Source organism: Mesorhizobium sp. M0663, from assembly GCF_040320585.1.
GTDB lineage: Bacteria > Pseudomonadota > Alphaproteobacteria > Rhizobiales > Rhizobiaceae > Mesorhizobium.
In genome coordinates, this window is record NZ_JAMYPX010000006.1 from 111678 (window position 1) to 222328 (window position 110651).

Genomic DNA, 110651 nt, shown 5'->3' on the forward strand with positions numbered 1-110651 from the left:
AAGGCGGTTGCCCGCGCTTCCGCGAGACTGTCGCACTTAGCCGGACTGCCGGATCGTCGCGCTCGACTTCAGCAGCCGATTAATGTCCGACGCCTTTGACGGCACCCCGATCAAATAGCCCTGGGCCTCGACACAACCCTCCTTTTGCAGGAATTCAAGCTGCGCTTCGGTCTCGACACCTTCGGCGGTGACGGTGATGCCCAGCTGTGCGCCAAGCCCGATGATGGTGCGCACGATCGCCGCGGTATCGCGACTGTCGATGTCACGGGTGAAAGAGCGATCGATCTTGATCTTGTCGACGGGAAAGCGCCTGAGGTAGCCCAGCGACGAATAGCCGGTGCCGAAATCGTCCAGCGCGATGCGGACGCCCAGATCGCGTAGCTGCCTGAGTGTCTTGAGCACCAGATCGCTCTCGTCCATCAGCACGGTTTCGGTGATTTCCAGTTCAAGCCGGTTGGCCGGCACGCCCGAGAACGCCAGTGCCGAGATAACGCTGCGGGCAAAGGTACCGCTTTTGATCTGCACGGCGGAGACATTGACTGCGATGCGCCAAGCCGCCCAGCCTGCCGCGGTCGTGCAGGCTTTTCGCAGCGCCCATTCTCCAAGCGGCACGATCAGCCCGGTCTCCTCGGCGGCCGGAATGAAGTCGTCCGGCCGTACCAGGCCGCGCACCGGCGAACGCCAGCGCATCAAGGCTTCGGCACCGACGATTTCGCCGGAGGCGATGTTCATGATCGGCTGGAAATCCAGCTCGAATTCCCGGCGCGACAGCGCTGCCCTGAGATCGATTTCGAGCGCCCGGCGTGCCCGCACCATCGCGTCCATGGCTGGTTCGAAGAAGCGGTACAGGTTGCGCCCTTCGCTCTTTGCCCGATAGAGCGCCATATCGGCATTTTTCAGCAAAGTGTCGGCGTCCTTGCCGTCATTCGGAAACAGCGCGATGCCGAGACTGATGCCGACACGCATGTCGTGTCTTTTGTCGCGAAACGGCTTTCCGATGATCTCGACGATGCGTTTGGCCAGCTTTTCCGCGTCGCCCGGGCTTTTGAGATTGAACTGGATGATGACGAATTCGTCGCCGCCGAAGCGGGAGACAACGTCCGTTTCATTGCGCAGGCACCGTTGCAGCCGTTCGGCCACGCATTTCAGCAGCCAGTCGCCGGAAGGATGGCCCCAAGTGTCGTTGACCGCCTTGAAGTGATCGAGGTCGAGCGAGAATATCGCCAGCGATCCGTCTCTCGTCTCACTCAGGGCTTGGTCGAGCCGTTCGCGAAGCATCGAGCGATTGGGCAGGTTGGTCAGTGTGTCGTGGTGCGCAAGATGGGTCATGCGCTCTTCCACGCGCCTGCGCTCGGTGACGTCGTCGAACGTCGCGACCCAGCCGCCGCCGCTCATCGGCCGGCGCGCAACCAGCAGCGTTCTGCCGTCAGCGAGATGGCGATGCGTTACGTGTGTTTTCCCCGCCCGCAGGCAGGCTTCGATTTGCGAGATTTCGTTGTCGGGGTCGAGCTTTGTATAAATGCCCAGTTCCAGCAGCCGCTTGAACGCATCATGGTGACTCATGCCAAGCGGGAAGTCGGCCGGCCTGACATGATAAAGTTCCAGGAAACGTTCGTTGCGCACGATCAGCTTGCCATCCGCATCGTACATCAAAAGGCCTTGCGACATGTTGGCAAGTGCCGCGTCGAAACGGCGGTGCTGCTCCTTCAACTCCTGCTCGGCGCGCCGTTGCTCGGTGATGTCCTCGTAGATCGATACCCAACCGCCTGACGCCAGCGGCCGGTGCGAAATGTTGACGATACGCCCGTCTGCAAGCGTTTCCTCATAGGTGGAAGGTTTTGCCTGGTCGATATAGGGCTTGCGGATGGCATAGAGTTGCTCAGCGCTTTGCGAGGCGATGCCGATATCCACGCTGTGCTGGAGGATGTCGAAAAACCGGATGCCGGGCCGCACCACTTCGGCGTCGAGGCGAAAGATGCTGATGTAGTTCCTGTTGCAGATGATCATCCGTTCATCGGCATCGAACATGCACAGGCCATGCGACATGTTCTCGACCGCTGCCGAAAAACGCTCGTTCTGTTCGCGCAGCTCGTCTTCAATAGGTTGCGGCTGACCAACGCCTTTGGCCCTCCGTCGGCGGACGGACGAACCAGCCTTGATACCGGCAACGGGCATGAGGCAAGCCTATGGACCATGGTTAACCATGGCACTGTTGTCCCTGCCGGTTAATTTACCGTTTTCAGCCGGCTGGAACGGCAGTCTGGCGTCGAGACTTTTCGATCGCCGCAAAGCGTTTGAGAAAGGCATTCTGCGCCCAAGTCACCGAGCGCGGCGTGACGTCGAAGCGCTCGGCATTGAAGCCGCGCGGCCTGCCGAAGAACTCCGTCGCCTCTGCCGTCGAAAAACCCGCAAGCAGCGTTGCTTCGAAATAAGCGGCGATCTGATCCGCTCGCTTGATCTCCTTGCGCAGTCCCGCGTCGAGTTCGGCCGGCAGTGAAAAGCGCAGATGGATGGCGCGCTGCAGCCTGATCTCGCAATCCCTGTAGCTGCCGCCCATCACGGATTTGAACGGCGAGATCATGTCGCCGATGACATATTCCGGCGCGTCGTGCAGCAGCGCCGCCAACCGCGCGTCGGCGTCGGCATCCGGCATCAGCTCGCCGACAAGCGTTTCGACCAGCAGCGAATGCTGGGCGACCGAAAAGGCGTGATCGCCTCTGGTCTGGCCGTTCCAGCGTGCGACGCGGGCAAGGCCATGGGCAATATCGGAGATCTCGATGTCGAGCGGCGAGGGATCGAGCAGATCGAGCCGTCGGCCGGACAGCATGCGCTGCCAGGCGCGCGGCGGCGCCCCGGCGCGATCTGCAGCCATCAGGCGTCCTCCGCGCCGATGGCTTCCTGCGGAAAGCTGAATTTCGCCCAGGACGGGATAGCGAGCGACACGGCGACATCCTCCGCCAGGACCGGCAGGCCGGCGTCGAGCGCTGCCTTGACCCGGTCGATGCGGGCAATGGCAAGGCCTGTCCTGGCCGCGGTCGAGCCAAGCGTGCCGACCGGTCGCCCCTCCACGGTCAACTCTGCGCGCGAAGTGGGCAGGGTGCGTTCGGCCGAGACAATCAACACCCGACGCCTGGCAGTGCCGCGATGCTGCATGCGCGAGACGACCTCCTGGCCGACGTAGCAGCCTTTCTTGAAGCCGACACCGCCGATCTCGTCGAGCAGCACGTCATGCGGAAAAGCGTCGCCGAGTTGGTAGTCCGCACCGCTTTCGGCAATGCCATGGGCGATGCGAAAGGCTTGCCATGCGGCAAGGTCGCCGCCATCTGCGGTGTCATCATAGAAGCGCTTGACGGCAGTATCGACAAACCGCGCATCAGCAAACGGTGCTGATTCAAATTGCGAAATGGTTGAATCGCTTCCCCATGCGACGGCCACAACCGGCTGATCCAGCTTGGCAATTTCGACTTTGGCGCGCAATTTGTAGAGCGTCAGCCGTCGCATGAAATCATCGGCGGTCTCGGTACGGCATTCAAGTCGGAAAGCATTTTCGCCGGCGCGCGAGATCAGGAAGTCGAAAAGGATCTTGCCTTGCGGCGTTAGCAGCGCACCGGGCTTTGCTTCGCTGCTGCCGAGCACGTCGAGGTCGGTGGTCAGGATGTTCTGTAAAAAGTGCTCGGCATCCGGCCCGGACACGGAAACGAGTGCGCGATCTCTGAGCGAGGCAAAGGGCATGGTGGGAAAACGAGCCTGATCTTGCAAAACTATTGGTCATTACGTAAGCCGCTGGCACTTCCCCCGCAAGAGACCGGATCCGTATGGCCCCCATCTACGATCTCATCCTGACAGGCGGCACCGTGGTCAATCACGACGGCCAGGGTTTTCGCGACGTCGGCATCAATGGTGGGCGCATCGCTGCCATCAGCGACCTCCGCGAGGCGTCGGCCGGTGAGACGATCGACTGCCGTGGGCTGCACATCCTGCCGGGCGTCGTCGACAGCCAGGTGCATTTCCGCGAGCCGGGCCTGGAGCACAAGGAAGATCTGGAGACGGGCTCGCGGGCAGCGGTGCTCGGCGGCGTCACCGCCGTCTTCGAGATGCCGAACACCAATCCGCTGACCACCAGTGAGGCAACCCTTGCCGACAAGGTGCGGCGTGCCACCGGCCGCATGCATTGCGACTTTGCCTTCTGGGTCGGCGGGACCCGCGACAATGCAAAAGACGCTGGCGATCTCGAGCGGCTGCCAGGTGCGGCCGGCATAAAAGTTTTCATGGGCTCGTCCACCGGCGACCTGCTGGTCGAGGACGACGAAGGCGTTGCCGCGATCCTGAGGAACACACGCCGCCGCGCCGCCTTTCACTCCGAGGACGAGTTCCGGCTGCGCGAGCGGCTTGGCGAGCGCATCGCGGGCGATCCGTCCTCACATCCGGTGTGGCGCGACGAGATCGCTGCGTTGCGCTGCACCGAGCGCCTTGTGCGAATCGCGCGCCAGGTCCGCGCCCGGATCCATGTGCTGCACATCTCGACCGCCGAGGAGATAGGCTTCCTCGAACAGCACAAGGATGTCGCGACCTGCGAGGCGACGCCGCATCATCTGACGCTGAGCGCCGATGATTATGCGCAGTTGGGCACCCTGATCCAGATGAACCCGCCGGTGCGCGCCACGCGCCATCGCGACGGGGTCTGGTACGGCGTTGCGCAAGGCATCGTTGATGTGCTCGGCTCCGACCATGCGCCGCACACGCTGGCCGAGAAGGCAAAGCCTTATCCGGCGTCGCCGTCCGGCATGACCGGGGTGCAGACTTTGGTGCCGATCATGTTGGATCATGTCAACGCCGGCCGGCTGACGTTGCAGCGCTTTGTCGACCTGACCAGCCACGGCCCGCAGCGTATTTTCGGCATCGCCAGGAAAGGCCGTATTGCCGCCGGCTACGATGCCGATCTGACCATCGTCGATCTGAAGCGCCGCGAGACCATCGCCAACGCCCAGCAAGGCTCCAAGGTCGGCTGGACGCCTTATGACGGCAGGCAGGTGACCGGCTGGCCGGTCGGCACCATCGTTCGCGGCCGGCGCGTGATGTGGGAAGGCGAGATCGTCGCGCACGGCCAGGGTAGGGCGGTGGAGTTTTCCGAGGCGTTGGCGGGCTAAGCTCCCTGCCTCCATAGGGGCCAGGCTAAATCACTCAATCCCCAGCGACGAAGAACGTCCATTGTCCGGTCGGCGTGATGCCGACTCGGTAGAAGATGTACGCACCGAACTGCTTCATATCGTCATAGTCGCTGGCGGTGACGATCTTGAACAGCTCGACCCGCTGCCTGGCATCGAGCTTGTCCAGTGGCAGGGCGAAGAAATAGGGCCAGACATAGAGATCCTGCGGCGTGCCGGCATCGACATGGACAAAACCGGCATTGAGCACCTCTTCCAGGATGGCGAGGATCTCCTGGCCTTCCGTGTCGCCGGAAAGGCCTTTCAGGAAGGCGATCGGGTCGCCCTCCATGTCGCCCAGCGACAATTGGGTCATCATGTCTCCCGTGCCGATCAGCGGCCGAAGCTTTTCGATGTCGCCGCTTTTGCACGCCTCGACGATCAGATCGTGCATGCGCCTGACCGGTTCCGGCAACTTGGCGAGGTCGTAGACGACTTCGGGCACAGGCGCGTCGGGATCGACATGCGGATTGGCCACGCCGCCATCATTGGCCGGCCCTTTCGGTTCGGTTTGTTCCGGCTCGTCGGATGGCGTCGGCTGGCTGGCCGGTGGTGGCGTCGTGCCGAGCGGGCCGGGCATCGGCACGGTACTTCCAGGCGGCGACATGTCACCGTCGGGCGGCGGCGTGACCGGCGAAGGCAGGTCTTCGCGCTTGATCTCGCTGAGGGCGTGAGCGGGACTGCTCGCAAGAAACAGTGCAAGGGGAATCGTGGCGCAGGAAACAGTAAGCCAAATGCTGAGGACCAGGCCGCGCGGCTTGCCTGATATCGAAAAATTCACCGCCTGCTACTCCCTGGTTCCAGCCCATCCATGTGCCCGGACATGATGTCCGGCGGCGCGCCGTCGTCAAAGAACCGGGGTCAGTGCCGCAGTCTTTCGGGCTCGAAGGCCCCGGCAATCACCTTTTCACGCATGCGATCGAGCAGGGCAAGCGCCGAGGTCTCGCCATTGGTGCGCAGCATTTCGCCGAATGCCGTTTCGAGGGCTGCCTCGGCGATGATTTCCGGCTCGATCCCGGCCGACAATCCTTCTGCCCAGGCTTCGCTGTGGCTTTCCACGGCGGTCAGGCGCTTTTCTTCCCTGACCAGCGCGTCGATGTCGTTGACGCCATGTTCCATTGCGATTTCCACCCTTTCAAGCGGTGATCCGTTGGACAGGGATCAAGCTTGAGTTGTCCCTTTTACACGCAGGCGCAGTAAGTATTTGTAAATACGACATTTTTTTGGTCGTCTTCTACAAATTCCGTCGCGTCCAGCAAACCTGCGTCCGATCCGATTCAAACTTAGCCGATTAGGCCGGCCAAGGGGACGGAAACCTTCAGTTTGAGTTAATTTCACATTCGCGCGCTAACGTTTCGTTAACATAGTTGCAAAAGTGCAACATCAGGTTTGCACCAAGACCTCACCCGAGGCAAGCGGAGAAGTGTCGAACGCGTCCGCCGCCCACAGCGCCGGCGGTTGATGCCGGTTTGCCGGAACGGCAGCTGCCGTCGTCAGTTTCCGTAGCGCGAAGCGATGTCGCGAGACAGCGTCTCGCCTTCCTTCATGTAGCGGCTGATGGCTTCCGTCGCCGAGGCGGTGCATTGCGTATAAGTACCGCCGAACGACCGGTAGCCGCGGTTGAAGCTGGCGATGAAGCGGGCGCGCCGCTCCGGGTTCGGATTTTCCGATGCGATCAGTTTTTCCATCTCGGCTCGCCACCGATCGCCCTTCTCGCCACACAGATTACGCAGGAAATGCAGCGAGCCGAGCACTTCCGCCAGCCGCATCAGCCCGGGCTCGAACGGTGCTTCGGCGGCAATCGCCGGGCGCGCACCGACAACCACACTGACGGCGAGGCATGCGGCGAGAAACGAAGACGTGCGGCTCATGAGTCCTTGTGCTGAAACAATTTGTCGCCTGCAAGGCGATTCTCTGGCTCAGGTCCCGCCGTCTTTGTTGGGACCGAGTAGATCGTCCGCAATTTCAAACATCGCATCGGCGAGCGGCATCGCTGTCATTTCGGCCAGCGTATAGAAAGCCGCGGTCTCGGCGTCGTCGCTGGCCACCGCCTCGCCGCCAGCATAATCGGCCCCAAACACCGTCAGCCAGTAGTCGACCGGATGCCCGTCGCCGCTGCCGTCGATGTGGATTTCCCGCAGCGGCCGATAGCTGCGCGCCTGCAATCCGGTCTCTTCCAGCAATTCGCGCCGTGCTGCCTGTTCCAGCGTCTCGCCGGCTTCGACCTTGCCGCCGGGAAAGGCATGGAGGCCTTGCGAGGGCGGCCTGGCCCGCTTGACCAGCAGCACCGTGTTCTCGCGCACGACGCAGACCGAGACTGCCGGAATGATCTTGCGTGCTTCCATGGGCTTCGGATCGCTCGATTGGCATAGCCCGTTGTGGACCGGCCGTCGGCGAACAGCTTTAGCGGTTGCGAAAGGCGGGTTCCATGGCCACTTTCACATGCCACCAATTCGAGAGCTGAATTCATGTGCGGACGCTTTGCCTTGACCGCCACTCCGGACCAGACCGCCGCCTTTCTCAGCCTGGCGGAACTTGAGGAGTTTCCGGCCCGCTACAACATCGCGCCGACGCAGCCGGTGCTGATGGCGCTCGCCGGATTGCCGCAGGCGCCGGGCTCGAACCTGCCCGACCGCCGCTCGATGCTGGTGCGCTGGGGCCTGATCCCGGCCTGGGTCAAGGATACGCGTAACTTCCCGCTGCTGTTCAACGCGCGTTCTGAGGGGGCTTCGGAAAAGGCGTCGTTTCGCGCTGCCATGCGCCATCGCCGCGCCCTGGTACCGGCTTCGGGATTCTACGAATGGCACCAAACCGGTGGCAGAAGAGGGCAGCCCTATTGGGTGCGGCCAAGGCGTGGCGGGCTTGTCGCCTTCGCCGGGCTGATTGAGACCTATGCCGAGCCGGGCGGCTCGGAAATGGACACCGGCGCCATTCTGACCGCCCACGCCAATGCCGATACTGCCCATATCCACGACCGCATCCCGGTGGTGATCCATCCCGAAGATTTCGCGCGCTGGCTGGATTGCAGCACGCTCGAGCCGCGCGATGTGGCCCATCTGCTGAGACCCGCCCAGCCCGATTTCTTCGAAGCGATCCCGGTTTCCGACCTCGTCAACAAGGTCGCCAATACCGGGCCGGAGATTCAGGAGAAGGGCGTCGTCGAGCCTGAGCCTAAGAAGGTCAGGCGCCAGAAGTCCGGCGCGAACGACAGTCAGATGAATTTATTTTAGCAAAAGCTACTATTGCTGGGTGCGCCGTGAGCGCCTCAACCTTCCCGACGGCATTCTCAGGCAGCGCGCGGCGAAACGATCTTCTGCGCCGGCTTCTTCTTCTTCGCGGTGTGCAGAAGAGCTGCGACGATTGCTGCCGGGCCGATCGCCCGGTAGTGGCTGGCGAGCGCCGGTTGCTTGGCGCGGTTGGATTCTTGCTTAGGCATTGTTCTCTTCCCTGGTAACGTCTTCGTGTCTGCGTTTGCTGGCCGAATCCGACCAAATCGTGACGCTTGCTGATCTAGCCGGCGAATGTTTCATCACAGTGCCGACCTGTTTAATAAAATGTTTCAGTGGCTCAATTCCTGTGAGCCAACGATATTTTTGGCGAAGGTAGCGACTTGACGGCAACACCGGGCAAGGCGATAAAGCCGGCCATGAAAACGTCTTTCGCCATTTGTGGCATTTGCATTATCGGCTAGCCTCGCGCTGGTCCTGGACGTTTTCGCCTCATCTCCTCCCAGATTGGACAAACGCCCCGGCCAGCAGGCTGGACCCCGATTTGCGCCTCGGCGTAACCGACTCCATCCAGAGCACGATCCCAAAAGATCATGCCAAAGTAACGCACCGGGAACGCACGTATGTCTGACGCATCGAAGAGCCTGCGCCTCTACAATACGCTAACGCGGAGCAAGGACGATTTCTTCCCGATCGATCCGCGCAACGTGCGCATGTATGTCTGCGGCCCGACGGTCTACGACTTCGCCCATATCGGCAATGCGCGGCCGGTGATCGTCTTCGACGTGCTGTTCCGTTTGCTGCGCCATCTCTACGGGCAAGCGCACGTCACTTACGTGCGCAACATTACGGACGTCGACGACAAGATCAACGCCCGCGCACTGCGCGATTTCGGCGGCGAGATTGCCTCTGGCAAGCTGTCGCTGAACGAAGCGATCAGGCGGGTCACCGAAAAGACCGCCGGTCAGTTCCACAAGGACGTTGCGGCGCTCGGTTGCCTGGAACCGACGGTCGAGCCGCGCGCCACCGAGTTCGTCGAGCCCAGGCCCGACGGCAAGGTCGACATGATCTTCTTGATTCAACGCTTGATCGAACGCGGCCATGCCTATGTCGCGGCTGGAGAAGTCTTGTTCGACACCGCTTCCATGCCGGATTATGGGCAGTTGTCGAAGCGCAATCTCGATGAGCAGCAGGCCGGCGCCCGCGTCGCCGTCGATGAGCACAAGAAGAACCCGCAGGATTTCGTGCTGTGGAAATTGTCTTCGCCCGAGGAGCCGGGCTGGGACAGCCCGTGGGGCAGGGGTCGGCCGGGCTGGCACATCGAGTGCTCGGCGATGTCGGCCGCCTATCTCGGCGAGGTGTTCGATATCCATGGCGGTGGTCTCGACCTGATCTTTCCGCACCACGAGAACGAGATCGCGCAATCGCGTTGCGCCCACGGCACCGAAACGATGGCCAAGATTTGGATGCACAACGGTTTCCTGCAGGTCGAGGGCCAGAAGATGTCCAAGAGCCTGGGCAATTTCTATTCGATCACCGAATTGCTGGAGACGGATACCTTTGGCGGCCGCAAATGGCCGGGCGAGGTGCTCAGGCTGGCGATGCTGATGACGCACTATCGCGAGCCGATCGACTTTTCCGTGCGCAAGCTGGAAGAGGCGGAGAATACGCTGCGCAAATGGAAGCGGGCGGCCGATCTGGCGCCGCCGACGGCAAAGCCGGTGCCGGCGGATGTGATCGAAGCGCTGTCGGATGACCTTGCCACCTATGCCGCATTCCAGTTGCTGACGCAGTTGGCTGGTGATGCTGTTGATTTCAACGCAGGTAGCGGCAACGCAGCCGCCGAAGACAACGATGCTGCCGCTTCACTGAAGGCATCGCTTCTGTTCCTCGGCTTCGACATCGCAACAGCCAAGGTGGATGAAGACGCCATTGCCAAGGCGATCGCCAAACGCCTCGCGCTGATCGCCGCCAAGAACTGGGCCGAGGCCGACCGCATCCGCGACGAGTTGCTGACGCAAGGCATCCAGTTGAAGGACGGCAAGGACCCCGTCACCGGCGAACGCATCACCACCTGGGAGGTAAAAAGATGATCGATCATCTCGGCATCACCGTTTCGGATTTCGACGCGTCGAAGGCTTTTTACGACAGGGCGATAGCGCCGCTCGGCGCCTCGCTGCTTTACATGGTGCCGCAGGAATATACCGGCGGCGCCAAGGTCGGCGGCTACGGCCGCGACCGGCCGGTGTTTTGGCTGCATGCCGGCAAGGACAAGCCGAAGGATCATCAGCATGTCGCCTTCACCGCTCGCAGCCGCGCCGAGGTCGATGCCTTTCACGCCGCGGCGATTGCCGCCGGCGGCAAGGACAATGGCGGGCCGGGCCTGCGCCCGCACTACCATCCGAACTATTATGGCGCCTTTGTTTTCGATCCCGACGGCAACAATGTCGAGGCGGTTTGCCATGCCCCGGAGTAGTGCGCGATGAGCCTCGACAACAGACCGGTCTATACAGGCGGCTGCCAGTGCGGCGCGGTGCGCTTCCGCGTCGAAGGAGCTCTCGGTGATGCTTCCGTATGCCATTGCCGCATGTGCCAGAAGGCGAGCGGCAATTTCTACCTGCCGCTGGTCTCGGTGCGCGGCGCAAGGCTGGACTGGACGCGCGGTGAGCCCAAACGCTTCCGCTCGTCCAACGCGGCTTTGCGCGGTTTCTGCGCCGAATGCGGCACGCCGCTGACCTTCGAAGCGCCCGACGGGGTGGCCCTCGCCATCGCCACATTCGACCACCCCGAGGAGATCGCCCCGACCATCCAATGGGGTGTCGAAGCCAAGCTCCCGTACGTGGATCACGTCCACGAATTGCCAGGTGAGGAAACGATGGCCGACGTCTCGTCGGCCTCCTATCTCGCCGATCTCGTCTCCTACCAACATCCCGACCACGACACCGAACAATGGCCGCCGGAGGAAAAATCATGACCGAAACCGTTCGTACCGGCGGCTGCCAGTGCGGCGCCGTGCGCTTCCGCATCCACGGGGCGCTCGGCCGTCCGTCCATTTGTCATTGCCGCATGTGCCAGAAACAGTTCGGGTCGTTTTTCGGCGCGCTGGTGACAGTGCCGAGCGACGGCGTCGAATGGGTGCGCGAGGAGCCGAGTTACTTTCAGTCGTCGGTCAACATCGATCGCGGCTTCTGCGCCCGCTGCGGCACACCGCTGACCTACCGCCAGCCCGGCGCGCTGGAGATCGCCATCGGCGCCTTCGACGACCGTTCCGATCTGGCGCCGCAGATCCAGGTTAACTACGCCGCCAGGCTGCCTTGGGTCGAGACGATCTTCGACGCGCCGATCCATGACGACCCGGATTTCTACGCGCGACAGGAATCCATCATCTCCTTCCAGCATCCCGATCACGAGACGGCCAACTGGCCGCAGCAGGGCCTGAAATTATGAGCAGCGAATTCCGTACCCTCTATCCCGAGATCGAGGCTTTCGAGTCCGGCATGCTCGACGTTGGCGATGGCCATCAGGTCTATTGGGAGCGCTCCGGCACCAGAGGGGCCAAGCCGGCTGTCTTCCTGCATGGCGGGCCGGGCGGCACCATTTCGCCAAAGCACCGGCGGCTGTTCGATCCGAAGCTGTACGATGTCATCCTGTTCGACCAGCGCGGCTGCGGAAAATCGACGCCCAATGCCTCGCTTGAAGCCAACACCACCTGGCACCTGGTCGCCGACATCGAGCGCCTGCGAAAAATGTGCGGCTTCGACAAATGGCTGGTGTTCGGCGGTTCGTGGGGTTCGACGCTGGCGCTGGCCTATGCCGAGACCCACCCCGAGCGGGTCAGCGAACTGGTCGTGCGCGGCATCTACACGCTGACCCGCGCCGAACTCGAATGGTACTACCAGTTCGGCGTGTCGGAGATGTTCCCCGACAAGTGGGAGCGGTTTCTGGCGCCGATCCCGGAGGCCGAGCGCGGCGACATGATGGCCGCCTACCGCAAACGGCTGGTCGGCAGCGATCCTGTGGCGCAGGTCGAGGCCGCCCGCGCCTGGAGCCTGTGGGAGGGCGAGACGATCACGCTGCTGCCGGAACCGGAAACCAGCGGTCCCTTCGGCCAGGATGATTATGCCCTGGCTTTCGCCCGCATCGAGAACCACTATTTCGTCCATGCCGGCTGGCTGGAAGAGGGACAGCTGCTGCGCGATGCATGGAAGCTTAAGGATATCCCGGGTACCATCGTTCACGGCCGCTACGACATGCCGTGCCCGGCGCGCTACGCCTGGGCGCTGCACAAGGCGTGGCCGCAAGCGGATTTCCATCTGATCGAAGGCGCCGGCCACGCCTATTCGGAGCCGGGCATCCTCGACAGGCTGATCCGCGCAACGGACATGTTTGCCGGGAAATGACCATGGCTCGCGAGCGCCTTTATCTGTTCGACACCACGCTGCGCGATGGTCAGCAGACGCCGGGTGTCGACTTCTCCGTCGAGGACAAGATCGCCATCGCCAAGCTGCTCGACGAGTTCGGCATCGACTACGTCGAGGGCGGCTACCCCGGCGCCAATCCAACCGACACCGCCTTCTTTGCCGAGCGCCGCACGGCCGATGCCAAGTTCGTTGCCTTTGGCATGACCAAACGGGCAGGAGTGTCGATCTCGAACGATCCTGGGCTTGGCGCGCTGGTCCAGTCGAAGTCGGACGCCATCTGCTTCGTCGCCAAGAGTTGGGACTACCATGTCCGCGTCGCGCTCGGCTGCACCAATGAGGAGAACCTCGAGGCGATCAAGGCCTCGGTCGAGGCGGCGCTCACTGCCGGCAAGGAGGCGATGGTCGACTGCGAGCATTTCTTCGACGGCTTCAAGGCCAATCCAGATTATGCGCTGGCCTGCGCCAGGACGGCCTACGATGCCGGCGCGCGCTGGGTGGTGCTGTGCGACACCAATGGCGGCACGCAGCCCTCCGAGGTGCGCGCCATCGTCGAAAAGGTGATCGCCGCCGGCATACCGGGCGATCATCTCGGCATCCACGCCCATGACGACACCGGCCAGGCGGTGGCGAATTCGCTTGCCGCCGTGGAGGCCGGCGTGCGCCAGATCCAGGGCACGCTGAACGGCATCGGCGAGCGCTGCGGCAACGCCAACCTGATCTCGATCGTGCCGACATTGGCGTTGAAGCCGGCCTTTTCGGGCCGCTTTGCTACAGGCATTTCGGCAGAAGCGTTGACCGGTATATCGCGCCTGTCCCGCGCCTTCGACGAGTTGCTGAACCGCGCGCCCGAAGCGCAAGCGCCCTATGTCGGCGCCTCCGCTTTCGCCACCAAGGCCGGCATCCATGCCTCGGCGCTGGCCAAGGAGCCGGCGACCTACGAGCATGTGCCGCCAGAGACTGTCGGCAACCGCCGCCGCGTCATGGTTTCGGACCAAGGTGGCAAGGCCAATTTCCTCGCCGAGCTGAAGCGGCGCGGCATCGACATGCCCCGGGATGACCATCGCCTCGATGCGCTGATCGCTGTAGTCAAGGAACGTGAGGCGGAGGGCTACGCGTACGAAGGCGCCGACGCCAGCTTCGAGCTTCTGGCGCGCAAGATGCTGCATGGCCTGCCGGAATTCTTCCGCGTCACCTCGTTCCGCTGCATGGTCGAGCGCCGCTTCGACGCCAACGGCCAGCTGAAGACGGTCTCGGAGGCGATCGTGAAAGTGCTGGTCGAGGGCGAGGAGAAGATGTCGGTCGCCGAAGGCCATGGCCCGGTCAACGCGCTCGACATTGCGCTGCGCAAGGATCTCGGCAAATTCCAGAGCGAGATCGCCGACCTCGAGCTGGCCGACTTCAAGGTGCGTATCCTCAATGGCGGCACCGAGGCGATCACCCGCGTGCTGATCGAATCGCATGACGGCACCGGTGCGCGCTGGTGGACGGTCGGTGTCTCCGAAAACATCATCGACGCTTCCTTCCAGGCGTTGATGGATTCGATCGTCTACAAGCTGATGAAGAACCGCGACATGGCGGGATTGGCGGCGGCGGAGTAGCGTTGAACCATCAGCAAGACTCCATTGATCCATCAGCAATTTGCGATGGTTTTGGGCAAGCCGCTGGCGCATAGCCTTGGGCCATGACTACCCAAGCACTTCACATCGAGGCCGACACCAAAGCTCGTCGCGGCTTCCTGCTGGCGCTCGGCGCCTACCTGCTTTGGGGGCTGCTGCCCTTCTACATGAAGGCTGTCGCGCATCTGCCGCTGGCCGAAGTCATCGCCCACCGCATCGTCTGGTCGGTGCCGATCGCGGCCGCTGTCCTGGTCTGGGCTGGTCGCACTGCCGATTTCAAAGCGGCAGTTCGTTCGCCGCGCATCATTTCGATGGCGGTGCTGACGGCGGCGCTGATCTCGGTCAACTGGGGCATCTATGTCTGGGCGATCGCGGTCGACCGCACCATCGAGACCGCGCTCGGCTACTACATCAACCCGCTGGTCAGCGTCGTTGTCGGCGCGCTGCTCCTCGGCGAGCGGCTCGACCGCCTGCAGATCGCGGCGGTGGTGCTGGCGGCAATCGCGGTCGCGGTGCTGACCATCGACGCCGGCAAACTGCCCTGGGTGTCGCTGGTGCTAGCCTTTTCCTTTGCCGCCTATGGCTTCTTCCGCAAGACGCTGCCAATCGGCCCGAGCCAGGGCTTCCTGCTTGAAGTGCTGCTGCTGTCGGTGCCGGCACTCGGCTACATCATCTTCCTGATCGCCACAGGACAGGATCATTTCGTCTCCAGCTCGCTGAACGACACCGCCTTGCTGATCGGCTGCGGTCCGGTCACCGCCGTGCCGCTGCTGTTGTTTGCGTTCGGAGCCAGGCTGCTGCGCCTCTCCACCATCGGCATCATGCAATATATCGCGCCGACGATCGTCTTTTTGATCGCGGTGCTGATTTTCGGCGAACCCTTCGGCAGTGTTCAGGCCATAGCCTTCGGGCTGATCTGGGCGGCACTGGCGATGTACTCCTGGTCGATGTTTTCTTCGGCGCGCAAGACCGTTTCCGCATCAGCTCGAGCCGCGTAACGAAGAAAGGCGGCTGGCCGGTCTTAATGCCGGCAGCCGCGTCTTTCACGAGCGCTCAGCGCTTCGGCCCGAAGCCGGGATATGGCTGCAGCGGCACGATGGCGGCAATAGCCATCATGCCGGCCTTGACCAGCGGCAAAGTTGCAAGATGGTGGCGCACGTCGGCATCGCTGCCGGCTTCGAACATCATGCCGCTGCCGGGAATGTCGCCCCGATTCCACACCTGACGCACGGCGCCTTCGGCATAGAGCGTGCGGCGCTGCTCGGCCTCGCCAAGCAGCAGCGGCGCGAAATCGGCGTCGGTGAACTTTTCGGTGTTGCGCGCTAGAAGGGCAAAGAACTGCATCGGAATCTCCTGATGTTGGCCGTTGGAATGGCGGAAATATTCGCTTCTGCTGGCCAGACAGTCCAAGACTGATTAGGCTAAATTTGAGACCTCACGGGACTTGAGCATCGAAGCAACAATGTTCGACCTGCGCCAGCTCCGCTATTTCATCACGGTGGCCGAAACCGGCAACGTCGGGCGTGCCGCCGAATTGCTGCACATCTCGCAGTCGCCGCTCAGCCGTCAGATCATTCAGCTGGAGGAGCAGCTGGGCGTCGCACTGTTCGAGAGGGCGAGGCAGCGTGTTCATCTCAATGCCGAGGGCCGCGCTTTTCTTGCCGAGGCGCGTGCGCTGCTGGCCCATGCAAGACGGCTCGAGGAACTCGGCCGCAATCTCGCCAGCGGTACGGTCGGCCGTCTCGCCATCGGTTATGTGGAAGGTGCGGTCCATGCCGGGCTTGTCGCTCGGATGCTGCGCCAGTTTCGCCGCGACCGGCCCGAATTTCATCTTCAACTGAAGGGTCAGCGTTCCGCCGCCCAGATCGAAGCGCTGCGCGAACGATCGCTCGATCTGGGCCTCGTCTACACGCCTCCTCCTGCCGACGATCCCGACATCGCCGCCATGCTCATTATGCGCGAGCCGCTGGTTCTGGCGATGCCGGAAGGCGATCCATTGGCAGAAATCGCGGAGATACTGCCGCAGCAACTGGACGGACGCACCTGGATCACGGTGGTGCGCCAGCCTGACGACACCAACCGCAGCCAATTTCTCGCCGCCTGCGCGAAGGCGGGCTTCCTGCCCGACATTGCCTATGAGACGACCGATCCGTTGACGTCGTTGGGCCTGGTCAGCGCCGGGCTTGGGCTGGCGACGGTGCAGGCCAGCCTGCGGAGTGCCGCGCCGCCTCAGACCGTGTTTCGCGATCTGCCGTGGTTTGGACGCACCGTCTCGATCCATCTCGCCTGGCGGCGTCAGGACAAGCGTGCGGTCATCGGAGACTTGAGGAAGGCAGTAGGCAAGGAGTGAATAGTGAATAGTGAATAGACAGGCGCCGGTTTGGAAAGTCTTCTACTTCACCATTCACCATTCACCATTCACCATTCACCATTCACCATTCACTCTACATCTTATCAATCACCGACTGCACGCCCTCCGTCGGTGCATCGACGGAGGATCCCGCCACCATGATAGCGGCGACGATTGCTTCCGGATCCTCGACCACCAGCGGCTTGACCCGTTGCGCCGTGTGGATGAAGCCCTCCGTTGCCATGTGGTCGAGCAACGCCAGCATCGGATCCCAGAACCCGCCGACGTTGCCGAAGACGATCGGCTTGCGGTGATGGCCGAGCTGTGCCCAAGTCATGATCTCGACGATCTCTTCGACGGTGCCGATGCCGCCGGGCAACGCCACAAAGGCGTCGGATTTCTCAAACATCCTGTGCTTGCGCTGGTGCATGTTGTCGGTGATGACGAGCTCGTCGAGCCGGTTAAGCGCGGTTTCGGTCGCCTCCCGGTTGATCAGAAAACGCGGAATTATGCCGGTTACCTTGCCACCGGCCTTTAATGCCCCTTCAGCGACGGCACCCATGATCCCTTTAGTGCCGCCGCCATAAATCAGACGCAGGCCGGACTTGGCGATCGAGCGGCCAAGCAGGTGTCCGGCCTTGATATAGGTCTCATCTCGGCCCGGGGACGAGCCGCAATAGACGCAGACAGATCGAATCGTGTTCATGTTATGATTGGTGATAGGGACTATAGGCATGGTCAAGCCCCGGGGCGGGCTTTTTCTTGTCGGCTTTGGCAAAACAGGCTAGACCGAAATTAGGTGGCTAAGGGGCAGGGAAACATGGCAATTAATCCATTGAAGGCGTTTTTGTTCGCGGCTGGCGGCTCTGTCGCAGCAGCGGGAACCGCCTATGTATCGGGCGCACTCGACCCGTATCTCAATTCTACCCGGCCTGCGGAGGTCGCGGCGCTGACGCCGCCGGCTTCGAAACCGGCCGCTCCGGCGACCGAGGGCCGGGTGCCGCCTGCGTCTGCCGCGTCCACCGATGCGGCAGCGCCCGCCGCGCCGGCCACAGCAGGTGCAATCGTGCCGACCTTCGACATCGTGCGCGTCGAAAGCAACGGCTCGATCGTCGTCGCCGGCAATGCGGCGCCCAACGCCAAGGTCGAGATTCTCAACGGTTCGGCTGTGCTCGGCTCGACGGTCGCCGGCCCTGACGGCGCCTTTGCCATTGTTCTCGACGATCCGCTGAAGCCCGGCGACTATACGATCACGCTGCGCTCTACAGCTGGCAATGTCGTGACCGCCTCGGCGCAGACCGCCGTCGTTTCGATCCCCCAGAATTCCACCGGCCAGGTGCTGGCAATGGTCGAGGAGCCGGGCAAGCCGTCCGAACTGCTCACTGTTCCGGCCCCTCAGGCGAAATCTGACGCCTCGCCGTCTGTCGGCGAACAGGCGGCCGTTCAGCCACCCGCCACGGGCACCGAATTGCCGGCTGCCGCAGCGCCGGCGCCAGCCGCCCCGGCGGCTGATGTTCCAGCAGCGTCTGCTCCTGCCGCGCCGGCCGCTGTTGAAGCCGCGCCGGCTACGGCAGCGCCCGCCACTCCCGCGGTGGAGCCGAAGATCGTCGTCGAAGCTGTCGAAATCGACGGCAACAAGATTTTCGTTGCCGGCGTCGCCGATCCCGGCCGCAAGGTGCGTGCGTATGCCAACGATATCCTGCTCGGTGACGCGAAGACCTCGCCCGACCGCCACTTCCTGGTCGAAGCGACACGCGACATCCCGGTCGGCACCTACACCATCCACGTCGATGCGCTCGATGCCGACGGCGTGACGGTGGTTGCCCGTGCGGCTGTGCCGTTCGAGCGCGAGCCTGGTGAGGCGGTTGCGGCCGTGGCGCCGGCCGAGCAGAAGCCTGCCGGGATAAAACCAGCCGAGCCGAATGCTCCGGCGACCGAAGGCGCACCGGCAACGGCCACCGAAACGCCCGCAACTGCCCCCACTCCTGCAACCGAGGCCCCGGCCGAAACGGCTGTCGCAACGCCTCCGGGCGAAACGCCCGAGACCGTGGCGCCAAAGCTCGAACATGCCGATGGCGCAGTCATCATCCGCCGCCATGACACGCTGTGGCGGATTTCGCGGCGGGTCTATGGCCAGGGCATGCGCTACTCGACCATCTATCTCGCCAACCAGGACCAGATCAGCAATCCGAACCGAATCTGGCCGGGGCAGGTGTTCAAGGTGCCGGAGAAATCGAAGGAAGGCGAGCCCGCCGATCTCAAGGCAATGGGCGACCAGATGACGACGGCGCCAGTCAAGGCCGAATAGCCGTTCTGCCCATCAGGATAGCTTGCGGCAGGGCCAGTCATCGTTTATCGCCGATGGACGATGACCGAATCCCCCCTCGTAACGGACCGAAGCCGCGCGGCAGATGAACGCGCGCCGGCCAACTGCACGCCGGCCAACTGCATGCCGGATAGCCGCGCTGTCGCTGTCCGGCTCGCGGCCCTTTCGCATCCAGCGCGGATCGAAATTCTCAAACACCTTTCCGCAAGCCGTTCCTGCTGCTGTCGCGAGGTCGTCGAACATCTCGACCTGGCGCAGTCCACCGTTTCCCAGCATTTGAAGATCCTGGTCGAGGCCGGGCTGATCCGCTTCGAGCCTGACCGCCAGCGCTCGCGCTATGAGCTCGACCGCGCCGCGCTCGCCGATGTTTCGGCATCGCTGGCCGCGCTGGTCGATTCCTGCTGCTCCGGCCGCTGAAATCATAAAGGTAAACAAGAATGGCCGAGAAAACCGTTTCCGCAGATTCCGGCTCGACCTTCAGAACGTTGCGCAATCTCTGGCCCTATATGTGGCCGGCCGACCGCGCCGACCTGAGGGCCCGAGTGGTATGGGCCACCGTACTGCTGGTTGTCGCCAAGCTGACCCTGGTGGCCGGACCCTATTTCTTCAAATGGGCGACCGACGCACTGGCCGGCGATAGCAAATCGCCGCCGCCGCTGCCGGCCCTGCTGCTGGCGCCGGTCATGCTGGTCGTCGCCTACAATGCCGTGCGGCTGGTGCAACTCGGCTTCAACCAGTTACGCGATGCCCTGTTTGCACGGGTCGGCCAGCATGCGGTGCGCCGGCTCGCCTTCCGCACCTTCGTGCACATGCACGAACTGTCGCTGCGCTTCCACCTCGAACGGCGCACCGGCGGACTGTCGCGCGTCATTGAGCGCGGCACCAAGGGCATCGAGACGATCGTCCGCTTCACCATGCTGGCGACGGCGCCGACAATCGTCGAATTCGCGCTCACCGCCGGCATCTTCGCCGTCACCTATGGCTGGCTATACGTCTTGGTGATCGCGGTCACGGTCTGGCTCTATGTCTGGTTCACCGTCAGGGCGAGCGATTGGCGTATTTCGATCCGCCGTGAGATGAACGAAAGCGACAATGAAGCCAGCACGAAGGCGATCGACTCGCTACTCAACTACGAAACAGTCAAATATTTCAATAACGAAACCATGGAGGCCGAGCGGTTCGACCGGTCCACGGCGCGCTACGAGTTGGCGGCGACCAGGACCTGGACCTCGCTTGGCTGGCTGAACTTCGGCCAAGGTGTGATCTTCGGTATCGGCATGACCGTCGTCATGGTGATGTCGGCGCTCGAGGTGAAGGCGGGCACACAGAGCGTCGGCGATTTCGTCTTCGTCAACGCCATGCTCATGCAGCTTTCGGTGCCGCTGAATTTCATCGGCATGATCTACCGCGAAATTCGCCAGGGCCTGACCGACATCGAAAACATGTTCGATCTGCTCGACGTCAAGCGTGAGATCGTCGATCGGCCGGGCGCCAAGCCGCTGGTCGTCGATGCCGGCAGGGTCGAGTTCCGCGACGTACATTTTTCCTACGACCCCAACCGCAAGATCCTGAAGGGCATCAGCTTCGAGGTGCCAGCCGGCAAGACGGTGGCCATCGTCGGCCCCTCCGGAGCCGGCAAGTCGACCATTTCGCGGCTTTTGTTTCGCTTCTACGACATCCAGCGCGGCAAGATTCTGATCGACGGCCAGGACATTCGCGACGTGACGCAGGAGAGCTTGCGCGCCGCCATCGGCATGGTGCCGCAGGACACGGTGCTGTTCAACGACACCATCGCCTACAACATCCGCTACGGCCGCGTCGGCGCCAGCGAGGAGGATGTGCGCAAGGCGGCAGAACTGGCCCAGATCGGACCGTTCATCGAGCGGCTGCCCGACGGCTATCGCTCAATGGTCGGCGAGCGCGGATTAAAACTGTCCGGCGGCGAGAAGCAGCGGGTGGCGATTGCCCGCACCATTTTGAAGGCACCGCCGATCCTGATGCTCGACGAGGCGACCTCGGCGCTGGACAGCCACACCGAGCAGGAGATCCAGGCGGCACTCGACCTGGTCAGCCAGGGCCGCACCACCCTCGTCATCGCCCATCGGCTGTCCACAGTGATTTCGGCCGACGAGATCATCGTCCTGCAGGATGGCCAGATCGCCGAGCGCGGCACCCATGTCGCCTTGATAGCCAAGCGCGGCCTTTATGCATCGATGTGGGACCGCCAGCGCGAGGCAAGCGAGGCCGAGGAGCGGCTGCGCATTGCCCGCGAAAGCGACGAGTTCGGCGTCGTCGTCCGCCGCCGCACCTCGGAGGTGAGCTGAAAATTCGTGCTTGACCTCAACTTAAGTTGAGATCGTAGGCCGTTTTGGATCGCAGCAAGATGCGTCGTTCAAAAACGGAGACAATCGATATGAATGGGATAAATCAGGCAGTTAGTGGCGGCAGTGTATTCCGGGTGGACAAGTTTGTCGTTCCGGCCAACGCCCGCGAGGAGATTCTTGCCAAGGTCCGGATTACGCATGAATTGCTGCGCCAGCAGCAAGGGTTCGTCCAGGATTTCCTGCTTGAGCAATTCTCGGGGCCGGGCGAGTTCAACCTCGTGACCATTGTCGAATGGGAAGGGCAGGCCGCCGTCGACAAGGTCGTGCCGATCATCAAGGCCGCGCATGAGCGCAGCGGCTTCAAGCCTCAGGAGACCATCGCGCGACTTGGCGTCAAGGCCGATATTGCCAACTATCAGCGGATTCCCGGGATGTAAGCTCTCTACGGCCAGCCGGCGCCCGGCGCGGTAGCGTCGACGCTGAGCACTTGGCCGGTACGGGCATCGCTGATCATATGTTCGAAGCCGCGCCATTCGGCTGCGACGATGAACAGCGTTTTTCCCTCGCTGCCGCCGAGCATGCAGGCAAAGCAGCCGCGGTCGACATCGACACTTTCGAGCATCGCGCCGCCCTCGCGCACCCGCACGCAATGCCGGTTGGGAACGTCGGCGTACCACGCCGCACCTTCGGCATCTAGGCAGATGCCATCGGGAAAACCGTTGCCGAGATTGGCCCAGACCCTGCGGTTGGAAAGGCCGCCATCGGCAGCGATGTCGAAGGCGGTCAGCCGGTTGGCGTGGGACTCGGCAACGACCAGCGTCTTGTTGTCAGGCGTCACCGCCATGCCATTGGCGAAGGCGAGGTTATCAGCCACCTGCTGAACCGAGCCATCAGGTGCGACCAGCACGATGGTGCCGGGGCCGAAATGCTGGCCGGGACCCGGAGCAGGCCCACCGCCATTGACGTATATGTTGCCGCGCCCATCGACCACGATCTCGTTCCACGGGCTCTTCGAGAGGTGTCTCAGATCGGCATGGGTGACCAGCCTCCCGTCTGCCTCCTGCCTGAGGACCACCCCTTCGCAGCCGGAGACGACAAGCAGCCGCCCGTCCGGAAGCCAGTCAATGGAATAGGGCAGGGTGGCCGGCACGGTGAGCGCGATCTCGCTGTTGCCCAGAGCGTCAACGGCGATGATCTGGCCTGTGCCCCAGTTGCAGAACCACAGCCGGCCATCGTGCCAGCGCGGTGACTCGCCGAAGGCCAAGCCGTTCATCACCACTTGCACTTGCCTAGCTGCTGATTTCTGCATCGGCCGAGAACCTCCGGGTTTGCGCAAATCGTCATGGCCGAAATGCCGATGAGAGGCGCTGTCTTGCCAAGGACGGGCGAGAGTGCTGCGTTCCGACAATCGCAATGAACATTTCCGGTTGATCGCTTCGGCAGTCCGGATGCTGCTAACGGCATCCTGAAACGGCGGCGACCGCCACCCCCCGAGCGCTCTCATTGTCGCGTTGCGACCGCGGGGTGTTTCCGCTATTGAGGCCGGACTTGGAACCAAGGTTGCCCTCATCCCATGAGCCTCGTTGACACGATCAAGAATGCGTTCGTTCCGATCCATCGCGAGGGTTATCCCTTTATCGCTGCGTTCGGCGCGGCGACGCTCTTTCTTGGCTACTTCTCCTCGACCCTGTTCTGGATCGGTCTCATCCTGACGGCCTGGTGCGCCTATTTCTTCCGCGATCCCGAGCGTGTCACGCCGATCGATGACCGGCTGGTTGTCAGCCCGGCCGACGGCATCGTCTCGGCGGTTGGCCCGGCCGTGCCGCCGCGCGAGCTTGGCCTCGGCGGCGGTGAAATGACCCGCATCTCGGTGTTCATGAACGTCTTTTCCTGCCACGTGAACCGCTCCCCGGTGCGCGGCCGCATTTCCAGGATCGAGCATCGGCCAGGAAAATTCCTCAACGCCGAACTCGACAAGGCAAGCACCGAGAACGAGCGCAACGGGCTGGTCATCGAAAGCCCCAATGGAACGGTCGCTGCGGTACAGATTGCCGGCCTGGTGGCGCGGCGCATCGTCTGCTGGGCCGAGCCCGGCGGCGCCATCGGCACCGGCGAGCGCTTCGGGCTGATCCGCTTTGGCTCGCGCGTCGATGTATTCCTGCCCTCGACCGCGACGCCGCGTGTCGCCGTCGGCCAGACCGCAGTTGGCGGTGAGACGGTGCTGGCGGAATTCGGCGGCGTTGCCGCAACGCCGCTCGTGCGGATCTCCTGACCGGTGGCCCCGCCGTTCAAGAAATTCGAGGCGCATGGCGGCGGTGGCCCGCGCATTCGCGAAATCCCGATGCGCATGGTGCTGCCCAATCTGGTCACGGTGCTCGCCATCTGCGCCGGCCTGTCCGGTATTCGCTTCGGCTTCGAGGGCCGCTTCGAGCCAGCGGTGGTGATGGTGCTGCTCGCGGCCTTCCTCGATGGTATCGACGGCCGTCTGGCGCGAATGCTGAAGGCGACTTCCAAATTCGGCGCCCAGATGGATTCGCTGGCCGATATCGTCAATTTCGGCGTGGCACCGGCGCTGGTGCTCTATGCCTTTCTGCTCGACAGGGCAGGTTCGCCGGGCTGGATCGCCGCGCTGCTGTTCACCATCGCCTGTGGGATGAGGCTTGCCCGTTTCAACGTGCTCGACGAAGAGCTCGACCGTCCGCAGTGGCAGACCGAATATTTCGTCGGCGTGCCGGCGCCGGCGGGTGCGGTGCTGGTGATGCTGCCGCTCTATCTGTTCTTCCTCAGGCTTGGGCTTGAACCCAGCCGCCTGGCAGCCTTCATTGCCACCGGCTTTACAATATTGGTGGCGTTCCTGCTGGTCAGCAGACTGCCCGTCTATTCCGGCAAGAGCGTCAGGATACCGGGCGACAGGGTGCTGCCGATCATCCTCGCAGTCGTCCTCTACGTCCTGCTTTTGATGACCTATCCCTGGTATACGCTGACGGCCTCGGTTGCGGGCTATCTGGTCTTCTTGCCGTTCAGCGTGCGCGCCTATTCGAGACGCGCCAAGCGCGAAGGCGAGAAGGTGCCGTCCTCGGATATTGGCTGACAGATTTGGTGCCAGTTCGCGTTGCGCCTGGCAGTGCATGATTCCGAAAAGGGTCGTCCGTTTAGACTCAGGACCGGCTCTCACAGCGCGCGGCGCTGTGGAATGCACCTCAAAAACACCGGTTTCGGAACTTGCTGGGCGGCTAGACCGTTTGTGTTTGGTAGGTCCGTCTGAGCGGCTGCTCGTGGTACGTCATCTACGTCGCGCAAGCTGCCGCATCGGGCGCAGAACCATCGGAAACGAGGAGAAATGGCTGTCATCCTCATCGGCGCGTTACTGACTGTCGCCGGCCTCGTCTATATGGCGGTAGCAGCCATCATGCGCGGGCGGCTTAGTGAACCGGCCGCTGTCTCCACCGCGCCGGACAGTCCGACGCCTAATCTCGCAACACCAGGTCCGACCCTGGAGCCGCGGCGGCGCGGGCTCCGTTTTCTCGGCCTGTCGCAGAACTGGCCGGGCCTGCTGATGATGGCCGTCGGTGCCATTCTGCTGTTGTCGGTGGTGGTCTTCTAATGCATTCGCGCAAAAGTGTGCAGCGGTTTTGCGATAACGGCATGCATAAAAGCAAGAATCTAAAGCGCGTGGCACAAGGCCGGTCGAACGCGACGCGCTTTAGAGTTCTCGACAGCAAACCTCAGGCGGCTGCGCTCAGTCCCAGCCTCTCGAGTGCCAGCTTTCTAGTCGAGACATAGTCGGTCTTGCCGGAGCCCAGTACAGGGATCTCCTCGACCTTGACGATGTCGTTCGGCACCATCAGTTCGGCCGCGCCGGCTTTTTTGCCGAATTCGCGCAATTCGTGGGGATCGGCATTGTCGGCGGTGGTGACCAGAACGAGGCGCTCGCCGCGCCGCTTGTCCGGCACCGCTACCACGGCGTGATGCTCTTCCGGCCACAGCGACTGCACCAGCATCTCGACCGCACCAAGCGATACCATCTCGCCGGCTATCTTGGCGAAGCGCTTGGCGCGGCCGCGAATGGTGATGAAGCCTTCGCGATCGACCGAAACGATATCGCCGGTGTCGTGCCAGCCTTCGAGCGGCTGCAGCTCGCCAGGCCGATTGCTGGTCATGTAGCCCATCATCAGGTTCGGCCCGTCGAGCCACAGCCGGCCGGCGTCGCTGATGCCTTCAACCGGTTCGAGTTTCATGCGCATGGCCGGCAGCAGCCGCCCGACCGTTCCGTCGCGGCCGTGGATGGCGGTGTTGACGGCAACCACTGGTGCGGCCTCGGTCAAGCCAAAACCTTCGATGATCTCGGCCTGGAAGCGCTCGCGGTAAACCCGGCGCGTCTCCGGCTTCACCGCCTCGGCACCGGCCACGACGAAGCGCAGGCTGGAAAAATCGCCGTCCTTGGCGGTGCGGGCATAGTTGGCGAGGAACGTGTCAGTGCCGAACATCACCGTCGGCCGGACCTTGCGCGCCACCTCCGGAATAAGTTTGTAGTGGAGCGGTGACGGGTAGAGGAACAGCTTTACTCCGGTGACCAGCGGCAGGATGGTGCCGCCGGTCAGCCCGAACGAGTGGAACACCGGCAGCACGTTGAGCAGGATATCGGCCGGCGAGATGGTGATGCGGGCTTCCGCCTGCATCGCATTGGCAAGAAGATTCCGGTGCGACAGCACCACGGCCTTGGGCGTGCCTTCCGAGCCGGAGGTGAACAGGATCACTGCCGGCTTGGCCGCATCCTGGCGCTGCAACGGCCAGCGCCACAGCAAGCCGGCTGCGGCCTTGTCCAGCACGGTCACGCTTGCGCGGACATCCTCCAGCCACAGCAGTTTCGCCCCGCCCTTTTCCACCGCCTCGACGATGTCGGCGAGGTTGGCCTTTTCGACAAAGGCGCGTGAGGAGACCACGGTGCGGATCATCGCCGTGCGGATGGCGGCGGTGACGCTGGCCGGGCCGGCGGTATAGTTGATCATTGCTGCCACCCGCGCAGCCGACAGAAGTCCGACGAACGACAGCACGACGCCATTGGCGTTGGGCAGGAGCAGCCCAACCGCTTCGCCCGGCGCTGTTATTGCCTCGAACCGTCGGCCCAAAACCCTGGCGCCGATGAACACTTTCCGGTAGCTCAGGGCACCGCCAATGACGTCCTCGATTATTGGGTGCGAAGCGCCAACACGGTCGGCCGCATCGCGCATGGCGAGGAACAGCCCTCGGTCGAGATCACTGCCGAAAAGCCTGGCCTCGGCGAAGCGATCAAACAGCGCATTGGTGTTGGAGGCCTGATCTGGGTTCCGCGCCACCAGCTCGGCGATGGTCATCGGCTCCAGCGCGCTGATCGACAGCTGCGGAAACCAATGGCGCGGCGCCTTGTCCGCCGGCGTCAGCGAGGCCGGCAGGCTGCGTGCGCCGGCAACGAAGACCGGCACGATACGGGCGTCGGCCTGCATGGCGATACGGGTGATGGCGCGAAACAACCGAAACGACTTGACGTCTGGCTCGACCGCATCCGGCAGGTAAACGGCGAGCCGGCCCTTGCCCTTCAGCACCCGCACCAATCTGCGGCTGACGAAGACATGCTCGGCGTTGAAGGCGATGGTGCGGCCGAGCTCGCGCCACGGCTCCAGCCACGGCGATCTGGCCGAAGCCTGGTCGAGGATGTGCAGCGTGTCCTCCGGCAGCAGCGACAGCATCAGCGCCGGCTCGATGCGTGACTGATGCCAGATGACATAGATGACCGGGGCCACCGACCTGCGCGCAATCTTGATGCGCTCGTCGCTGATCCGGTAGGCGAGCTTGAACGGCACGTAGAGCAGCGCCTGGCTCAAACGCAGGCCGAGGCGGAACTTCTCCACCACGCCGATCAGCAGCCAGGCCGCGACAAGACCCACAAGCAGCGCCAGTGTCAGGATCATCGCCGCATCTCCCAACGATCTCACGTCACGGCTCTTCAGTGGCCGCTTCGGGTGAGAACCTAGCCGAAGTTGGATCAACGTCAATGCGGCTCCATTTTTCCTTCTCTTCTATGTTTGATTCGGCTCGGCTGCCTATCGCAGCTACGCCGCTTTCATCCTTCCGCTGATGAACCGGAATTCCTGCGTCTTGCCGCCAAAGCCATAGGCGGCTGCAGGCACTTCATGCACGAGGGCGTAGCTTTCCTCATGCACCTTACCCAGCAGCCGGCCGAATGCCGCGAAAATTGCCTGCAGATACGCCTCCAGTTCGAGCTTGGTGTTGGTGCCGTCGACAACCTTGATGTCGAGCCAGGCCGTGTTGGTGCCATGCTCGGCCAGCGACTTGCCGCCGGCGAACCAGTGCTCGGGGTCGTGATAGGAAATGGCAACAGCTGTGATCGTCGCGTCCTTGCGCAGATGCGTGGCCGTCAGTTCGGTCACTTCCTTGGCAATGGCGGCGGACAAAGCGGCATCGGGCTTGCCGGTAACGCTGACATTGATGATCGGCATATTTCTTCTCCTCGGTTTCAAGCGGCGCCTCTTCGCCGTCGAGAAAATCATGCCATCGTCCTTTGATCAAAAAAATCGAATTGTTTTTGATAAACACTTTGATAGTGTCGAATTATGCAGATGTTCGATCCCGACCTCCTCAAGACTTTCCTCGCTTTCGTCGACGGCGGTTCCCTGGCGCGGGCCGCGTCGATCGTCGGTCGCTCGCCGTCCGCAGTGACCGCGCAGATGCAGCGGCTGGAGGATGTTGTCGGCGAACCGCTGCTGGTGCCGCAGGGGCGAGGGCGCGGCCTGACGTCGGCAGGCGAGGATCTGATCGTTCACGCGCGTCGCATCCTTGCCGCGCACCGCGAGGCGTGGCTGGCCCTCAAAGGCGCGCACGCCGACGGGCGCGTCGCCATCGGCACCACGCAGGATTTCGCCGACAGCGGCTTGCCGCAGCTTCTCAGGGCTTTTGCTGTCAGCCATCCGCGCGTCAGGATCGAACTGCGCGTCGGCCGTTCCGCCGAACTGGCGCAGGCTTTGCAGGCCGGCACCCTTGATCTGGCCATTGCCATGCGGCAGGTGCCGACACGGGACGAAGTCGGTGTGCTCAAGGAACCAATGATCTGGCTTTGCTCACAGAACGGGTTGGCCACCCGCCACGACGAACTGCCCTTGGCGCTGCTCGATCCCCATTGCGGGTTTCGCGAAGCGGCGACCAGTGCACTCGATGCGGCCGGCCGTCGCTACCGCATTGCTGCCGGCAGTGCCAGCCTCGCCGGCCTGCGCACGGCGGTGCACGCCGGCATCGCCTTGACGTTGAGGACGGCGCGCTTCGCGCATTCCGGCATCGTCGAGGCGCCGCGCGATCTTGATCTGCCGCCGGTGCCGGTCGCCGAATTCGCCGTCCGCTTGCGTGAGGATGCCGACCGGCCGGCGCAGGATCTGGCAGCGTTGTTCAGCGGCAACCTGGCCTTGGCCAATTGAGCCAGCAAAGAAAAAGCCGACCTTGCGGTCGGCTTCTAAGTAGGACGGGCCGAGGGGTTTGGGGGGACTTGGGGTGGCCCGTCGCAGCCATAATGCCTGAGCCCTATGATGGTTCCATGACTTTTCAAATTAATTTTCAGGACCGGATTTCTCGTGATCGGACCACCAACTCGCGCTCGGACGCGGCGAGGATTGGTCATGCATCCGCTGCGCGCTGCCTGGCCATCAGCCAGTCGCGGCCGGCGTGAGCGAACACCGCGCAAAGCACGATGGCGCCACCGACCATGCTGGCTGCCGGCGGGATCTCCGCCAGGAACAGGAAGGCAAACAGGATCGCGAATGGCACTTCAGCTGAACCCAGCAATCCGGACTCGGCCGCCGGAATAAGCCGGGTGCCCTCCGTCCACAGGATCGAAGCCAGCGCGAATGAGGCGCCGAAGGTGGCTAGAAGCACAGCGTCCCTGGCCGAGACAGCCAGCGGATCGGCGACGAACCAGCCGAGCACGAACAGAAGGAATGCCGACACCGCACCCGCCCACACCACCGGCGTGTCGCGGAAGGCGCGCACCATGATCATGTAGAGCGCGCTGCCGATCGTCATCAGCAGCGCCAGCCCGTCGCCGAACAAATGGCCGGTGCCGAAGCCGGACCAGACCATGATTGCCACACCGCATAGTGACACAGCAGCGGCGGCAAGCGTCTGCAGCCGGAACGGCTCGCGGACCAACAGGAGGGCCAGCAGCGCGGTGACGAACGGGACCGTGGCATAGATGATCGCGACATTGGCGACAAAGGTGAACTTGAACGCCGAGATAAAGGCGATGCTCCCGAGCGCGCCCTCGATCGCCAGCAGCCAGCCTCGCCAGCCGAGCCGCAAGCTGTCGCGACCGCCGGAGCGCTGGCGGCGCCATAGGACATAGAGGCTGATCAGGATCGAGCCGACGAAGCCGCGCCAGCAGGTAATGGTCAGCGGGTCGGCATGGATCGATTTGGTCAGCACGCCGGTGAGGCCGAAGACGGCCGCCGATGCCGAGACCAGGATGATGCCGAGGGTACGCTCGCGGGCGCTTTCCACTGTGCATGGCATGTCCAGCGATCCCGTCATCTCACCAGCCTACGCTGCCCCTTCCTGACACCATAGTGTCAGCTTGAGGCGTCCTGCATCGAAAACAGCAGGTAGGCAGCCCCGGTGAACAGGATTCCGGCAAGAACCCGTTCGCGGGTTTCCACGATGGCGATATCGGCCATATGTCCGGCGGCCTTACGAATGTGTTGCGAGAGACGGTGTGAAGGCGTTGGATGCTCCCCGTATCGTCAGGCTATACGGGCGAAACCCTGCCAAGCGCTACGCCAGTGGCGACTTGCGTTTGGGCAGGCGGCATCGCCGTTAGGCAGCGAAGCCAGGCAACTGTGGGAGAGAAAACGAAATGGACGCGATCGCATTGAAGGCCATGCAGACGCCGCTGAAGGTGGCCTATCGCGACGACGCCTCGCGCGCGCTGATTACTCTCCGCGCCAAAGGCTCGATCGACGACCAATCGATCGCCTGCAAGGTCGAGACAGGCAGGGCGATCGCCATTGCCGGGCTGCATCCGGCGACCGGCGGCACCGGGCTCGAACTCTGCTCCGGCGACATGCTGCTGGAGGCACTGGTGGCTTGCGCCGGCGTCACGCTGAAGGCGGTAGCGACGGCGCTGGAATTCAAGCTTGGGGCCGCCACGGTGGAAGCCGAAGGCGACCTAGACTTTCGCGGCACGCTTGGCGTGGCAAAGGATGCGCCGGTTGGCTTCCGCGCCATCCGGCTGACATTTGGCCTCGACACCGACGAGCCGCAGGAGCGCATCGATGCGCTGCTCAAGCTGACCGAGCGCTACTGCGTCGTGTTCCAGACCATCAGCCAGAAGCCGGAGCTGACGGTAAGCGCGCGACGCTGACGATTTCCCCCCTTGAGGGGGAGATGTCGCCGAAGGCGACAGAGGGGGTTGTCTCGCGTGAACGCCAACCGCTGCAGCAGGCCGAGCCCGGTGGGACCAACCCCCTCTGGCCTGTCGGCCATCTCCCCCTCAAGGGGCGAGATCACGCTGTCCTACTGCGCCGACGGCTCCTCGGCGTCGCCCTCGTCGGCGAAGGGCGAGGCGCTCGGCACGCACTGCACCGACCAGCCGGCCGGCGTCGGTTGCTTCTGGTATTCGGTTATGGCGAAGGCGCACTGTTCGCGGGTGTCGAATGTGCTGGGCAGCACGACCATGCCGCCTTGCGGGCCGGCGATCACCAGATACCAGACTAACGCTACGCTCGGTGTCGCCATGAGTATTTCCTCGCTCTGCTTGTTTTGGGAGTCGCACGATCCTAGCAACTCCGGCCCAGCGGCGAAAGCTGGGCCAAAGCGCGGCGTTAAGCCACGGCATCACAGCCACGTGATGGCGGGTCGTTTTGGTTCAGTTCACCGCAAAACAATAGAACAGGCCGTCGCCGCCGGTGCCCTTCAGCGCTTCCTGGCTGCAGCCACCGCGTGACGCATGCGAGGAATTCCACGATTTGGCGGCTGCCGAATCATCGAGGCCGGTACGATCGTGATGACCCATCATCGCCACACCTTCTGCTCCGCTCAGCGTCCAGTCGCCGCAGGTCTGGTCGGCTATTTTCGTGCCATCCGGCTTGGAGCCGGTCAACACGTCGTGCCGGTTGGGCGTGTCGCCGCGGCCGTTGACCATTTGGCCCTTTTCGTCGAGTGCCGTCTGTCTGCGACGACGCGGCGCCGATTACTGCAAGCAGCGCGGCGGCAGTCAAGAGAAGCAGCCTCCGCATATGGTCCTCCGTTTCTCGAATTGTGGCACCCGAACAACGTTGGTGCCGGCGCAATTCTTCCGGCAAAATGCGATATGTGGCTACTCCGGCTGCCGGTAGGCGACAAAGCGATTGTGCTTGGCCTGGAAGATCAGCCCGGTCTCCTTGAGCGTAGGGCTGGCCAGCGGCACGATACGCTTGGCGATCTCCGAAGGGTGCGGCAGTGTTTCAGGATCCTCGCCGGGTACGGCCTGCGCCCGCATCGCGGTGCGCGTTGCCCCGGGATCGGCGGCATTGACCCTGAGCGGCAGGTTTTCGGTCTCATGCGCCCATGAACGCGTCATGGCCTCGACCGCCGCCTTCGACGCCGCATAAGGCGCCCAGAAGGCGCGTGCGGAGTGGGCAAGGCTGGAGCTCAGCACGATAGCACGGCCGGCATCGGAAAGCCTGAGCAGCGGGTCGACCGAGCGGATCAGCCGCCATGTTGCGGTGACGTTGATGGTCATCACCTTCTCGAAGGTCTTGGCCTCGACATGGCCGATCGGGGCGATGACGCCGAGCACAGCGGCGTTGGCGACCAGTATGTCGAGCTTGCCCCAGCGCTCGTGGATGGCGCCGCCCAGCCGGTCGATCCCCGCCATGTCGGCAAGATCGAGCGGTACCAGCGTCGCCTGTCCGCCACCTGCCTTGATCTGGTCGTCGAGTTCTTCCAACCCGCCGACGGTGCGAGCAACCGCAATCACATGCGCACCGGCCGCGGCAAGCTCCCTGGCGATGAAATAGCCGATACCGCGCGAGGCGCCGGTGACGACCGCGACGCGGCCGGAGAGGTCAAGGGCAGAAATCATGAGGTCACTCTGAAGATCAAAGGTTACGGAGACCAGCTACTATCATAACCGGTCGGAAACCAGATTCCCCGACGCAGGTAATGGCCGATATTCGGCCTGACATGGTTCTGGTCCAGGGTGTCCAGATCGGGGATGATCTCGATCCTGTAGGCGGTTGGAAATTTTCCGCTGGCAAACAACCGTGTTTTGGCGAGATCTACCGCATCCGTTTCGTCTTCTGCGGTGATGCCGACGCCCATCGGAAAACCGTGGCGGCGTCCTGCTTCAAAATCCAGCCAGAACAGCTTCAGCATTGAAGCAGCGTCTGCTAAGACCCGCCGGCCGCTAACAGCGACAGCGTGCGCACATTGTCGGAGCCTTCGAAGTCGGCAAGCCGGGTCGGATACTGGCCGGTGAAGCAGGCGTCGCAGAATTGCGGCTGCTCGTTGTCGCGGCCGGCCTCGCCGACGGCGCGGTAGAGCCCGTCGATCGACAGGAAGCCGAGCGAATCGACGCGGATGAACTCGGCCATCTCCTCCACCGACATGCGCGACGCCAGCAGCTTCGACTTTTCCGGTGTGTCGACGCCGTAAAAGCAGGAGGCGCGCGTCGGCGGCGAAGCGATGCGCATATGCACTTCCTTGGCGCCGGCATCGCGCACCATCTGGACGATCTTCTGGCTGGTGGTGCCGCGCACGATCGAATCGTCCACCAGCACCACGCGCTTGCCTTCGATCATGCGGCGGTTGGCGTTGTGCTTGAGCTTGACACCCATGTGGCGGATCGAATCGCCGGGCTGGATGAAGGTGCGGCCAACATAGTGATTGCGGATGATGCCGAGCTCGAACGGAATGCCCGCGGCCTGCGAAAAGCCGATCGCCGCCGGCGTGCCCGAATCCGGCACCGGCACGACGATGTCGGCCTCGACCGGACTTTCCTGCGCCAGCTCGGCGCCGATGCGCTTGCGCACTTCATAGACGTTGCGGCCTTCGACCGACGAATCCGGCCGCGCGAAATAGACATATTCGAAGATGCAGAAGCGGGTCTTCTGCGGCTCGAACGGGAACAGGCTTTCGATGCCCTTGCTGGTGACGACGACCATTTCGCCGGGCTTCAGGTCGCGCACGAAACGCGCACCGATAATATCGAGCGCGCAGGTCTCGGAGGCGAGAATCCAGGCGCCGTCGAGATCGCCGAGCACCAGCGGGCGGATGCCGAGCGGGTCGCGGCACCCGATCATCTTCTTGGACGTCATCGCCACCAGCGAGAAGGCGCCTTCGACTTGGCGCACCGCATCGATGAAGCGCGAATTCAGGTCGCGCTCTTTGCTGGTGGCAACCAGGTGCAGGAGCGTTTCGGTGTCGGAGGTGGAAGAGAAGATGGCGCCTTGCTTCTGCAGGGCGCGCTGAACGGTCATGGCGTTGGTGAGATTGCCGTTATGGGCGACGGCAAAGCCGCCATCGGCAAGTTCGGCGAAGAAAGGCTGGATATTGCGCAGACCGGCGCCGCCGGTGGTGGCATAGCGTGTGTGGCCGATGGCACGGTTGCCCTGCAGGCTGTCGATGACACGCTGCTTAGTAAAGGTGTCGCCGATCAGGCCGACATGGCGTTCGACATGGAATTGGGTGCCGTCATAGGAAACGATGCCGGCCGCTTCCTGGCCTCGATGCTGCAACGCATGCAGACCGAGCGTTACGATGGCTGCGGCGTCCTGCCGGCCGAAAATGCCGAACACGCCGCATTCGTCGTGGAAATGGTCGTCGGCTTCGGCGGAAAGCACGTCGTCTGCGTCTGCCACTGAGGCTGCCATTGGGGCTCAAGCTCCGCTAAAGTCGCCATATAAGGTCATAGCGCATCGAAAGCAACGCACGTCGTGCGGCGTTCACATGATCGACAGTCTTGAGCCTCGCAAGTCTGTCGAAATCAGTTTGCCGGCGCCGGGTTTGCAGGTGCCGGCGTCGCGGGCGCATTGTCGGCCGGCGGCGCATCGCTGTCGTCGGGTGCCGGAGCAGTGGCGTCGTCGCCGGCGGCAGGGGCTTCCGCTGCAGGCGCGTCGGGGGCCAGAGGCGTCTCGGTGGCCGGCTGATTCGGATTGAGCTTGTTGAGGATGGCGTTTTCCGGATCCTCGGGCAGCAGGCTTTCGAGCTTGGCGCCGATCGATTCGAGCAACGGCTTTGACTTGGCGTTGGCAATCCAGCCTGGAGCCTTGGCGCCGGCCAGCCAATTGAAGAAAAGCAGCGCGACAGCGACGACCAGGATGCCGCGCGCCGCGCCATAGAGGAAGCCAAGTGTACGATCGAGCGCGCCGATCCTGGAATCGATGATCCAGTCGGCGAGCTTCATGGTGATGACCGAAACGACGATCAGCGCGACAATGAAGACGATACCGGCGGCCGCCGCCATGGCGGCCTTTTCGTTGTCGACGTAGGGCTGAATGTAAGGCAGCACCGGCTTGTAGAAGAAGAAGGCGGCGGCCGCGGCGGCTGCCCAGGAGATGATCGACAGGATCTCGCGCGAAAAGCCGCGAACCATAGCGAGCATCGCCGAGACCAGGGTGAAGCCGACGAGAATTCCGTCAAGCAGCGTAATCGGCATGTTTTTCGCCCCACTCCGATCTCTTTTTCACGACTCGACGAGCCGCATCACTCTTGCTCGTCGGCGCGGCTGCGCCGAGAGCCGGCTATGCGCGCCACGAGATCGGCAAGCTCGGTGGGCTGGAAAGCGCCGGCTCCGATCCCCCCGACCCCATTGCCACCAACAAGTTCCTCGCTGCCCAAGGGCAGAACCGCGCGTCCGAAACCCAGCTTTTCGGCTTCCTTGAGGCGCTGCTGCGCATGCGCAACCGGCCTCACCGCACCCGAAAGGCTGATTTCGCCGAAATAGACGCAATCGGCGGGAAGGGCAAGACCGGTGAGCGAGGAAACCAGTGCCGCCGCCACTGCCAGGTCGGCCGCCGGCTCCGAAATGCGGTAGCCGCCGGCAACGTTGAGATAGACGTCGTGCGTGCCGAAGCGGACGCCGCAATGGGCTTCCAGAACCGCCAGGATCATCGACAGCCGGGCACCGTCCCAGCCGACGACGGCGCGGCGCGGTGTGCCCAGCGTCGATGGCGCCACCAGCGCCTGGATCTCGACCAGCACCGGCCGTGTGCCTTCCATGCCGGCGAAAACCGCGGCACCCGGCGACTTCGCATGGCGCTCACCGAGGAAAAGCTCGGACGGGTTGGCGACTTCCCGTAAGCCCTTGTCCGACATTTCGAAGACACCGATCTCATCGGTTGGCCCGAAGCGGTTCTTGACCGTGCGCAGGATGCGGTAGTGGTGGCCGCCTTCGCCCTCGAAATAGAGCACCGCGTCGACCATGTGCTCGACGACGCGCGGTCCGGCGATCTGGCCCTCCTTGGTGACGTGGCCGACCAGAACGATCGCCGCCCCTGTGGATTTTGCGAAGCGGATCATCGCCTGGGCGGCGGCACGCACCTGGGTCACCGTGCCGGGCGCCGAATCGGCCATATCGGTCCACAGCGTCTGGATCGAATCGAGAATGACCAGATCCGGCCGCTTGCCATCGGCGATGGTGGCGAGGATGTCCTCGACATTGGTTTCGGCGGCGAGCTCGACCGGGGTGTCGGCGACGCCGAGCCGCTGGGCGCGCAGCCTGATCTGCGCGACCGCCTCTTCGCCAGAGACATAGACGATGCGGTGGCCCTTTGCCGCCAGCGCGGCCGCGGCCTGGGTGAGCAGCGTCGACTTGCCGATGCCGGGATCGCCGCCGACCAGCAGCGCCGAGCCGCGCACGAAGCCGCCGCCGGTGGCGCGGTCGAGTTCGCCGATGCCGGAGACGATGCGCGGCGCGTCCTCGATGTCGCCGGAGAGGCTGGTCAGCACCACCGCACGGCCCTTGCGGGCGTTGCGCGTATTGGCCGGGCCGGAGCCGATACCGCCTGACGTACCTTCCTCGACCAGCGTGTTCCACTCGCCGCAGGCATCGCATTTGCCAGCCCAGCGCTGATGCACCGATCCGCAATTCTGACAGATGAACTGGATACGGGATTTGGCCATCAGGCGCGGCCTGCGGCAATTGAAAGACAGGTCGGCGGGACAGCGCCCCCCTCTGTCCTGCCGGACATCTCCCCCTCAAGGGGGGAGATTGGCAGCTCCGATATTGCCGTACATCTAGCAGCATTGACGATTGCCGAAAGCCGAAATGACATCCGATCTCCCCCCTTGAGGAGGAGATGTCCGGCAGGACAGAGGGGGGTGCGAAGGAATGAGACCTGTATCAAGAGGTCACTCGAACCGATCCGGCAAATGATGCTCCTCGGCGAGGTCCGAGAAGCGGGTGAATTCGCCCTGGAAGGCGAGGCTGACCGATCCCGTTGGGCCGTGGCGCTGTTTGGCGACGATGACCTCGGCCTTACCGCGCATCTCGTTCATCTCGTGTTCCCATTTGATGTATTCGTCGGTGCCCGGCTTCGGCTCGCGGTTCTTCAGATAATATTCCTCGCGATAGACGAACAGCACTACGTCGGCGTCCTGCTCGATGGAGCCCGATTCGCGCAGATCCGAAAGCTGCGGGCGCTTGTCGTCGCGGCTCTCGACCTGGCGCGACAGCTGCGACAGCGCGATGATCGGCACCGCCAGCTCCTTGGCTAGTGCCTTGAGGCCGGTGGTTATCTCGGTGATTTCCTGGACGCGGTTTTGCGAGGATTTCGCGCTTGATCCCTGCATCAGCTGGATATAGTCGATAACGATGACGTCGAGGCCGCGCTGGCGCTTCAGGCGACGCGCGCGGGCCGACAGCTGAGCGATGGAAATGCCGCCGGTCTGGTCGATGAACAGCGGGATTTTCTGCATTGTCTGCGAGCAGGCGACCAGCTTTTCGAAATCCATCTCGCTGATCTCGCCGCGCCGGATTTTCGACGACGGGATTTCCGTCTGTTCGGAAATAATGCGGGTGGCCAGCTGTTCGGATGACATTTCGAGCGAAAAGAAGCCGACGACGCCGCCATTGGCCGCCTTGAACGAGCCGTCCGCCTGCTGCGCCGGGACATAGGCCTCGGCGATGTTGAAGGCGATATTGGTGGCGAGCGAGGTCTTGCCCATGCCGGGGCGGCCGGCAATGATGATCAGGTCGGACGACTGCAGGCCGCCCATGCGGCGGTCGAGATCGCGCAAGCCGGTAGCAACGCCCGACAAATGCCCGTCGCGCATATAAGCCGCATTGGCCATGTCGACGGCGGTCTTGACGGCATCAGTGAAGCTCTCGAAGCCGCCATCGTAGCGGCCGGTTTCGGCCAATTCGAACAGGCGCCGCTCGGCATCCTCGATCTGGTCGGAGGGCGACATGTCGACCGGCGCGTCATAGGCGATGTTGACCATGTCCTCGCCGACAGTGATTAGCGCGCGCCGCGTCGCCAGATCGTAGATGGCGCGGCCATAGTCGGTGGCGTTGACGACGGTGACGGCCTCGACCGCCAACCGCACGACATATTGCGCCACCGTCATGTCGCCGACCTTCTCGTCGGCCGGCAGGAAGGTCTTCAGCGTGATCGGCGTCGCGATTTTGCCCATGCGGATGAGCTCGGCCGCGACCTCGAAGATCTTTCTATGCAGCGGCTCGTAGAAATGGCCTGGCTTCAGGAAGTCGGAGACGCGGTAGAAGGCATCGTTGTTGACCAGTATGGCGCCGAGCAGCGCCTGCTCGGCCTCGATATTGTTCGGCGCCTCGCGATAGAGCGGTGTTTCCGCCACGCCGAATTTTCGTGCTGCCTCTGCCATAATGTCCCCGGTCCTGATCCCCGTCTCTCGATATCAGAACGAGACAAGTCGGTGATGACTTATCTGCATCAGTCCCAAACCAACCAACTTTGATGCCCGCGATTCACAGCCAGGATCTTTCGGTGGAAAGAATCTCGATTGACTCGAATCAAGATGGCGAGCCTAGCCGTTCTCAGGCGAGAACAAAACAGGAAAATAGCTGCCGGTCATTCCGGCAAGGCATCACCCCAGTCCAGTCGCCGCGCGGTCTTGAACGTCTCGCCGTCGCGCTTGGTGAACAGTCGCTCGGCAGCATTCCCATTCTGTTGGCAAAGCTTCAGCAAGACCTTGCCGGAGCCCGACTTCGGCGGTGCGATCACTCGCGCTCGAGGCGGAGCGGCCGGATGGCGGGAGGCCGCGACAAAGATGAATTTCTCGTCCTCCCACGGCACCTCGGCATCCTTGGCCAGACGGTGTAGGCGCGAGCGGGCGACGCGGCGGGCGAAATGGCACCAGTCGGGGGCGACGAGCGGACAGGGCGTCTCATGCGGGCAGGGCGCAAGCACGTGCGCGCCCGCCTCGATCAACTGCCGCCGCACGGCAAGAATACGCTGCCAGCCGGCCGGCGTGCCCGGCTCGACCACCAGCAGCGTGTCTGCGGTCAGCTGCCAGAGCCGGTCGACGAGTTTTGCCAGCGATGCCGGCGCGATCTCATCCAGCACATAGGCTGAAGTCACCAGCTCGGCCGGCTCCAGATCGACCAGGTCGATGGTGATGTCGCCGGTCCGCCAGGCGGTCCTGGCCGTGATCGCATCCGCGGCAAGTACTTCGCCGACCCTTCGTACCGCGGCGCCGGCCTCGAGTAGCACCGCCTGTTCGAGATCCGGCCAGAGATTGATTGTGGCCCAAAGCACCGTGCCAGGGCCGGCGCCGACATCGAGCAAGGTCTTCGGAGCATAGTCGGGCCGAGACTCGCCCACCGCATCGAGGCTGGCGCGAATGGCCGCATAGGTCGCCGGTAGCCGCGTTGCCAGATAGGCCTTCACCGCCATGTCTTCGGCCATGTGCAGGCGACCGTCGCGCAACTCTGCGCGGTAGCGGTCCGACAGCGTCTTTGCCGCTTGCTTAAGCATCGGCAACGGCACCTGTTCGAGAAGGCGGTCGACGCCTTGTCTAAGCGGGACGGGCAGTTCCATCGCTTAGGCGGTCCGAGGTGAGAGCAGAATGACCGAGGCGCCAACGATGCAGATCGCGGCACCGGCAAGATCCCAGCGGTCGGGGTGCACGCCTTCCGCCAGCCACAACCAGGCCAGCGAGGCGGCAATGTAGATGCCGCCATAGGCGGCATAGGCCCGGCCCGCCGCGCTGGTGTCGACCAGCGCCAGCAGCCACGCGAATAGCACGAGCGAGACGAGACCGGGCGCCAACCACAGCGGCGACTTGTCCAGCCGCCACCACGCCCAGAACGAAAAGCAGCCGGCGATCTCGGCAAGTGCGGCGGCGACGTAGAGGAGGTAGGTCATGAAAAAGGTCCCGCGTTGACGGGACCCTTTTCAGCGTGCCGGCCGGCAATGGCAAGCGGCAATGGCGTGATGCCGGCAGTCTACTCCGGATCCGCCACCTTGCGGCGGCGAGTGGGCTTGGCCACCGGAGCCTTTTCGCGACGTCCAAGATCGCGCATCTCCAGCGCCTTCTCGCAACTGGCCATGTAGTCGCGCGTCATCGGCAGCGTGTCGTTCTTCTTGGCAATCTGGATCTGGAAGATCACCAGATCCTGCCAGCGGAAGGCAGCTTCCGAGGCGGCAAGATAGAACTCCCACATGCGGCAGAAGCGCTCGTCATAAATCGCCTTGGCCTTGTCGCGGTTGGCCGCGAAGCGCTCGCCCCAATGCTTCAGTGTCTCGGCATAATGCAGCCGCAGAACCTCGATATCGGTGACGACGAGCCCCGATTTTTCGATGGCCGGCATCACTTCGGATAGCGACGGGATGTAGCCGCCCGGGAAGATGTACTTGCGGATGAAGGCGCTGGTTGCCCACGGCACGCCGGAGCGGCCGATCGTGTGCAGCAGCATGACGCCGTCCGGCTTCAGCAGCGTCGCCGACTTGTCGAAGAAGGTGCGGAAATGATTGACCCCGACATGCTCGAACATGCCGACGGAGACGATGCGGTCGAAACGCTCATTGAGCTCGCGATAGTCCTTGATGTCGAAATGCACCCGGTTTTGCAGGCCTTGCGCATGGGCGCGGTCGGTGGCGACGCCGTGCTGCTCGGTCGACAGCGTCACGCCTTGCACGTCGACGTCGAACGCCTTGGCTAGATAGAGCCCAAGCCCACCCCAGCCGGAGCCGATATCAAGAACCGTCTGGCCGGCCTTCAGCCTGAGCTTGGCGGCGATGTGGCGCTTCTTGGCCGCTTGTGCCTCGTCGAGCGTCATGTCCGGCTGCTCGAAATAGGCGCAGGAATATTGCATGTCCTCATCGAGGAAGAGGCGGTAGAGGTCGCCCGACAGATCGTAATGGCGCTGCACGTTGCGACGCGCCCGCGACGCCGTGTTGATCTGCTGCAGGCGCCGGAAGGCGTGGCGCAGACCTTCGATCGCCTTCGACCAGGTGGCATCGATACCGCCGCTGCCCATGTTCTGGAAGGCAATCCGCATCACCCCCAGCACGCCGCCCTCGAGAATGTCGAGTTCACCGTCCATGTAGGCTTCTGGCACCGCCAGCATCGGATCGAAGGTTATTGCGCGCTCGGCATGCCTTGTCTTGATGTGCATGTGCACCGGCTCGCCGCTGCCGTCACCGAAAGTCACCATCGAGCCTTGCGGCCCTGTCACCTTGAGATTGCCTGTGCGGACCAGGCGGTCGAGAACGCGTTTCAGCAGAATATTCATGACCAATTGTCCCCTCTCGGCCAGACATGCTGTCCTATTCTGCATCAAGATATAGGGGTTCGAAAAGTTCCATTTGGCATAAAAATGCCCGGGTACGAGGCCCGGGCATTGGTCCAGAATAGCGATTAGCCGGCGAATGCCGACGAATGACGATCAGCCGTTGTCTTCGCCGCCTTCGAACTCGGCATTCGGATCGAAGAAGTTTTCCGGCCGCGCATTATCGTTGATGTCCTCGCCGTAGATGGCTTCGGCGGTGGTCAGTGTTTCGCCCTTGGCCTGGCGCTCGGCTTCGTCGGCCGTGCGGGCAATGTTGAGCGTGATGGTAACCTCGACTTCCGGGTGCAGCGCGATCGCCACATTGGTGACGCCGATGGTCTTGATTGGCTGGTTGAGCAGGATCTGGTTGCGGTTGACCGAAAAACCTTCCGCCGTCACCAGCTCGGCGATGTCGCGCGTCGAGACCGAACCATAAAGCTGACCGGTTTCGCCGGCCGAGCGCACGGCGATGAAGCTCTTGCCGTCGAGCTTTTCTGCAATCTGCGCGGCTTCGGACTTGCGCTCCAGGTTGCGGGCTTCGAGCTGGGCCCGCTGTCCCTCGAACTTCTTCTTGTTAGCTTCGTTGGCGCGCAGCGCCTTGCCTTGCGGCAGCAGGAAATTGCGGGCGAACCCGTCCTTGACCTTGACGGTATCGCCCATCTGGCCGAGGCGGGAGACGCGTTCGAGAAGAATGACTTCCATGGTTTTGTTCCTTCGGTTGGGCACCTATCCTCAGGATCGGCGCCGAATTGTCTGGAACAGGTCAGGAAGCTGGGGCGTCGTCGCCTGTGTCGCTGTCCTGCCTGTCGCGGCAGTTAGGATCTCTTGTCGAAATCCAACCCGGGATTTGGTGTTCGATCCGGCTACGCCCGTCGTGGCCGGTGAAAAAGCGGGCGGCGAACCGCCCGCCTGAAGTGTTAGCGGACCACGTAGGGCAGCAGGCCGAGGAAGCGGGCGCGCTTGATCGCCTTGGCGAGTTCGCGCTGCTTCTTCTGGCTGACGGCGGTGATACGCGATGGCACGATCTTGCCGCGCTCGGAGATGTAGCGCTGCAGAAGCCGCACGTCCTTGTAGTCGATCTTCGGCGCGTTGGCGCCGGAGAACGGGCAAGTCTTGCGGCGACGGTGGAAGGGGCGCCGGGTTGGGATCTGGTTGATGTCGACCATTATTCTGCGGCTCCTTCAAAGCCTTCGCGCGGACGGCGCGGGCCACGATCGGCACCGCCATCGCCGAAGCTGCGCGGCGGACGATCACCACGGTCACCGCGATCGCGGTCGCCGAATGAGCGCGGGCCACGATCGCCACGGTCGCGATCGCCGAAGCCGCCGCGTTCCGAGCGCTCTTCGCGCTTCTGCATCATTGCCGACGGACCCTCCTCATGCGCATCGACCTTGATGGTCAGGAAACGCAGTACGTCCTCGGACAGGCCCATCTGGCGCTCCATTTCATTGAGCGCGGCCGGCGGGCAGGTGATGTCCATGAGTGTATAATATGCCTTCCGGTTCTTGTTGACCCGGTAGGTGAGGGACTTCAGTCCCCAGTTCTCGACCCGGCCGACGGACCCGCCATTCGCGGTGATGACGCCCTTGTACTGTTCGACAAGCGCATCGACCTGCTGCTGCGAGAGGTCCTGCCGGGCAAGAAACACATGTTCGTATAGAGCCATAGTGTTCGTGCCTTTCTTCGTTTCTCTCCCGGTTCCCGGCGGCAAAAGCCTCTGCAACTTCTCTGACCCGCAATCCTTGCGAAGGCGGGGAAGAAAGGAGCATGACGAGACGGTCGAGAGCGGAGACACGGGAGGCGGAAGCGCTTCTGGCTTCACACGAAGGTTTCGAAAAACCTCCGGCCCTCCGTTCAGCCCCCAGCAAGGACCGGCAGATTGCGGGCGTCTATACAGGAATTTGACCGCAAAGCAAGGCCAAACGACAGGGCAAACGGCCCTACCGTCCCAGAGCGCCACGGGCCTCGATGGCAAGGCTTACGGATTTCCTGAAACCGGACCTTAACCACCATGCGAAGTTCCAGCACCGGCGGGCGTGGCGGCAACCCGTCGTTCATCATGCCGATGCAAAAGCAAACAGTCTGCGCGAGGTCGGCAGCAAGGCGGTTTTGGGGACAAAAATGCTTTTCGACAAATTCTGCCGTTCGAAGAGCGGCAACTTTGCCCTGATGCTGGCGTTCGGGCTGCCTGCGGTTCTGACCGCCGTCGCCTTTGCTGTGGACGTGTCCACCTTGATGAGGGCCAAGGTCAGCTTGCAGAACGCGCTCGATGCCGCGAACCTTGCATCATCGCATCTCGGCGACATCGAGGCTTCGCGCAAGGACGTCTTCGACCGCTACTTCCAGACCAATGTCGCCGGCCACAGCGAGTTGAGGAACGCCGAAGCGACGCTTACCGTGGAAAGGGGCCTCAATTACATCCAGACAAAGGCTGTCGCCATGGCGGACGTCAATTTGAACTTCGCCTTCCTGTTCGGCAACGACAAGCGCATCACCGTCGATGCCGGCGCCGTCGAATCGACCAATCAGCTCGAAGTCGTGCTAGTGCTCGACAATACCGGGTCGATGGCCAGCAACGATCGCATCGGCGCATTGCGGACGGCGGCGACGGCCCTGATCGATATGCTCGAAGCGGCGAAGTCGCCGACGCGCAGCGTACGTGTCGCGGTGGTGCCGTTCGTCACCGCCGTCAACGTCAAGGGTGAGGACTACGATCCGGCCTGGATCGACATGGCCGGCAAATCGCCGAACAATGGCGCCAATTTCCCCTTGGTCGGCGGCAAGCGCGTCAACCATATGGACCTGTTCAAGCAATTGGGCGTCGAATGGAGAGGCTGCGTCGAAGCGCGGCCCGGAACCAACAATGTTTCCGACATTTCGCCCGACCAAAACAAACCGGACACCCTGTTCGTACCCTATTTCGCGCCGGACGATCCAGGTAACGCTAAAAATCCAACCAGCTCCTACGGCAATTCAGCGACCGGCTACAACAATTCCTATCTCGACGATACCGTTGTCACCGTGCTTCCCGGCCTCACCAGCGACATGGCGAAGTACAGTGTTTCGACGATGAAGCTGATCAACGACAAGAGAGGCCCACTGACTATCGGCCCAAACCGGGCCTGTCCGACGCCGATAGTGCCGCTGACCGATGATTTCGACAAATTGCGGAAGGCCGTCGGTGAGATGATCGAATGGAACGGCTCGGGGACCAATGTTTCGGAAGGCTTGTCATGGGGGATGCGGGTGCTCTCGCCGGAACCGCCTTACAGCGACGGCGCGCCGTTCAGGGCGTCAGGCACGACCAAAACGGTGCTGCTGCTCACCGACGGCGAGAATGTTGTCTATGGCGCGAAGGATACGCCACAGAAGTCGGACTATGGCTCCTACGGATTCCTGGCCTCGGGTCGGTTTGGATCCAGCGACCAGACCGCGGCTGCGCGCAATGTCGACGATTGGACAACCAATGTATGCAACACATTGAAGAAGCAGGACGTGCAGATATTCACAGTGCTGCTGCAGGCCGACACCGCAGCCAACCGCAAGCTTTACGAGGCCTGCGCATCGTCGCCGTCGGATTATTACCCGACCAACGACGTCAGTCAGCTCGAAAGCGTCTTCCTGAAAATCGGAAGCTCGATTTCGCAGCTGCACTTGACGAACTGAACGACGTCGGCCGCTCTCCCGCCGCCGCTGCTCAACTCGTGTGTGCAGCCACTTTGCCTGTGGTTTCGGGGAAGAAATCGGGCGCCGCATGGCGCTTGCCGAACATCATGTCGTATTGCAGCAGACGGAAGTCGCGGATTGCCGGATCGATCTCTTTCTGACGCGACCAATCGGGGGTGGCGTCGCCCCCCGGTGCCAAAAGCAAATTGCGGTCGATAACGCGGTAGCGCTCTCGCAACTGTCCGAGGAAGCCGGTGTAATAGGGATGGCTGATGCCGGCTGTCTTCAGGATATGGTAGGGCAGGAAGGACGGGCTGACGGCGCCCAGATCCTCGGCCGGGCCGCTGCGATTCGACCAGACGATCAGCGGCGTCTGGTGGTGCAGCAGCATCTGGTCGGCCGCCTCCTTGCGCGGCGCAACATTGTCCTTCAGGAAGCCGGTCTCGACGTAGACCGGCCCAAGCGGCGGCAGATGGTCGCCGAAGAACGCGATGACGGTCGGCCGCTCGCGTTTCTTCGCCCATTCGATCAGCCGCTCGAGGCCGCGGTCCGCGTCGGAAGAGCCTTCGGCATAGCTCAACAGCGATTCACGCGCCCATTGGCTGATCGGCGCCTGCACCTTGTGGGTCGGATTGTTATAGCGATACGGCTCATACGGCCCGTGGTTCTGCAGGCTGACGGCGAAAAAGAAGACCGGCTCGGCGCTGGTATCGGCTTCGTGGATAATCTCGTCGGTCATCGCAGCGTCCGACGCGAGCGGTCCGCGCTTCTGCATGGGCGGCAACGTCTCCTCGGACTTGAAGTCGTTGAAGCCGAAATCGGCATAGACGGCCCCCCGGTTCCAGAACCAGTTAGTGCCGGGATGGATAGCGCGCGCCCGGTAGCCTTGACTTTTCAGGAAGGTCGCCAGCGAGGGAGTCGGTGTCCGCACATATTGCTGGTAGGGAATGCTGCCCGCCGGCAGGAAGGCGTTGGAAAAGCCGGTCAGGGCCTCGAACTCGATGTTGGCCGTCATGCCGCCGAACTCGGGCGAGAACATGTAACCCGTGCGCAGTGCCCGCACATTGGGGATAGGGTCGGGCGTGATGGTGACGCCGGGTAGCTTGGTCGGATCCCAGAAGGATTCGCTCATGACGACGATGATGTCGGGCTTCTCGGCGGGTACCGAAGCCGTCACCTGCGGTTTGCCGATCGCTTCGATCGCCTTGCCGGAATAGCCGGGCGGCGCCGAGACATGCGCCATCGGGACGTTCAGCGCGAAGGCGAGCGCAAAACCGTTCGAGGCATAGTTTTCCTTCTGGTCCCACATGATCGGGATGATCTGCAGCCGGTCGCGTGTCCACGAGAAAGTGGCATAGTCCATGATGGAGACGAAGAAGGCGATCAGCGGCACCGTCAGCGTCAGCCGGGCAAGGCGGCCCTTGTGGCTGAGTGCCGGAACGCGGCGGCGCCATAGCCGCCAGCCATAGACGAGCAGCGACAGCCCGCCGACGATGCCGATCGCCAGGGCAATGGCGGTTCCCGGGCGATCGCGTACCAGAAGCGGCATCAATGCCACGATCTGCCGGGAATAGAGGAAATCGGTCGGATAGAGCGGATCGCCGAGATACAGCGACTTCTGGTGGCCGACGAACGCCAGCGACAATGTCAGCGGCGCGACGATCATCAGGCTCTGGTGACTGCGGCCGAGCACGGCGTCGAGGCCGATGAGGATCAGCGCAAAAATGATGATCGTGGTCCAGCCGGGTTTGAAAGGCTGCAGAAAGAAATCAATGGTGCCGGCAAAGTTGCCGCGCACGATCAGTTCGATGGCAAACACAAGGATGGCCGCAGCCAGCAAGCTGATAAGGCCATAGCGGATGACAGGCCATTTGCGCGCCGGCAGATAGCCGGTCGACGGATCGCCTTCAAGAAACTGGGGCGCCGCCTCGGCTGCGCTCTGCTTGGTCTTTGCCACTTCAATAGTTCCCCGGCCCGCAACAAAAGCGTCACTCGATTGTCATCGAACTGTCACGCAAAGCTTAGCGCCTGCGGCGGAAATAAGAAGAGCCAGCAAACAAATCGTGAGCGGTTTTCATCATGAGTGATCGCCAAAAAGCCTGCCGAAACAGGCACTCGGCCGATATTACGCGATCAAGGTTGGACTTGACTTGGCCGCACGCCTTGCGTCACAGGCAACGTGAACCAGCAGCTGGGAGCCGCCGATGGCCATCGCATTCACCTTTCCGGGGCAGGGCAGCCAGGCTGTCGGCATGGGCAAGGACCTCGCCGATACCTTTGTGGAATCGCGGCGGATCTTCGAGGAAGTTGACGACGCGCTCGGCGAAAACCTATCGAAGCTGATCTGGGAAGGCCCGGAAGAGACGCTGACGCTGACCGCCAACGCCCAGCCGGCGCTGATGGCGGTGTCGCTTGCCGCAATCCGGGCGCTGGAGGCGCGCGGCTTCTCCCTGAACGGCAAGGTCACCTATGTCGCCGGCCACTCGCTCGGCGAATATTCGGCACTTGCGGCCGCAGGTTTCGTTTCGGTCGCCGACGCCGCCCGGCTGTTGCGCATCCGCGGCAACGCCATGCAGGCGGCTGTGCCGGCCGGCGAGGGCGCCATGGCGGCGATCATCGGGCTGGAACAGGCCGACGTCGAAGCCGCTTGCGCAGAGGCCGCCCAGGGCGCCGCCAAAGATCCCGCACAAGCCTTGGTTTGCCAGATCGCCAATGACAATGGCGGCGGCCAGCTGGTGATCTCCGGCGCCAGGCCAGTGGTCGAACTGGCGGCGAGGCTATGCACGGAGAAGGGCGCCAAGCGGGCGCTGATGCTGCAGGTCTCGGCGCCCTTCCATTCGGCATTGATGAAGCCTGCGGCCGAGATCATGCGGGAGGCGCTGGCCGCCGTGACGAAGAGTGCGCCGGTCGTGCCGCTGGTCTCCAATGTTACGGTGACCCCGACGAGCGATCCCGACGAGATCGCCCGCCGACTCGTCGAACAGGTGATCGGGCGCGTGCGCTGGCGCGAAACGGTGGAGTGGTTCGGCAGCAACGGCGTTGCGACGCTTTACGAAGTGGGCGCCGGCAAGGTGCTGTCGGGGCTGGCCCGCCGCATCAACCGCGATATTGCCACCACTGCCATCGGATCCGCGGCGGATGTCGAGGCGGCGCTGGCGGCGCTTGCATAATCAACTGGCGATTTGACCCCGCTCCATGCGAAGGGTGTTCGCTCAGATCAGGAGGCAAGAATGTTCGAATTGACCGGCCGCAAGGCGCTCGTCACCGGCGCATCGGGAGGTATCGGCGAGGCGATCGCCCGCGTGCTGCACGGCCAGGGCGCCATCGTCGGCCTGCATGGCACACGTATCGAGAAACTGGAGGCGCTGGCCGCCGAACTGGGCGACCGGGTCAAGCTTTTCCCGGCCAATCTTTCCAACCGCGACGACGTCAAGGCGCTCGGCCAGAAGGCGGAGGCCGACCTCGAAGGCGTCGACATCCTCGTCAACAATGCCGGCATCACCAAGGACGGGTTGTTCGTACGCATGGCTGACGCCGACTGGGATAGCGTGCTCGAGGTCAACCTGACCGCCGTGTTCCGGCTGACCCGCGAGCTTACCCATCCGATGATGCGGCGCCGCCATGGCCGCATCATCAACATCACTTCAGTGGTTGGCGTCACCGGCAATCCCGGCCAGACCAACTACTGCGCCTCCAAAGCCGGTATGATCGGCTTTTCCAAATCGCTGGCGCAGGAGATCGCCACCCGCAATATCACCGTCAACTGCGTCGCCCCGGGCTTCATCGAATCGGCGATGACCGCCAAGCTCAACGACAAGCAGAAAGAGGCGATCATGGCGGCGATCCCGACCCGGCGCATGGGCACGGGCGCCGAAGTCGCCTCTGCCGTCGCCTACCTAGCTTCTAACGAGGCGGCCTACGTCACCGGCCAGACCATTCATGTGAATGGCGGCATGGCAATGATCTAACACTTGGGAAAACGCTTCATTCCGTCTTGGATGCACGGGATTTTTCGTGTAATGCCGCCCGCAACCCGGCGGTTCGGGCAAAAACCGGTCCTGTTCCGCTGCGTTTCCGGCAGGACCATCTTTCAGCTTGATTAGCGGCATTCTGCCCGCTAACGAAGACAGACAACCAAAAGACGAGGATGCCCAAATGAGTGACACCGCAGAGCGCGTCAAGAAGATCGTCATCGAGCACCTTGGCGTCGATGCCGAGAAGGTGACGGAGCAGGCGAGCTTCATCGATGATCTGGGCGCGGACAGCCTCGACACGGTCGAACTTGTCATGGCGTTCGAAGAAGAGTTCGGTGTCGAAATCCCGGACGACGCCGCCGAGACCATCCTGACTGTTGGCGATGCGGTGAAATACATCGACAAGGCCTCCGCCTGACGCTATTTGCAGTCATCACCGGGGAGGACCTGCGATGAGGCGTGTCGTCGTCACGGGCCTTGGGCTGCTTTCGCCGTTCGGCATGGGCTTCGAGCACAGCTGGAAGGAGCTTCTGACCGGCCGCAGCGCAGCCAAGCGCATCACCGAATTCGAGGTGGAAGACCTTGCCTGCAAGGTCGCCCACGTCATTCCGCGCGGTGACGGCTCCAATGCCACTTTCAATCCTGAAGCCGTTCTCGAGCCGAAGGAACTGCGCAAGATCGGCGACTTCATCCTGTACGGGATCGCGGCCGCCGACGAGGCACTCAAGGATTCCGGCTGGCAGCCGAAGACGCATGAGGAACAGTGCGCCACCGGCGTGCTGATCGGTTCGGGCATCGGCGGCATCGAAGGCATCGCCGAGAATGCGATGATCCTCAAGGAACGCGGTCCGCGCCGCATCAGCCCATTCTTCATCCCTGGCCAGATCATCAACCTCGTCTCCGGTCAGGTCTCGATCCGGCATGGGCTGAAAGGCCCCAACCATGCCGTCGTCACCGCTTGCTCGACCGGTGCGCACGCCATCGGCGATGCCGCCCGGCTGATCATCTGGGGCGATGCCGACGTTATGGTCGCAGGCGGCGCCGAAGCGCCGGTGACGAGACTGTCGATCGCCGGGTTCGCCGCTTGCCGCGCGCTCTCCACCGAGCGCAACGACGCGCCACAAACGGCCTCACGCCCCTATGATCGCGATCGCGACGGCTTCGTCATGGGCGAGGGCGCCGGTGTTGTCGTGCTCGAGGAACTCGAACACGCCAAGGCCCGCGGCGCCAAGATCTATGCCGAGGTCACCGGCTACGGTCTGACCGGTGACGCCTATCACATCACCGCGCCTGCCGAAGACGGCGACGGCGCTTTCCGTTGCATGACCGCGGCGCTGAACCGGGCGAAGCTGACGCCGGCCGATGTCGACTACATCAACGCGCACGGCACCTCGACCATGGCCGATACGATCGAACTCGGCGCCGTCGAGCGGCTGGTCGGCAACGCCGCCTCGAAGATATCGATGTCGTCGACCAAATCGTCGATTGGCCACCTGCTGGGCGCGGCTGGTGCTGCCGAGGCGATCTTTTCGATCCTCGCCATTCGCGACAACATTGCGCCGCCGACCATCAATCTTGACAATCCGGAGCGCGAAACGGCGATCGACCTGGTGCCGCACAAGCCGCGGGCCCGGCAGATCGACGTGGCGCTGTCCAACTCCTTCGGCTTCGGTGGCACCAACGCCTCGCTCGTCTTCCAGCGCTACAATGGCTGACCGCTCTGCCGGTTTCCGTCTGCCGTCAATTTTGCCATATTCGCCCCTACTCTGCCCGAGGGGATTCGTCGCAAGATCAAATGGTAGGGCGCTATGAACACAAATCCGGCCGATAACGGGGAATTCGGGCAACGGGCAGCAACGCCCGGCCCGATCGTGCCGAAGACGGCCAGTGAGGCGTTGCGGCCCGAGGCCGGCACGCCGCCGCCGAAGCGCTCGCGTGCCTCGCGCAGCCAGTTCGTCGTGTTCATGAACTTCGTCATCTCTTCGGTGATGCTGATGGTGCTGGCGGCAGGCGTTGCGCTGTATTTCGGCAAGCAGGAGTTCAACGAGCCCGGCCCGTCGGCCAATGGCGACACTTTCCTGGTCAAGCCGAATAGCGGCGTCCAGGAGATCGCCGACCAGCTTGAGCGGCGAGGGCTGATCAGCGACGCCCGCATTTTCCGCCTTGGCGTGCGCGCCTTCGGCAATGATTCCGCCCTGAAGGCCGGCGAATACGAGATCAAGCCGCAGGCGTCGATGCACGATATCATGGAACTGCTGAAGAGCGGCAAGTCGGTGATGTATTCGCTGACTATCCCCGAGGGGCTGACGGTCGCGCAGGCGCTGCAACGGATTGCCGAGCAGGACGCGCTGACCGGCGATATGCCGTCGACCACTCCACCTGAGGGCAGCCTCGCCACCGACACGCTGCGTTTCACCCGCGGCGCAACACGCCAGCAGATGGTCGACAAGCTTCTGGCCGACCAGACGAAGCTGGTCGACGAGGTCTGGCAGCGCCGAGCGCCGGATTTGCCGATCGCCAACGTTGAGGATTTTGTCACCCTGGCCTCTATCGTCGAGAAGGAGACCGGCAAGGGCGATGAGCGCTCGCGCGTAGCCGCCGTCTTCCTCAACCGGCTGGCCAAGGGTATGCGGCTGCAGTCGGACCCGACCATCATCTACGGCCTGTTCGGCGGCAAGGGCAAACCCATCGACCGCCCGATCTATCAGTCGGACATCCAGAAGCCGACGCCCTACAACACCTATCTGATCAACGGCTTACCGCCGACGCCGATCGCCAATCCCGGCCGTGCGGCGCTGGAGGCAGTCGCCAATCCGTCGAAGACCAGCGATCTCTACTTCGTCGCCGACGGCAGCGGCGGGCACGTCTTTGCCTCGACGCTCGATGAGCATAACGAGAATGTCGCTCGCTACCGCGCACTGCTGAAAAAACAGGCCCAGGACGCCGCCAAGGCCGGAGCAACCAATACCGGAGCCGACACGCCGGCGGGAGCCATCGTTGACGATGCGGGCGCCACCGCCGCCCAGTAGGGCCGGACGCCATCAGGTTGGCCCTGTGCATGTCCGGGTGGATGTGCAAGGGCTGCTATGGCATTGAAATTCACATGATCCTGTCCGGAGAAAATCGCTCCGGCTTGAGGGGCATTCGGCAAAGGGACGCACGGCTACATGAACTTGCAGAGCATGACCGGTTTTGCGCGCAGTGTCGCCGAACACGACGGCACTTCGATTGCCTGGGAAGCCAAGTCCGTCAACGGCAAAAGCGTCGAGGTCAGGCTGCGGCTGCCGCAAGGTTTCGACCGGCTGGAGCCGGCCGTCCGGCAGACGGTGCAAAAGCGTTTTGCGCGCGGCAATTTCCAGATGACGCTGACCATTGGCCGCGCCGCCGGCGCTCAAGCGCAACCCGTGGTCAACGAGGCTTTCCTGAAGGATCTGGCGGAGTTGGCCAAGCGGCTGCAGGAGCAGTTCGGAGTAGCCCCTGCGGCGGCCGACGGGCTGCTTGCGCTGCGCGGCGTCCTCGACATTCCCGAAACCATCGAAACCGAAGAGGCGCGCAGTGCGCTCGATACCGCAATACTGTCGGCGCTGGAAGCAGCACTGAACGGGCTGCAGCAGGCGCGCCAGGGCGAAGGTGCGGCACTTCGTTCCCTGCTGTCCGGCCATATCGATGCCATCGAGGCGCTGACGCTGCGGGCCGAGGCCGATCCATCACGCGAACCGGCCACGATCCGCGAAAGGCTCGCCGAGCAGATCCGCCTGTTGATGGACGCGTCTGCCAACCTGGACGCCAGCCGGCTGCATATGGAAGCGGCGTTCCTGGCCACCAAGGCCGACATACGCGAGGAAATCGACCGGCTGAAGACACACGTGGCGTCGGGGCGGGCACTGCTCGCCGGCGGTGGCGCCATCGGCCGCAAGCTCGATTTCCTGGCACAGGAATTCAACCGCGAATCGAATACGCTGTGTTCCAAGTCGAATGCTGCCGCGGTCACCGCCATCGGGCTGGAACTGAAGGCGGTCGTCGACCAGTTTCGCGAACAGGTCCAGAATCTGGAATGATCCCGATGCCAAGCCACATGACTGCCAAGCCCCATGACCGCTAGGGATGTGGGTTCCCGCATTCGGCGCCGCGGGCTGATGCTGGTCTTGTCGTCGCCGTCAGGCGCCGGCAAGTCGACGATTGCGCGCAATCTGCTGGAGAGCGATTCCAGCCTGGAATTGTCGGTCTCGGTCACCACGCGGCCACGCCGCGGCAGCGAGATCGAGGGCGTCCATTACCACTTCCGTACCATGCGCGAGTTCGAGCGGCTGCGCGATTCCGATGCGCTGCTCGAATGGGCGGAGGTGCACGGCAATTGCTACGCGACGCCGCGCGAGCCGGCTGAACAGGCGCTGGCCGAAGGCCGCGACATGCTGTTCGACATCGACTGGCAAGGCGCTCAGCAACTCAAGGAGAAGATGCGCGCCGACATCGTCTCGATATTCATCCTGCCGCCATCGATGAAGGAATTGAAGGCGCGGCTGAAGCGTCGCGCCGAGGACCAGGAAGCGGTGATCGAGACGCGGCTCAAGAACGCCCGCAACGAGATCGAGCACTGGAAGGAATATGATTTCGTCATAGTCAACGACGATCTCGACCGCGCTTTCGCCGAGGTGCGGGGCATCGTCACGGCCGAACGGCTCAGACGCGATCGCCGGCCGGGCCTCTTCGATTTCGTCTCGGGGCTGCTCGACGAAAAGACGGATTGATCAAGGCGCTGTCCCCGCGACCAGGATCAGATTGCGGCTGAGCGCGGCGTCGCGCAGTTCCAATGCCGCGGCATATTCGGCGGAGCGGTACCAACGCCGCGCCGTGTCCATGTCGGGGAATTCCACGATGATCAGCGGCCCGGGAGACCAGTCGCCTTCCAACCTTTCCACCTCGCCGCCGCGTACCAGATAGCGCCCGCCATGCTGGGCGATGGAGGCAGCCGCGCTGGCGCGATAGGCTTCGATAGCCTCTGCGTCACGGATCGTGACGTCGGAAATGACATAGGCGGCCACTGTTTGTCTCCGGGCAGGGTTTGTCCGGCTATCTATGCCATGAGAGCGGAAATTCCACGCGGACGCTTCCCGGCATCACACCGCGTTGGTCAGGCGAACGAATTCCTCGACGCTGAGCGTCTCCGCACGCCTGGTCGGATCGATGCCGGCGCGGGTGAGCAGTGCCTCGCCGCCGAGGCTTTTCACGCTCTGCCGCAGCATTTTCCGGCGCTGGCCGAATGCCGCTTCGGTGACGCGGCTGAGCCGTTTCACCTCTGCCGGCAAGGGGTTGGCACGCGGCACAAGATGCACCACCGAGGACGTCACCTTGGGTGGCGGCGTGAACGCCTGCGGCGGTACGTCGAAGGCAATCCTCGCCTCCGTCCGCCAGCCGGCCAGCACGCCGAGCCGACCATAGGCCTCGCTGCCGGGGCTGGCTGCAATGCGTTCGGCGACCTCGCGCTGGAACATCAGCGTCATCGATGTGTAGAACGGCGGCCACTCGGTGACGGTCAGCCAGCGGATCAGCAATTCGGTGCCGATATTGTAGGGCAGGTTGGCAACGATTTTCGCCGACCCGCCGCTTCCCGGCACTCCTTTTGCAAGCGCTGCAAAATCAGCTTTCAGCGCATCGCCGGCTACGATCTCGAGCCGACCCGGATAGTGGTTCGCGATCTCGGCCAAGGCCGCCAGGCAGCGCTCGTCGCGCTCGATCGCGACGACCCGCCGGGCGCCGTTGAGGAGCAGGGCACGAGTCAGCCCGCCCGGACCGGGACCGACCTCGATAACCGTAACGTCGCTCAGGTCGCCGGCGGTTCGCGCAATCTTGCTTGTCAGGTTAAGGTCGAGCAGAAAATTCTGGCCCAGCGCCTTTTTCGCCTGCAGCCCATGGCGCTCGATCACCTCGCGCAGTGGCGGCAGGCCGTCTATGCTCATCGGGCTGGGCTCATCAGGCGGGCTCATCGGGTTAAGGCCATCGAATTTGGCTGATTGGGCTCAGGGCCTACGGCCTTTTCCCGGTATCGGCAAGAACGCGAGCGAGTTTCAGCGCTGCAATCAGGCTGCCGGCACGGGCGATGCCCTTGCCGGCGATGTCGAAGGCGGTGCCGTGGTCGGGCGAGGTGCGGACGAAGGGCAGGCCGAGCGTGACGTTGACCGCCTCGTCAAACGCCAGCGCCTTGGCCGGGATCAGCGCCTGGTCGTGATACATACAGAGCGCCACGTCGTAGCCGGCGCGGGCGCGAGCATGAAACAGCGTGTCGGCCGGCAATGGCCCGAAGGCGTCGATCCCCTCCTGCCTCAGCCGGTCGACTGCCGGGCGCACGATCCGCTCGTCTTCGGTGCCCATGGTGCCGCCTTCGCCGGCATGCGGGTTGAGGCCGGCAATGGCGAGCCGCGGCTTGGCAATTCCGAAGCGGTTCGCAAGGTCGGCGGCGGTGATGCGGCCGGTGGCGACGATAAGGTCCGTCGTCAGCGCTTTCGGCACCTCGGCCAGCGCGATGTGGATGGTGACCGGCACGGTGCGCAGGTCCGGTCCGGCAAGCAGCATCACAGGCGTCACTTGGGTGCCGGTGTGAAGCGATGCCAGATGCGCCAGATATTCGGTGTGGCCGGGAAAGCGAAAGCCGGCGTCGTAGAGCGGCTTCTTGGCGATGGGGCAGGTGACGACCGCGGCAGCGCGGCCGGCCAGGCAGTCGGCAACGGCGCGGTCGATCGCCTCGATGATGCCGGCGGCGTTGGCTGGATCCGGGCGGCCGGGACTGTCGACGAAACGGGCAGCAAGCGCCACCACCGGCAGCGCGCGCGAAAACACCCCCGGCGCTAACGCCGGCGTCGTCTCGGCAATCGCGATATCGGTGCCGAGCCTGTGCGCCCGCGCGGCAATCAGTGCCGGATCGGCAAGGAGATAAAAAGACGGAACGCCAGCGCTATCGCGGGCCTGCCAAGCAGCGATGGCGATGTCCGGCCCCACGCCGGACGGATCGCCGACGCTCAACGCCAGCGGAAGCTCTGCGTCAGGCACGGCGCTTCGACTTCAGCGCTCGATTATGCGGGCTTTCTTCCGCAACTCCTCGACATATTTCTTCGAGAGTTCGTCGGCGTTCTTGTCGTTCGAACCTTCACTCTGGAACACCATCTGCGCGGCTTTGTCGTCTGACACTTCGCGCGACGAGCAGATGCCGATGAATTCGACACCGCGGTCGGTTTCGCGCGTCGTGGTGGCGCCGCCGACCTTTGTAGCCTTTATCTGCTCGGCCCAGTCCGCCGGCAATTGCGGCGCCAACACCCGGCCGAGATCGCGAACGGTGACATCGATCAGGCCCTTGGCGAATTCGCGGGTGGTGTTGCAGCCGTTGAAGCGGGCGCGCATGGCATCGGCTTCGCGTTTGCGCTTGGCCAGCGTCGCGCTGCGCTCGGCCGCCGGCACCACGAAGATGACCTGCTGCAGCATGTACTCAGTGGCGCTCGGTTTGCTGCCGCCTTTTTCGAGCATGCGCTTGACGAGGTCCTGCTCGCTCATTGCGCCGCCACCGTCTCCGGAACGGGAACGCGCGGTCAGCGCCTGGTTCCAGGCCATCTGCGCCCGGATAAACTCCTTGAAATGCTCCTTGGTGACGCCGGATTGCGCCATCGCGCCGTCAAGCTGCTTGAGCGGCATCTTGTTGCTGGTGGCGAAACGCTGATAAGCGGCATCGACCTGCGCGTCGCTGATGCGGATGCCGAGCCGCCGGGCTTCGGCCAGGCGCAGCGTCTGGTCGATCATTTCCTGGCCGGCATCGCCCTTTCTGTGCTGCAGGCGCAGGAAAGCGGCCCGATGCTGGATGTCGCCGGTGGTTATCGGTATATTGTTGACGACGTATTTGATCTCGGTGGCGAAAACTGGCCGCGTCACCGCGGTGGTCGAGAACGCCACCAGCAGCGCGAACCCTGCCGAAAAGAGGTATTTCCTCATCGAAAGCATCCCAATTCCATCCCGATTCGGCCCACCCTATCCAGTTCAGGCCGTCAAAATTCGTGCCTGCTCTATGCGGCGAAACAATGTCGTCCGCCAGGCGCCCCGTTGCCGACCGCTGCCCGTTATTGAATGGTGTCGATGGAGCGTTGCGACGAGCCGAAATCGCCGAGCGTGCGGAACGACAGGTTGAAGCCGACGTTCTGCGATACTTCCTTGGTGTTCAGGTCACGTCTTTCCGAAAACGTCATCAAATAGGTAAAGCACGAATCACTATAGGCAAAGCCGACCCCGTCCTTGACCAGAACGCTCTGCTCCAGATCATACGTGCCGGTGCCAAAGACGCGCCAATTCTCGGCAAGATGCGTCGAGGCGCCGAGCGTAACCTCATGGCGATCGGTCGAGAAGCCATAGAGCGGCTGCGCCTGGATGAAGGCGTATTTGGCGCTCAGCGATACCGGCAGGCCTGAAAAGGCGGCCTTTACCTCAGCGCGGCGGATCTCGAAGCTTTGCTCGTCGAAACGGCCGCTGACCGAGCCGGAAAACCCGCTGGGGCTGTTGAAGCCGACAAGGCCGACATAGTCGGAGGTTGCAGTTTCAAGACCTGAATAGGCGCCGACATTGACCAGGTCCGGCGTGCCGAACGAGTTCTGGCCGCCCAGCTGGTAGGATTGGCCGAACACCGCATTGGTGCCCCAGCCATTGTCATATGCGCCGGAATAGCGCAGCCCGACATTGGCGCGTGTGCCGCCTTCCATGCGGTCATAGCCCGAGAATTTGTCGCGCTCGAACAGCGTCGTGGCGTCGAAGACGAAGCTCTGAGCGTCCTCGTTGGGGACCGCCAGCCCGCCGACATATTGCTCGTTCGGACGCATGAATACCTGCGCCATCGGTTCGAAGACATGGCTGGAACTGGTCATCGAAAACAGCACCGGCCAGCGCATCTCAAGGCCGGCGGTCGCCATGTAGCGGGCAAGCGATGAACGCATATCGTCCTCGACGCCGAGATTGGTCGCCATCTGGTTGACGGCGTCGAGCGAGGCCGAGGAGGCGTTGACGTAGCCGGCGTCGCCGCGCAGCGCCAGGAGCGGTGTCAGCAGCAGCCCGCCATCGGTGGTGAAGGTGCGCTTCCATTCGGCTTCCGCGGTAAGGCGGCCGGATTGACCGTCGATGCCGCGGACGTTGTTGACGGACGAAGGGATGCCCGAATTTGCAAGAGCCGTATCGAGCCTGTCGCGGTCAATAACCCGCGCGTTGACGTCGAACGACAGCTGCCCGCCGGCCACCGGCATGTCGGGGATATAGGCGTAGTCGAGCGAGGGCAGCACCCAGGGCTGCTTGGCGGCGCGTGCAGTCGGATCGCTGGCGAGCGTGTCTTCCTGAACCTCGAAGTGCATGGCGCGCACATCGAAGTAATTGCGATCGTTGAGCCCCGTCAGGTACACCTCGGAGCGGTGCACGCTATCGTTGAAGCCATCGATGTCGTAGGTGCGCGCGAAATTCTTGTCGCTCTGCAGCAGGATGTCCCAGCCGAAGTCCCAGCGCGGGTTGATGGCGAACTGGCCCTGGGTGCCCATCATGCCGCGGAACCTGTTCGGGTCGCCTTCGGTACCCGAATTCACGTTGTGGCCATTGTCGTCGATGAATGCGTCGGGATTCTCCTGCCGGATGCCCGCAATCTTCAGGCTGTACTGACCGTTGTTGAAGCGCTGCCTCCACTCGGCCTCACCGAGGAAACCTTGCTTGGTATAGCCGCTGCCAGTGACAGTGAGATCGTAGGTCGGCGAGAGCGCGAAATAATAGGGGACTTTAACACCGACGCCGAGATCGCTCTTGTAGGCGACGCCGGGGATCAGGAAGCCGCTCTTGCGCTTGACCGTTGGGTCGGCGATCTCGAAAGCCGGCAGATAGGCCAGCGGAAAGCCGAAGAACTCGAAATTCGAGTTCTCGAAGCGAACCGTCTTCTTCTCGCCGTTCCAGATGATCTTCCTGGCCTTGATACGCCAGGTCGGCGCTTTGTCGGGCTTGTCCTCGCACGGCTCGCAGGCGGTGTAGACGCCATTGTGGAACGTCGTCAGCACGCCGCCCATGCGCTCCGCACTTTCGGCGGCGAAATACGCCTTGTCTATGGTCTCGACCCGCAGCGCGTTGACGAAGCCGTCGGCGAAATCGTCAGTGATGTCGGCATGCTGCGAATAGATTTTGGTGCCGTCGCTATTGACGAGTTCGACATTGCCGCTGGCGACGAGGCGTTTGGTGTTGCGGTTGTATTCGACCCGCTGGGCGACCAGACGGTTGCCGCCATAGTCGATCTGGACGCCGCCGACGGCCGTCACCGTCTGCTTGTCGTTGTCGTAGACCAGCGTATCGGCTGCCAGCAGCATCTGCGTGCCGCTCGGAACCTTCGTTGCCAGCTCACTGACGTTCTGGGCAAAAGCCGGAGCAACCGGGGCGACGCTGGCAAGCAGGCACGCCAAGGCGCTCGCCGCAGAGAGGCGTGCCAAACCGGCGTGCCTATGGCTGCGCAAAACCGCCTCCCTCACTAGCCGTCTTCCTTGTATAGCAGGAATGTCACCCCGAAGAACATAGCCACGACAACCGGGACCCAAGCCGCTACGGCCGTGGGTACGAATCCCGCTACGCCGAATGCCTTGACCAGCACCGAAACGACATAAAGCAGAAAGCCGGCCACGATGCCACCCAGAATCATCGTTGCCGACTGCCCCATCCTCGCAAATCGCATTGATACCGTTGCCGCAATCAGCGTCATCGCGACAAGCAGGAAGGGCAGCGCAATCAGGGAATTGAACTGCATGGCGAAGGCGTTTGCCTTGAGGCCGAAGGAGCGGGCCACTTCGATCTTGCCGGGCAGATCGTAGAAGGGAATGGTCTCAGGGCGCGCCAACCGCTCTTGCACGAATTCCGGCTTGAGATTGGTCGGCAGCCGATCGCTGGGTAACGACTGGATGGTACCGTCCCGGAACACCTTGACGTCCTGCAATTCCCAGTAGCCGTCCCGCAAAAAGGCGCGCGCCGCATCCTTGCGCTCGATGATGTCGCCTTGCGGGCTGAAGCTGAAGAAGACCGCGTCGGCCATCTCCAGGCCTTGATTGAGAATGGCGCGCGCGCCGATGATGGTGTCGCCGGCGTTGGTTTTCTGCCTGATCCAGGGCGCAGCATCGGCCGAGACGCTGTTCGACTTGCCCGAACGGAGCTGGGTCTCGATCTCCTCGGACCAGGAATAGGCGTGCGCGGCTACCGGATTGATGACGCCGACCGACAAGGCTCCAAACAGCAGCGCCCCGATGCAGCACGGCAGCAGGAATTGCCATGCGGAAACCCCGGCGGAACGGGCAATGACCAATTCATATTTGCGGTTGAGCGACACCAACGTCGCCATCGCCGAGAACAGGCCGACGAACGGCACCGTCTGCAGCATGATCATCGGCATCCTGAGCCCCGAAATGGCGAACGCAGTTGCGTAGGTGAAGCCCGGCACACCGGTCGTGCGGCCGGAAAGCTCGGTGAAATCGATCAGGAACACCAGCGCCAAGAGGCCGATGAAGAACCAGATGGTGATCGTCACATAGCGAAAGAAGAAGTACCGACCCAGAGTCCAGCCCATCAGCCGGCCCCCTGTCCGGATGCGCCACGCCTGGCAAAACGGAGCTTGATGGCGCTCCAGCCGTCACTGAAGCGGCCGGCAAGATTGGTTATCCAATCGGCCCAGGCAACCGGCAGTTCCATGGTCCGGTTGGACACGATGAACCAGATGGCGATCGCCGATGCCACGATCGGGACGCCGTAGACCATATAGGCATATTGCGGCACCTTGTCGGCCTTGCCGGCGGCAAAGAACCCGAGCCAGCGCACGAACAGCGCGATCGCGATTGCCGTGATCAGCGGGTGCACACGCGCCTCGCGATGCGAGCGCGCATCTCCGGCAACGGCGAGCGCGATCAGCGCGAAGACGAGCGAATAGGACCACTCGGAAAAACGCTGGTTGAGCTCGGCCAGGTACCTGTTCGGCTTTTGCTGGTACATCTTGTCGTTCGGACTGGGATTGAGCAGATACTGGGTCGTCCGGTCCTTCGGCAAAAGCAGGATGTCAGATGATGCCGACATGAAAGCGGACAAGTCGAAGGCGTAGGAGGTGAACCGGATCACCGAGAGGTCGCCGGTCATGGTTTTGCGATGGATGACGCCGTCATTCATCATCAGCACCTTCTCGTCGCCGCGTTCGATGATGCTGCCGGTCTTGGCGTAGTAGATGAGATTGACGCCTTCTTCGCGCGAATCGGCGACGAAGATGCCGCCGAGGCGATTGTCGGGAAGCCGTTCCCCAACCTGCAGGAACAGGCCGTCGTCGATCTTGCGGAAGGTGCCTTCCTGGATGATCAACGACAACAGATCGGCACGCGACGACGCAATCAATTCGCGGTTCTTCTGGCGTGCGTAAGGGTCGACGCCATTGTCGACCGCGAACGAAAAAACGCTGGCTGCGAGTGCCAGAAGCATGATCGGCCTGACGATTGTCCATCGTGAAGCGCCGGCGGCATTGATGACGGCCAGCTCCGAATCCGAATTCATCACGCTGAGGATCTGGGCGACCGCGACCACCAGGGCGAACGGCACGACGATCGGAACGATCGTCGGGATGATCAGCGCTGCGACTTCGAAGAAGGTGAGGGCCGACTGACCGCTATCGGTGACGAGGTCGATGCGGGCGAGCACCTGAGTCGTCCAGACGATCGCCAGCGTCCAGACGAGCGCCAGCGCGAATACCGCGAAAGCACGGCGCATGATGTAACGTTCAACGACCTTCATGAAGGCTTTTCTCGGCGATTTCGAACGGCATCATGCCTTGGAACAAGGTAGTCGTCCGGCGCCGGCTGCACAACTGGCTCAGTTTGGCGGTTCGATCTGGGTTCTGTCCCGGATCGCAAAATCCGCTGGGCCGGAGTGTCGGCGGCAATGGATAAGAAAGAGCGAACATTGTTGGTTAACAACAGGTTGCGGCGGGAAGCGGGGCCGTGCCGCGACGAATCGTGGATGGTTCGATATCGCATATGGGAGCGATTTCGGCCAAAGTCTTGTCAAATGCGGCAAAACGACCAAATGTCGCGCCGGTCGCGACCGCCGCGACATGATAAGACGGGTCAGGATCTGTCGAGCCCCAGCATGGAAGCGGAAAAATTGCGCGATCAAACCGGTCGGGAAACCGTCTTTGACGGCGCGATCGTGGTCGGCGCCGGCGCGGCCGGCCTTGCCGCCGCCCACGCCTTGATGAAGGCCGGCGTACCGACGCTCGTCCTGGAAAAGGAGAGCCGGCTTGCCGAACCCTGGCATCGGCGGCACCAGCGGCTGCACCTCAATACGCATCGCGATCTCTCGACGCTGCCCGGCGTCGGCTATCCCGCAGGCACCCCGGCTTTTCCGCATAAATCGGCCGTCATTCGCCATCTGAACGATTTCAGCCAGGCGCATGGTCTGCCGGTCGCATTCGGCGTTGCCGTTGAAGAGATCACGTTCGACGGCGATCACTGGACCGTGCGGACGAACTCCGGACGTCGTCTGGCGCGCCATGTCGTCGTCGCCACCGGGCGCGACCGGCAGCCGTTTATTCCCGCGTGGAAAGGCATGAAGGATTTTGCAGGCCGGATTATCCATTCGGCCGATTTTGGCGAGGCGAAGGACTACGTCGGCAAAAAGGTGCTGGTCGTCGGAGCCGGCAATTCGGGGTTCGATGCACTCAATCATCTTGCGAATGCAGATGCCCAAAGCATCTGGCTGTCGGCCCGCAACGGCCCGTCGCTGCTGCCGAAACGCATCGGCAAGGTCGCCGTCCACAGGCTTTCACCGTTGATGGCGAGCTTGCCGGTGCGGTTGGCCGATGCGGTGATGGCGACAACCCAGCGCCTGGTTTTCGGCGACCTGACGAAATTTGGGCTTCCGCCGGCTCCCATAGGCGGTGCGAGCCGTCTGAGCGCCGACTACACCGCGATCGCAGCCGATGACGGCGCGGTTCGCGCCATAAAGGCAGGCACGATCGTGGTGGTGCCACTATTGCGGGAATTTACCCAAGACGGCATCGTGTTGAATGACGGCAGGTTGATCACGCCCGATATCGTCATTGCGGCGACCGGCTATCGCACCGGTCTGGAGCAGATGGTCGGCAAGCTCGGCGTTCTCGACGGCAAGGGCGTTCCGCTTTTCAACGGCGGCGATGCCGATCCGAAATTGCCCGGTCTGTGGTTTACCGGCATGCGGCCGAGCATTCGCGGTTGTTTCGCCAACGCCCGCATTCAGGCCAGGGCGATAGCGGCGCGGATTGTCAAGCAGCGATAATGAGCCGGACTATGCCGACTGTTCCGCCCGCAATAGACACGCCTTGTTGAAACGTGCTCGAACCGAAAGGTCAATAGTCATGACGCCAGTCAGCATTCGCTACATGGTCGATGATGTCGCCGCCTCGATCGACTTCTACTGTGGACATCTGGGCTTCGCTGTTGAACAGGACGCCCGACCGGCGTTTGCTTCCGTCACACGCGGCGCTTTACGGCTCCTTCTAAGCGGACCCGGCAGTTCGGGTGCACGGGCGATGCCGGATGGCCGGCAGCCGGTGCCGGGAGGTTGGAATCGCATCCTGTTGGTGGTGCCGGACCTGAAAGAAGAGGTTGCGCGCCTCAAGAGTGCTGGACTTGTCTTTCGCAACGATATCATAACGGGCGTCGGCGGTTCCCAGACGCTGCTCGAAGACCCATCGGGCAATGTCATCGAGCTGTTTCAACCCGCCGCTCACTGACGAACGTTTCTCGCAATAATCCAACTCACTTCCCCGAAAGCAGGACATGATGAATTCGAGACCCTCGATCGCCTTTGCCAAATTCGCCGCGCCCAAAAAAGGCAGCGTTTTCGTTCTGGTGGCCGACGAGGGCGGCCTCAGCGATGCCGCCAGGGCTTGCGATCCGGCAAAGACCCTCGAGCGGGCTTTTCCGGTCGCCGACTTCACCGGCAAATTCGCCAGCCTGGTCGAAGTGCTGGCACCGGAAGGGACATCGCTCGAGCGGCTGGTGGCTGTCGGTGCCGGCAAGGGCTCCAATCTCGATGATTACGCCTGGCTGAAGCTCGGCGGCACGATTGCCGCGTCCTTTCGCAAGGCAACCGAAGTGGCCGTCGTGCTCGATCTTCCCGGTGCGGCCGTCAGCGGCAGGCAAGCCGTTCAGCTTGCAGCGGGCATCCTGCTGCGCAGCTATTCCTTCGACAAGTACAAGACCAAAAAGAACAATGGTGACGACAAGCGCGAGCCAAAAAAGCCTGTCAAGGTGACTATTCACACCGCCGATCCGGCAGCTGCAAAGAAGGCCTTCGCCGATGAAGCGGCGGTGATCGACGGCGTCTTGCTGGCGCGCGATTTGGTCAATGAACCGGCCAATGTTTTGGGACCGGTGGAATTCGCCGCCCGCATCGCCGAACTGGAGGCGCTCGGCGTCACGGTCGAGATCCTGGCCGAGAAGGAAATGAAGAAGCTCGGCATGGGTTCGCTGCTGGGCGTAGCGCAGGGTTCGCCGCGTGGCGCCCGCATCGCGGTCATGCGGTGGGACGGCGGCAAGGCCAAGGAAAGCCCGGTCGCCTTTGTCGGCAAGGGCGTCACCTTCGACACCGGCGGCAATTCGATCAAGCCGGCGTCGGGCATGGAGGACATGAAGGGCGACATGGGCGGCGCTGCTGCCGTCGCCGGGCTGATGCACGCGCTGGCCGCGCGCAAAGCGAAGGTCAATGTCGTCGGCATTGTCGGGCTGGTTGAAAACGCCGTCGACGGCCACGCTCAGCGACCGGGCGACATTGTCACCTCCATGTCGGGCCAGACTATCGAAGTGCTCAATACCGACGCCGAGGGCCGCCTGGTGCTGGCCGATGCGCTCTGGTACTGCAACGACCGCTTCCAGCCGAAATTCATGATCAATCTGGCGACGCTGACCGGCGCCATCATGGTCGCGCTCGGCCAGTATTATGCCGGCCTGTTCTCCAACAATGACGAGTTGGCGGACCGGCTGACGGCGGCCGGACAGGCGACGCAGGAGCGGGTGTGGCGCATGCCGCTCGGCGCCGAATACGACAAGCTGATCGATTCCAAGAATGCTGACATGAAGAACATCGGCGGCCGCCATGGCGGCGCCATCATCGCCGCGCAGTTCCTGCAGCGCTTCGTCAAGGACACGCCCTGGGCGCATCTCGACATCGCCGGCACCGCGATGGGCGCGCCTTCCAACGAGATCAACCAGTCATGGGCTTCCGGCTTCGGCGTCAGGCTGCTCGACCGGCTGGTGCGCGATCATTACGAGCAATGAGCGGCTGGGGCGGGACTCCGACAATGTAGACTGAACGCATGGCCGAGATTCTGTTTTATCACCTGACCGAATCGACGCTGGAGGATGCGCTGCCCGGCCTCCTGGAGCGCAGTGTCGATCGCGGTTGGCGCGCCGTGGTGCAGACCGGCACCGAGGAACGGCGCGACGCGCTGGACCAGCATCTGTGGACTTTCCGGGACGATTCGTTCCTGGCCCACGCGACGGATCGCGAAGCCCATCCCGCCGAGCAGCCGGTGGTTCTGACCGTCGGCCCCGACAATCCGAACCAGGCGCAGATACGCTTCCTGGTCGATGGGGCGGTGCCGCCGGAGCTTGGCGGCTACCAGCGCGCCGTGTTCCTGTTCGACGGCCACGATGCAGCCCAGCTAGAGGCGGCACGCACGCATTGGAAGACAATGAAGGAGGCCGGCCACACCGTGACCTACTGGCAGCAAACGCCTGACCGGCGCTGGGAACGCAAGGCTTAGAGAATTTGCCGGCAAGGGAATCACTGGCGCCGCAAGAGTGCGATGACAAAAAGATGGACCGCCGGCTATTCAGAAGACCGGAGCAAGCTCGATGCCGCCCGATGAACGAACGCCAGGCATGCCGATAGATGCCGCACTTGTTCGCCGGCTGATTGCCGCGCAGTTCCCCAAATGGGCGGACCTGCCGGTAGAGACGGTCGAGCCTGGCGGCTGGGACAACCGCACGTACCGGCTGGGCGACAGCATGTCGGTGCGGCTGCCGAGCGCTGCCGCCTATGTCGCCCAGGTCGAGAAGGAGCATCGCTGGCTGCCCCGCCTGGCGCCTCACCTGCCTCTGCCGATACCCGTGCCGCTGGCCAAAGGCGCGCCCGGGGAAGGCTATCCATGGCCTTGGTCCGTCTATCGCTGGCTTGGCGGCAGACCGGCGGCTGGTGGACTGATTGCCGATCTTACCGAGTTCGCCCGTTCGCTGGCCGGCTTTCTGGTTGCGCTCTACCGGATCGACGCTGCCGATGGGCCACCGGCAGGGCAGCATAATTTCCACCGCGGTGGCCGGCTTTCGGTCTACGACGCCGAGACCCGAGCCGCGCTCTCGGCGCTCGGCGGCCGCATCGACAAGGCCGCCGCCGAGGCCGTGTGGGCGACGGCCCCTTCCTCGCGAGGCCACGGGCCGCCGGTCTGGGTCCATGGCGACGTCGCCTCGGGCAATCTGCTCGTCGAAGATGGCAAGCTCTACGCGGTCGTCGATTTCGGTAGTTCGGCTATCGGCGATCCTGCCTGTGATCTGGTGATCGCGTGGACGGAATTTTACGGCGAGAGCCGTCAGGCGTTCCGCGACGCCATTGCCCTTGACGAGCACAGCTGGGCGCGCGCACGGGGCTGGGCGTTGTGGAAGGCGCTGATCGTCGCTTCGGGACATGACGGCAACCAGCGCGAGGCGGAAAAATCGTGGCGGGTCATCGATGAGGTGCTGGCGGATCACACAAACAGTCGAAGCGGGAAGGCTAATTCAGTCTGAACGCGTCCCGCTCTAATAACGAAAGCATTACTGCCCGCCCATCTCCTTCCTGAACGTATCGAAATCGACCTGCATGCCGTTGAAGATGGTGCTCCAATGGCGGGTCAGCGCTGAAACGGCGACCGCCTCCTGTATCTCCTCGTCGGTGGCGCCGGCGCGCTTGGCGTCCTGCGTGTCCGACCAGATACAGTAGTTGCACGGGATTTGCGCCGCCACCGCCAGCGAGATCAGCGACTTGACCTTCGGCGACAGCGCCGTCTTGTCGCTGAGCTGGATGGCCTTGACCTCGGCCCATGCACCGGGCAGACCGGCTTTCGGGAACTGCTTTACGAAACCGGGCACCCCGCCCATGGTCGACTGGATGTCCTTGACGGTTGCGTCATACTCATCGGCATAAGAAGGAGCTGCAGCCAGCGTCAGCACACAGGTGGCGGCGAGCAGGCAGGCACGGCGGATGGAAGAATGCGTTGATGAAAGAGTACGATAGGCAGACATGACGTTCTCCTCTGGCGTTTGTTGGCCTTACGGTGTAAGGTAACGTCGAAAATGAACCTTACAGTGTAAGTTGTCAAGCGATACCATGGACACATCGATCAAAAAAAAGCGACTGCGCGGCCGGCTGTCTCGCGAGATGATCGAGGATGCGGCTTTGAAGGTTATCGAGAGCGAGGGCCTCGCCGGGTTTTCGATGCGCAAGCTGGCGGCAGAACTCGGCTGCGAAGCCATGAGCATCTATCACCACTTTCCTTCGGTGGCGCATCTCTTCGAAGCCTTGGTGGATCGGCTGATCGGCTCCCTCGAAATGCCCGACGCGGACCTCCCTTGGCGACAAAGGTTACGCATTGCCGTGCAGGATTTCCGCCGCGTCGCGCGTGAGCACCCGGCCTTTGCCACGTTCCTTGTAACCTACCGGATGAATTCGCCGACCTGTCTCACTTGGCTGAACGGCATCCTTGGCCTGTTCGAGGCCGGCGGCTTCCGACCGGAACTGGGTGCGCGGCTGTTCCGCACCACCGGCTATTATCTGATGGGTGCCATCCTCGACGAGACTGCCGGCTATGCAAGGGGGCCTTCGGCCGTGACCATCGTCAGCGACGAGCAACTGGCGCAGGATTTTCCAAAAGTAGCTGCGGCCGGGCGTTATTTCGGCACCGCCGAATTCGACCGGACGTTTGATCTCGGCCTTGACATGCTCCTGGACGAAATGGAGAACGCCCGCGACTGCGCCAGCGCGCCGAACACCGGGTCTTGACCTCATGCGCTCCCTGTTCGCCCTGATACTGCTCATCGGTACCGGCATCGGCGTCGTCTATCCCTGGGCGATGACCAATTTCTCCGGCCGTGAGATCGGCACCTGGCGGGTTTACGACCAGGGCCGGTTCAAGCCGGTGACCGTGCCCCTGAGCGCACGCGACGGGCCGCTACGCGTGCTGGTCGACCTTACGGCGAGAGCCGAGCGCATCGTCTCGCAGCAGCGCACTGTGTTGACCCTCACTGCCGCCACAGGCGGCAGGACGGTGCTCGCCTCGACGCTGCAGTTCAATCACTCCGACAATCCGCGCCAGGTCAGCCCGCAACTGCCGGACAGGATCTTTCGCGACGAGGCCGGCCTGATCCCGACCGTTACCCCTGGTTCCTACATCTTCACCGTCGGTCCGGGCGACGCCGAAGGCATTCCGATGCGGGCCGTCGATCTCGTCCTGCGCTCGGGTGCCGGCGAGGTCGACCGCCGGGCGCGCCCGGTCGGTTTTTCCCTGATGGCGGCCGGCCTGGTCGGGCTGGTGCTGGCATTCCGTTTCGGCGGCCGCCGGCCGGAAAATCCAAACTCGCAGCCGCCACCGCCGCGCTGGGGCAGGGGCTCCAATTGAACTATCGCCACGCCTACCATGCCGGGAACTTCGCCGATGTCGTCAAGCATGTCGTGCTCAGTCGGCTGATCGAATATCTGAAGCAGAAGGACAAGGCGTTTCGGGTCATCGACACCCATGCCGGGATCGGCCGCTACGATCTGTCCTCGACCGAAGCGCAAAAGACCGGCGAATGGCAAGGCGGCATCGGCCGGCTCGTCGATGCGGCCCTCGATGCGCCGGCGGCGGCACTGCTGTCACCGTATCTTGAAGCCGTAAATTCGCTCAATCCGGACGGCGGCGTGAAAAAATACCCGGGTTCGCCGCTGATCGCCCGGCACCTGATGCGCAAGCAGGACCGGCTGTCGGCAGTCGAACTGCACCCTAAGGATGTCGTCAGGCTGAAGGCGCTGTTCGACGGTGACTTCCAGACCCGGGTGATCGAGCTCGACGGCTGGCTGGCGCTCGGCGCGCATCTGCCGCCAAAGGAAAAGCGCGGCCTCGTGCTCATCGATCCGCCTTTCGAGGAAGAGGGCGAGTTCGGTCGCTTGGTCGACGGGCTGCAAAGAGCCCATCGGCGCTGGCCAGGAGGGATTTACGCGCTGTGGTATCCGCTCAAGGACCGCAGGGCGGTCGCCGCCTTCCGCAAGGCGCTGAAGCAGACGGGCATTTCGAAGCTGCTCGACATCGGTTTTGAGATCAGGCCGGACGCCGTCGAGCCGAGCCTCGACGGCTGCGGCATGGTGGTGGTCAATCCGCCCTTCACGCTGGAAGGCGAGTTACGGACGCTGCTGCCGGCGCTGCACCGGCTGCTTGCACTTGAGCAGCCGTCGCATTGGACGCTGGACTGGCTGGCGGGAGAGTAGTTTGAGGCGCGGCCCTGCCGTTCCGTCAGCGCAACCATCGTCACCACAACCACGGTCGCTACAACCGCTTGACCGCGCGTCAGCGAATCCGCACAGTGCACGCAGTCGACCTTGAGAGGCTGCCATGACTCGCTTCGCCCAATCCGCCCTTGCCGCACTGCTCGCCTTTTGCACGCCGCTGGCCGCGCCTCTTGGCGTCACCCAGGCAGTCCAGGCGGCCGACCTTGCAATCTATACCGACGAGGATAGCGGCGTCTGCGGCGAGGCCTGGGTGCTGAACAAGATCACCGACCGCTTCTCCTATCAGGTGCATCACGTGCCGCATCTGCCCGATGTGCAGATCGTCGACTTCCAGCGCATCCACCAGCATCGCTATCTGCCGGCCGACGACACCTGGCCGATCGGCCGCCGTTATTGCGGCGCCACCGTCAGCCTCTCCGACGGCGGCGCCCGCACCATCTGGTACCTGATCGAGGAAGGCCAGGGTTTTGCCTCGATCGGCGACAATGTCGAATTCTGCGTCTCGGGCTTCGACCGCTGGATGGTCTACAACGGCCGCTGCCGCGTCCTGCGCTGATCGCGCACTCGCTGATTCCGACTTTTTAGCACCGGCCACCTGATCGACCGTCACCGTTTCCATGAGGCGCAGCATTCGCGGGAAGCGCGATCTGCTGTCACGAGTTTGCGGGGAAACAGCACCACATGGATTCGCTTGTTTATACTGTTGCTCTCGGCGCGGTCGTTGCAGGCTTCGTCCAGGGGCTGTCCGGGTTCGCTTTCAGTCTGGTTGCCATGTCGTTTTGGGTTTGGACCGTGGAGCCCCAGCTTGCTGCTGCCATGGCGGTCTTTGGGGCGCTCACCGGCCAGATCATCGCCGCCGTCACCGTCCGCCGGGGTTTCGATCTCAGGCTTCTGCTGCCCTTCCTGATCGGCGGGACCATAGGGATTCCGGTCGGTGTCGCCATCCTGCCCTTGCTGGATGTGCAGTTGTTCAAGCTGGTCTTCGGCGCGCTGCTGGTCGTTTGGTGTCCCTTGATGCTCTTTGCGCGTCGCCTCCCTCCCATCACGGTCGGGGGTCCTGTTGCAGACGGTGCAATAGGTCTGGTCGGCGGCGTCATGGGTGGACTTGGCGGCTTCACCGGCCCGGTTCCAACGCTGTGGTGCGTGCTGCGCCAATGGGAAAAGGACAGGCAGCGTATTGTCATCCAGAATTTCAACCTTGTGACCCTCTCCATGACGATGGCTGCCTATCTTGCGGCCGGAAAGATCAAGCTCGAAATGCTGCCGATGTTTGCCGTCGTCGCGCCGGCGATGTTGATACCAACACTCCTTGGCGCGAGACTCTACATCGGCGTTAGCGAGGCGACTTTTCGAAAGATCGTCCTCGCACTCTTGGCCGCATCAGGTGCGGCATTGTTGGCATCGTCCTTGCCGCACCTCATAAGCCGGGTTTGAACGACACACAGAAATCCCGACTTCCGCCGTGCCATGCGCTATCGACCGATGCGGCCTGCTCCCGATAGGTAGGCGCAGACCAGTTCGACGAGTTGCTTTTGCAGCTCCGGCGCGGCGAGCATGTTCCGGCGTGCCGCGTTGTGGATCACACCTTCGATCGCTGACGACAGCACGCGCGCCACGGTCTGCATGTCGGCGCCTTTCCTTGGCTTGCGATAAGTGGCGACAGCAGTCGCATAGTGGTTGAGGTATTGTGCCTGGAACGAAGCATGGGCGGCCCTGGAGCCGCGATCGCCCGGCGCCTCGTCGAGCAGCACCTGATGTAGTGTCGGGTGAATGCTGTGCGCGGCGATCATGCCGCGCACCAGCTCCTGCGCGAATTTCCTGAGCGGCTTTTGGTCTTCCGCCGAATCGCGAATGACCGACAGCACATGATCGAAGTGACGGCGCCGGACGGCAGCGAGCAGGGAAAGCTTGTCGGGAAAATACTGGTAGAGCGTGCCGATGCTTACACCTGTTGTCTCGGCAACCTTGTTGGTGGTGAAGCCGGCCCAGCCCAGCCCGCTCAGAACATGAGCCGCCGCCTCGATGATCGCCTCGACGGTTGCCCTGGAACGCGCCTGGCGCGGCTGTTTGCGCATGCGCGGATGCGGTTTTGCAATGCGAGTAGACACGTTCGCCCATTCTCCTGAAAATATAAACAACATACTCGCATTTCCGGAAAAGGACACCGACCATGAATGCGCTCGCTCTGCTTCGCAGCCTGTTTGCCTATCAGGCCTGGGCCAATGACGAACTGCTGGAAAAGCTCGCGAGTCTCGACCCGCATGTTCACGGCAAGGAACGGCAGGCCGTGATACGGCTCGTCGATCACAGCCATGTGGTGTCGCGGATATTCTCGGCGCACCTGGTTGACGCAAGCCATGGCTACTCCGCCGACACCACCGAGGACACGCCGGCGTTCGACGAACTTCGCGCCGCGGTCGCAGCGACCGATCGCTGGTATCTCGATTATCTCGAAACCGTTTCGTCGCGGCAGCTGTCCGAGCCCGTCGCATTCGTGTTCACCGACGGGGATAAGGCATTGATGTCGCGACAGGAAATGCTGACCCACGTCGTACTGCACGGCGGCTATCATCGCGGTGAAGCGGGGCGCATCCTGGCGCAGATTTCGGTCATGCCGCCATGGGATACCTTCGCCGTCCATCTCCACAGGGCCGAGCCTTCGCGCCGGCTGCAGATAAGCCGTGAACCGCTCGGCGCCTGAACGGCCGAGCGCTTTCGATCACGGTCGGCTCGACCGGATCTATCGAACGATATCCTGTCCTTTAGAAATGCGAGCTATCTGCTTACTTTCATCGCGTCGTGCAAGATAGTGCAGCGGCGTGCTCGTCGCGTTGCTTCCTACTTACCTGTAGTTTATCGTTTCGGACAAGACGAGGCGGGCGACCGCCTTCGCTCTTGACAATGTTCGCGCCGAGCGTCGGACGTTGAAGCGCAAAGCTGGTCGAACAGGTCATGAGCTTGACGAGAAGACCGGTCGAGATAGAGCGACCAGAATTTCTGTCGCAGAACTTCGCTGCGGGACACAAAGATTCGCAGCCGATTTTTGCGCGGGTAAAATGGTCGCGCGCTCGCCGTAACCGAAACTTAAGCTACAAAAATCATTCTAATGCTTCGCTGGCTAGCAAGCCGCGAGTCAGATATGCAATGCGCGCCGGGTCAATAACGGCCGTCGGCACAACGGAAGGGGCATGATATGGCTAAGCAGTCATCCAAAGCGCCGGCATCCAAGGCACCGGCAAAGTCACCGGCAAAGAAAGCACCGGCAAAAGCAGCCGCGGCAAAGGCCGCAACTGCTGTGAAGAAAGCAGCACCCGCGGCCAAAGCGAAGGCCGCTGCGCCTAAGGCAAAAGCAGCGCCGGCCAAAAAGCCGGCCGCCAAGGCCGCGGCAAAACCAGCCGTGAAGAAAGCAGCACCGGCCAAGGCAAAAGCAGCACCGGCCAAGGCCAAGGCTGCACCGGCAAAGAAGGCGGCACCGGCCAAGAAGCCGGCTGCAAAGGCCGCGGCGAAGCCCGCTGCGAAGAAGGCAGCACCGGCAAAGGCCGCCGCTGCGAAATCTTCTGCAGCAGTGAAGAAAGCAGCGCCCGCGGCCAAGCCGAAGGCAGCGCCCGCAAAGGCGAAGGCCAAGAAGTAGTCGCGGTCCTGCTGTCGCAGGGGACAGTACTCAAGACAGCCAGGGCGGGATGCCGGACAGGCGCCTCGCTTCTTGGTTGACAGTCGGGCAGGACCAGAAAGAGGCGGGAGGAAGACGTCTTTTCGCAGCTCCCAGGACTTCGCCATGCGGCGAAGTCCGGTGGGATATTCGTGGCTGCCAAAACCAACCTTCGGTGCAAGGCCGAGTTGGTAGTTGCTCGGATCTGGATTGTCCGACCTGCTCGCGTCTGCCGCCGCACCTCCGGATCGCATCCGAACGCGAGACTATGGCTGCACGCTGGCGGCGCGGTTTTCCGCCTCTGGCCGTTGATGAACCCTGCATGATCGGTCAACAGTGCCACGCACGAGCCCCTGTCGGAATCGATTTTCGGTAAGGGTCATGCGCGAAGTCACAATGCTACAGCGTCCTTTTGCGCGTCCAACGGGGCATATGGAGCTGTAGCCGGCAAACAGGAATCGACAATGCCCAGACTGCTCTACGCGTCTACTTCCCCCTACAGTTCCAAGGTGCGCATGGCAGCACTTCATGCCCGCATTGCGGTCGATCTCGTGCCGATAAAGACCGAGGAAAGGCCGGCCGAACTGATCGGCGCCAATCCGCTCGGCAAGATCCCGGTGCTGGTGCTCGATGACGGCCGCTCGGTCCACGACAGCCGCGCCATCACCCAGCATCTCAACCGGATGTCGAAGAACGCATTGTTTCCGCGCAATCCCGACAAGCGCCTTGAGGCGGAGGTGCTGGAGGCATTGGCCGACGGCATCTGCGACTGCGCGCTGTCGATGGTCTATGAGCGGCGCACACGGCCGGAAGAGATGGTCTACCAGCCTTGGCTCGAGCGCCAGTGGACGAAGATTTCGGCCGCGCTCGATCTGCTCAACGCGAACCCGCCGAAGCTGCCGAAGAAAATCACCCTCGGCCAGATCGCACTGCGCGCCTGCCTCGGCTATCTCTCGCTGCGCTTCGCTGGAAAATGGGAAAAGGGCCGCGGCCGGCTGACGCGCTGGGCGGCACGCTTCGACGAGAAATTCCCGGAGCTGAAGCCCGCTATCCCGGCTTGAGGACAAGCGGTCTCAACCGATGCCAACAAAAAAAGCCGGGCGCGAGGCCCGGCTTTTTCGTGTCGTGGCTTGGACGACTTAGAACTTCATACCGACGCCGAAGGTGACGCGATTGTCGGTCGACTTGACCTTGCCGATACCGTCGAAGTCCTTCCTGCCGAAGTCCGTGTAACGATACTCGACACGGCCGAACACATTGTCGGTGATCTTGATGTCGGTACCCACGCCGGCTGTCCAGCCAAACTGCGTGTTGGTGTCGCTTACGCCGGCAGCTTCAATCTTCTGGTTCTTCAGCGCGCCACCGGCGGTGCCGTAGAGCAGGATATCCGGGGTGACAGCGTAGCCGAGGCGGGCACGCAGCGAGCCTTCGAAGCCACCCTTGGCCTCGATGCCGGCATCGTCGCCCTTGACGCCGTTGTAGCCGATATCGGCTTCGGCACCGTAGACGAAGTTCTCCTGCTGCCAGTTATAGCCGCCGAAGACGCCGCCGACAAAACCCTTGGTGTCGACGTCGACGCCAATGTCTTTGGCTTTGGCATGGCCAGCGAAGCCGTAGCCGACGCTCACACCGGCATAGGGACCGGCCCAGGATGCGACCGGAAGTTCTGCGATCGGGGCAGGTGCCGGCGGCTCTTCCTGAACCACGTCCGCGGCATAGGCGGTTCCGCCGAGGGCGAACAGCCCAAACGCCACCGCGAGCGGTCGCGCAAATTTAAGATTGGCTTGCATTGTTCTTTACTCCTTAAGCCACAGGACACAGGCTTGTTTTTTCATGAGCGCCCTCAACCCGTCCGGGGGGTGAAACGGATCCGGCGTTCAACGGTTCCAAATGTCGTGTCGAAATGCGGCTGAAGCGAACCTGAACTTGGGTCATTACCTGGCACGAATGAGGCAGAACCTTGACGTTGCATCTTCGCAACAGCGAATGTCAGCAGGTTCGCCGTGCTGCACTGCACACGGCTTGGTGTAAGGGCTCCAGCGCCCTATATTGCGGGCGGGCTGGCCCGAATTCCGGTCGAGCCAAAACGCCCACCGGCCACTTTGCCACAATCCTGCCCCAGGTGGAAATGGGATTTAACGCTTGGCGGGCCATAATTTGCCGGCGCGATCCCGGCAGGTCGGAATCGGCATCGGATTAAGGATTGACAGATGAGCAAGGTCGCCGCGACGGCACTGGTGACGGGCGGGGCGAAGCGGATCGGCAGGGCGATCGTCGAAGATCTTGCCGCGCATGGTTTTGCCGTCGCCATTCATTGCAATCGCTCGCTGGCCGAGGCGGAGGAACTGGCGGCCCAGATCACCAGTGGTCATTTTGGTCGACATGGCCGGGCCGCAGTGGTTGCTGCCGACCTGACCGACATGGACGCGGTCAGCAACCTTGTCGGCCGCGCTGCGGCGGCACTCGGGCCGGTGTCGCTGCTGGTCAACAACGCCTCGCTGTTCGAGCACGACAGCGTTGAGGATTTCGACTGGCCGGCCTGGGATCGCCATTTCGCCATGCATGTCAAGGCGCCGGCGCTGTTGGCACAGACTTTCGCCCGGGCCTTGCCGCAGAACAGTGAGGGGCTGATCGTCAACATGATCGATCAGCGCGTCTGGCGACCGACGCCGCGTTATTTCTCCTATGCGCTGTCGAAGTCGACCTTGTGGGCGGCGACCGAGATGATGGCGCAGGCGCTGGGTCCCCGCATCCGTGTCAACGCCATTGGTCCTGGCCCGACCTTGAAGAACACGCGCCAGCACGACAGCGATTTCGATGCCCAGATTGCCGGGCTGATCCTGAAACGCGGCCCGGAATTGCCGGAATTCGGTGCCACTATCCGTTATCTCTGGGCGGCACGCTCGGTCACCGGCCAGATGATCGCGCTTGACGGCGGCCAGCATCTTGCATGGCAGACGCCCGATGTGACAGGCATGACGGAATGAGCCCCATGGACCAGAAACAAAAAACGCGCGGTGGCGCCGACGACCTGCCGCCCGAAATCGACCTCGAGGACGAGGCGGCCGAGGAGGTCGTCGAGCCTGCAGCCAGCGGTCCGGACGTTACCTTCACCGCCATCGACTGGACCCCGCATGCCGGCGACGCCGACGGCATGGTCGGCGCCGAGGTGATCCAGACGCTGGTAAAGCGGCTGCCCAATGCGCCCGGCGTCTACCGCATGATGAATGCCGCCGGCGACGTGCTCTATGTCGGCAAGGCACGCAGCCTGAAGAAGCGGGTCACCAGCTACGCGCAAGGCCGGTTCCACACCAGCCGTATCGGCCGCATGGTGCGCGAGACATCGACCATGGAGTTCGTCGTCACCCGCACCGAGATCGAAGCGCTGCTGCTTGAAGCCAACCTCATCAAGCGCTTGCGGCCACGCTTCAACGTGCTGATGCGCGACGACAAGTCGTTCCCCTATATCCTGTTGACCGGCGACCATGTCTCGCCCGGTATTTACAAGCACCGCGGCGCGCGCTCGCGCAAGGGCGACTATTTCGGCCCCTTCGCCTCGGCCGGCGCAGTTGGCCGTACCATCAACTCGCTGCAGCGCGCCTTCCTGCTCAGGAGCTGCACCGACTCCTTCTACGAGAACCGCACCCGGCCTTGCCTTTTGTTCCAGATCAAGCGCTGCGCCGGCCCGTGCACCGGCGAAATCTCGCACGGCGACTATGCAAGGCTTGTCGCCGAGGCGAAGGATTTTCTCTCCGGCCGCAGCCAGAAGGTGAAGACGGAGATCTCCGCCGCCATGCAGCAGGCTTCGGAGAACCTCGATTTCGAACGCGCCGCCATCTATCGCGATCGGCTGGCGGCGCTGTCGCATGTGCAGAGCCATCAAGGCATCAATCCGCAGACCGTCGACGAGGCAGATGTCTTCGCCATCCATCAGGAGGGCGGCCAGGTCTGCATCCAGGTGTTCTTCTTCCGCACCGGCCAGAACTGGGGCAACCGCGCCTATTTTCCCAAGGCAGATCCGGCGCTCGAAGCCGGCGAGGTGCTGGGATCGTTCCTGGCGCAGTTCTACGACGACAAGCCGACGCCGCGCACCATCCTGTTGTCGCATGGCGTCGAGGACCAGGACTTGCTGGCGGAGGCGCTCTCCACCCGCGCCGGCCGCAAGGTCTCGATCTCGGTGCCGCAGCGCGGCGAGAAGAAGGACCTGACCGACAACGCGCTGCAGAACGCGCGCGAGGCGCTCGGCCGGCGGCTCGCCGAAACCTCGACCCAGGCGCGGCTGCTCACTGGCTTTGCCGAGACCTTCGGCCTGGAAAAACCGCCGGTGCGCATCGAGGTCTATGACAACTCGCACATCATGGGCACCAACGCCGTCGGCGCCATGGTCGTCGCCGGGCCGGAAGGTTTTGTGAAGAACCAGTATCGAAAGTTCAACATCCGCTCGACCGAGATCACGCCGGGCGACGATTTCGGCATGATGCGCGAGGTGATGCAGCGGCGCTTTTCGCGGCTGTTGAAGGAACATGGCGACGCCCCGCAAACCGAGGGCGCGGGCGAGGCGAGCCCTACCGAACCGGGCGACGATATCGAGGACGCGGGCGGCTTCCCCGCCTGGCCCGACGTCATCCTCATCGACGGCGGCCAAGGGCAGATGACGGCGGTGCGCAAGATCCTCGCCGATCTCGGCATCGAGGACCGCGTCGTGGCCATCGGCATCGCCAAGGGTCAGGACCGTGATGCAGGCCGCGAACGCTTCTTCGTCAAGGGCAAGGCCCCATTCTCGCTGCCCGTACGCGATCCGGTCCTCTATTTCGTCCAGCGGCTGCGCGACGAGGTCCATCGTTTCGCCATCGGTTCGCACCGCGCCCGCCGCAAGAAGGAGATGGTCAAGAGCCCGCTCGACGAGATCAGCGGCATCGGCCCCGGCCGCAAGCGCGCGCTGCTGATGCATTTCGGTACGGCCAAGGCGGTCAGCCGCGCCGCCGTCGAGGACCTGGTCAAGGTCGACGGCATTTCCGAGCAGGTGGCGAAATTGGTCTACAATCATTTTCACGAGAGCTAAGACGTATTGCCGACATTTCGGCTGGCTAATCGATTCTGGCCTGTTGACCCCCCACATTCGCTTCTGATTTGACTAAGCAGGCAGAAAGAGTTCCCAAAACATGGCTCAGCGCGCATTCAACCTGCCCAACATGCTCACTTATGCCCGCATCCTGGCGGTGCCGCTGGTGGTGCTGTGCTTCTTCCTGGAAGGGCATCTGAAATCGAGCGACTTCGCGCGCTGGTCGGCGCTCATCATTTTCCTGCTCGCCTCGATCACCGATTACTTCGACGGCTATCTGGCGCGCGCCTGGCAGCAGACCTCCAACATCGGCAAGATGCTCGACCCGATCGCCGACAAGCTGCTCGTCGCCACTTGCCTGCTGCTGCTTGCCGCCGACACCGACCGCCATGCCGGCATCGCCGGCTGGTCGCTGTGGGCGGCGATCATCATCCTGTGCCGCGAGATCCTGGTCTCGGGCCTGCGCGAATATCTGGCGGCCTTGAAGGTCTCGGTGCCGGTGACGCAGCTCGCCAAATGGAAGACCACCATCCAGATGATCGCCATCGCCTTCCTGCTTGCAGGTCCCGCCGGTGACAAGATCTTCCCGCTGACCACCCAGACCGGGCTGGTGCTGCTGTGGATCGCAGCCCTGGTGACGCTCTACACCGGCTACGACTATTTCCGCGCCGGCCTCAAGCACATCATGGACGAGTAACATGTCGACGAAGCTCATCTATTTCGCCTGGGTGCGCGAGCGGATCGGCAGACCGGAGGAGGACGTCGACCTGCCGGCTGGCATCGAAACGGTCGCCGACCTGTTGCGCTGGCTGAAATCGCGCGGCGAGGAGTACGAGAACGCGCTGCAATATCCTGACGTGATCCGCGTCGCCATCAACCAGGAACATGTCGAGCACCGCGAGAAGATCGCCGGCGCGCGCGAGATCGCGCTGTTCCCGCCGATGACCGGTGGCTGAACCATGTCCGCGGTGGTGCCGGTCGTGCGCATCCAGGCGGAGGATTTCGACGTCGCCGCCGAGATCGCCAGGCTGACCAGGGGTCGCAACGATATCGGCGCTGTGGTGACCTTCTCCGGCCTTTGCCGCGACGAGCAAGGCAGGCTCTCGGCGCTCGAGCTCGAACATTATCCCGGCATGGCGGAAGCCGAGATATCCCGCATCGCCGGCGAGGCAATCGAGCGCTGGCCGCTGCAGGGGCTCACCGTCATCCATCGCCACGGCAAGATCGCGCCCGGCGAAAACATCGTGCTGGTGGTGGCGGCTTCCGCCCACCGGCAGGCGGCGTTCGAGGCCGCGAATTTCCTGATGGACTATTTGAAATCACGCGCGCCGTTCTGGAAAAAGGAACACCATAGCGACGGTTCTGAAGGCGGCTGGGTCGACGCCAAGGAGGCCGACGACAAGGCGGCGGGGCGCTGGAAGCAACAGCCGTCCAAATAAATCCCTGGACAGCCATGCCCATACCCGGCCAGCCATTCATTGACCGCAATCCTGCGAGACCCTTCGCCGGAAGGGGAGCAGGATCATGCTGGACAGGATCGCCGAGTTCTTCATCTTCGGGCTGGTGCCGCTGGCCGTCGGCATATTGGCCGTTCCGGATCGTTCCGCGGCTGCCGAAAGGTCCCTCAAGGGCGAGGTGATCTATCGCGAGCGCATCGCGCTGCCGCCCAATGCCGTGCTTTCCGTGCAGCTTGCCGACGTGTCGCTGGCCGACGCGCCGGCCGCAATCATCGGTGAGCGCAAGGTGGTGCCGGCCGGCCAGGTGCCGATCAAGTTCGAGATCAGCTTCGATCCGCAGGTGATCCGGCCTGATATGACCTACGCGCTGCAGGCGCGCATCACTGTCGACGACCGGCTGCTGTTCGTCACAGATGCGCGCCACCAGGTCGACCCGCTCAGCGACGCGCCACAGACCATCATGCTGAAAATGGCGGCGCCGAGCGATGCGCCGGCGGCAGCCTCGGTGTTCGGCCAAAGCTGGCTGGTCGAATATATCGACGGTGTCGGCGTGATTGCCGAGCCGCGGGCGACATTCCGGATCAGCGAAGCCGGCAAGGCCGGCGGCAGCGGCCCTTGCAACGTCTATTTCGCCACTGCCAAGGTAGACGGCTCGACGATCGCCATCAGCGACATCGGCTCGACCTTCAAGGCCTGCGCGCCTCAGGTCATGGCCGAGGAAAAGGCGCTGTTCGAGGCGCTGGCCAAAGCGGCATCCTACCACGTCGACGCCGGCAAGCTTGTCATCATTGACAGCGGCGGCCGCGACATTCTGCGCTTCAACGCCGCGAGCTAGCGCATCACCCAAGCCGATTACTCTCTGCGGCAGCTGCATGCCGATCACGTTGTGTTTCAGCGGGAATAGGCCGGGCAGGGGGCGCGTTAGTTCTTCATAAATGGCGGGTAAGGCAAAAGGGACGTTTGTCCCTTCGTTGAAGCCGCCAGAATGGCTGCGGCTCGTTCTGGCCTTAACTCAAAGGAGTCCAGACATGAAAACGCATACGCTTATCCTTGCCGCCACCGGTGCATCGCTCCTTGCCTTTACCGGCCTTGCCAAGGCGGACGACCATCTCGTCAATGCTCTTGACCACGGTCTCAAAGCGGACAGCCAACCGTTCCAGACCAACAAGGCCGGCCATAGCGGCGATCTCGCACCGGGGCAGGGCAGCCCGTTTTCAGGTGAAGAGACCAAGACCCCGTCCACCGACACGGAAGCGGCGAACGAACATGCGAACGTGAAGGAACGCGAGGCGAAATAGACTGGCAGAACCCGCCGCTAGGGGGCGGCGGGCGAGATCTATCGGGCGACGACCGCCTACACCAGGCATTGTCAATTTGTCGCGAGTTTGAATACCGCGCCATAATGATAGGGCGGCACATCAACCAGCTCGGCGAGCTTGAACCCGCTCGCTTCCACCGACGCGGTGGTCTGTTCGGGTGACAGCCTCAGCTCGGTCTTTGGCCCGCGCGGCTCGCCCAGGACCGTGGTTTGCTCGCGCGGATACTGGTGCCAGTTGACGATGGCAAAACGACCGGCAGGGCCAAGCGTCGCGCGCACGGCGCGGGCAAGGCGCGGCCGATCCGGAACGCCGTGGAAAGCGTTGGCGATAAAGACGAAGTCGACGGTTTGAGGCACCAGCCTGGCAAGTTCATAGGCGTCGCCCGCCAAAAACTCGCAATTGCCCGCGCCTCCTTCGGCCAGCCGCCGCCTGGCGACGTCGAGCAGATCGGCATCGATGTCGATGGCGATCACATGACGGGCGACCCTGGCGATTGGCAGCGTGAACCAGCCGTCGCCGCAGCAGAGATCGACCACGTCCGTGCCGGGCTTCATGCCGACCGCCGCCAGGACGCTGGCGGGCTCGGGCCACAGCGCTTCCCACCAGCCGCCGGTTGGCATTTCGGTGCCTTGGAAGAAACCGGGAATGGTGCTGGTCATGGCCTGGTCGGCTCCATTGTCGGGACCGCGTTTGATCCGCCCCTCCGAGCTTAACGCACCCGTGACCCGTCGAGGAGCCTGAAGCTGAAAATGTCGGCTACTGCATGTCGCGCAAAACTGTGCAGCGGTTTTTGCGATACCGACATGCATCAAGACAAGAAACCTGACGCGCGTCGCAGAAGGCCGGTCGAACGCGACGCGCTTTAGCAAAAAAGGCCGGCGTTGTGCCGGCCTTCTTGATGGGGTTCGGGATGCCGGCTCAGCCGACGATCTCGGTGTCCGAGAACCAGTATTTGATCTCCTGCGCGGCGGTTTCCGGCGCATCGGAACCATGCACGGAATTCTCGCCGATCGACAGCGCGTGCAGCTTGCGGATGGTGCCTTCGGCTGCGCTTGCCGGATTGGTGGCGCCCATCACTTCGCGGTTCTTGGCAATGGCGTTCTCGCCTTCTAGTACCTGCACGACTGTCGGGCCCGACGACATGGATTCGACCAGCTCGCCGAAGAACGGACGCTCCTTGTGGACGGCATAGAAACCTTCCGCCTCGCGGCGGCTCATCCACACCCGGCGCGAAGCGACGACGCGCAGGCCGGCATCTTCCAGTATCTTGGTGATAGCGCCGGTGAGATTGCGACGGGTCGCGTCCGGCTTGATCATGGAAAAAGTGCGTTCGAGCGCCATGGGATCGTCCTTGTGATGGAGAGTGGAATTGAGGGTGGCGGGCTCTATACAAGCCGCCCGCCGGCTTGCCAAGGGGAGGCCGGTGCAGCGCGCATTTCTGCGCTGGGGCGGCGGACTTTCAAGTCGAACCATGCCGCCGCTCCATCTTTTTGCTGAGCATCGGATTTTCCAGAAACCGGTACTCACTTTGGGTCCGATCGACTGGCCGCCCTATAGCGCGTCGTCGTCAGCCTGACCCAACGTCGTCATAACTGCATCTCGATCGTCAGGTTTGCCGTGTCGCCAGCTCCGAGGCCTTCGCGGACCCGCACCGCGGTCTTGATCGGCAAGAGCAGGCTGCCGGATTTCTTGTCGGGAAACAGCGATGTCCGCCATCTGGTCTGGCCGACGACGGCTTCCACGCCAAGCGAGCCCCAGGGCCTTGCCATCCCCACCATCGCCGTCTTGATCCGGGCTCCAAGCTCCGGCGGCAGCGTCACGAAATGCCAGCCGCCCTTGCCCGGATAGACCCAGATCTCGGCCTGCACGTCGCAGCGAAACATTCAATGCCCTTCCTCAGATCAAGGCCGTCACGACTGGCCTTGCCACGGTCTCTTGTTGGCGATGCTGACGATCGGCGAAATCATCCAGAATATCCATTCTGCCCTGCAAGGGAGGAGCGCAAAGAGGATGGCAGCGCCGCCGTTGCACTACCGCCTTATCACGATCGAAGCGCGCCGGACCTCCCAGCCTTCCCGTTCCAGTTCCGGCACGCTGTGGTTCTCGCTGGGGTAGCCGACGCAGAAATAGCCGATCAGCGTCCACTCCGCCGGCACGTCCATGATCGTCGCCACCTCGGCCGGATCGAGGATCGAGACCCAGCCCATGCCTATTCCGTCGGCGCGCGCCGCCAGCCACATCGTGTGGACCGCCATGACAGCGGAATAGTCTATGGTGGCTGGCATGGTCAGGCGGCCAAGCCCATGCCCTTGCTCGGTTGCGCGGTCGGCGAAAACCGCAAGCTGGCAGGGCGCCTCATTCAGGCCGGCAAGCTTCAGGCGCGAATACAGGGCGGCGCGTTCACCGCAAAAGCTTTGGAGTGCCTCCGCGTTGCAGCGCTCGAAGCAGGCCCTGACGGCGGCGCGGCATGCTTCGCTCTCGGCGACGACGAAGCGCCAGGGCTGGCTCAGCCCGACGGACGGTGCGGCGCTGGCAAGCTCGAGCAGCCGCTCCAGCGCTCCATCGGGGAGCGGCGTCGGCTTGAATCGCCTGACGTCGCGCCGCCACAGGAAGAGGTTGGCGAGCGCAGCGCGAAAATCGGCCGGGAAATCTGGGTTTGCGATCATGGCGCGCTGCCTTTGTTGTGATTGCCCGGTTCGCCGGATGTTCGTCTTGTTTGCTTCGATCCAGGCGCTGATGAGGCGCTTCGAGCGACACTTCGTCTACCGCATTGTCGCATTTCGCCGGCTGGCAACTTTCAGCTAAGGCCGGACGACGTCCCTGCCGGCAACGCCGTGGACCTCGATCGGCAAAACAAAACCCGCCTCGGCAGGCCGGGCGGGGCGTCGGTGCGAATCATCACCATATCGAGATTAGTAGCATAGCTGCCGGCACAAAGCAAGAACAAAATGTGGCGCATCCGATGAAAACTGCCGATTTCACCCCTCAAGGGGCCTCAAGGCGGGAGATCGCTGCCGCCGCGACGTTGCGGCCGAGGCCGCCATGCAGATCGAGGCATCGTTCGAACCATTGCGCCACGACATCGCTGTCGTCGAGCAGCCGGTAGGGCGTGGCGATGCGCGCCCATTGCAGCGCGCCGAAAACGATGTAGTCGGCAAATAGCGGCGACCGGCCGCCGATGGAGGGCTGATAGCCAAGCATCGAGCGCAGCGGCTCCAGCGAGGCGCGGAAGCCGGCGAGCCCGCCGTCGCGGGTGGCGTAAACCGCCTCCAGGCGCTTGCCGAAGCGCTGCTCGCGGTTCTGCCGGAAATAGGCGGCGTTCGCCTCGTCCTGCATGGCGTGCAGGTCCAGTATCGCAGCGGTGGTGACGTAGGGATGGATGGTCAGCTGCGACCAGCGTTCGATGAAGCGCGCCGTCGCCTTACCGCCGTCGCCGGAAAACAATGTCGGCCGCTCGGGATAGGCCTCCTCGAGATAGAGCGCGATAGCGAAGGAATCGGCGACCACCGTCTCGCCGTCGCGGATCACCGGAACGAGCTTCGAGACGCCGCCTTCCACCTTCGGCACTTCGAGGAAACGGGTCGGCACGCTGGTGATGTCGAGCCCTTTGTGGGCCAGCGCCATCGCCGCCTTCCAGCAATGTGGGCTGAATGGGCGGGCGGCATCGCGGCCGACAAGGTCATAGAGCAGAATGGTCATTGGCGGCAGCGTCCTTGCAGTCTAACTATGGCCGAAACGGACCCGCGCAGGGGGTCTCGCAGGTCGAGAGAAAATGAAACAGCATTTCAGGATGTTTGCGGCCTACAATCAATGGGCCAACGGCCGCATCTACGATTCCGCCGCCGATCTCGACGAGGAAGAGTTCGACCGCAATATCGGCGTCTTCTTCGGTTCGATGATGGGAACGCTCAACCACCTCCTGGCAGCCGACCGTATCTGGATGAAACGCTTCACCGGCGAGGGCGACGCGCCGGCAAGGCTCGACACGATCCTGCACCGCGCCTTGCCAGGCTTGCGGCTGGCGCGCGAGGCCGAGGACAAACGGATCATCGACTGGGTCGACGGCCTGAGCGACAAGGCGCTGTCGGGCCGCTTCTCCTACATGACCGTCTCGGATATGCGCACCGTCTCGCAGCGGCTGGCGCCGGCGCTCGACCACTTCTTCAACCACCAGACCCACCACCGCGGCCAGGCGCATGCGATCCTGACCATTCTGGGCAAGCCAAGCCTCGGACTGGACCTGACGATGTTCCAGCGCAGCGAGGAGGGCAGGGCTTTCGCCTGAACCTGGGGCGGCTGGTGAAGCGGACGGTGGATAGAGGACGATCTGCCGAGATTGCAAAACGCGCCAAAACATTTTATGGAGCGCACGGTCGTGAGGGCGGCCGCTTCAGCAGCATTCAGCAGCAACAGCGAGAATTGGCACGCATGCCCAATGAACCCTTGCGCCTTGTGGCGTTCTTCGCCGTGGTCCTGGCGCTTCTCAACTCCGGTTATTATTTCCACCAGGGCGACATTGTCGCGACCATCTATTTCATGATCGGCGCCATTCTTGTGACCGCGGTCACCCGGATGAGCATCAGAAGGCAGCTGATTTAGGATCCGCCGGGCCAGCACTGATGACCGGAATCCGGCCGGCCATGATGACGAAGAGTCTTGTCAGGCGGCGTAGCCGCCGAGGCCCCGGGCGACCGGCTTGACCGAGACTGCCGGCTGGGCGGCCGGCCAGAGGATGCCTGCCGTCACGGCGAAGGTGATCAGGGCGTCGCGTGCCGCTTCGGCCGAGATATCGCCGGCACGTGCCGCCTCGCAGGCCTTTACCGCGGCGCCATAGCTCAGCCGGCGGCGCGAAGGCGGGAACTCGGTCAGGAATTCGTGCATCTCGGAGAACGAAGCGATCGTACGCTTGTAGCCGGCGCCAACAGTTAGGGCGACCGGGGTGGAAAACGTCCTGTCGTGCATTCTGGCCTCTCGAATGGGCGGAGGTCACGGCGGACGCCGTTCTCCGGTCTGGGGGTCGGGCAGAAACGCGGATCACGGCGCGAGGTTCCATGTTGCCGGGATTGTTTTTTCGCCGGCTCTGGGAGCGGTCGCCGGGCGAGCAGCGCCGACGTCGAGGCGGGTGCCTATTTCCACATGCCGCGCATGCGGGCGCCGAGGTCGACACGCACCTGCGGCTGGCGGCGCGGATCGTCTCTGGCCTGGACGCTGGACCATGCCACCTGCTCGAAGGCGCCGAGGATAGAGCGCGGGATGAAGCGCGTGCGCGAGGCATAGACATGGCGGTCGCCGCGCGCCGCCTGGCCGTGGACGAAAAAGCGATGCGGCATGACCAGGTGCAGGCTGTCCTTGGCCCGCGTCATCGCCACGTAGAGCAGCCGCCGCTCCTCGTCGACGTCCTCCTTGCTGCCGACGCCGAGATCGATCGGGATGCAGCCGTCGACGGTGTTGAGCACGAAGACGTTCTTCCACTCCTGGCCCTTGGCCGAATGGATCGTCGACAGGATCAGATAATCCTCGTCGCGGTGCGGCGGGCCGGCCTCGTCGCTGGTCGCGTCCGGCGGATCGAGTGTCAGCTCGGTGAGGAAGCGCTCGCGCGACGCATAGCCGGAAGCGATCTGCTCGAGCTGCAGGAGATCGGCCCGGCGCGTCGTTGCATCCTCGTGGATACGTTCCAGATGCGGCTCGTACCAGAGCCTGACCTGTTCGATGTCGGCCGGCCATTTTTGCGCGCCGGCGCGCAGGCCGCTATAGAGCGCGACAAAGCCCGGCCAGTCGTCGGCGGCACGCTGCGGCGGCCGATAGCGGGCAAGCCCCATCGTCTCGTCAAGCGAATTTGCCATGGTCTCGACGATCGCATTGGCGGCCGAAGGGCCGATGCCCGGCAGAAGTTGCAGCACGCGAAAGCCGGCGACGCGGTCGCGCGGGTTTTCGGCAAAGCGCAGTACGGCCAGCAAGTCCTTGACGTGAGCTGCATCGAGAAATTTCAGCCCGCCGAACTTGACGAAGGGGATGTTGCGGCGCGTCAGCTCGATCTCCAGCGGGCCGCTATGGTGGGAGGCGCGAAACAGCACCGCCTGTGCTTTGAGAACGGTGCCGGCCTCGCGTTCGGTGAGTATCGCCTGGCAGACGTAGCTCGCCTGCTCGGTCTCGTCGCGCACGCTGACCAGCTTCGGCTTTTCCGCAGATTTGCGCTCGGTCCAGAGATTTTTGGTGAAACGTTCCGACGCTTCGCCGATTACCGCATTGGCGGCTGCCAGGATGGTCTCGGTCGAGCGGTAATTGCGCTCCAACATGACGACTTCCGCCGGCTGCGCGAACTGCTTGGGAAAATCCAGGATATTGCGCACTTCCGCGGCGCGGAACGAATAGATCGACTGCGCGTCGTCGCCGACCACCGTCAGCCCAGATCCGTCGGGCTTGAGCGCCGTCAGGATCGATGCCTGCAGCCGGTTGGTGTCCTGGTATTCATCGACCAGCACATGGTCGAAACGCGCACCCAGATGCGCGGCGATTTCCGGCTCGCCGGCCATCTGCGCCCAGTAGAGCAGCAGGTCGTCGTAATCGAGCACGTTCTGCGCCTGCTTGGCCTCGACATATCGGGCGAACAATTGCTTCAGCTGTTCGGCCCAGCCGGCGCACCACGGGAACACCGAACCCAGCACCTCGCCGAGCGGCGCCTGTGCGTTGACGGCGCGCGAATAGATCGCCAGGCAGGTGCCCTTGGTCGGGAAGCGGGCTTCGGTCTTCGAAAACCCAAGCTCGTGGCGGGCGAGGTTCATCAGGTCGGCGGAATCCTCGCGATCGTGGATGGTGAAGGCCGGATCGAGACCGATCTCCAGCGCATAATCGCGCAGCAGCCTGGCGCCGATGCCGTGGAACGTGCCGGCCCAGCTCAGCGCATCGGTAATCACCGAGGCATCGCGCCCCAGCACCTCGCCGGCGATGCGCTCGACCCGCTTGGCCATTTCCGCTGCGGCACGGCGCGAAAATGTCATCAAAAGGATGCGGCGCGGGTCGGCACCCCTGACGATCAGATGCGCGACCCGGTGCGCCAGCGTGTTGGTCTTGCCGGAGCCGGCGCCGGCAATCACCAGCAACGGCCCGGCGATCTTGCCGTCGCCATGTTCGACGGCAAGCCGCTGCTCGGCGTTGAGCTTCGCCAGATAGGCCGGCTGGAAGGACGAATCACGGGCGGCGAGGTTCATCGCCCATCAAGCATCGTTTCTGCTTTGTTCGCAACGGTTTGCGGAGCCGGAATAGGGCTCGTGAACGAAGAAGCCTTGCGGGCAGGCCTGTCGACTAACGCTCGGGCTCGACGCCCATCCTTGCCGATTGCCGCCGCAGCGCCTCGCGATCGTCCTGTGGCGGTGGCAACAGCAGCGGATCAAAATCGTCGGGCACCTCGTCGATCACTTTCTTGGCGACGCGATAGGCAACATAGGCGATTGCCCCGGCGATGAGCAGACGGATCATGCCATCCTCCATTGATTGTGCAGCAACCGGAGACGCGGCATTTTGTTCCCAGGCCCCTTGGCGAATGCAGGAACGACACCGGCCGCGCAACCAAATCGCCGACGCCTCGTTGTCGGGCGAGAGGAGACTGCGATGAAAAAGCGCTCAATCCTGCTGCTTATGGCAGCTCTGACTGTTGCGGGTTGCGACAACAACATCCAGCCGACCAAGGCCCCTGGCGACACGGTCGATCAGAACCCGCAGGTCGACAAGAATCCGGTGCCGAAGTCGACGACCGGCGGCGATCAGCCCGGCACGCCGCCGAAACAATGACCGCCTCAAATGGCGTCGATCGGGCAAGCGGCGCCGGTCAAGGAAGGTGGCCGGCGCCGCTTGGGAGGAAGCTGATGGCGCCGGCCAGGCGGAGATCAGGCCCGCCGCACATCCAAGGATAGCCGAGTCTTTCCGCAGCGTCATGGTCGATAGCGTACAGACGGCACGCTCCTGTGGACAAACCTGCCGGCCACAGCAGCGTTTGTTCATCACATAGTTCGTTCTTCCCATGGAACAAACCAAGCTGCTGCGTGTTTGGATGTCGATCGGACGCTCCCAAGGCCGCCGTTCACGAAAGAGCCCGCTCTCCTTGTCCCCCCTCAGGATAGCGGGTTCTTTTTGCGTTTTGCGGGAAGTCGCGGCGCGGCCGCTGACTTGCTTGTCGGTTTTCGCGGCTTATGCGGCGAACCGGGGCTCAAGCCCTTGCGAAGCATGGTTGTCCCGTGCAAAAGCCCGGCCATGCTGATCATCAACGACCTTTCGCTCCGCATGGCCGGACGCCTGCTTCTCGACCATGCCTCACTGACCTTGCCGGCCGGCAGCAAGGCTGGCCTTGTCGGCCGCAACGGCACCGGCAAGACGACCCTGTTCAAGGCGATCACCGGCGACCTCGCCTCCGAAACCGGCTCGATCAGCCTGCCCAAAAACACGCGCATCGGCCAGGTCGCGCAGGAAGCGCCGGGCACCGAGGAGCCGCTGATCGAGATCGTGCTCAAGGCCGACCTTGAGCGGAGTGCACTGCTCGAAGAGGAAAAGACGGCGACCGATCCGCACCGCATCGCCGACATCCACATGCGGCTGGCCGATATCGATGCGCACTCGGCCGAGTCACGCGCGGCCACCATTCTCGCCGGCCTCGGCTTCGACGATGCCGCGCAGCGGCGCCCGGCCTCGTCCTTCTCCGGTGGCTGGCGCATGCGCGTCGCGCTGGCCGCCGTGTTGTTTGCCGAGCCCGATCTGCTGCTGCTCGACGAGCCGACCAATTATCTCGATCTCGAAGGCACGCTGTGGCTGGAAAACTACGTGTCGAAATACCCGCACACCGTGCTGCTGATTTCGCACGATCGCGACCTGCTCAACCGCGCCGTCAACTCGATCGTCCATCTCGACCAGAAGAAGCTGACCTTCTGGCGCGGCGGCTACGACCAGTTCGAGCGTCAATACACCGAGCAGCGCGAATTGCAGGAGAAGGGCCGCGTCAAGCAGGAAGCCGCGCGCAAGCACATGGAATCCTTCGTCGAGCGCTTCCGCGCCAAGGCGTCGAAGGCGAGGCAGGCGCAGTCGCGCATCAAGGCATTGGAGAAGATGAAGCCGATCGCCGCGATCGTGAACGACGCGGTGCGGCCGTTCTCCTTTCCGGAGCCGGTGAAGTCGGTGGCCTCGCCGATCATTGCGCTGAACAACGTCAACGTCGGCTACACCGAGGGCGAGCCGATCCTGAAGAAGATGACGCTGCGCATCGATGCCGACGATCGCATCGCGCTGCTCGGCGCCAACGGCAACGGCAAGTCGACTTTCGCCAAGCTTTTGGCCAGCCGGCTGAAGCCGGAGACCGGCAGCATGACGGTGGCGCCCGGGCTGAAGGTAGCAATCTTCGCCCAGCACCAGCTCGACGACCTCAGGCCCGACGAAAACGCCTATGAGCATGTCCGCCGGCTGATGCCGGAGGCGCCGGAATCCAAGGTGCGCGGCCGCGTCGCCCAGTTCGGCCTGACCACCGAAAAGATGAATACCGCCGCCAAGGATCTGTCTGGCGGCGAAAAGGCGCGGCTCCTGATGGGCCTGTCGGCCTTCGAGGGGCCGAACCTGTTCATCCTCGACGAGCCGACCAACCATCTTGATATCGACAGCCGTGAATCGCTGATCCATGCGCTGAACGATTTTCCCGGCGCGGTCATCCTGATCTCGCACGACCGCCATCTGCTCGAAGCGACCGCCGACCGGCTGTGGCTGGTCAAGGACGGCGCGGTTAATCCGTATGACGGCGATCTCGAGGATTACAAGACGCTGGTCACCGGCGTCTCCGGCGACCGCCGCGGCAAGCGCGAGGCGGACAAAGCGTCGAAGGCCGACCGCCGCCGCGATGCAGCCGCGCGCCGCGCCGCCTTCGAGCCGCTGGCCAAGGAAATCCGCGCCACCGAAGCGCTGATGGACCGCCTCCGCAAGCGCATCGACCTGATCGAGGACGAGCTCGCCAATCCGGCCGTCTACGAAAAGGACCCCTCGACCGCGACAAGGCTGGCCAAGGAGCGCTCACAACTTGCGCAACAGCTGGCCGGCCATGAGGAAAAATGGCTGTCGATGTCGGCGGAGTACGAGGAAGGCACGGCGGAGTAGGAGAGCGTAATCTCCCCGCTCGTGGGTTCCCGCCAGCCTGACAGCCATTTGGAGCCGCCGGTCGTTGGAGTTTGATCAAGAGCGAGTCACACCGACGACGTTGCGATCCTTCACGCCCCCCTCTGTCCTGCCGGACATCTCCCCCACTTGGGGGGAGATTGGCTCGTCATCTGGCCCTACACCTGGTTGTCCAAAGCAGCTAGTTTGACCCCATGAATCAGCATGCCAAACTCAAAATCGGCCATTCGGCCTGTCCGCATGATTGTCCGTCGACCTGCGCGCTCGAGGTCGAGCTGCTCGACGCCAGGCGCATCGGCCGCGTCCATGGCGCCAAGGCCAACAGCTATACGGCCGGCGTCATCTGCGCCAAGGTCGCCCGTTACGCCGATCGCGTCCATCATCCCGACCGCCTGCTGAAGCCGCTGGTCCGGGCCGGCGCCAAGGGCGACGGCGCCTGGAAGGAAGCGAGCTGGGAGGCGGCGCTCGATCTGGTCGCTGAAAAATTCATCGCGGCGGAGGCAAAATACGGCTCGGAGACGGTCTGGCCCTATTACTATGCCGGCACCATGGGGCTGGTGCAGCGCGACGGCATCGAGCGGCTCAGGCACGCCAAGAAATACTCCGGCTTCTTCGGTTCGATCTGCACCAATCTGGCCTGGACCGGCTGGATGATGGGCGCCGGCGCGCTGCGCGGCCCCGACCCGCGCGAAATGGCAAAGTCCGACTGCGTGGTGATCTGGGGCACCAACGCCGTGGTCACGCAGGTCAACGTCATGACCCACGCCATCAAGGCGCGCAAGGAACGCGGCGCCAAGATCGTCGTCATCGACGTCTACGAAAATGCAACGATGAAGCAGGCCGATCTCGGCCTGGTGCTGAAGCCCGGCACCGACGGCGCGCTGGCCTGCGCGGTGATGCACGTGCTGTTCCGTGACGGCATGGCCGACCGCGCCTATCTAGAAAAATACACCGACGATCCGCACGGTCTGGAAGCGCATCTCAAGACGCGGACGCCGCAATGGGCCGCTGACATCACCGGGCTTTCCGTCGACGAAATCGAGGCCTTCGCCCGCCTCGTCGGCACGACGAAGAAGACCTATTTCCGCCTCGGCTACGGTTTTTCGCGGCAGCGCAACGGTTCGGTCAACATGCATGCCGCAGCCTCGATCGCGGCGGTCACCGGCTGCTGGCAGTATGAGGGAGGCGGCGCCTTCCATACCAATTCGGGCATCTTCAAGCTCAACCAGGAACTGCTCGAAGGCACGCGGATGCGCGACCCCGCGATCCGTCATCTCGATCATTCGCGCATCGGCCCGGTGCTGACCGGGGCTGAGGATGCGCTCTATGGCGGCCCGCCGGTGACGGCGCTGCTGATCCAGAACACCAATCCGGTCAATGTCGCGCCGGAGCAGCGGCTGGTGAAGCAAGGTTTTCTGCGCGACGATCTGTTTTCCTGCGTGCACGAGCAGTTCATGACCGACACCGCCAAGCTCGCCGATGTGGTGCTGCCGGCGACGATGTTTCTCGAGCATGACGACGTCTACAAGGGCGGCGGCAACCAGCATATCACACTCGGGCCGAAGCTGATCGACCCGCCGGAAGGCCCGCGCACCAACCATTTCGTTGTCGAGGAGTTGGGCAAGCGCCTCGGCGTTGCCGACATGCCGGGCTTCGGCCTGACAGAACAGCAGCACATCGACATCATCCTGGGCAAGCGCGGGCTGGGCAGTTTCGACAGTCTGAAGGAAGACAAATGGGTCGACCTGCAGCCGGATTTCGAGGCCGCGCATTTCATCACTGGCTTCGGCCATGCCGACAAGAAGTTCCATTTCCGCGCCAACTGGACCGGGCAGGCAGCGCCCAACCGGCCGCCGAAAAGCATGGGCCTCTTCGGGCCTGTGCAGCGGCTGCCGGAATTTCCCGATCACGTCGACCTGATCGAGGTGGCGGACGCGGCGCACCCGTTCCGGCTGACCACCTCGCCGGCGCGCAATTTCCTCAATTCGACCTTTGCCGAAACGCCGGTGTCGCAGGCAAAAGAGCGCCGGCCGGAGCTGCTCGTGCATCCCGATGATGCGGCGGCACTCGGCGTCGCCGACGGTGGCCGCATCGAGGTCGGCAACCAGCGTGGCGAAGTGGTGCTGCACGCAAAACTGTTCGACGGCATCAAGCGCGGCGTCGTAGTCGCCGAAGGCATCTGGCCCAACAGCGCCCATGAGCGCGGCGAGGGCATCAACGTGCTGACCGGCGCCGATGCGCCGGCGCCCTATGGCGGCGCCGCCTTCCACGACAACAAGGTCTGGCTGCGCCCGGCGGATTGAGCGTCGGAACGATATCTCCATCCGGCCGTTTTCGCGTGGCGGGTGGAGGCATTGTCATGGCAGAAGTGTTGCCGGCGCCGGATCCCATCGGAAGGACACTGTCGTCCGGCGAACTCGTAACCACGATGTCCCACTTTCATCGCGCCGAGATTGCGCGCATGGCTGGGTGGCGCGACCGCCTGGACCGGACGAGCAACTGGGCGATAACCGTTGTCGCAGCCATGCTGTCCGTTTCGCTTTCGACAGCCAGCGCTCACCATGGCGTGCTGCTGTTTGCCATGCTGCTTGTTCTGCTGCTGCTGTGGATAGAGGCCCGCCGATATCGCTTCTTCGACTTCTATCGGGCTCGCGTGCGCCAGTTCGAACGGCACTATTTCGCGCAGATATTCTCGCCGCAGCCGGACTTCGCGTCCGATTGGCTGTTGATCGTCGGCGAGAGCCTGCGCGCGCCGAAATTCCTGATTTCGCAACGCGTGGCTTTGGCGCGCCGCCTGCGTCGCAATTACATTTACATGCTGCTGATTCTGCTGCTGGCCTGGATCCTCAAACTGTCGACCCCCAGTCTTCTGGCCGAAGGCGTCCGCATCGGCTTCGTCGGGTCGATGCGTGAGGCCGTCACCAGTGCTGCCCTGGGTCCCGTTCCTGGTGGCGCCATCGTCGTGCTGGTCGCCGTCCTCTATGCAGGCCTGCTGGTGACAGCCTTTCTGACAGAGAGCGACGACGGCGAACTCTCCTTCGGTGACGTCCACGTCTAGCAACGCAACGCCCTGTCGCGCGTTGTTGGACACGTGCATTGGGCGATGGGGGTTTCATGGCTTGGCAGGCTCCGACACGTTCCAGCCTGACACTGCTGGTTTGCGCTTTCGTCCCCGCGGGCGCGGCCTGGGCAGCGGAGACGCTCGTTGCCGGTACCCGGGCCTCCGGCATGGGTGGTTCGGGCGAAGGCGCTTTCGTCGCCGAGATCGTGCTTCTGCTGCTTGTTGGGCGCGGCCTGGGCGAAGTGCTGCAGCGTTATGGCCAGCCGGCAATCATGGGCCAACTGATCGGCGGCATCCTGCTCGGTCCTTCGCTGTTCGGCTGGCTGTGGCCGTCGGCCCAGCACCTGATCTTTCCCAGTGATCCTGCGCAAAAGGGCATGATCGACGCCGTCTCGCAGCTCGGCATCCTGATGCTGCTTTTGCTGACCGGCATGGAGACCGACCTGCGGCTGGTGCGCCGGGTTGGCGCGGCCTGTTTTTCCATTTCGGCGACCGGCGTCGTGGTGCCCTTCATCTTCGGTTTCGCGCTGGCGCAATTCCTGCCGGACGCATTGCTGGCTGACCCGACGCAGCGCACCGTCGCCGGGCTGTTCCTGGGCACCGCGCTGTCGATCTCGTCGGTCAAGGTCGTCGCCATGGTGGTGCGCGAGATGAACTTCATGCGCCGCAACCTCGGACAGGTGATTATTTCCTCGGCGATTATCGAGGACACGATCGGCTGGCTTATCATCGCCGTAACCTTCGGCATCGCCACCAATGGCAGGCTGCAGTTCGCGCCGCTGGTGACCACCATCGCCGCAGTGGCACTGTTCATGGTGTTCTCCTTCACCATCGGCCGCCGTCTTGTCTTCACCTTGATCCGCTGGACCAACGATCAATTCCGCAGCGAGTTTGCGGTGATCACCATGATCCTCATCATCATGGGCGTGATGGCGCTGATCACCAACATGATAGGCGTCCATACCGTGCTGGGGGCGTTCGTCGCCGGTATCCTTGTCGGGGAATCGCCCATCCTCTCTAGCCATATCGAAGGCCAACTTCGCGGCGTCATCACCGCGCTGTTCATGCCGATCTTCTTCGGCATGGCGGGGCTTTCCGCCGATCTCACCGTGCTTGCCGATCCGACGCTTGCCATGCTGACGGGCGCTCTCGTGGTCATCGCCAGCATCGGCAAGTTTGGCGGCGCCTTCATCGGCGCCAGGCTCGCCGCCATGTCGTTCAAGGAAGCAATCGCCGTCGGCAGTGCCATGAACGCGCGCGGCTCGACCGAGGTCATCGTCGCCAGCATCGGCCTGTCGATGAACATCCTGTCGCACAATCTCTTCACCATGATCGTTACCATGGCCGTGATCACCACGCTGGCCATGCCGCCGATGCTGCGCTGGGCGCTCGGCCGGCTGCCGGTTGGGCACGACGAGCAGCAGCGTGTCGAGCGCGAGGCGTTGGACGAATACGGCTTCATTTCCAGGCTGGAGAGGCTGCTGGTGCTGGTCGACGACAGCAGGATCGGCAAGTTCACTGCATATCTCGCCGGACTGGTCGGCGGAGGCAGCGGCATGCCCACCACCTTGCTTCAGCCGAAGGACGGCCGAATTGACAGGCCAACCGACAGCAAAGGACAGGAGCGCGCCCTGCAGGAAATCAAGAAGGGCGCAAAAAAGAGCGCTCAGGCGGTGAAACGGATCGAAGATACGCTTGTCGACAAAGTCCATCTGACGGCCCGCACCGAATTGGAAGCCACGGGTGAGACGATCGCCGAAGAGGCCCGCAAGGGATACGGCCTGTTGCTGGTCGGCCTTGACGATGTGCTGACCGCCGATGGCGCCTTCGCGCCGGCCCTCAACGACATTGCCGCGGGATTTGACGGCCCGCTTTGCCTGGTCCTGAACGGCGGCAATGCTGGCGAAAAGATGCCGACGCTGAAGGCCGGCACCAGCATTCTCGTCCCCGTCAACGGTACCCAGGTGGCGCGTCGCGCCGCCGACTTGGCGCTGGCGCTGGCCCGTCCAAACCGGGCGCGGATCAAGGTTCTCTACGTCTCGCAAAAGGCGGCCAAGGGCCGCAGGTCGACATCGGTGTCACATAGCCGCGAAGAGGCCGTGCTGAAAGACATCGCCGATCTGGCGGGCCGCTACGGCCTGCATATCGACACCGCGTTCCATACCCGCGTCACACCCGACAAGGCGATCACCCGGGAGGCGGCCAAAGGCGCGGCGATCGTCGTGATGGGCGTCACTCAACGTCCGGGCGAGGACCTGTTCTTCGGCGAAACCGCCGGCGCTGTTTTAGCCGCCTGCAATTGCCCCGTGGTGCTTCTGGCCAGCGCGCGGCCCAAGCATGACGCCGCTGGCGCTGAACTGGCAGCGTGAATTTCACGGCGCATTGATCCGTCGGCAGGAATGTCGATCGAGCCTCTGAAAGCGCTGATCAGCCAAACGTAAAAGAGCTCGAACCGAACGGTTCGGTTCTGTTGACAGAGAGTACAGGAAAGGGCGAACGCCGGCTCAAAGAATGTTCGCGCGGCAAATCACCACTGACCGCATAACTAGTTGAAAAGAAAGAAGAACATTGTGGCACAAGGAGCTGCATGTCGAATTTCAAGCGGCCAATTTGGCGCACCCGTACAAAATTTTCGTGATTGGAAACGACAGGCTTGCCGACCCATCTCGGGGTGGTCCGAGCGACGCGAATTCCTCCCGAGGCACGCCACTTGACGGACAGACTAAAGAACTACCGGAGTACCCGAAATGACCAAGCTCGCTCTTACCGCCGCCGCCATCCTCGTTGCCACCGGCACTGCTTTTGCCGGCAGCGACCATTATGGCTCGGACAACGTCAACCAGCCGGCCGCTGCTGCTGCTGCCAACGTCGACAACACCTTCACCGGTTCGATCCGCAAGCCAGTTACTTCCGAGCGTACCGGTGCCAAGATAACCTCCGAGTCGGTGGCGCCTGAATCCGGCCAAGGCATCTGGGGCCGCTGATTATCACGGCCCGCAACACAAAGAGCGGCGGGCTTGGCCCGCTACTCTTGCTTTCGCGTATCAACGGGCGTGTGCGCCGAATAGCATCCTGCGCCAATCGAATACGTTGATCTGCAGGTTTCATCTGTAGCCACAATCTCGGTTGCTGAAATCGTCCAGCAACGTGCACATCGGAAAAAGCCGGGTGCGTATTCGTCGGCGCGGACAGCGCTCTCATCTCGAATGCGTCGAAAGCAACGACAACTCACGAATGACCAGTACACTGGAGTACCTGAAATGACCAAGATTGCTCTTACCGTCGCCACCATCGTCCTCGTCGCCACGGGCAGCGCCTTTGCAGGCAGTGATCACTATGGTTCGGACGGCGTCAACCAGCCGGCCGCGCCTGTTGGCAACGCGCCTGTCGGCACCATCGACAGCGGGTTTACCGGTTCCATCCGCAAGCCGCTGACGGCCGAGCACAACGCCGTCGACACCGAGGCGACGACCCGGTTCGGCACTGATCAACCCGTAGTGCCCCAATCTGGCCGGGGCAACTGGGGCCGATAGTTCCTCAAACCCCGGAGCACGAAGAGCGGCGGGCTTGGCCCGCCGCTTTTGTTTGTGCGAAGCCGGGTTTGGCCGAAAGGTCGGCGATCCCCCGGCCTGTCAGGCAGTCCCTAGCGAAGATCCTTCGGCCAAATGCAGTGCGTCAGCCGGGCGCTGCCGAAGGTGAGACCGGCCCAATCGCCATCGACGTCGAACCGAGCCAGGGCCGCGGTCGGGAATTTTTCCGCCAGTTTTTTCAGCGCCGCTTCATCAGATCCAGCCCCGGCAAGACCGCGCGCGAACTCCTCCAACCCGGGATTGTGGCCAAGCACCAGCAGCGTTCCGGTCCCCGCCTTCACTTGCCGCACCTTGGCGAGGATGTCCGCCGCTGCTGCCTCGTAAAGCGCCTGGGCAGATTTGGCCTGCACCTTCGCCGGCAATTCCGCCGAGACCAGCCGCCATGTGTCGCGGGTGCGCAGTGCCGGCGACACCAGCGCCAACTCCGGCAGCCAGCCGCGCCGGGCCAGTTCGCGCCCGACCAGTGGTGCTGCCTTCAGCCCGCGCGCGGACAGCGGCCGGTCGAAGTCGATGAGGTCGGGATCGTCCCAACTCGACTTGGCGTGACGCAGGAGCAGCAGTTGCTTCATGGATTCAATTCAAGTCCAAGAGATGTCCGGCTGAAAGTCTTTCCCATAGCCGCCGCCATGTTTTGTGCCCATGGCGGTATCAAAACTCGCCCAAAGCGCACCAAAGATGAACAGGCCTACATGCCGTTCATCTTTATCCCATCTGACCAAAATGTCTGCTTCAGTGATGGCCCAATCGCCCGATCGAAGGTGAATTGCACCGACGACGGGACCTACTCGTCCGTCCTCGATCCGACAGAGATAAAAATATGCCGTGGCACTTTTCGGATCGTCCGCCTCGTCGTACTCGAAGACGCCGGCGAGATCACGCTTTGTCCGGATCGCGCTGTCGAAAACGTCCATTGATCTATTCTGTCATTCCCCGGCGATTTATTGGCCGTTTCTGCGGACCCTCACGGCGTGATCCGCGCCAGGTGCTCGAGATCGGTCTCTTCGCGCAGCGGGTCGGGCGCGATCACCACCGACGTGGCGTTGTCGGCATCGTCGGCGAAGCGCGAAAACACCGTGCGGCCGCCTTCCATCCGCGCCTTGCCTTCGGCGACTAGGCCCAGCGCCAGCGGATAGAGCTGGTGCTCGGCCTTGAGCACGCGCGCGGCCAGCGTATCCTCATTGTCGCCGACCATCACCGGCACGGCGGCCTGGGCGATGATCGGCCCGTCATCCATGTCGAGCGTGACGAAATGCACCGTGCAGCCATGGATGCGCATGCCTGCGCGCAGCGCCCGCGCATGCGTATCCAGCCCCTTGAAGGCAGGCAGCAGGGCAGGGTGGATATTGATCATGCGGCCCTGCCACTTCTCTACGAAGCGCGCGCCGAGGATGCGCATATAGCCGGCCAGCGCGACGATCTCGGCGCCGAACGACAAGAGGGCCGCATCGATCGCCTCGTCATGCGCTTGCTTGCTGGCATAGTCGGAGCGCGAAATCACTCTGGTGGCGATGCCGCGCGCCGCGGCGATGCCAAGGCCGGCGGCATTGGCGCGGTCGGAGATGACGCCGACGATCTCGGCCGGATAGGCCGGGTTGCTCGCCGCCGCAACCAGCGCCGTCATGTTGGAGCCGCGCCCCGAGATCAGTACGACCGTCCGTTTCCTGGTCATAGGCCAATCGAGCCCCGATAGATGACGCCGGCATCGCGGCGCGGCACGATCTGGCCGATCGGCGTCACCGTCTCGCCGGCCTCCTGCAGAACGGCAGCGACCTGCGCCGCCTGGCCGGAGGCGACGACCAGGATCATGCCGATGCCGCAATTGAAGGTCCGCATCATCTCTTCCGGCGCGACGCCGCCGGTCTTGGCCAGCCACGAAAACACCGGCGGCACCTCGATGGCGCCGAGATCGAGCTCGGCCGAAAAATCCTTGGGCAGAACGCGCGGGATATTTTCGGGAAAGCCGCCGCCGGTGATATGGGCTAGCGCCTTGATGCCATGCGTGTTGCGGATCGCCTTGAGGATCGACTTGACGTAGATGCGCGTCGGCTCGAGCAGCGCCTCGGCCAGCGTCGCCTCGTCATTGAACGGCGCCGGATCGCCCCAGCCAAGGCCGCTTACGGCGACGATGCGGCGGACCAGCGAAAAGCCGTTCGAATGCAGGCCCGACGAGGCGAGGCCGAGCAGCACGTCGCCTTCGACGATGTCGTCGGTCGGCAGCAGCTGGCCGCGTTCGGCGGCACCGACGGCAAAGCCGGCAAGGTCGTAATCCTTGTCGTGATACATGCCGGGCATTTCCGCCGTCTCGCCGCCGATCAGCGCGCAGCCGGCCTGCCGGCAGCCGGCAGCGATACCGCCGACGATCGAAGCACCCTGGTCGGGATCGAGCTTGCCGGTGGCGAAATAGTCGAGGAAGAACAGCGGCTCGGCGCCTTGCACGACGATGTCGTTGACGCACATGGCGACGAGGTCGATGCCGATCGTATCGTGCTTGCCGGCATCGATGGCGATCTTCAGCTTGGTGCCGACGCCGTCATTGGCGGCCACCAGCACCGGATCGGTGAAGCCGGCGGCCTTGAGGTCGAACAGGCCGCCGAAGCCGCCGATCTCGCCATCGGCGCCCGGCCGGCGGGTGGCGCGCACCAGCGGCTTGATCTTCTCGACCATGAGGTTGCCGGCATCGATGTCGACGCCCGCTTCGGCATAGGTGAGCCCGTTCTTGCGCTTGCTCATTTCCGGCGCCTGCTCATCTGTTGCGCTTGCCTGTCGCTGGTTTCATTCGCTTGCGGGCTCTTCGCATGAACGGTTTTGCCCCGCAAGGCAAGCGCGTGATGATGGTGTTTCAGTTGGATAACGGCGGAACCGGGCGTGATACACTCCAACAGTAAAAAGAAATCCCTGCCAGAATTGCGGCGAGGCCTCCGACGGTGGCAAGAGACCTGATCTCACCGTCGAAGGGCAGGGTCCCATACGAGAAGCCGGCGGCGATCAAAGCCGTCGCGGCAGTCCACAGACCTGGCTTTGCAGCGACTGACCTTGAGAAAACGAACGCGACGACAGCGGCGGTCAGCCAGAGGGGCCAAGAGACGACCACGCCTACGGCCAGATAAAGAGCGAAGGTCGAAAGAAGATCCTGCGCTGCCACGTTGCGGTGCGAGGCTCCGAAAAATGCGAAGACCAAAAGACTTTCCGTCAGTCCGGCCAGATAACAAAGCGTTACTCGCCAAGCGATTGTGATTCTCTGCGCCATCGTCATTCAGCAGTGGGGAAATAGGCTGTCGCTTCACGGGCTCTTCGCATGAACGGCCGCACCTCGCAAGGATGACGGCGGGATCAGACGGTCTTGGCTCGACAAAGGAGTGGACAGTCGCCCAAGCTGCCCCCCTTATGGACGCCCCTCTCGTTCCGCCAGAACCATGTCGACGCGGTCGAGTTGTGCCTTGGCGTAGCCGCTCAGCGCTATTCCGCCATTGTTCGTTCGAATCCAGTGCACAGCCTGCTTAACCCGCTCGTAGTGCCCAAGTTCGATTTCGCAGGCAATCAGCGCGAGGATTCGAACTGCGAAGGGCTGTGTGAATTCGTAAGGTTTGTCGAGCAACTCGCTATGTCCGGCGACGTAACTGGCGAGGTCCGGGTTCTGAGCCCTGATCCGTCGCGCCAGCTCGACATATTTCCCCAGCAACCTATCTATGCTCGTCTGGTCAAGGTGCTCAAAGTAACGAGCATAAGCTTTCAGCTCATTGTTAAATATCGTTTCAGGATGAAACTGCGACAGTCCGGGCCAGATCCATTTTTTGCCGTACAGCCTTTCAAGCAACGGCCTGACGGTAAGAAAGTCCAGGTAAACGAGCATGTTCAAATGAACATCGCCATGGCTTGCAGTAAAGGCCTCTTCGAGAATCAGGCTGATATCGTCGCTCCGGTCGACTTCGAAGACGCCTTTCCGGATGCGGCGAAAGCCATGTCCCGTCATGAACGTATCGAGATACTTACGCACTTCGCCAACGGCCAAAGACAAGGTTCCACTCCCTCTCTGTTGCGCATCGTGCCTTGCTAGCGGCCTATTAGTCCATCCAAAGCGCGCCTTGTTTCCTAACGGCCAAAGGATAGCGCGCTTCGGGCTCGCTTCCATTTGGTTAGTTCAACGCTGGCTATTCTTCACGCCCCTCTGCGTTGATTGCAAATTGCGCGGCGAAAGCCCGGATATAAGCCGGCCGAGCTTCCCCGCGCGCTACATAGGCAGCCAAGTTTTGATATTCGTCCAAAATGCCTGACATTCTTAGTCGCAGCAGCACCGATACCATCAATAAATCGCCTGCGCTGAACGTATCATCGAGCCAGTCGGCGACGCCCAAGTGGGCCGAGAGTTTGTCCAGCCGAGCGCGAACACGGTCCTTTACTAACGGCAAGCGCTCCTCGCTCCAAGGCTTGTCACGTTCGAATATTCTTGCCGTCGTTAATTCGAGGATCGTCGGCTCGACGGTGTTAAGTGCGGCAAACATCCACGTGATCGCACGCGCGCGGGCATTGGGATCCTTCGGCAGCAATCCCGCATGCTGCTCAGCAAGGTGAAAGACGATCGAGCCGGTTTCGAACAGCGAGAGAGAACCTTCCTCATAGGTGGGGATCTGGCCGAAGGGATGGATGGCCAGATGGCCAGGCGCCTTCATTTCTGCGAAGGAAACAAGACGAACCTCATACGGCTGCCCCACTTCTTCGAGCGCCCAGCGAACGCGCGTATCGCGCGCCAGTCCCTTGCCGCCATCGGGCGATCGTTCAAATGCTGTGATAGTGATTGTCATCGCGTCCGTTTCCTTGCTGGGCAAATTTCCTCGGCTTCCTATCGTGAGACGAATGAGCCTCCCCGAAATCGACATCGGTCTTGACCTATTTCATTGCTGGCGCCCTCGTGGGGAGATTGGCAGCTTCTGTGTCGCTTCTCACTTGCCGTAACCCTCCATCTCCATCATGTATCGACAAACAAGAGCGACGGGATATGCGTTTGACCATCCCCAACATGATCACGATCATGCGCTTCGTGCTGGTGCCGGCCGTGGTGCTGGCCATGCTGCAGGAACGCTGGGACTGGGCCTTTGCCGGCTTCCTCATTGCCGGCATTTCCGACGGCGTCGACGGCTTCATCGCCCGTCATTTCAACCAGTTTTCCAGGCTCGGCGCCTATCTCGATCCGATGGCCGACAAGCTGCTGCTGGTCTCGGTTTTCGTGGTCCTGGGCTTCAGCGGCGAACTGCCGCTGTGGCTGGTCGTTACCATGGTGTCGCGCGACGCACTGATCGTCTGCGCCGTGCTTTTATCCACCGTCATGGCGCATCCGGTCGAGATGAAGCCGCTCCTGGTGTCGAAGGCCAACACCGCGATCCAGATCGTGCTGGCGGCAGTGGTGTTGGGCGAGCTCGCCTTCGACATCCGTCTCGATCCGCTGAGGCCGGCCCTCATATTGCTGTCCGGGGTCTTGACCGTGGCTTCGGCCGCGGCCTATCTCGTGGCTTGGCTGAGGCATATGAGCGGCTATGGCGAAGGCTCCACACCCGGCACCTGAACACGGGGCACCTGACCACCGGGCACCTGACGAACGGTCCATCGACGCCGAGGCCGAAGCCGCGGCAGCGGAGGCTGCGGCATCGGCGTCGTTTCGCCGCCAGATCCGCTTCTGGCTGGTCAGCGCCATCATCCTCGCCGTCTTCCTTTATGTCTTCAGCGGCATCCTTCTGCCCTTCGTTGCCGGCATGGTGCTCGCCTATTTCCTCGATCCTGTGGCCGACCGGCTGGAGCGCCTCGGCCTGTCCAGGCTGATGGCGACGGTGGTCATCCTCATCGCCTTTATCGTCGTCCTGGTGCTGGCCGTCGTCATCCTGGTTCCGGTGCTCGCCTCGCAGATGGCTGATTTCGCCAGCAAGCTGCCGGACTATCTGACCCGGCTGCAGGGCCTGATCACCAGCTTCGACCCGAAATGGCTGGAAGAAAAATTCGGCGTCGACGCCAACGGTCTGCGTGAAGGCTTGAACTCGCTGCTGACCTCCGGCTTCGGCCTCCTGACCACCGTCTTCACCTCGATCTGGAGCTCCGGCGTGGCGCTGGTCTCGGTGGTCAGCCTGTTCGTGGTGACGCCGGTCGTCGCCTTCTACATGCTGCTCGACTGGGACCGCATGGTGGCAATCGTCGACAGCTGGGTGCCGCGCGACTATGTCAAGACCGTCAGGGCGATCGCCAGGGACATCAATACGGCAACCGCCGGCTTCGTGCGCGGACAGGGCACGCTGTGCCTGGTGCTGGGCGCCATGTATGCCACCGGCCTGACGTTGACGGGCCTGAATTTCGGCATCCTCATCGGCCTGTTTGCCGGGCTGATCTCGTTCATCCCCTATGTCGGCTCGCTGACCGGCCTGGTGCTGGCCGTCGGCGTCGCCTTCGTCCAGTTCTGGCCGGACTGGACCATGATCGCGGCGGTGGCCGGCGTGTTCTTCGTCGGGCAGTTCATCGAGGGCAATATCCTGCAGCCGCGGTTGGTCGGCAAAAGCGTCGGTCTGCATCCGGTGTGGCTGATGTTTGCGCTGTTTGCCTTCGGCGCGCTGTTCGGCTTCGTCGGCCTGCTGATTGCCGTGCCGGCTTCCGCCGCCGTTGCCGTTCTGGTGCGTTTCGCCATCGCCCGCTATCTCGAATCGCCGCTCTACAAGGGCCATGCCGACGAGCCGGTGCCGCCGCTGCAGGTGCGGCGCCGCGGGGGCGCGCGCGGTTGAGCCAGATGCCGGACAAGATCGATCCGCCGCGTCAATTGCCGCTCGATCTAGGCCACGGCACCGGCTATTCGCGCGACGAGCTCGTCGTCTCCAGCACCAACAGCCAGGCGGCGGCGCTTGTCGACCGCTGGCCGGACTGGCCGTCGCCGGTCGTTGTGCTGGCCGGGCCGGCCGGCTCGGGGAAAACCCATCTGGCCTCGATTTGGCGGACCCGCGCCGACGCCGTGAAAGTGGAGGCCGGCCGCATCGGCGAGTGCATCGAAAACCTCGGCCCGCATCCGGCCCTGATCGACGATATCGATGCGGAACCGATCGATGAGCACGGCCTCTTCCACCTGATCAACGCGGTGCGCGGCGCCGGCTCGACCTTGCTGTTGACGGCGCGGCGCTTCCCGTCCGCCTGGGGCGTCAGGCTGCCCGACCTGGCGTCGCGGCTGAAGGCGGCGGCGACCGTCGAGATCCACGAACCCGACGATCTTCTGCTGGCCGGCGTCATCACAAAGCTGTTCGCCGACCGCCAGGTCGAGGTCGAGCCGCATGTCGTGCAATATCTGGTGCGCCGCATCGAGCGCTCGCTGGCCACTGCCATGCGCGTGGTCGAACGGCTCGACCGCACCGCGCTCGAGCGCAAGACGCCGATCACCCGCGCGCTCGCCGCCGAGACCGTCAGCGCCATGGACGAAGGGCAGGGCGAGTTCGAGATTTAGAGGATACAAAATGACGTCTGAATTCAGTGCATACGACATCATTGATCCGTTTCTGATGTCGTGGGCAAATCGGCACGGAATACGGGTCGCCACTAAATATCGCGACGACGATGTCCGTTCTATCTGGGTTTACGACAAGAATGGCAATCGTCGTGCTCAGTTGTGGCTCAATTTGCCTGACGTCAACGGCAACGTAACCATTGTGGCGTCGGTGCTGGATCCTAAAAGCGCTACACAAATGGGGTGGCAGAGAGGAACGCCACGCGTCTCCCGAAATGCTGCAAGCCGCCCTTGAAGAACTACGGCCAATGGTTTTTGGCTGGGCCGGGGAAGGTGCATATACCTAGTTCTTACCTCGGCCGGTGTCTCATTTCGGGAAACAAACCTGGCATCTGTCTTGCACCTGACAGCTTGCCGGCTAATCCCGGTCCTGATTGCGTATCAAATCAGGTAGTAGGCTCGCCGGGAGATGGGTGGTTGGGGTTCTCTTCCCGGCGAGCTTGCCATATGCGGCGATCCGACCAGTCGCCTTGAAGTGTGATTTTCTCGCCAGCTGATAGCGATATTCTCAACGCTGTCGGTCTTGCCTGGAAATGATATCGGCGACGTATTTTGATCGAGAGCCGTCCCACCCGCAGGCCGTGCATCGGCCGCTTTCGAAATTATGTTCGCAGTTTGGATATCCATAGAGCAGAGATGCGCATTCGGCACATAGACTGGCCATTGCGCTGCTGTCGGAAAAATATGTGCTGCCGCACTCATCGCAGGTCGCGATTGGTCGGTCCGTCATTGCTCTAGCCTCGCTACCGTTTCAGACCGATCGTCTCCCCCAAGCGCCGCTCGTTCCACGCCAAACCGCCGGCGATAGTCGCCGGGCACCAATCCGGTTATCCTGGCGAATACTTTGCGGAACGAGCCGGGATCGTCATAGCCGACCTCCCAGGCGATCTGGTCGATCGCTCGTATCGTGGTTTCCAGCATCTCGCGCGCCTTGCCGACGCGCAGGTGCTGGCAATATTCGGTCGGCTTGAGGCCGGTGGCGTTGCGGAACCTGCGCAGAAAAGTCCGCTCCTCCAGCCCGGCGTGATCGGCCATGGCGCCAAGCGTCACATCGCGCGCGCCGTTCGCCTGCAGCCAGTGCTGCACCTTGAGAATCGCTTCGTCGCCGTGGGTCAGCCGCGGCGCAAACGGACTGTAAAAACGTTGCTCGCGGCCCGGCGGGTCGATCAGCATGAAACGCGCCGTGTCCATCATCACGGCTGACCCGAGCACCCGGTCCACCAGCTTCAGGCCGAGGTCGGTCCAGGCCATGTAGCCGCCCGCGGTGATGATGTCGCTATCGTCAATGACCAGCCTGTCGGCGTCGAGCAGGATGTCGGGAAAGCGTAGCGCCAGCGCGTCGCGATAGGCCCAGTGCGTCGTCGCCGCGCGACCGGACAACAGGCCGGTCTCGGCAAGCACGAAGGCGCCGGCGCAGACCGAGCCGAGGGTCGCGCCTGCCGCATGACGGTCCCTGAGCCAGCCGGCATAGGGCGCGGCTGCTTCCCGAGCGATCGGATCTCCCAAGGTCGGCGGGAGGATAACCATGGCTGGTTCATTGTCGGCGCCGGGGTCGCTGTCGAAGGTGCGGACTACGGTGTGGCCCGCGTCCTCCAATTGCCAATGACTGACGCGAAGCCTCAACGCGTCCGGCGACCGCTCGACAGCCAGCCGGTTTGCCAGCATGAAAAGATCGGTCAGGCCGAGCACGGCTGCTTCCTGCACGCCGGGATACAAGACAAGGCCGATTTCGATCAGATCACGCGCAGCCGTCATTTGTCAGTTTTGCCACGTTGAATGTCCGTTTTGCCAATGCTCACCCTGGCCGCACTGTTATAATTTGTCCAGCTGAAGGGGGCTAAAAGCTTCCCTGTTACCCCCAACTTTTCCATCAAGGAGTAGGACGATGAGCACATTCACCACCCATGACGGCACCGAGATTTTCTACAAGGATTGGGGCAAGGGCCAGCCGATCGTGTTCCATCACGGCTGGCCGCTGAGCTCAGACGACTGGGACAACCAGATGCTGTTCTTCCTCGAAAAGGGCTACCGCGTCATCGCACATGACCGCCGCGGCCACGGCCGCTCGTCGCAGACCGCGACCGGCAATGAGATGGACACCTACGCCGCCGACGTTGCGGCGCTGGCGGCGCATCTCGATCTCAGGGATGCGATCCACATCGGCCATTCGACCGGTGGCGGCGAGGTGGCCCGTTACGTCGCGCTTTATGGCGGTGGCGGCCGCGTTGCCAAGGCGGTACTGATCGGCGCCGTGCCGCCGATCATGGTCAAGACCGACAGCAATCCGGGTGGCCTGCCGATCGAGGTCTTCGACGGCTTTCGCGCCGCTTTGGTCGCCAACCGCGCCCAGTTCTACAGGGATGTGCCGGCCGGCCCGTTTTACGGTTTCAATCGCGAGGGCGCCAAGGTCTCGCCAGGGGCTATCGACAATTGGTGGCGCCAGGGCATGATGGGCGGCGCCAAGGCCCATTACGACTGCATCGAGGCCTTTTCCGAGACCGACTTCACCGACGATCTCAAGAAGATTGACGTGCCCGTCCTGATCATGCATGGCGACGACGACCAGATCGTGCCGATCGCCGATTCTGCGCTGCTTGCGGCCAAGCTGGTGAAGCACGGCACGCTCAAGGTCTACAAGGGCCTGCCGCACGGCATGTGCACCACGCATCCGGAGATCATCAATCCGGATCTGCTGGCCTTCATCCAGGGCTGACGGCTTGCATATCGGACGGGCAGCGCGGGCTCGTGCTGTCCGTCCGTCGCTTAAACATGACCGGCGACGGGAGACACACTCGAGCGTGATCCGCTTGCCCTGCCGACGAGATTTGCTTGATGAATGGTCGGAGTGGAGAGATTCGAACTCCCGACCCTCTGGTCCCAAACCAGATGCGCTACCAGGCTGCGCTACACTCCGAACGGTCTGTTGCCTAGTGATTTCGGCCCGCCAAAGCAAGCGTAAAAAGCCATCGGCCTTGCTGCCGACGGCATTGCGCAGTAATGACGGGCTAGTGCATGGCCAGAGAACAGTAATGTGGTCTCGGGGTCGTGTGCTTGCAACCAGCAATGAGGTGGTCATGTCAGCCCGCATTTTCAGCCCAGCCAAAACCGCGATGCAGTCCGGCAAGGCCAAGACCGGCTATTGGGTGCTGGAATTCGATCCGGAGCAGCGCAAGAAGATCGATCCGCTGATGGGCTACACCACGTCCGGCGACATGCGAAGCCAGATCAGGCTGACCTTCGACACCAGGGAAGAGGCGGTGGCCTATGCCGAGAAGGAAGGGCTCGCTTTTCGCGTCGAGGAGCCGAAGGAAATCAAGCGCCGCCAGATTTCCTATGCGGAGAATTTCCGCTATGACCGCAGGACGCCCTGGACGCATTGATCCCATACCGGCCCTCCCGGCACAATTCGCCGGTCATCCGGCCGGCCAGCGGTCCCGTAGCTCAGCTGGATAGAGCACCGGCCTTCTAAGCCGATGGTCACAGGTTCGAATCCTGTCGGGATCGCCAATATTTTCAGTGTCCATTCCGGACAGGTTCACTCGCCAGTCGCACAGGATTTCCAAGACATGACAGCGATGGGCGCGGCGGCACTGCTGATCCTTGTCCTGACCTATGCCGGCGTCGCAATCGGCAGGATACCCGGGCTGCGCCTTGACCGGGCAGGGATCGCGCTGCTCGGCGGTGCGGCGATGATCGCCATCGGCGCGCTCGACATGGAGGACGCCTACCGCGCCATCAGCTTCGACACCATCACGCTTCTGCTCGGCATGATGATCGTCGTGGCGCATCTGAAAGTGTCGGGTGCCTTTCGCGCGCTCGGCGGGTTCGCCATCGAGCATGCCCATGCGCCGTTCATGCTGCTGGTGATGGTGACGCTGTTGACCGGCGTCCTGTCGGCGTTCCTGGTCAACGACGCCATCTGCCTGGTCATGGCGCCGATCGTCGTCCATGTCACCCGCGTCATCAACCGCAACCCGGTTCCCTATCTGATCGCCACCGCCACGGCCTCGAATTGCGGCAGCGTCGCCACCATCACCGGCAATCCGCAGAACATGGTCATCGGCGCGCTGTCGGGGATTTCCTATCCGGCCTTCTCGGCGGCGCTGGCGCCGGTCGCGGCGTTCGGCCTCGTCGCCGTCATCGTCATCATCCGCATCGTCTACCGCGCCGAATTTTCGCGCAAGGCCGAGCTCAGCCCCGAAGTCTATCGCGGCCGCATGCTGCCGGGGCAGGTGGTGAAGGCGGTGGTCGTCTGTGTCGGTTTGGCGATCGCCTTCTTCGCCGGCGTTCCCGTTGCCAAGGCAGCGCTGATCGGCGGCGCCATTCTTCTTTTGACCCGCGCCATCAAACCTGAGCGCATCTATCGCGAGATCGATGGGCCGCTGCTGTTCATGTTCGCCGGGCTGTTCATCGTCGTCGCCGGGGCGGAGAAGACGCTGCTGACGCCCGACATCGTCGCCTCGGCAAAGGACCTCGGGCTGAATGACGTCTGGCGGCTGTCCGGCTTCACCGCAGTGCTGTCCAACATCATGAGCAATGTCCCGGCCGTGCTGGCGCTGAAGCCGTTCGTGCCCGGACTGGAAAACCCCGAGCGGGCCTGGCTGGTCGTCGCCATGAGCTCGACGCTGGCCGGCAATTTCACGCTGCTCGGCTCGGTCGCCAATCTGATCGTTGCCGAGCACGCGCGGGTCTCCGGCAAACCGCTGGGCTTCATCGCCTTCTTCAAGGTCGGCCTGCCGTTGACGCTGGTCACGCTTCTTGTGGGGACGGCATGGCTGGCGGCCTAAAGCGCGTCGCATTCGACCGGCCTCATGCGGCGCGCTTTAGGCTCTTTTTTATGCATGTCGTTATCGCAAAACCGCTGCACACTTTTGCGCGGCATGCATCAGCCAGTCAGGGCGATGTCACCGTCAGATGGCCCCTCATGTTGGGATGGAAGCGGCAGAAATAATCGACCGATTCCGCCTTCTTCACCGTCAGGCTCGCCGCCTTCTTCGGCGGGATCATCACTTCCCAACCGCCGTTGACGGTTGCCGTGTGGGCGAACACGTCCTTGTTCACCCACCTGATCGTGTCGCCGACCTTCGCCTCGATCTTTGCCGGCGAAAACACAAGCTTCTCGATCGTCACCTCGATGGTTTCGGCCTTGGCCGGCGCGGCACCCATGGCCAATGCCAGCGCAACCCACAGATGCCGCCTCGACATCATCGGCCCAATCCTCACTTCAGCATGCCGGCGACGTGTTCGGCGTGCTGTTCGTGGCCCTGGAATATTTTCAGGCCGGTTTCCAGCAGGCTCTTCAACTCGGCATTGCTGGCCGACGGAATCAGCAGTGTTTCGAGCGCGCCATTGACCTGCTTGTGGTAGGCCACTTCGCTGGCGACATAGGCCTTGTCGAACGCCGCGC

General features: G+C 63.0%; 119 protein-coding genes, 2 tRNA genes and 1 pseudogene (1 of these 122 only partly in view). 64 read left to right on the forward strand and 58 right to left on the reverse strand.

Translation table 11 applies throughout. From position 1 onward, the window contains the following. Positions 1–36: 36 nt before the first annotated feature. The 3 genes from NKI54_RS14360 to ygfZ form a co-directional block, all read right to left on the reverse strand. A complete protein-coding gene (locus tag NKI54_RS14360; RefSeq protein ID WP_352637870.1) occupies positions 37–2175 on the reverse strand; it encodes a putative bifunctional diguanylate cyclase/phosphodiesterase in 2139 nt (712 codons plus the stop codon). A gap of 64 nt (positions 2176–2239) precedes the next feature. Then, positions 2240–2872 (reverse strand): HD domain-containing protein, encoded by a 633-nt coding sequence (locus tag NKI54_RS14365; RefSeq protein ID WP_023677753.1) that lies wholly within the window; start codon positions 2870–2872, stop codon positions 2240–2242. Next, positions 2872–3732, reverse strand: a complete 861-nt coding sequence (gene ygfZ, locus NKI54_RS14370) for a CAF17-like 4Fe-4S cluster assembly/insertion protein YgfZ (protein ID WP_023677752.1) — start codon at positions 3730–3732, stop codon at positions 2872–2874. Before ygfZ ends, NKI54_RS14365 begins: the two co-directional genes overlap by 1 nt. A gap of 83 nt (positions 3733–3815) precedes the next feature. Between ygfZ and NKI54_RS14375 the strand changes: the two genes are divergently transcribed. Next, positions 3816–5147, forward strand: coding sequence for a dihydroorotase (locus NKI54_RS14375; protein ID WP_352691789.1), 1332 nt, complete (start codon positions 3816–3818; stop codon positions 5145–5147). Between the two features lie 34 nt (positions 5148–5181). Here NKI54_RS14375 and NKI54_RS14380 read toward each other — a convergent pair whose 3' ends face one another. From NKI54_RS14380 to NKI54_RS14395, 4 genes are all read right to left on the reverse strand, one after another. Next, entirely contained in the window at positions 5182–5985 is an 804-nt protein-coding gene (locus tag NKI54_RS14380) for a hypothetical protein (RefSeq protein WP_352637873.1), read from the reverse strand. Between the two features lie 80 nt (positions 5986–6065). Then, complete coding sequence (locus NKI54_RS14385; protein ID WP_023677749.1) at positions 6066–6323, reverse strand: hypothetical protein; 258 nt, start codon at positions 6321–6323, stop codon at positions 6066–6068. Between the two features lie 374 nt (positions 6324–6697). Beyond that, a complete protein-coding gene (locus NKI54_RS14390; protein ID WP_023677748.1) occupies positions 6698–7075 on the reverse strand; it encodes a TIGR02301 family protein in 378 nt (125 codons plus the stop codon). 48 nt (positions 7076–7123) lie between these two features. After that, on the reverse strand, positions 7124–7549 hold the full coding sequence (locus tag NKI54_RS14395) for an NUDIX hydrolase (protein WP_352691791.1): 426 nt from the start codon (positions 7547–7549) through the stop codon (positions 7124–7126). Between the two features lie 123 nt (positions 7550–7672). On the opposite strand from NKI54_RS14395, the gene NKI54_RS14400 reads away from it, so the two are divergent. Next, on the forward strand, positions 7673–8434 hold the full coding sequence (locus NKI54_RS14400; protein WP_023677746.1) for an SOS response-associated peptidase: 762 nt from the start codon (positions 7673–7675) through the stop codon (positions 8432–8434). 56 nt (positions 8435–8490) lie between these two features. Here the strand turns inward: NKI54_RS14400 and NKI54_RS14405 are convergent, their stop codons facing one another. Beyond that, positions 8491–8640 carry a hypothetical protein gene (locus NKI54_RS14405; protein WP_023677745.1) on the reverse strand — a complete coding sequence of 50 codons (150 nt, stop codon included), beginning with the start codon at positions 8638–8640 and terminating at the stop codon, positions 8491–8493. Positions 8641–9054: 414 nt separating this feature from the next. Between NKI54_RS14405 and cysS the strand changes: the two genes are divergently transcribed. The 7 genes from cysS (at position 9055) to rarD (ending at position 15466) form a co-directional block, all read left to right on the forward strand. Beyond that, a complete protein-coding gene (gene cysS, locus NKI54_RS14410; RefSeq protein WP_352637875.1) occupies positions 9055–10524 on the forward strand; it encodes a cysteine--tRNA ligase in 1470 nt (489 codons plus the stop codon). Continuing rightward, complete coding sequence (locus tag NKI54_RS14415) at positions 10521–10907, forward strand: VOC family protein (protein ID WP_023677743.1); 387 nt, start codon at positions 10521–10523, stop codon at positions 10905–10907. Before cysS ends, NKI54_RS14415 begins: the two co-directional genes overlap by 4 nt. 6 nt (positions 10908–10913) lie before the next feature. Then, positions 10914–11405, forward strand: a complete 492-nt coding sequence (locus NKI54_RS14420; protein ID WP_023677742.1) for a GFA family protein — start codon at positions 10914–10916, stop codon at positions 11403–11405. Further along, positions 11402–11878 carry a GFA family protein gene (locus tag NKI54_RS14425; protein WP_352448982.1) on the forward strand — a complete coding sequence of 159 codons (477 nt, stop codon included), beginning with the start codon at positions 11402–11404 and terminating at the stop codon, positions 11876–11878. The genes NKI54_RS14420 and NKI54_RS14425 overlap by 4 nt, the downstream gene beginning before the upstream one ends. Beyond that, positions 11875–12831, forward strand: a complete 957-nt coding sequence (gene pip / locus NKI54_RS14430; RefSeq protein WP_023677740.1) for a prolyl aminopeptidase — start codon at positions 11875–11877, stop codon at positions 12829–12831. Before NKI54_RS14425 ends, pip begins: the two co-directional genes overlap by 4 nt. Continuing rightward, the gene (gene cimA, locus NKI54_RS14435; protein ID WP_198023571.1) at positions 12828–14450 is read left to right on the forward strand and encodes a citramalate synthase; all 1623 of its coding nucleotides are present in this window, start codon (positions 12828–12830) and stop codon (positions 14448–14450) included. Before pip ends, cimA begins: the two co-directional genes overlap by 4 nt. An 83-nt stretch (positions 14451–14533) precedes the next feature. After that, complete coding sequence (rarD, locus tag NKI54_RS14440) at positions 14534–15466, forward strand: EamA family transporter RarD (RefSeq protein ID WP_023677738.1); 933 nt, start codon at positions 14534–14536, stop codon at positions 15464–15466. A 55-nt stretch (positions 15467–15521) separates the two neighbouring features. Here rarD and NKI54_RS14445 read toward each other — a convergent pair whose 3' ends face one another. Continuing rightward, positions 15522–15812, reverse strand: coding sequence for a muconolactone Delta-isomerase family protein (locus NKI54_RS14445; protein ID WP_352637876.1), 291 nt, complete (start codon positions 15810–15812; stop codon positions 15522–15524). A 100-nt stretch (positions 15813–15912) separates the two neighbouring features. On the opposite strand from NKI54_RS14445, the gene NKI54_RS14450 reads away from it, so the two are divergent. Beyond that, positions 15913–16818, forward strand: a complete 906-nt coding sequence (locus NKI54_RS14450; protein WP_352637878.1) for a LysR substrate-binding domain-containing protein — start codon at positions 15913–15915, stop codon at positions 16816–16818. A 94-nt stretch (positions 16819–16912) separates the two neighbouring features. On the opposite strand, the gene NKI54_RS14455 is transcribed toward NKI54_RS14450, so the two are convergent. Beyond that, positions 16913–17524: an LOG family protein gene (locus tag NKI54_RS14455; RefSeq protein ID WP_023677735.1), complete on the reverse strand. Its 612-nt coding sequence runs from the start codon at positions 17522–17524 to the stop codon at positions 16913–16915. A gap of 114 nt (positions 17525–17638) precedes the next feature. Here NKI54_RS14455 and NKI54_RS14460 point away from each other — a divergent pair, with 114 nt between their 5' ends. From NKI54_RS14460 to NKI54_RS14475, 4 genes are all read left to right on the forward strand, one after another. Further along, positions 17639–19126, forward strand: a complete 1488-nt coding sequence (locus NKI54_RS14460) for a LysM peptidoglycan-binding domain-containing protein (RefSeq protein WP_352637879.1) — start codon at positions 17639–17641, stop codon at positions 19124–19126. 60 nt (positions 19127–19186) lie between these two features. Continuing rightward, positions 19187–19561: an ArsR/SmtB family transcription factor gene (locus NKI54_RS14465; protein WP_352637880.1), complete on the forward strand. Its 375-nt coding sequence runs from the start codon at positions 19187–19189 to the stop codon at positions 19559–19561. 20 nt (positions 19562–19581) lie between these two features. Then, positions 19582–21468, forward strand: a complete 1887-nt coding sequence (locus NKI54_RS14470; protein ID WP_352501837.1) for an ABCB family ABC transporter ATP-binding protein/permease — start codon at positions 19582–19584, stop codon at positions 21466–21468. An 89-nt stretch (positions 21469–21557) separates the two neighbouring features. Next, entirely contained in the window at positions 21558–21905 is a 348-nt protein-coding gene (locus NKI54_RS14475; RefSeq protein ID WP_352637893.1) for an antibiotic biosynthesis monooxygenase, read from the forward strand. A gap of 5 nt (positions 21906–21910) precedes the next feature. Here NKI54_RS14475 and NKI54_RS14480 read toward each other — a convergent pair whose 3' ends face one another. After that, a complete protein-coding gene (locus tag NKI54_RS14480) occupies positions 21911–22777 on the reverse strand; it encodes an SMP-30/gluconolactonase/LRE family protein (protein ID WP_352637881.1) in 867 nt (288 codons plus the stop codon). Between the two features lie 264 nt (positions 22778–23041). On the opposite strand from NKI54_RS14480, the gene NKI54_RS14485 reads away from it, so the two are divergent. From NKI54_RS14485 to NKI54_RS14495, 3 genes are all read left to right on the forward strand, one after another. Continuing rightward, positions 23042–23740, forward strand: a complete 699-nt coding sequence (locus NKI54_RS14485; protein ID WP_023677729.1) for a phosphatidylserine decarboxylase — start codon at positions 23042–23044, stop codon at positions 23738–23740. 3 nt (positions 23741–23743) lie between these two features. Then, positions 23744–24559: a CDP-alcohol phosphatidyltransferase family protein gene (locus tag NKI54_RS14490; protein ID WP_023677728.1), complete on the forward strand. Its 816-nt coding sequence runs from the start codon at positions 23744–23746 to the stop codon at positions 24557–24559. 249 nt (positions 24560–24808) lie between these two features. After that, positions 24809–25072, forward strand: a complete 264-nt coding sequence (locus tag NKI54_RS14495) for a hypothetical protein (RefSeq protein ID WP_352637883.1) — start codon at positions 24809–24811, stop codon at positions 25070–25072. 121 nt (positions 25073–25193) lie between these two features. Here NKI54_RS14495 and NKI54_RS14500 read toward each other — a convergent pair whose 3' ends face one another. Both NKI54_RS14500 and NKI54_RS14505 read right to left on the reverse strand, forming a co-directional pair. Beyond that, positions 25194–27416, reverse strand: coding sequence for an AMP-binding protein (locus tag NKI54_RS14500; RefSeq protein ID WP_352691835.1), 2223 nt, complete (start codon positions 27414–27416; stop codon positions 25194–25196). A gap of 141 nt (positions 27417–27557) precedes the next feature. Next, positions 27558–27965 (reverse strand): tautomerase family protein, encoded by a 408-nt coding sequence (locus NKI54_RS14505; RefSeq protein ID WP_023677725.1) that lies wholly within the window; start codon positions 27963–27965, stop codon positions 27558–27560. A gap of 114 nt (positions 27966–28079) precedes the next feature. Here NKI54_RS14505 and NKI54_RS14510 point away from each other — a divergent pair, with 114 nt between their 5' ends. Next, the gene (locus NKI54_RS14510; protein ID WP_352691795.1) at positions 28080–28934 is read left to right on the forward strand and encodes a LysR substrate-binding domain-containing protein; all 855 of its coding nucleotides are present in this window, start codon (positions 28080–28082) and stop codon (positions 28932–28934) included. A gap of 196 nt (positions 28935–29130) precedes the next feature. On the opposite strand, the gene NKI54_RS14515 is transcribed toward NKI54_RS14510, so the two are convergent. Then, the gene (locus tag NKI54_RS14515) at positions 29131–30039 is read right to left on the reverse strand and encodes a DMT family transporter (protein WP_502898045.1); all 909 of its coding nucleotides are present in this window, start codon (positions 30037–30039) and stop codon (positions 29131–29133) included. A 322-nt stretch (positions 30040–30361) separates the two neighbouring features. Here NKI54_RS14515 and NKI54_RS14520 point away from each other — a divergent pair, with 322 nt between their 5' ends. Next, a complete protein-coding gene (locus NKI54_RS14520) occupies positions 30362–30868 on the forward strand; it encodes an OsmC family protein (protein ID WP_023677721.1) in 507 nt (168 codons plus the stop codon). Between the two features lie 152 nt (positions 30869–31020). Here the strand turns inward: NKI54_RS14520 and NKI54_RS14525 are convergent, their stop codons facing one another. From NKI54_RS14525 to rpsF, 14 genes and pseudogenes are all read right to left on the reverse strand, one after another. Next, positions 31021–31242: a hypothetical protein gene (locus tag NKI54_RS14525; RefSeq protein WP_023677720.1), complete on the reverse strand. Its 222-nt coding sequence runs from the start codon at positions 31240–31242 to the stop codon at positions 31021–31023. Positions 31243–31372: 130 nt separating this feature from the next. Beyond that, positions 31373–31678: pseudogene (locus tag NKI54_RS14530) on the reverse strand (hypothetical protein); the annotation flags it as partial. A 144-nt stretch (positions 31679–31822) separates the two neighbouring features. Next, positions 31823–32569, reverse strand: coding sequence for an SDR family NAD(P)-dependent oxidoreductase (locus NKI54_RS14535; RefSeq protein WP_352647445.1), 747 nt, complete (start codon positions 32567–32569; stop codon positions 31823–31825). 23 nt (positions 32570–32592) lie between these two features. Then, positions 32593–32862, reverse strand: coding sequence for a hypothetical protein (locus NKI54_RS14540; RefSeq protein WP_352637891.1), 270 nt, complete (start codon positions 32860–32862; stop codon positions 32593–32595). Positions 32863–32876: 14 nt separating this feature from the next. Next, complete coding sequence (purF, locus tag NKI54_RS14545; protein WP_023677717.1) at positions 32877–34346, reverse strand: amidophosphoribosyltransferase; 1470 nt, start codon at positions 34344–34346, stop codon at positions 32877–32879. 125 nt (positions 34347–34471) lie between these two features. Next, positions 34472–35143, reverse strand: a complete 672-nt coding sequence (locus tag NKI54_RS14550) for a CvpA family protein (protein ID WP_023677716.1) — start codon at positions 35141–35143, stop codon at positions 34472–34474. 47 nt (positions 35144–35190) lie between these two features. Further along, positions 35191–36609: a DNA repair protein RadA gene (gene radA, locus NKI54_RS14555; RefSeq protein WP_352637895.1), complete on the reverse strand. Its 1419-nt coding sequence runs from the start codon at positions 36607–36609 to the stop codon at positions 35191–35193. A 228-nt stretch (positions 36610–36837) separates the two neighbouring features. Next, entirely contained in the window at positions 36838–38328 is a 1491-nt protein-coding gene (locus NKI54_RS14560; protein WP_023677714.1) for a replicative DNA helicase, read from the reverse strand. A gap of 206 nt (positions 38329–38534) precedes the next feature. Continuing rightward, positions 38535–39503, reverse strand: a complete 969-nt coding sequence (locus NKI54_RS14565; RefSeq protein ID WP_352638421.1) for a small ribosomal subunit Rsm22 family protein — start codon at positions 39501–39503, stop codon at positions 38535–38537. Positions 39504–39506: 3 nt separating this feature from the next. Then, positions 39507–39830: a YnfA family protein gene (locus NKI54_RS14570; protein ID WP_352638423.1), complete on the reverse strand. Its 324-nt coding sequence runs from the start codon at positions 39828–39830 to the stop codon at positions 39507–39509. An 80-nt stretch (positions 39831–39910) separates the two neighbouring features. Then, complete coding sequence (locus tag NKI54_RS14575) at positions 39911–41200, reverse strand: cyclopropane fatty acid synthase (RefSeq protein ID WP_352542731.1); 1290 nt, start codon at positions 41198–41200, stop codon at positions 39911–39913. A gap of 153 nt (positions 41201–41353) precedes the next feature. Continuing rightward, positions 41354–41938 (reverse strand): 50S ribosomal protein L9, encoded by a 585-nt coding sequence (gene rplI / locus NKI54_RS14580; protein WP_254820243.1) that lies wholly within the window; start codon positions 41936–41938, stop codon positions 41354–41356. A 215-nt stretch (positions 41939–42153) separates the two neighbouring features. Further along, entirely contained in the window at positions 42154–42402 is a 249-nt protein-coding gene (gene rpsR / locus NKI54_RS14585) for a 30S ribosomal protein S18 (protein WP_006203718.1), read from the reverse strand. After that, a complete protein-coding gene (rpsF, locus tag NKI54_RS14590) occupies positions 42402–42902 on the reverse strand; it encodes a 30S ribosomal protein S6 (protein ID WP_292663863.1) in 501 nt (166 codons plus the stop codon). Before rpsF ends, rpsR begins: the two co-directional genes overlap by 1 nt. Positions 42903–43357: 455 nt before the next feature. Between rpsF and NKI54_RS14595 the strand changes: the two genes are divergently transcribed. After that, positions 43358–44902: a pilus assembly protein TadG-related protein gene (locus NKI54_RS14595; RefSeq protein ID WP_352625006.1), complete on the forward strand. Its 1545-nt coding sequence runs from the start codon at positions 43358–43360 to the stop codon at positions 44900–44902. A 31-nt stretch (positions 44903–44933) separates the two neighbouring features. On the opposite strand, the gene NKI54_RS14600 is transcribed toward NKI54_RS14595, so the two are convergent. Then, complete coding sequence (locus NKI54_RS14600; protein WP_023677707.1) at positions 44934–46859, reverse strand: LTA synthase family protein; 1926 nt, start codon at positions 46857–46859, stop codon at positions 44934–44936. Positions 46860–47106: 247 nt separating this feature from the next. On the opposite strand from NKI54_RS14600, the gene fabD reads away from it, so the two are divergent. From fabD to gmk, 7 genes are all read left to right on the forward strand, one after another. After that, positions 47107–48072, forward strand: coding sequence for an ACP S-malonyltransferase (fabD, locus tag NKI54_RS14605; RefSeq protein ID WP_352638426.1), 966 nt, complete (start codon positions 47107–47109; stop codon positions 48070–48072). Between the two features lie 60 nt (positions 48073–48132). Next, positions 48133–48870 carry a 3-oxoacyl-[acyl-carrier-protein] reductase gene (fabG, locus tag NKI54_RS14610; RefSeq protein ID WP_352453223.1) on the forward strand — a complete coding sequence of 246 codons (738 nt, stop codon included), beginning with the start codon at positions 48133–48135 and terminating at the stop codon, positions 48868–48870. A gap of 187 nt (positions 48871–49057) precedes the next feature. Continuing rightward, positions 49058–49294 (forward strand): acyl carrier protein, encoded by a 237-nt coding sequence (locus NKI54_RS14615; protein ID WP_127851501.1) that lies wholly within the window; start codon positions 49058–49060, stop codon positions 49292–49294. Between the two features lie 34 nt (positions 49295–49328). After that, a complete protein-coding gene (gene fabF / locus NKI54_RS14620) occupies positions 49329–50591 on the forward strand; it encodes a beta-ketoacyl-ACP synthase II (protein ID WP_352467164.1) in 1263 nt (420 codons plus the stop codon). 93 nt (positions 50592–50684) lie between these two features. After that, positions 50685–51905: an endolytic transglycosylase MltG gene (gene mltG / locus NKI54_RS14625; protein ID WP_352638427.1), complete on the forward strand. Its 1221-nt coding sequence runs from the start codon at positions 50685–50687 to the stop codon at positions 51903–51905. 138 nt (positions 51906–52043) lie between these two features. After that, positions 52044–52934, forward strand: a complete 891-nt coding sequence (locus NKI54_RS14630) for a YicC/YloC family endoribonuclease (RefSeq protein WP_352638428.1) — start codon at positions 52044–52046, stop codon at positions 52932–52934. Positions 52935–52967: 33 nt separating this feature from the next. Beyond that, the gene (gene gmk, locus NKI54_RS14635; protein WP_023677701.1) at positions 52968–53624 is read left to right on the forward strand and encodes a guanylate kinase; all 657 of its coding nucleotides are present in this window, start codon (positions 52968–52970) and stop codon (positions 53622–53624) included. Here the strand turns inward: gmk and NKI54_RS14640 are convergent, their stop codons facing one another. The 7 genes from NKI54_RS14640 to lptF all read right to left on the reverse strand — a co-directional run bounded on the left by NKI54_RS14640 (position 53625) and on the right by lptF (position 61677). Beyond that, positions 53625–53918 (reverse strand): DUF1330 domain-containing protein, encoded by a 294-nt coding sequence (locus NKI54_RS14640; RefSeq protein WP_023677700.1) that lies wholly within the window; start codon positions 53916–53918, stop codon positions 53625–53627. A 75-nt stretch (positions 53919–53993) separates the two neighbouring features. Then, positions 53994–54833, reverse strand: a complete 840-nt coding sequence (gene rsmA / locus NKI54_RS14645; protein WP_023677699.1) for a 16S rRNA (adenine(1518)-N(6)/adenine(1519)-N(6))-dimethyltransferase RsmA — start codon at positions 54831–54833, stop codon at positions 53994–53996. Between the two features lie 67 nt (positions 54834–54900). Then, the gene (pdxA, locus tag NKI54_RS14650) at positions 54901–55920 is read right to left on the reverse strand and encodes a 4-hydroxythreonine-4-phosphate dehydrogenase PdxA (RefSeq protein ID WP_352638429.1); all 1020 of its coding nucleotides are present in this window, start codon (positions 55918–55920) and stop codon (positions 54901–54903) included. 12 nt (positions 55921–55932) lie between these two features. Continuing rightward, positions 55933–56859: a peptidylprolyl isomerase gene (locus NKI54_RS14655; protein ID WP_352579243.1), complete on the reverse strand. Its 927-nt coding sequence runs from the start codon at positions 56857–56859 to the stop codon at positions 55933–55935. Between the two features lie 116 nt (positions 56860–56975). Beyond that, complete coding sequence (locus tag NKI54_RS14660) at positions 56976–59393, reverse strand: LPS-assembly protein LptD (protein WP_352638430.1); 2418 nt, start codon at positions 59391–59393, stop codon at positions 56976–56978. After that, positions 59393–60478: an LPS export ABC transporter permease LptG gene (gene lptG / locus NKI54_RS14665; protein WP_023677695.1), complete on the reverse strand. Its 1086-nt coding sequence runs from the start codon at positions 60476–60478 to the stop codon at positions 59393–59395. Before lptG ends, NKI54_RS14660 begins: the two co-directional genes overlap by 1 nt. Next, the gene (gene lptF, locus NKI54_RS14670; RefSeq protein WP_352569685.1) at positions 60475–61677 is read right to left on the reverse strand and encodes an LPS export ABC transporter permease LptF; all 1203 of its coding nucleotides are present in this window, start codon (positions 61675–61677) and stop codon (positions 60475–60477) included. The genes lptG and lptF overlap by 4 nt, the downstream gene beginning before the upstream one ends. A gap of 354 nt (positions 61678–62031) precedes the next feature. On the opposite strand from lptF, the gene NKI54_RS14675 reads away from it, so the two are divergent. From NKI54_RS14675 to NKI54_RS14695, 5 genes are all read left to right on the forward strand, one after another. Beyond that, positions 62032–63198 carry a flavin-containing monooxygenase gene (locus NKI54_RS14675; protein WP_352569686.1) on the forward strand — a complete coding sequence of 389 codons (1167 nt, stop codon included), beginning with the start codon at positions 62032–62034 and terminating at the stop codon, positions 63196–63198. Between the two features lie 79 nt (positions 63199–63277). Then, positions 63278–63655: a VOC family protein gene (locus NKI54_RS14680; RefSeq protein WP_023677692.1), complete on the forward strand. Its 378-nt coding sequence runs from the start codon at positions 63278–63280 to the stop codon at positions 63653–63655. A 49-nt stretch (positions 63656–63704) separates the two neighbouring features. Further along, on the forward strand, positions 63705–65201 hold the full coding sequence (locus tag NKI54_RS14685) for a leucyl aminopeptidase (protein ID WP_352638431.1): 1497 nt from the start codon (positions 63705–63707) through the stop codon (positions 65199–65201). Between the two features lie 38 nt (positions 65202–65239). Continuing rightward, positions 65240–65689, forward strand: a complete 450-nt coding sequence (locus NKI54_RS14690; protein ID WP_023677690.1) for a DNA polymerase III subunit chi — start codon at positions 65240–65242, stop codon at positions 65687–65689. Positions 65690–65780: 91 nt separating this feature from the next. Further along, entirely contained in the window at positions 65781–66707 is a 927-nt protein-coding gene (locus tag NKI54_RS14695; protein WP_352691799.1) for an aminoglycoside phosphotransferase family protein, read from the forward strand. Between the two features lie 27 nt (positions 66708–66734). Here the strand turns inward: NKI54_RS14695 and NKI54_RS14700 are convergent, their stop codons facing one another. Then, positions 66735–67202 carry a carboxymuconolactone decarboxylase family protein gene (locus NKI54_RS14700; RefSeq protein ID WP_352636509.1) on the reverse strand — a complete coding sequence of 156 codons (468 nt, stop codon included), beginning with the start codon at positions 67200–67202 and terminating at the stop codon, positions 66735–66737. A gap of 85 nt (positions 67203–67287) precedes the next feature. On the opposite strand from NKI54_RS14700, the gene NKI54_RS14705 reads away from it, so the two are divergent. From NKI54_RS14705 to NKI54_RS14725, 5 genes are all read left to right on the forward strand, one after another. Next, positions 67288–67959: a TetR/AcrR family transcriptional regulator gene (locus tag NKI54_RS14705; protein ID WP_352636510.1), complete on the forward strand. Its 672-nt coding sequence runs from the start codon at positions 67288–67290 to the stop codon at positions 67957–67959. Between the two features lie 4 nt (positions 67960–67963). Then, positions 67964–68575 carry a hypothetical protein gene (locus NKI54_RS14710; RefSeq protein WP_023677686.1) on the forward strand — a complete coding sequence of 204 codons (612 nt, stop codon included), beginning with the start codon at positions 67964–67966 and terminating at the stop codon, positions 68573–68575. Next, positions 68572–69420 (forward strand): 23S rRNA (adenine(2030)-N(6))-methyltransferase RlmJ, encoded by an 849-nt coding sequence (locus NKI54_RS14715; RefSeq protein ID WP_352622390.1) that lies wholly within the window; start codon positions 68572–68574, stop codon positions 69418–69420. Before NKI54_RS14710 ends, NKI54_RS14715 begins: the two co-directional genes overlap by 4 nt. Before the next feature lie 124 nt (positions 69421–69544). Then, complete coding sequence (locus tag NKI54_RS14720; RefSeq protein WP_023677684.1) at positions 69545–69997, forward strand: hypothetical protein; 453 nt, start codon at positions 69545–69547, stop codon at positions 69995–69997. Between the two features lie 125 nt (positions 69998–70122). Beyond that, entirely contained in the window at positions 70123–70875 is a 753-nt protein-coding gene (locus NKI54_RS14725; RefSeq protein ID WP_352691802.1) for a sulfite exporter TauE/SafE family protein, read from the forward strand. A 38-nt stretch (positions 70876–70913) separates the two neighbouring features. On the opposite strand, the gene NKI54_RS14730 is transcribed toward NKI54_RS14725, so the two are convergent. Beyond that, a complete protein-coding gene (locus NKI54_RS14730; RefSeq protein WP_502896680.1) occupies positions 70914–71549 on the reverse strand; it encodes a TetR/AcrR family transcriptional regulator in 636 nt (211 codons plus the stop codon). Between the two features lie 62 nt (positions 71550–71611). On the opposite strand from NKI54_RS14730, the gene NKI54_RS14735 reads away from it, so the two are divergent. The 3 genes from NKI54_RS14735 (at position 71612) to NKI54_RS14745 (ending at position 74151) form a co-directional block, all read left to right on the forward strand. Next, complete coding sequence (locus NKI54_RS14735) at positions 71612–72142, forward strand: DinB family protein (RefSeq protein ID WP_352594392.1); 531 nt, start codon at positions 71612–71614, stop codon at positions 72140–72142. A gap of 492 nt (positions 72143–72634) precedes the next feature. After that, positions 72635–73072: a hypothetical protein gene (locus NKI54_RS14740; protein WP_084641221.1), complete on the forward strand. Its 438-nt coding sequence runs from the start codon at positions 72635–72637 to the stop codon at positions 73070–73072. 482 nt (positions 73073–73554) lie between these two features. Beyond that, a complete protein-coding gene (locus NKI54_RS14745) occupies positions 73555–74151 on the forward strand; it encodes a glutathione S-transferase family protein (protein ID WP_352569696.1) in 597 nt (198 codons plus the stop codon). Between the two features lie 78 nt (positions 74152–74229). On the opposite strand, the gene NKI54_RS14750 is transcribed toward NKI54_RS14745, so the two are convergent. Beyond that, entirely contained in the window at positions 74230–74880 is a 651-nt protein-coding gene (locus tag NKI54_RS14750) for an outer membrane protein (protein WP_292662341.1), read from the reverse strand. A 420-nt stretch (positions 74881–75300) separates the two neighbouring features. Here NKI54_RS14750 and NKI54_RS14755 point away from each other — a divergent pair, with 420 nt between their 5' ends. From NKI54_RS14755 to NKI54_RS14785, 7 genes are all read left to right on the forward strand, one after another. Then, complete coding sequence (locus tag NKI54_RS14755) at positions 75301–76077, forward strand: SDR family oxidoreductase (RefSeq protein WP_352569697.1); 777 nt, start codon at positions 75301–75303, stop codon at positions 76075–76077. Further along, complete coding sequence (uvrC, locus tag NKI54_RS14760; RefSeq protein ID WP_352636512.1) at positions 76074–78152, forward strand: excinuclease ABC subunit UvrC; 2079 nt, start codon at positions 76074–76076, stop codon at positions 78150–78152. The genes NKI54_RS14755 and uvrC overlap by 4 nt, the downstream gene beginning before the upstream one ends. A gap of 100 nt (positions 78153–78252) precedes the next feature. Beyond that, a complete protein-coding gene (gene pgsA / locus NKI54_RS14765) occupies positions 78253–78849 on the forward strand; it encodes a CDP-diacylglycerol--glycerol-3-phosphate 3-phosphatidyltransferase (RefSeq protein WP_352481786.1) in 597 nt (198 codons plus the stop codon). A 1-nt stretch (position 78850) separates the two neighbouring features. Then, positions 78851–79108 (forward strand): molybdopterin converting factor subunit 1, encoded by a 258-nt coding sequence (gene moaD / locus NKI54_RS14770; protein WP_352636513.1) that lies wholly within the window; start codon positions 78851–78853, stop codon positions 79106–79108. A 3-nt stretch (positions 79109–79111) separates the two neighbouring features. Then, complete coding sequence (locus tag NKI54_RS14775; RefSeq protein WP_352636514.1) at positions 79112–79591, forward strand: molybdenum cofactor biosynthesis protein MoaE; 480 nt, start codon at positions 79112–79114, stop codon at positions 79589–79591. Positions 79592–79676: 85 nt separating this feature from the next. Continuing rightward, positions 79677–80444 carry a YbaY family lipoprotein gene (locus tag NKI54_RS14780; RefSeq protein ID WP_352636515.1) on the forward strand — a complete coding sequence of 256 codons (768 nt, stop codon included), beginning with the start codon at positions 79677–79679 and terminating at the stop codon, positions 80442–80444. A gap of 193 nt (positions 80445–80637) precedes the next feature. After that, entirely contained in the window at positions 80638–80907 is a 270-nt protein-coding gene (locus NKI54_RS14785) for a hypothetical protein (RefSeq protein ID WP_023677671.1), read from the forward strand. 71 nt (positions 80908–80978) lie between these two features. Here the strand turns inward: NKI54_RS14785 and NKI54_RS14790 are convergent, their stop codons facing one another. The 5 genes from NKI54_RS14790 to NKI54_RS14810 all read right to left on the reverse strand — a co-directional run bounded on the left by NKI54_RS14790 (position 80979) and on the right by NKI54_RS14810 (position 84627). Beyond that, positions 80979–81587 carry a class I SAM-dependent methyltransferase gene (locus NKI54_RS14790; protein ID WP_352636516.1) on the reverse strand — a complete coding sequence of 203 codons (609 nt, stop codon included), beginning with the start codon at positions 81585–81587 and terminating at the stop codon, positions 80979–80981. Between the two features lie 259 nt (positions 81588–81846). Beyond that, positions 81847–82269: a nucleoside-diphosphate kinase gene (ndk, locus tag NKI54_RS14795; RefSeq protein WP_023677669.1), complete on the reverse strand. Its 423-nt coding sequence runs from the start codon at positions 82267–82269 to the stop codon at positions 81847–81849. A 245-nt stretch (positions 82270–82514) separates the two neighbouring features. Then, positions 82515–82811 (reverse strand): DUF1905 domain-containing protein, encoded by a 297-nt coding sequence (locus NKI54_RS14800; RefSeq protein ID WP_352636517.1) that lies wholly within the window; start codon positions 82809–82811, stop codon positions 82515–82517. A gap of 147 nt (positions 82812–82958) precedes the next feature. Next, a complete protein-coding gene (bluB, locus tag NKI54_RS14805; RefSeq protein WP_352636518.1) occupies positions 82959–83594 on the reverse strand; it encodes a 5,6-dimethylbenzimidazole synthase in 636 nt (211 codons plus the stop codon). Between the two features lie 319 nt (positions 83595–83913). Then, a complete protein-coding gene (locus NKI54_RS14810; RefSeq protein WP_352636519.1) occupies positions 83914–84627 on the reverse strand; it encodes a glutathione S-transferase family protein in 714 nt (237 codons plus the stop codon). Positions 84628–84700: 73 nt separating this feature from the next. Between NKI54_RS14810 and NKI54_RS14815 the strand changes: the two genes are divergently transcribed. Then, positions 84701–85213, forward strand: a complete 513-nt coding sequence (locus NKI54_RS14815; protein WP_352691808.1) for a DinB family protein — start codon at positions 84701–84703, stop codon at positions 85211–85213. A 14-nt stretch (positions 85214–85227) separates the two neighbouring features. Beyond that, on the forward strand, positions 85228–85527 hold the full coding sequence (locus NKI54_RS14820) for a hypothetical protein (RefSeq protein ID WP_156937369.1): 300 nt from the start codon (positions 85228–85230) through the stop codon (positions 85525–85527). Positions 85528–85587: 60 nt separating this feature from the next. Here NKI54_RS14820 and NKI54_RS14825 read toward each other — a convergent pair whose 3' ends face one another. From NKI54_RS14825 to NKI54_RS14835, 3 genes are all read right to left on the reverse strand, one after another. Beyond that, positions 85588–85890, reverse strand: a complete 303-nt coding sequence (locus NKI54_RS14825; RefSeq protein ID WP_023677662.1) for a DUF982 domain-containing protein — start codon at positions 85888–85890, stop codon at positions 85588–85590. A 164-nt stretch (positions 85891–86054) separates the two neighbouring features. Beyond that, entirely contained in the window at positions 86055–88136 is a 2082-nt protein-coding gene (locus NKI54_RS14830) for an ATP-dependent helicase (RefSeq protein ID WP_352636521.1), read from the reverse strand. A gap of 94 nt (positions 88137–88230) precedes the next feature. Beyond that, complete coding sequence (locus NKI54_RS14835) at positions 88231–88404, reverse strand: hypothetical protein (protein ID WP_352636522.1); 174 nt, start codon at positions 88402–88404, stop codon at positions 88231–88233. A 132-nt stretch (positions 88405–88536) separates the two neighbouring features. On the opposite strand from NKI54_RS14835, the gene NKI54_RS14840 reads away from it, so the two are divergent. The 7 genes from NKI54_RS14840 to NKI54_RS14870 all read left to right on the forward strand — a co-directional run bounded on the left by NKI54_RS14840 (position 88537) and on the right by NKI54_RS14870 (position 97665). Continuing rightward, positions 88537–88716: a hypothetical protein gene (locus NKI54_RS14840; protein WP_023677659.1), complete on the forward strand. Its 180-nt coding sequence runs from the start codon at positions 88537–88539 to the stop codon at positions 88714–88716. Between the two features lie 459 nt (positions 88717–89175). After that, the gene (locus NKI54_RS14845; protein ID WP_023677658.1) at positions 89176–91053 is read left to right on the forward strand and encodes an ABC-F family ATP-binding cassette domain-containing protein; all 1878 of its coding nucleotides are present in this window, start codon (positions 89176–89178) and stop codon (positions 91051–91053) included. Between the two features lie 212 nt (positions 91054–91265). After that, positions 91266–93374, forward strand: a complete 2109-nt coding sequence (locus NKI54_RS14850; protein ID WP_352636523.1) for a molybdopterin-containing oxidoreductase family protein — start codon at positions 91266–91268, stop codon at positions 93372–93374. A gap of 56 nt (positions 93375–93430) precedes the next feature. Next, entirely contained in the window at positions 93431–94129 is a 699-nt protein-coding gene (locus tag NKI54_RS14855; RefSeq protein WP_352569713.1) for a DUF2270 domain-containing protein, read from the forward strand. A gap of 170 nt (positions 94130–94299) precedes the next feature. Continuing rightward, entirely contained in the window at positions 94300–96501 is a 2202-nt protein-coding gene (locus tag NKI54_RS14860; RefSeq protein ID WP_502898224.1) for a cation:proton antiporter domain-containing protein, read from the forward strand. Between the two features lie 378 nt (positions 96502–96879). Then, positions 96880–97116, forward strand: a complete 237-nt coding sequence (locus NKI54_RS14865) for a DUF680 domain-containing protein (RefSeq protein ID WP_352452970.1) — start codon at positions 96880–96882, stop codon at positions 97114–97116. A 276-nt stretch (positions 97117–97392) separates the two neighbouring features. After that, positions 97393–97665 carry a DUF680 domain-containing protein gene (locus NKI54_RS14870; protein ID WP_352452971.1) on the forward strand — a complete coding sequence of 91 codons (273 nt, stop codon included), beginning with the start codon at positions 97393–97395 and terminating at the stop codon, positions 97663–97665. 110 nt (positions 97666–97775) lie between these two features. Here NKI54_RS14870 and NKI54_RS14875 read toward each other — a convergent pair whose 3' ends face one another. The 7 genes from NKI54_RS14875 to NKI54_RS14905 form a co-directional block, all read right to left on the reverse strand. Continuing rightward, positions 97776–98291, reverse strand: coding sequence for a SixA phosphatase family protein (locus NKI54_RS14875; RefSeq protein WP_352569716.1), 516 nt, complete (start codon positions 98289–98291; stop codon positions 97776–97778). A gap of 9 nt (positions 98292–98300) precedes the next feature. Then, positions 98301–98633, reverse strand: a complete 333-nt coding sequence (locus tag NKI54_RS14880; RefSeq protein ID WP_352569718.1) for a hypothetical protein — start codon at positions 98631–98633, stop codon at positions 98301–98303. Between the two features lie 50 nt (positions 98634–98683). Continuing rightward, a complete protein-coding gene (gene purN / locus NKI54_RS14885; RefSeq protein ID WP_352457663.1) occupies positions 98684–99391 on the reverse strand; it encodes a phosphoribosylglycinamide formyltransferase in 708 nt (235 codons plus the stop codon). Further along, positions 99388–100452, reverse strand: a complete 1065-nt coding sequence (purM, locus tag NKI54_RS14890; protein ID WP_352472623.1) for a phosphoribosylformylglycinamidine cyclo-ligase — start codon at positions 100450–100452, stop codon at positions 99388–99390. Before purM ends, purN begins: the two co-directional genes overlap by 4 nt. Positions 100453–100561: 109 nt before the next feature. Next, entirely contained in the window at positions 100562–100969 is a 408-nt protein-coding gene (locus tag NKI54_RS14895) for a hypothetical protein (protein WP_352636525.1), read from the reverse strand. Positions 100970–101104: 135 nt separating this feature from the next. Further along, on the reverse strand, positions 101105–101737 hold the full coding sequence (locus tag NKI54_RS14900) for a hypothetical protein (protein WP_352569720.1): 633 nt from the start codon (positions 101735–101737) through the stop codon (positions 101105–101107). A gap of 133 nt (positions 101738–101870) precedes the next feature. Next, positions 101871–102521 (reverse strand): glutathione S-transferase family protein, encoded by a 651-nt coding sequence (locus NKI54_RS14905; RefSeq protein WP_352636526.1) that lies wholly within the window; start codon positions 102519–102521, stop codon positions 101871–101873. A 200-nt stretch (positions 102522–102721) separates the two neighbouring features. Here NKI54_RS14905 and NKI54_RS14910 point away from each other — a divergent pair, with 200 nt between their 5' ends. From NKI54_RS14910 to NKI54_RS14925, 4 genes are read left to right on the forward strand one after another with little or no spacing between them, the layout of a single operon-like run. Further along, positions 102722–103279, forward strand: coding sequence for a CDP-alcohol phosphatidyltransferase family protein (locus tag NKI54_RS14910; protein WP_023677645.1), 558 nt, complete (start codon positions 102722–102724; stop codon positions 103277–103279). Then, positions 103251–104477 (forward strand): AI-2E family transporter, encoded by a 1227-nt coding sequence (locus NKI54_RS14915; protein WP_352569723.1) that lies wholly within the window; start codon positions 103251–103253, stop codon positions 104475–104477. Before NKI54_RS14910 ends, NKI54_RS14915 begins: the two co-directional genes overlap by 29 nt. Before the next feature lie 5 nt (positions 104478–104482). Then, positions 104483–105184: a DnaA regulatory inactivator HdaA gene (gene hdaA / locus NKI54_RS14920; protein WP_352636527.1), complete on the forward strand. Its 702-nt coding sequence runs from the start codon at positions 104483–104485 to the stop codon at positions 105182–105184. A 10-nt stretch (positions 105185–105194) separates the two neighbouring features. Beyond that, a complete protein-coding gene (locus NKI54_RS14925; protein WP_352636528.1) occupies positions 105195–105479 on the forward strand; it encodes a hypothetical protein in 285 nt (94 codons plus the stop codon). Positions 105480–105970: 491 nt separating this feature from the next. Here the strand turns inward: NKI54_RS14925 and NKI54_RS14930 are convergent, their stop codons facing one another. Continuing rightward, the gene (locus NKI54_RS14930; RefSeq protein WP_352636529.1) at positions 105971–106999 is read right to left on the reverse strand and encodes a GlxA family transcriptional regulator; all 1029 of its coding nucleotides are present in this window, start codon (positions 106997–106999) and stop codon (positions 105971–105973) included. 130 nt (positions 107000–107129) lie between these two features. On the opposite strand from NKI54_RS14930, the gene NKI54_RS14935 reads away from it, so the two are divergent. Continuing rightward, positions 107130–107957: an alpha/beta fold hydrolase gene (locus NKI54_RS14935; protein WP_352594421.1), complete on the forward strand. Its 828-nt coding sequence runs from the start codon at positions 107130–107132 to the stop codon at positions 107955–107957. A gap of 124 nt (positions 107958–108081) precedes the next feature. Here the strand turns inward: NKI54_RS14935 and NKI54_RS14940 are convergent. Next, positions 108082–108158 (reverse strand) — tRNA-Pro (locus NKI54_RS14940). Between the two features lie 160 nt (positions 108159–108318). On the opposite strand from NKI54_RS14940, the gene NKI54_RS14945 reads away from it, so the two are divergent. The 3 genes from NKI54_RS14945 to NKI54_RS14955 all read left to right on the forward strand — a co-directional run bounded on the left by NKI54_RS14945 (position 108319) and on the right by NKI54_RS14955 (position 110031). Then, the gene (locus tag NKI54_RS14945) at positions 108319–108624 is read left to right on the forward strand and encodes an ETC complex I subunit (RefSeq protein WP_023677641.1); all 306 of its coding nucleotides are present in this window, start codon (positions 108319–108321) and stop codon (positions 108622–108624) included. Between the two features lie 50 nt (positions 108625–108674). Further along, positions 108675–108751, forward strand: a tRNA-Arg gene (locus NKI54_RS14950). Positions 108752–108810: 59 nt separating this feature from the next. Continuing rightward, complete coding sequence (locus tag NKI54_RS14955; RefSeq protein WP_352569726.1) at positions 108811–110031, forward strand: anion transporter; 1221 nt, start codon at positions 108811–108813, stop codon at positions 110029–110031. A gap of 106 nt (positions 110032–110137) precedes the next feature. On the opposite strand, the gene NKI54_RS14960 is transcribed toward NKI54_RS14955, so the two are convergent. Together NKI54_RS14960 and NKI54_RS14965 are read right to left on the reverse strand one after the other, a co-directional pair. After that, entirely contained in the window at positions 110138–110449 is a 312-nt protein-coding gene (locus tag NKI54_RS14960) for a cupredoxin domain-containing protein (RefSeq protein ID WP_352636615.1), read from the reverse strand. A 14-nt stretch (positions 110450–110463) separates the two neighbouring features. Then, positions 110464–110651, reverse strand: the 3' end of a protein-coding gene (locus NKI54_RS14965; RefSeq protein WP_023677638.1) for a DUF4142 domain-containing protein. The gene runs 337 nt beyond the window's last position; only the last 188 of its 525 coding nucleotides appear in the window; its start codon lies beyond the right edge, outside the window — the gene reads right to left on this strand; the stop codon is at positions 110464–110466.

Bases quoted from the DNA above. Each gene is read 5' to 3' on its own strand.
- NKI54_RS14360 (WP_352637870.1), bottom strand. From the start codon at position 2,175: ATGCCCGTTGCCGGTATCAAGGCTGGTTCGTCCGTCCGCCGACGGAGG.
- NKI54_RS14365 (WP_023677753.1), bottom strand. From the start codon at position 2,872: ATGGCTGCAGATCGCGCCGGGGCGCCGCCGCGCGCCTGGCAGCGCATG.
- ygfZ (WP_023677752.1), bottom strand. From the start codon at position 3,732: ATGCCCTTTGCCTCGCTCAGAGATCGCGCACTCGTTTCCGTGTCCGGG.
- NKI54_RS14375 (WP_352691789.1), top strand. From the start codon at position 3,816: ATGGCCCCCATCTACGATCTCATCCTGACAGGCGGCACCGTGGTCAAT.
- NKI54_RS14385 (WP_023677749.1), bottom strand. From the start codon at position 6,323: ATGGAACATGGCGTCAACGACATCGACGCGCTGGTCAGGGAAGAAAAG.
- NKI54_RS14390 (WP_023677748.1), bottom strand. From the start codon at position 7,075: ATGAGCCGCACGTCTTCGTTTCTCGCCGCATGCCTCGCCGTCAGTGTG.
- NKI54_RS14395 (WP_352691791.1), bottom strand. From the start codon at position 7,549: ATGGAAGCACGCAAGATCATTCCGGCAGTCTCGGTCTGCGTCGTGCGC.
- NKI54_RS14400 (WP_023677746.1), top strand. From the start codon at position 7,673: ATGTGCGGACGCTTTGCCTTGACCGCCACTCCGGACCAGACCGCCGCC.
- NKI54_RS14405 (WP_023677745.1), bottom strand. From the start codon at position 8,640: ATGCCTAAGCAAGAATCCAACCGCGCCAAGCAACCGGCGCTCGCCAGC.
- cysS (WP_352637875.1), top strand. From the start codon at position 9,055: ATGTCTGACGCATCGAAGAGCCTGCGCCTCTACAATACGCTAACGCGG.
- NKI54_RS14415 (WP_023677743.1), top strand. From the start codon at position 10,521: ATGATCGATCATCTCGGCATCACCGTTTCGGATTTCGACGCGTCGAAG.
- NKI54_RS14420 (WP_023677742.1), top strand. From the start codon at position 10,914: ATGAGCCTCGACAACAGACCGGTCTATACAGGCGGCTGCCAGTGCGGC.
- NKI54_RS14425 (WP_352448982.1), top strand. From the start codon at position 11,402: ATGACCGAAACCGTTCGTACCGGCGGCTGCCAGTGCGGCGCCGTGCGC.
- pip (WP_023677740.1), top strand. From the start codon at position 11,875: ATGAGCAGCGAATTCCGTACCCTCTATCCCGAGATCGAGGCTTTCGAG.
- cimA (WP_198023571.1), top strand. From the start codon at position 12,828: ATGACCATGGCTCGCGAGCGCCTTTATCTGTTCGACACCACGCTGCGC.
- rarD (WP_023677738.1), top strand. From the start codon at position 14,534: ATGACTACCCAAGCACTTCACATCGAGGCCGACACCAAAGCTCGTCGC.
- NKI54_RS14445 (WP_352637876.1), bottom strand. From the start codon at position 15,812: ATGCAGTTCTTTGCCCTTCTAGCGCGCAACACCGAAAAGTTCACCGAC.
- NKI54_RS14455 (WP_023677735.1), bottom strand. From the start codon at position 17,524: ATGAACACGATTCGATCTGTCTGCGTCTATTGCGGCTCGTCCCCGGGC.
- NKI54_RS14460 (WP_352637879.1), top strand. From the start codon at position 17,639: ATGGCAATTAATCCATTGAAGGCGTTTTTGTTCGCGGCTGGCGGCTCT.
- NKI54_RS14465 (WP_352637880.1), top strand. From the start codon at position 19,187: ATGACCGAATCCCCCCTCGTAACGGACCGAAGCCGCGCGGCAGATGAA.
- NKI54_RS14470 (WP_352501837.1), top strand. From the start codon at position 19,582: ATGGCCGAGAAAACCGTTTCCGCAGATTCCGGCTCGACCTTCAGAACG.
- NKI54_RS14475 (WP_352637893.1), top strand. From the start codon at position 21,558: ATGAATGGGATAAATCAGGCAGTTAGTGGCGGCAGTGTATTCCGGGTG.
- NKI54_RS14480 (WP_352637881.1), bottom strand. From the start codon at position 22,777: ATGCAGAAATCAGCAGCTAGGCAAGTGCAAGTGGTGATGAACGGCTTG.
- NKI54_RS14485 (WP_023677729.1), top strand. From the start codon at position 23,042: ATGAGCCTCGTTGACACGATCAAGAATGCGTTCGTTCCGATCCATCGC.
- NKI54_RS14495 (WP_352637883.1), top strand. From the start codon at position 24,809: ATGGCTGTCATCCTCATCGGCGCGTTACTGACTGTCGCCGGCCTCGTC.
- NKI54_RS14500 (WP_352691835.1), bottom strand. From the start codon at position 27,416: ATGATCCTGACACTGGCGCTGCTTGTGGGTCTTGTCGCGGCCTGGCTG.
- NKI54_RS14505 (WP_023677725.1), bottom strand. From the start codon at position 27,965: ATGCCGATCATCAATGTCAGCGTTACCGGCAAGCCCGATGCCGCTTTG.
- NKI54_RS14510 (WP_352691795.1), top strand. From the start codon at position 28,080: ATGCAGATGTTCGATCCCGACCTCCTCAAGACTTTCCTCGCTTTCGTC.
- NKI54_RS14515 (WP_502898045.1), bottom strand. From the start codon at position 30,039: ATGACGGGATCGCTGGACATGCCATGCACAGTGGAAAGCGCCCGCGAG.
- NKI54_RS14520 (WP_023677721.1), top strand. From the start codon at position 30,362: ATGGACGCGATCGCATTGAAGGCCATGCAGACGCCGCTGAAGGTGGCC.
- NKI54_RS14525 (WP_023677720.1), bottom strand. From the start codon at position 31,242: ATGGCGACACCGAGCGTAGCGTTAGTCTGGTATCTGGTGATCGCCGGC.
- NKI54_RS14535 (WP_352647445.1), bottom strand. From the start codon at position 32,569: ATGATTTCTGCCCTTGACCTCTCCGGCCGCGTCGCGGTCGTCACCGGC.
- NKI54_RS14540 (WP_352637891.1), bottom strand. From the start codon at position 32,862: ATGCTGAAGCTGTTCTGGCTGGATTTTGAAGCAGGACGCCGCCACGGT.
- NKI54_RS14550 (WP_023677716.1), bottom strand. From the start codon at position 35,143: ATGCCGATTACGCTGCTTGACGGAATTCTCGTCGGCTTCACCCTGGTC.
- radA (WP_352637895.1), bottom strand. From the start codon at position 36,609: ATGGCCAAATCCCGTATCCAGTTCATCTGTCAGAATTGCGGATCGGTG.
- NKI54_RS14560 (WP_023677714.1), bottom strand. From the start codon at position 38,328: ATGGCAGAGGCAGCACGAAAATTCGGCGTGGCGGAAACACCGCTCTAT.
- NKI54_RS14565 (WP_352638421.1), bottom strand. From the start codon at position 39,503: ATGGAACTGCCCGTCCCGCTTAGACAAGGCGTCGACCGCCTTCTCGAA.
- NKI54_RS14570 (WP_352638423.1), bottom strand. From the start codon at position 39,830: ATGACCTACCTCCTCTACGTCGCCGCCGCACTTGCCGAGATCGCCGGC.
- NKI54_RS14575 (WP_352542731.1), bottom strand. From the start codon at position 41,200: ATGAATATTCTGCTGAAACGCGTTCTCGACCGCCTGGTCCGCACAGGC.
- rplI (WP_254820243.1), bottom strand. From the start codon at position 41,938: ATGGAAGTCATTCTTCTCGAACGCGTCTCCCGCCTCGGCCAGATGGGC.
- rpsR (WP_006203718.1), bottom strand. From the start codon at position 42,402: ATGGTCGACATCAACCAGATCCCAACCCGGCGCCCCTTCCACCGTCGC.
- rpsF (WP_292663863.1), bottom strand. From the start codon at position 42,902: ATGGCTCTATACGAACATGTGTTTCTTGCCCGGCAGGACCTCTCGCAG.
- NKI54_RS14595 (WP_352625006.1), top strand. From the start codon at position 43,358: ATGCTTTTCGACAAATTCTGCCGTTCGAAGAGCGGCAACTTTGCCCTG.
- fabD (WP_352638426.1), top strand. From the start codon at position 47,107: ATGGCCATCGCATTCACCTTTCCGGGGCAGGGCAGCCAGGCTGTCGGC.
- fabG (WP_352453223.1), top strand. From the start codon at position 48,133: ATGTTCGAATTGACCGGCCGCAAGGCGCTCGTCACCGGCGCATCGGGA.
- NKI54_RS14615 (WP_127851501.1), top strand. From the start codon at position 49,058: ATGAGTGACACCGCAGAGCGCGTCAAGAAGATCGTCATCGAGCACCTT.
- fabF (WP_352467164.1), top strand. From the start codon at position 49,329: ATGAGGCGTGTCGTCGTCACGGGCCTTGGGCTGCTTTCGCCGTTCGGC.
- mltG (WP_352638427.1), top strand. From the start codon at position 50,685: ATGAACACAAATCCGGCCGATAACGGGGAATTCGGGCAACGGGCAGCA.
- NKI54_RS14630 (WP_352638428.1), top strand. From the start codon at position 52,044: ATGAACTTGCAGAGCATGACCGGTTTTGCGCGCAGTGTCGCCGAACAC.
- gmk (WP_023677701.1), top strand. From the start codon at position 52,968: ATGACCGCTAGGGATGTGGGTTCCCGCATTCGGCGCCGCGGGCTGATG.
- rsmA (WP_023677699.1), bottom strand. From the start codon at position 54,833: ATGAGCATAGACGGCCTGCCGCCACTGCGCGAGGTGATCGAGCGCCAT.
- NKI54_RS14655 (WP_352579243.1), bottom strand. From the start codon at position 56,859: ATGCTTTCGATGAGGAAATACCTCTTTTCGGCAGGGTTCGCGCTGCTG.
- lptF (WP_352569685.1), bottom strand. From the start codon at position 61,677: ATGAAGGTCGTTGAACGTTACATCATGCGCCGTGCTTTCGCGGTATTC.
- NKI54_RS14675 (WP_352569686.1), top strand. From the start codon at position 62,032: ATGGAAGCGGAAAAATTGCGCGATCAAACCGGTCGGGAAACCGTCTTT.
- NKI54_RS14680 (WP_023677692.1), top strand. From the start codon at position 63,278: ATGACGCCAGTCAGCATTCGCTACATGGTCGATGATGTCGCCGCCTCG.
- NKI54_RS14685 (WP_352638431.1), top strand. From the start codon at position 63,705: ATGAATTCGAGACCCTCGATCGCCTTTGCCAAATTCGCCGCGCCCAAA.
- NKI54_RS14690 (WP_023677690.1), top strand. From the start codon at position 65,240: ATGGCCGAGATTCTGTTTTATCACCTGACCGAATCGACGCTGGAGGAT.
- NKI54_RS14695 (WP_352691799.1), top strand. From the start codon at position 65,781: ATGCCGCCCGATGAACGAACGCCAGGCATGCCGATAGATGCCGCACTT.
- NKI54_RS14700 (WP_352636509.1), bottom strand. From the start codon at position 67,202: ATGTCTGCCTATCGTACTCTTTCATCAACGCATTCTTCCATCCGCCGT.
- NKI54_RS14705 (WP_352636510.1), top strand. From the start codon at position 67,288: ATGGACACATCGATCAAAAAAAAGCGACTGCGCGGCCGGCTGTCTCGC.
- NKI54_RS14710 (WP_023677686.1), top strand. From the start codon at position 67,964: ATGCGCTCCCTGTTCGCCCTGATACTGCTCATCGGTACCGGCATCGGC.
- NKI54_RS14720 (WP_023677684.1), top strand. From the start codon at position 69,545: ATGACTCGCTTCGCCCAATCCGCCCTTGCCGCACTGCTCGCCTTTTGC.
- NKI54_RS14725 (WP_352691802.1), top strand. From the start codon at position 70,123: ATGGATTCGCTTGTTTATACTGTTGCTCTCGGCGCGGTCGTTGCAGGC.
- NKI54_RS14735 (WP_352594392.1), top strand. From the start codon at position 71,612: ATGAATGCGCTCGCTCTGCTTCGCAGCCTGTTTGCCTATCAGGCCTGG.
- NKI54_RS14740 (WP_084641221.1), top strand. From the start codon at position 72,635: ATGGCTAAGCAGTCATCCAAAGCGCCGGCATCCAAGGCACCGGCAAAG.
- NKI54_RS14745 (WP_352569696.1), top strand. From the start codon at position 73,555: ATGCCCAGACTGCTCTACGCGTCTACTTCCCCCTACAGTTCCAAGGTG.
- NKI54_RS14750 (WP_292662341.1), bottom strand. From the start codon at position 74,880: ATGCAAGCCAATCTTAAATTTGCGCGACCGCTCGCGGTGGCGTTTGGG.
- NKI54_RS14755 (WP_352569697.1), top strand. From the start codon at position 75,301: ATGAGCAAGGTCGCCGCGACGGCACTGGTGACGGGCGGGGCGAAGCGG.
- uvrC (WP_352636512.1), top strand. From the start codon at position 76,074: ATGAGCCCCATGGACCAGAAACAAAAAACGCGCGGTGGCGCCGACGAC.
- pgsA (WP_352481786.1), top strand. From the start codon at position 78,253: ATGGCTCAGCGCGCATTCAACCTGCCCAACATGCTCACTTATGCCCGC.
- moaD (WP_352636513.1), top strand. From the start codon at position 78,851: ATGTCGACGAAGCTCATCTATTTCGCCTGGGTGCGCGAGCGGATCGGC.
- NKI54_RS14775 (WP_352636514.1), top strand. From the start codon at position 79,112: ATGTCCGCGGTGGTGCCGGTCGTGCGCATCCAGGCGGAGGATTTCGAC.
- NKI54_RS14780 (WP_352636515.1), top strand. From the start codon at position 79,677: ATGCTGGACAGGATCGCCGAGTTCTTCATCTTCGGGCTGGTGCCGCTG.
- NKI54_RS14785 (WP_023677671.1), top strand. From the start codon at position 80,638: ATGAAAACGCATACGCTTATCCTTGCCGCCACCGGTGCATCGCTCCTT.
- NKI54_RS14790 (WP_352636516.1), bottom strand. From the start codon at position 81,587: ATGACCAGCACCATTCCCGGTTTCTTCCAAGGCACCGAAATGCCAACC.
- ndk (WP_023677669.1), bottom strand. From the start codon at position 82,269: ATGGCGCTCGAACGCACTTTTTCCATGATCAAGCCGGACGCGACCCGT.
- NKI54_RS14800 (WP_352636517.1), bottom strand. From the start codon at position 82,811: ATGTTTCGCTGCGACGTGCAGGCCGAGATCTGGGTCTATCCGGGCAAG.
- bluB (WP_352636518.1), bottom strand. From the start codon at position 83,594: ATGATCGCAAACCCAGATTTCCCGGCCGATTTTCGCGCTGCGCTCGCC.
- NKI54_RS14810 (WP_352636519.1), bottom strand. From the start codon at position 84,627: ATGACCATTCTGCTCTATGACCTTGTCGGCCGCGATGCCGCCCGCCCA.
- NKI54_RS14815 (WP_352691808.1), top strand. From the start codon at position 84,701: ATGAAACAGCATTTCAGGATGTTTGCGGCCTACAATCAATGGGCCAAC.
- NKI54_RS14825 (WP_023677662.1), bottom strand. From the start codon at position 85,890: ATGCACGACAGGACGTTTTCCACCCCGGTCGCCCTAACTGTTGGCGCC.
- NKI54_RS14830 (WP_352636521.1), bottom strand. From the start codon at position 88,136: ATGAACCTCGCCGCCCGTGATTCGTCCTTCCAGCCGGCCTATCTGGCG.
- NKI54_RS14835 (WP_352636522.1), bottom strand. From the start codon at position 88,404: ATGATCCGTCTGCTCATCGCCGGGGCAATCGCCTATGTTGCCTATCGC.
- NKI54_RS14840 (WP_023677659.1), top strand. From the start codon at position 88,537: ATGAAAAAGCGCTCAATCCTGCTGCTTATGGCAGCTCTGACTGTTGCG.
- NKI54_RS14845 (WP_023677658.1), top strand. From the start codon at position 89,176: ATGCTGATCATCAACGACCTTTCGCTCCGCATGGCCGGACGCCTGCTT.
- NKI54_RS14850 (WP_352636523.1), top strand. From the start codon at position 91,266: ATGAATCAGCATGCCAAACTCAAAATCGGCCATTCGGCCTGTCCGCAT.
- NKI54_RS14855 (WP_352569713.1), top strand. From the start codon at position 93,431: ATGGCAGAAGTGTTGCCGGCGCCGGATCCCATCGGAAGGACACTGTCG.
- NKI54_RS14860 (WP_502898224.1), top strand. From the start codon at position 94,300: ATGGGTGGTTCGGGCGAAGGCGCTTTCGTCGCCGAGATCGTGCTTCTG.
- NKI54_RS14865 (WP_352452970.1), top strand. From the start codon at position 96,880: ATGACCAAGCTCGCTCTTACCGCCGCCGCCATCCTCGTTGCCACCGGC.
- NKI54_RS14870 (WP_352452971.1), top strand. From the start codon at position 97,393: ATGACCAAGATTGCTCTTACCGTCGCCACCATCGTCCTCGTCGCCACG.
- NKI54_RS14875 (WP_352569716.1), bottom strand. From the start codon at position 98,291: ATGAAGCAACTGCTGCTCCTGCGTCACGCCAAGTCGAGTTGGGACGAT.
- NKI54_RS14880 (WP_352569718.1), bottom strand. From the start codon at position 98,633: ATGGACGTTTTCGACAGCGCGATCCGGACAAAGCGTGATCTCGCCGGC.
- purN (WP_352457663.1), bottom strand. From the start codon at position 99,391: ATGACCAGGAAACGGACGGTCGTACTGATCTCGGGGCGCGGCTCCAAC.
- purM (WP_352472623.1), bottom strand. From the start codon at position 100,452: ATGAGCAAGCGCAAGAACGGGCTCACCTATGCCGAAGCGGGCGTCGAC.
- NKI54_RS14895 (WP_352636525.1), bottom strand. From the start codon at position 100,969: ATGGCGCAGAGAATCACAATCGCTTGGCGAGTAACGCTTTGTTATCTG.
- NKI54_RS14905 (WP_352636526.1), bottom strand. From the start codon at position 102,521: ATGACAATCACTATCACAGCATTTGAACGATCGCCCGATGGCGGCAAG.
- NKI54_RS14915 (WP_352569723.1), top strand. From the start codon at position 103,251: ATGGCGAAGGCTCCACACCCGGCACCTGAACACGGGGCACCTGACCAC.
- hdaA (WP_352636527.1), top strand. From the start codon at position 104,483: ATGCCGGACAAGATCGATCCGCCGCGTCAATTGCCGCTCGATCTAGGC.
- NKI54_RS14925 (WP_352636528.1), top strand. From the start codon at position 105,195: ATGACGTCTGAATTCAGTGCATACGACATCATTGATCCGTTTCTGATG.
- NKI54_RS14930 (WP_352636529.1), bottom strand. From the start codon at position 106,999: ATGACGGCTGCGCGTGATCTGATCGAAATCGGCCTTGTCTTGTATCCC.
- NKI54_RS14935 (WP_352594421.1), top strand. From the start codon at position 107,130: ATGAGCACATTCACCACCCATGACGGCACCGAGATTTTCTACAAGGAT.
- NKI54_RS14945 (WP_023677641.1), top strand. From the start codon at position 108,319: ATGTCAGCCCGCATTTTCAGCCCAGCCAAAACCGCGATGCAGTCCGGC.
- NKI54_RS14955 (WP_352569726.1), top strand. From the start codon at position 108,811: ATGACAGCGATGGGCGCGGCGGCACTGCTGATCCTTGTCCTGACCTAT.
- NKI54_RS14960 (WP_352636615.1), bottom strand. From the start codon at position 110,449: ATGTCGAGGCGGCATCTGTGGGTTGCGCTGGCATTGGCCATGGGTGCC.